This is a genomic window from Mesorhizobium calcicola (assembly GCF_042682105.1).
In the GTDB taxonomy this organism is placed as follows: domain Bacteria; phylum Pseudomonadota; class Alphaproteobacteria; order Rhizobiales; family Rhizobiaceae; genus Mesorhizobium; species Mesorhizobium calcicola.
On the sequence record NZ_JBHUGY010000008.1, the window covers coordinates 57672 to 173014 of the forward strand.

General features: G+C 60.1%; 82 protein-coding genes and 18 pseudogenes (2 of these 100 cut by a window edge). 60 read left to right on the top strand and 40 right to left on the bottom strand.

Going from position 1 to position 115343, the window contains the following annotated elements; genetic code table 11:
* The 3 genes and pseudogenes from ACFSQT_RS03820 to ACFSQT_RS03830 all read left to right on the top strand — a co-directional run.
* Nucleotides 1-216, top strand: partial view of an EscU/YscU/HrcU family type III secretion system export apparatus switch protein gene (locus ACFSQT_RS03820; protein WP_378922815.1) — the end only. 822 nt of this gene lie to the left of the window's left edge; only the last 216 of its 1038 coding nucleotides appear in the window; its start codon lies beyond the left edge, outside the window; it ends in the stop codon at nt 214-216.
* Between the two features lie 182 nt (nt 217-398).
* Nucleotides 399-676 (top strand): annotated as a pseudogene (locus tag ACFSQT_RS03825) (IS3 family transposase); the annotation flags it as partial.
* A gap of 463 nt (nt 677-1139) precedes the next feature.
* Nucleotides 1140-1683 (top strand): annotated as a pseudogene (locus ACFSQT_RS03830) (IS66 family transposase); the annotation flags it as partial.
* A gap of 7 nt (nt 1684-1690) precedes the next feature.
* Here ACFSQT_RS03830 and ACFSQT_RS03835 read toward each other — a convergent pair.
* Nucleotides 1691-2247, bottom strand: a pseudogene (locus tag ACFSQT_RS03835) (Ti-type conjugative transfer relaxase TraA); the annotation flags it as partial.
* Between the two features lie 26 nt (nt 2248-2273).
* On the opposite strand from ACFSQT_RS03835, the gene ACFSQT_RS03840 reads away from it, so the two are divergent.
* On the top strand, nt 2274-3428 hold the full coding sequence (locus ACFSQT_RS03840; protein ID WP_379017080.1) for a hypothetical protein: 1155 nt from the start codon (nt 2274-2276) through the stop codon (nt 3426-3428).
* A 45-nt stretch (nt 3429-3473) separates the two neighbouring features.
* Entirely contained in the window at nt 3474-3719 is a 246-nt protein-coding gene (locus ACFSQT_RS03845; RefSeq protein ID WP_143748760.1) for a hypothetical protein, read from the top strand.
* A 6-nt stretch (nt 3720-3725) separates the two neighbouring features.
* Here ACFSQT_RS03845 and ACFSQT_RS03850 read toward each other — a convergent pair whose 3' ends face one another.
* Nucleotides 3726-5258 carry a Fic family protein gene (locus ACFSQT_RS03850; protein ID WP_379017081.1) on the bottom strand — a complete coding sequence of 511 codons (1533 nt, stop codon included), beginning with the start codon at nt 5256-5258 and terminating at the stop codon, nt 3726-3728.
* Between the two features lie 1189 nt (nt 5259-6447).
* On the opposite strand from ACFSQT_RS03850, the gene ACFSQT_RS03855 reads away from it, so the two are divergent.
* The 3 genes from ACFSQT_RS03855 to ACFSQT_RS03865 all read left to right on the top strand — a co-directional run bounded on the left by ACFSQT_RS03855 (nt 6448) and on the right by ACFSQT_RS03865 (nt 10310).
* Nucleotides 6448-7338, top strand: coding sequence for a SctD/MshK family protein (locus tag ACFSQT_RS03855; RefSeq protein ID WP_095085197.1), 891 nt, complete (start codon nt 6448-6450; stop codon nt 7336-7338).
* A gap of 291 nt (nt 7339-7629) precedes the next feature.
* The gene (sctV, locus tag ACFSQT_RS03860; protein ID WP_379017083.1) at nt 7630-9765 is read left to right on the top strand and encodes a type III secretion system export apparatus subunit SctV; all 2136 of its coding nucleotides are present in this window, start codon (nt 7630-7632) and stop codon (nt 9763-9765) included.
* A complete protein-coding gene (locus ACFSQT_RS03865; protein ID WP_095085194.1) occupies nt 9762-10310 on the top strand; it encodes a tetratricopeptide repeat protein in 549 nt (182 codons plus the stop codon). Before sctV ends, ACFSQT_RS03865 begins: the two co-directional genes overlap by 4 nt.
* 310 nt (nt 10311-10620) lie before the next feature.
* Here ACFSQT_RS03865 and ACFSQT_RS03870 read toward each other — a convergent pair whose 3' ends face one another.
* Both ACFSQT_RS03870 and ACFSQT_RS03875 read right to left on the bottom strand, forming a co-directional pair.
* Nucleotides 10621-10968 carry a DUF982 domain-containing protein gene (locus ACFSQT_RS03870; protein WP_379017084.1) on the bottom strand — a complete coding sequence of 116 codons (348 nt, stop codon included), beginning with the start codon at nt 10966-10968 and terminating at the stop codon, nt 10621-10623.
* Between the two features lie 60 nt (nt 10969-11028).
* Nucleotides 11029-11331, bottom strand: a complete 303-nt coding sequence (locus ACFSQT_RS03875) for a DUF982 domain-containing protein (RefSeq protein ID WP_379017085.1) — start codon at nt 11329-11331, stop codon at nt 11029-11031.
* Between the two features lie 343 nt (nt 11332-11674).
* Here ACFSQT_RS03875 and ACFSQT_RS03880 point away from each other — a divergent pair.
* Nucleotides 11675-12057: pseudogene (locus tag ACFSQT_RS03880) on the top strand (DDE-type integrase/transposase/recombinase); the annotation flags it as partial.
* A gap of 184 nt (nt 12058-12241) precedes the next feature.
* On the opposite strand, the gene ACFSQT_RS03885 reads toward ACFSQT_RS03880, so the two are convergent.
* Complete coding sequence (locus ACFSQT_RS03885) at nt 12242-15859, bottom strand: Ulp1 family isopeptidase (protein WP_379017087.1); 3618 nt, start codon at nt 15857-15859, stop codon at nt 12242-12244.
* A gap of 216 nt (nt 15860-16075) precedes the next feature.
* On the opposite strand from ACFSQT_RS03885, the pseudogene ACFSQT_RS03890 reads away from it, so the two are divergent.
* Nucleotides 16076-16424, top strand: a pseudogene (locus tag ACFSQT_RS03890) (DDE-type integrase/transposase/recombinase); the annotation flags it as partial.
* 111 nt (nt 16425-16535) lie between these two features.
* Here the strand turns inward: ACFSQT_RS03890 and ACFSQT_RS03895 are convergent.
* The 3 genes and pseudogenes from ACFSQT_RS03895 to ACFSQT_RS03905 form a co-directional block, all read right to left on the bottom strand.
* Nucleotides 16536-17402, bottom strand: coding sequence for a host specificity protein (locus ACFSQT_RS03895; RefSeq protein ID WP_378924336.1), 867 nt, complete (start codon nt 17400-17402; stop codon nt 16536-16538).
* Between the two features lie 268 nt (nt 17403-17670).
* Nucleotides 17671-18015, bottom strand: a pseudogene (locus ACFSQT_RS03900) (class I SAM-dependent methyltransferase); the annotation flags it as partial.
* Between the two features lie 21 nt (nt 18016-18036).
* Nucleotides 18037-20445: a hypothetical protein gene (locus tag ACFSQT_RS03905; protein WP_379017089.1), complete on the bottom strand. Its 2409-nt coding sequence runs from the start codon at nt 20443-20445 to the stop codon at nt 18037-18039.
* Between the two features lie 1476 nt (nt 20446-21921).
* On the opposite strand from ACFSQT_RS03905, the gene ACFSQT_RS03910 reads away from it, so the two are divergent.
* The 5 genes and pseudogenes from ACFSQT_RS03910 to ACFSQT_RS03930 all read left to right on the top strand — a co-directional run.
* Nucleotides 21922-22263, top strand: coding sequence for an ArsR family transcriptional regulator (locus tag ACFSQT_RS03910; RefSeq protein WP_378924345.1), 342 nt, complete (start codon nt 21922-21924; stop codon nt 22261-22263).
* A 39-nt stretch (nt 22264-22302) separates the two neighbouring features.
* Nucleotides 22303-23640, top strand: coding sequence for a serine hydroxymethyltransferase (locus ACFSQT_RS03915; RefSeq protein WP_378924340.1), 1338 nt, complete (start codon nt 22303-22305; stop codon nt 23638-23640).
* Between the two features lie 58 nt (nt 23641-23698).
* The gene (metK, locus tag ACFSQT_RS03920; RefSeq protein ID WP_095085167.1) at nt 23699-24874 is read left to right on the top strand and encodes a methionine adenosyltransferase; all 1176 of its coding nucleotides are present in this window, start codon (nt 23699-23701) and stop codon (nt 24872-24874) included.
* Between the two features lie 104 nt (nt 24875-24978).
* A complete protein-coding gene (locus ACFSQT_RS03925; RefSeq protein ID WP_379017091.1) occupies nt 24979-25971 on the top strand; it encodes an adenosine kinase in 993 nt (330 codons plus the stop codon).
* A gap of 240 nt (nt 25972-26211) precedes the next feature.
* A pseudogene (locus ACFSQT_RS03930) lies at nt 26212-26522 on the top strand (Ros/MucR family transcriptional regulator); the annotation flags it as partial.
* Nucleotides 26523-26588: 66 nt separating this feature from the next.
* Here ACFSQT_RS03930 and ACFSQT_RS03935 read toward each other — a convergent pair.
* Nucleotides 26589-27635 (bottom strand): YopT-type cysteine protease domain-containing protein, encoded by a 1047-nt coding sequence (locus tag ACFSQT_RS03935; protein WP_245331118.1) that lies wholly within the window; start codon nt 27633-27635, stop codon nt 26589-26591.
* A 486-nt stretch (nt 27636-28121) separates the two neighbouring features.
* Nucleotides 28122-28982 (bottom strand): MurR/RpiR family transcriptional regulator, encoded by an 861-nt coding sequence (locus ACFSQT_RS03940; protein ID WP_379017093.1) that lies wholly within the window; start codon nt 28980-28982, stop codon nt 28122-28124.
* Between the two features lie 689 nt (nt 28983-29671).
* On the opposite strand from ACFSQT_RS03940, the gene ACFSQT_RS03945 reads away from it, so the two are divergent.
* The 4 genes from ACFSQT_RS03945 to ACFSQT_RS03960 all read left to right on the top strand — a co-directional run bounded on the left by ACFSQT_RS03945 (nt 29672) and on the right by ACFSQT_RS03960 (nt 34648).
* Nucleotides 29672-30172: a hypothetical protein gene (locus ACFSQT_RS03945; protein ID WP_379017094.1), complete on the top strand. Its 501-nt coding sequence runs from the start codon at nt 29672-29674 to the stop codon at nt 30170-30172.
* Between the two features lie 200 nt (nt 30173-30372).
* Entirely contained in the window at nt 30373-30696 is a 324-nt protein-coding gene (locus ACFSQT_RS03950) for a hypothetical protein (RefSeq protein WP_379017095.1), read from the top strand.
* A gap of 1266 nt (nt 30697-31962) precedes the next feature.
* A complete protein-coding gene (locus ACFSQT_RS03955; RefSeq protein ID WP_245331116.1) occupies nt 31963-33243 on the top strand; it encodes a M16 family metallopeptidase in 1281 nt (426 codons plus the stop codon).
* 4 nt (nt 33244-33247) lie between these two features.
* Complete coding sequence (locus ACFSQT_RS03960; RefSeq protein ID WP_379017196.1) at nt 33248-34648, top strand: M16 family metallopeptidase; 1401 nt, start codon at nt 33248-33250, stop codon at nt 34646-34648.
* 878 nt (nt 34649-35526) lie between these two features.
* Here ACFSQT_RS03960 and ACFSQT_RS03965 read toward each other — a convergent pair.
* On the bottom strand, nt 35527-36795 hold the full coding sequence (locus ACFSQT_RS03965; protein WP_095085164.1) for a CaiB/BaiF CoA transferase family protein: 1269 nt from the start codon (nt 36793-36795) through the stop codon (nt 35527-35529).
* Nucleotides 36796-37055: 260 nt separating this feature from the next.
* A complete protein-coding gene (locus ACFSQT_RS03970) occupies nt 37056-38186 on the bottom strand; it encodes a CaiB/BaiF CoA transferase family protein (RefSeq protein WP_167392130.1) in 1131 nt (376 codons plus the stop codon).
* Between the two features lie 393 nt (nt 38187-38579).
* On the opposite strand from ACFSQT_RS03970, the gene ACFSQT_RS03975 reads away from it, so the two are divergent.
* The 3 genes from ACFSQT_RS03975 (at nt 38580) to ACFSQT_RS03985 (ending at nt 41378) form a co-directional block, all read left to right on the top strand.
* On the top strand, nt 38580-39125 hold the full coding sequence (locus ACFSQT_RS03975) for a DUF4143 domain-containing protein (protein WP_245331115.1): 546 nt from the start codon (nt 38580-38582) through the stop codon (nt 39123-39125).
* A gap of 665 nt (nt 39126-39790) precedes the next feature.
* Nucleotides 39791-40105, top strand: coding sequence for a helix-turn-helix domain-containing protein (locus ACFSQT_RS03980; protein ID WP_095085309.1), 315 nt, complete (start codon nt 39791-39793; stop codon nt 40103-40105).
* Nucleotide 40106: 1 nt separating this feature from the next.
* Nucleotides 40107-41378, top strand: coding sequence for a type II toxin-antitoxin system HipA family toxin (locus ACFSQT_RS03985; protein WP_379017098.1), 1272 nt, complete (start codon nt 40107-40109; stop codon nt 41376-41378).
* Nucleotides 41379-42251: 873 nt separating this feature from the next.
* Here ACFSQT_RS03985 and ACFSQT_RS03990 read toward each other — a convergent pair.
* The 6 genes and pseudogenes from ACFSQT_RS03990 to ACFSQT_RS04015 form a co-directional block, all read right to left on the bottom strand.
* Nucleotides 42252-42651 (bottom strand): annotated as a pseudogene (locus ACFSQT_RS03990) (transposase); the annotation flags it as partial.
* A gap of 317 nt (nt 42652-42968) precedes the next feature.
* On the bottom strand, nt 42969-44198 hold the full coding sequence (locus ACFSQT_RS03995) for a lysine N(6)-hydroxylase/L-ornithine N(5)-oxygenase family protein (protein WP_379017197.1): 1230 nt from the start codon (nt 44196-44198) through the stop codon (nt 42969-42971).
* Between the two features lie 277 nt (nt 44199-44475).
* Nucleotides 44476-44700 (bottom strand): annotated as a pseudogene (locus ACFSQT_RS04000) (IS110 family transposase); the annotation flags it as partial.
* 270 nt (nt 44701-44970) lie between these two features.
* Complete coding sequence (locus ACFSQT_RS04005; protein ID WP_379017100.1) at nt 44971-46008, bottom strand: IS110 family RNA-guided transposase; 1038 nt, start codon at nt 46006-46008, stop codon at nt 44971-44973.
* A gap of 72 nt (nt 46009-46080) precedes the next feature.
* Nucleotides 46081-46452 carry a hypothetical protein gene (locus ACFSQT_RS04010; RefSeq protein WP_379017102.1) on the bottom strand — a complete coding sequence of 124 codons (372 nt, stop codon included), beginning with the start codon at nt 46450-46452 and terminating at the stop codon, nt 46081-46083.
* Nucleotides 46449-47540: an IS5 family transposase gene (locus ACFSQT_RS04015; RefSeq protein WP_379017104.1), complete on the bottom strand. Its 1092-nt coding sequence runs from the start codon at nt 47538-47540 to the stop codon at nt 46449-46451. The genes ACFSQT_RS04010 and ACFSQT_RS04015 overlap by 4 nt, the downstream gene beginning before the upstream one ends.
* 179 nt (nt 47541-47719) lie before the next feature.
* Here ACFSQT_RS04015 and ACFSQT_RS04020 point away from each other — a divergent pair, with 179 nt between their 5' ends.
* The 3 genes from ACFSQT_RS04020 (at nt 47720) to ACFSQT_RS04030 (ending at nt 53770) form a co-directional block, all read left to right on the top strand.
* Complete coding sequence (locus ACFSQT_RS04020; RefSeq protein ID WP_379017100.1) at nt 47720-48757, top strand: IS110 family RNA-guided transposase; 1038 nt, start codon at nt 47720-47722, stop codon at nt 48755-48757.
* Nucleotides 48758-50809: 2052 nt separating this feature from the next.
* Entirely contained in the window at nt 50810-52894 is a 2085-nt protein-coding gene (locus ACFSQT_RS04025) for a prolyl oligopeptidase family serine peptidase (protein WP_378976387.1), read from the top strand.
* 180 nt (nt 52895-53074) lie between these two features.
* Nucleotides 53075-53770 carry an OmpW/AlkL family protein gene (locus ACFSQT_RS04030; protein WP_095085157.1) on the top strand — a complete coding sequence of 232 codons (696 nt, stop codon included), beginning with the start codon at nt 53075-53077 and terminating at the stop codon, nt 53768-53770.
* 811 nt (nt 53771-54581) lie between these two features.
* On the opposite strand, the gene ACFSQT_RS04035 is transcribed toward ACFSQT_RS04030, so the two are convergent.
* Entirely contained in the window at nt 54582-54725 is a 144-nt protein-coding gene (locus ACFSQT_RS04035) for a hypothetical protein (RefSeq protein WP_167481036.1), read from the bottom strand.
* 951 nt (nt 54726-55676) lie between these two features.
* Between ACFSQT_RS04035 and ACFSQT_RS04040 the strand changes: the two genes are divergently transcribed.
* Complete coding sequence (locus tag ACFSQT_RS04040) at nt 55677-55895, top strand: hypothetical protein (RefSeq protein ID WP_378976383.1); 219 nt, start codon at nt 55677-55679, stop codon at nt 55893-55895.
* A 281-nt stretch (nt 55896-56176) separates the two neighbouring features.
* On the opposite strand, the gene ACFSQT_RS04045 is transcribed toward ACFSQT_RS04040, so the two are convergent.
* Nucleotides 56177-56347, bottom strand: coding sequence for a hypothetical protein (locus ACFSQT_RS04045; RefSeq protein ID WP_378976381.1), 171 nt, complete (start codon nt 56345-56347; stop codon nt 56177-56179).
* Between the two features lie 195 nt (nt 56348-56542).
* Between ACFSQT_RS04045 and ACFSQT_RS04050 the strand changes: the two are divergent.
* Together ACFSQT_RS04050 and ACFSQT_RS04055 are read left to right on the top strand one after the other, a co-directional pair.
* Nucleotides 56543-56680: pseudogene (locus tag ACFSQT_RS04050) on the top strand (IS21 family transposase); the annotation flags it as partial.
* A 204-nt stretch (nt 56681-56884) separates the two neighbouring features.
* Complete coding sequence (locus ACFSQT_RS04055) at nt 56885-57115, top strand: hypothetical protein (protein ID WP_378976379.1); 231 nt, start codon at nt 56885-56887, stop codon at nt 57113-57115.
* 360 nt (nt 57116-57475) lie between these two features.
* Here ACFSQT_RS04055 and ACFSQT_RS04060 read toward each other — a convergent pair.
* Nucleotides 57476-58488, bottom strand: a pseudogene (locus ACFSQT_RS04060) (IS110 family RNA-guided transposase).
* Between the two features lie 587 nt (nt 58489-59075).
* Nucleotides 59076-59906, bottom strand: coding sequence for an Effector protein NopP (locus tag ACFSQT_RS04065; RefSeq protein WP_095082018.1), 831 nt, complete (start codon nt 59904-59906; stop codon nt 59076-59078).
* A gap of 875 nt (nt 59907-60781) precedes the next feature.
* Between ACFSQT_RS04065 and ACFSQT_RS04070 the strand changes: the two genes are divergently transcribed.
* Nucleotides 60782-61120 carry a hypothetical protein gene (locus ACFSQT_RS04070; protein ID WP_378976377.1) on the top strand — a complete coding sequence of 113 codons (339 nt, stop codon included), beginning with the start codon at nt 60782-60784 and terminating at the stop codon, nt 61118-61120.
* 346 nt (nt 61121-61466) lie between these two features.
* Nucleotides 61467-61649, top strand: a pseudogene (locus tag ACFSQT_RS04075) (IS66 family transposase); the annotation flags it as partial.
* A 274-nt stretch (nt 61650-61923) separates the two neighbouring features.
* On the opposite strand, the pseudogene ACFSQT_RS04080 reads toward ACFSQT_RS04075, so the two are convergent.
* Nucleotides 61924-62947 (bottom strand): annotated as a pseudogene (locus tag ACFSQT_RS04080) (IS110 family RNA-guided transposase).
* Between the two features lie 74 nt (nt 62948-63021).
* Here ACFSQT_RS04080 and tnpC point away from each other — a divergent pair.
* From tnpC to ACFSQT_RS04100, 4 genes and pseudogenes are all read left to right on the top strand, one after another.
* Nucleotides 63022-63582: pseudogene (gene tnpC, locus ACFSQT_RS04085) on the top strand (IS66 family transposase); the annotation flags it as partial.
* A gap of 578 nt (nt 63583-64160) precedes the next feature.
* Nucleotides 64161-65213: an efflux RND transporter periplasmic adaptor subunit gene (locus tag ACFSQT_RS04090; RefSeq protein WP_379017106.1), complete on the top strand. Its 1053-nt coding sequence runs from the start codon at nt 64161-64163 to the stop codon at nt 65211-65213.
* A gap of 3 nt (nt 65214-65216) precedes the next feature.
* Nucleotides 65217-67145 carry an ATP-binding cassette domain-containing protein gene (locus tag ACFSQT_RS04095; RefSeq protein ID WP_379017108.1) on the top strand — a complete coding sequence of 643 codons (1929 nt, stop codon included), beginning with the start codon at nt 65217-65219 and terminating at the stop codon, nt 67143-67145.
* A 70-nt stretch (nt 67146-67215) separates the two neighbouring features.
* Nucleotides 67216-67364, top strand: a pseudogene (locus ACFSQT_RS04100) (IS3 family transposase); the annotation flags it as partial.
* Between the two features lie 109 nt (nt 67365-67473).
* Here the strand turns inward: ACFSQT_RS04100 and ACFSQT_RS04105 are convergent.
* Nucleotides 67474-67839, bottom strand: a complete 366-nt coding sequence (locus ACFSQT_RS04105; protein ID WP_379017109.1) for a Fic family protein — start codon at nt 67837-67839, stop codon at nt 67474-67476.
* A 179-nt stretch (nt 67840-68018) separates the two neighbouring features.
* Between ACFSQT_RS04105 and ACFSQT_RS04110 the strand changes: the two genes are divergently transcribed.
* The 5 genes and pseudogenes from ACFSQT_RS04110 to ACFSQT_RS04130 form a co-directional block, all read left to right on the top strand.
* Nucleotides 68019-69602 carry a TIGR02677 family protein gene (locus ACFSQT_RS04110; protein ID WP_378976367.1) on the top strand — a complete coding sequence of 528 codons (1584 nt, stop codon included), beginning with the start codon at nt 68019-68021 and terminating at the stop codon, nt 69600-69602.
* Nucleotides 69599-70882 carry a TIGR02678 family protein gene (locus ACFSQT_RS04115; RefSeq protein WP_378921955.1) on the top strand — a complete coding sequence of 428 codons (1284 nt, stop codon included), beginning with the start codon at nt 69599-69601 and terminating at the stop codon, nt 70880-70882. The genes ACFSQT_RS04110 and ACFSQT_RS04115 overlap by 4 nt, the downstream gene beginning before the upstream one ends.
* Nucleotides 70879-75045 carry a TIGR02680 family protein gene (locus tag ACFSQT_RS04120; RefSeq protein ID WP_379017111.1) on the top strand — a complete coding sequence of 1389 codons (4167 nt, stop codon included), beginning with the start codon at nt 70879-70881 and terminating at the stop codon, nt 75043-75045. Before ACFSQT_RS04115 ends, ACFSQT_RS04120 begins: the two co-directional genes overlap by 4 nt.
* Nucleotides 75042-76343: a TIGR02679 family protein gene (locus ACFSQT_RS04125; RefSeq protein WP_378921959.1), complete on the top strand. Its 1302-nt coding sequence runs from the start codon at nt 75042-75044 to the stop codon at nt 76341-76343. The genes ACFSQT_RS04120 and ACFSQT_RS04125 overlap by 4 nt, the downstream gene beginning before the upstream one ends.
* A gap of 151 nt (nt 76344-76494) precedes the next feature.
* Nucleotides 76495-76862 (top strand): annotated as a pseudogene (locus ACFSQT_RS04130) (IS481 family transposase); the annotation flags it as partial.
* A 52-nt stretch (nt 76863-76914) separates the two neighbouring features.
* Here ACFSQT_RS04130 and ACFSQT_RS04135 read toward each other — a convergent pair.
* The 7 genes from ACFSQT_RS04135 to ACFSQT_RS04165 all read right to left on the bottom strand — a co-directional run bounded on the left by ACFSQT_RS04135 (nt 76915) and on the right by ACFSQT_RS04165 (nt 85249).
* The gene (locus ACFSQT_RS04135; RefSeq protein WP_379017112.1) at nt 76915-79068 is read right to left on the bottom strand and encodes a xanthine dehydrogenase family protein molybdopterin-binding subunit; all 2154 of its coding nucleotides are present in this window, start codon (nt 79066-79068) and stop codon (nt 76915-76917) included.
* Between the two features lie 12 nt (nt 79069-79080).
* Complete coding sequence (locus ACFSQT_RS04140; protein ID WP_095082034.1) at nt 79081-79533, bottom strand: (2Fe-2S)-binding protein; 453 nt, start codon at nt 79531-79533, stop codon at nt 79081-79083.
* Between the two features lie 301 nt (nt 79534-79834).
* On the bottom strand, nt 79835-80917 hold the full coding sequence (locus ACFSQT_RS04145; RefSeq protein ID WP_095082036.1) for an LLM class flavin-dependent oxidoreductase: 1083 nt from the start codon (nt 80915-80917) through the stop codon (nt 79835-79837).
* A 300-nt stretch (nt 80918-81217) separates the two neighbouring features.
* Nucleotides 81218-82819 carry an SDR family oxidoreductase gene (locus ACFSQT_RS04150; RefSeq protein ID WP_095082040.1) on the bottom strand — a complete coding sequence of 534 codons (1602 nt, stop codon included), beginning with the start codon at nt 82817-82819 and terminating at the stop codon, nt 81218-81220.
* Between the two features lie 211 nt (nt 82820-83030).
* A complete protein-coding gene (locus ACFSQT_RS04155; RefSeq protein WP_095082042.1) occupies nt 83031-83570 on the bottom strand; it encodes a nuclear transport factor 2 family protein in 540 nt (179 codons plus the stop codon).
* A gap of 171 nt (nt 83571-83741) precedes the next feature.
* A complete protein-coding gene (locus ACFSQT_RS04160; protein WP_095082044.1) occupies nt 83742-83987 on the bottom strand; it encodes a ferredoxin in 246 nt (81 codons plus the stop codon).
* A gap of 44 nt (nt 83988-84031) precedes the next feature.
* Nucleotides 84032-85249, bottom strand: coding sequence for a cytochrome P450 (locus ACFSQT_RS04165; RefSeq protein ID WP_095082046.1), 1218 nt, complete (start codon nt 85247-85249; stop codon nt 84032-84034).
* A gap of 1239 nt (nt 85250-86488) precedes the next feature.
* Here ACFSQT_RS04165 and ACFSQT_RS04170 point away from each other — a divergent pair.
* Both ACFSQT_RS04170 and rpoN read left to right on the top strand, forming a co-directional pair.
* A complete protein-coding gene (locus ACFSQT_RS04170) occupies nt 86489-87022 on the top strand; it encodes a peroxiredoxin (RefSeq protein WP_095082048.1) in 534 nt (177 codons plus the stop codon).
* Nucleotides 87023-87173: 151 nt separating this feature from the next.
* A complete protein-coding gene (rpoN, locus tag ACFSQT_RS04175; protein WP_379017115.1) occupies nt 87174-88661 on the top strand; it encodes an RNA polymerase factor sigma-54 in 1488 nt (495 codons plus the stop codon).
* Nucleotides 88662-88681: 20 nt separating this feature from the next.
* On the opposite strand, the gene ACFSQT_RS04180 is transcribed toward rpoN, so the two are convergent.
* The 4 genes from ACFSQT_RS04180 to ACFSQT_RS04195 form a co-directional block, all read right to left on the bottom strand.
* On the bottom strand, nt 88682-89272 hold the full coding sequence (locus ACFSQT_RS04180; RefSeq protein ID WP_378921972.1) for a nitrogen fixation protein NifQ: 591 nt from the start codon (nt 89270-89272) through the stop codon (nt 88682-88684).
* A gap of 30 nt (nt 89273-89302) precedes the next feature.
* A complete protein-coding gene (gene fdxB, locus ACFSQT_RS04185; RefSeq protein WP_095082054.1) occupies nt 89303-89617 on the bottom strand; it encodes a ferredoxin III, nif-specific in 315 nt (104 codons plus the stop codon).
* A gap of 421 nt (nt 89618-90038) precedes the next feature.
* The gene (locus tag ACFSQT_RS04190; protein ID WP_379017116.1) at nt 90039-90494 is read right to left on the bottom strand and encodes a hypothetical protein; all 456 of its coding nucleotides are present in this window, start codon (nt 90492-90494) and stop codon (nt 90039-90041) included.
* Between the two features lie 5 nt (nt 90495-90499).
* Nucleotides 90500-91564, bottom strand: coding sequence for a hemin-degrading factor (locus tag ACFSQT_RS04195; RefSeq protein ID WP_095082058.1), 1065 nt, complete (start codon nt 91562-91564; stop codon nt 90500-90502).
* Nucleotides 91565-92274: 710 nt separating this feature from the next.
* On the opposite strand from ACFSQT_RS04195, the gene ACFSQT_RS04200 reads away from it, so the two are divergent.
* From ACFSQT_RS04200 to ACFSQT_RS04285, 18 genes and pseudogenes are all read left to right on the top strand, one after another.
* Nucleotides 92275-92595 carry an iron-sulfur cluster assembly accessory protein gene (locus tag ACFSQT_RS04200; RefSeq protein ID WP_095082060.1) on the top strand — a complete coding sequence of 107 codons (321 nt, stop codon included), beginning with the start codon at nt 92275-92277 and terminating at the stop codon, nt 92593-92595.
* 24 nt (nt 92596-92619) lie between these two features.
* Nucleotides 92620-92868 carry a hypothetical protein gene (locus ACFSQT_RS04205; RefSeq protein ID WP_378921977.1) on the top strand — a complete coding sequence of 83 codons (249 nt, stop codon included), beginning with the start codon at nt 92620-92622 and terminating at the stop codon, nt 92866-92868.
* On the top strand, nt 92865-94064 hold the full coding sequence (gene nifS / locus ACFSQT_RS04210) for a cysteine desulfurase NifS (protein ID WP_095082066.1): 1200 nt from the start codon (nt 92865-92867) through the stop codon (nt 94062-94064). Before ACFSQT_RS04205 ends, nifS begins: the two co-directional genes overlap by 4 nt.
* Nucleotides 94061-95212 (top strand): annotated as a pseudogene (locus ACFSQT_RS04215) (homocitrate synthase/isopropylmalate synthase family protein). Before nifS ends, ACFSQT_RS04215 begins: the two are co-directional and overlap by 4 nt.
* Nucleotides 95213-95324: 112 nt before the next feature.
* Nucleotides 95325-95705 (top strand): nitrogenase stabilizing/protective protein NifW, encoded by a 381-nt coding sequence (nifW, locus tag ACFSQT_RS04220; protein ID WP_095082068.1) that lies wholly within the window; start codon nt 95325-95327, stop codon nt 95703-95705.
* A gap of 183 nt (nt 95706-95888) precedes the next feature.
* Nucleotides 95889-96740, top strand: a complete 852-nt coding sequence (locus ACFSQT_RS04225) for an electron transfer flavoprotein subunit beta/FixA family protein (RefSeq protein WP_095082070.1) — start codon at nt 95889-95891, stop codon at nt 96738-96740.
* A 16-nt stretch (nt 96741-96756) separates the two neighbouring features.
* Nucleotides 96757-97866, top strand: coding sequence for an electron transfer flavoprotein subunit alpha/FixB family protein (locus ACFSQT_RS04230; RefSeq protein ID WP_095082072.1), 1110 nt, complete (start codon nt 96757-96759; stop codon nt 97864-97866).
* Nucleotides 97867-97877: 11 nt separating this feature from the next.
* Nucleotides 97878-99185, top strand: coding sequence for an FAD-binding protein (locus ACFSQT_RS04235; RefSeq protein WP_095084245.1), 1308 nt, complete (start codon nt 97878-97880; stop codon nt 99183-99185).
* 7 nt (nt 99186-99192) lie between these two features.
* Nucleotides 99193-99492, top strand: a complete 300-nt coding sequence (locus ACFSQT_RS04240) for a ferredoxin family protein (RefSeq protein ID WP_095082074.1) — start codon at nt 99193-99195, stop codon at nt 99490-99492.
* A 324-nt stretch (nt 99493-99816) separates the two neighbouring features.
* Nucleotides 99817-100217 (top strand): annotated as a pseudogene (locus ACFSQT_RS04245) (helix-turn-helix domain-containing protein); the annotation flags it as partial.
* A 238-nt stretch (nt 100218-100455) separates the two neighbouring features.
* Nucleotides 100456-101937, top strand: a complete 1482-nt coding sequence (gene nifB, locus ACFSQT_RS04250) for a nitrogenase cofactor biosynthesis protein NifB (RefSeq protein ID WP_095082076.1) — start codon at nt 100456-100458, stop codon at nt 101935-101937.
* A gap of 33 nt (nt 101938-101970) precedes the next feature.
* Nucleotides 101971-102165, top strand: coding sequence for a 4Fe-4S dicluster domain-containing protein (locus ACFSQT_RS04255; protein WP_095082078.1), 195 nt, complete (start codon nt 101971-101973; stop codon nt 102163-102165).
* 61 nt (nt 102166-102226) lie between these two features.
* Entirely contained in the window at nt 102227-102547 is a 321-nt protein-coding gene (locus ACFSQT_RS04260) for a nitrogen fixation protein NifZ (RefSeq protein ID WP_095082080.1), read from the top strand.
* Entirely contained in the window at nt 102544-102756 is a 213-nt protein-coding gene (gene nifT, locus ACFSQT_RS04265; protein ID WP_095082082.1) for a putative nitrogen fixation protein NifT, read from the top strand. Before ACFSQT_RS04260 ends, nifT begins: the two co-directional genes overlap by 4 nt.
* Nucleotides 102757-102796: 40 nt before the next feature.
* Entirely contained in the window at nt 102797-103717 is a 921-nt protein-coding gene (locus ACFSQT_RS04270; protein ID WP_095082084.1) for an SIR2 family NAD-dependent protein deacylase, read from the top strand.
* 69 nt (nt 103718-103786) lie between these two features.
* Entirely contained in the window at nt 103787-105640 is a 1854-nt protein-coding gene (locus ACFSQT_RS04275; RefSeq protein ID WP_245331070.1) for an ABC transporter ATP-binding protein, read from the top strand.
* Nucleotides 105640-107541, top strand: a complete 1902-nt coding sequence (locus ACFSQT_RS04280) for an ABC transporter ATP-binding protein (RefSeq protein WP_095082088.1) — start codon at nt 105640-105642, stop codon at nt 107539-107541. The genes ACFSQT_RS04275 and ACFSQT_RS04280 overlap by 1 nt, the downstream gene beginning before the upstream one ends.
* Nucleotides 107542-108039: 498 nt before the next feature.
* Nucleotides 108040-108216 carry a DUF2087 domain-containing protein gene (locus ACFSQT_RS04285; RefSeq protein WP_245331018.1) on the top strand — a complete coding sequence of 59 codons (177 nt, stop codon included), beginning with the start codon at nt 108040-108042 and terminating at the stop codon, nt 108214-108216.
* A gap of 450 nt (nt 108217-108666) precedes the next feature.
* Here the strand turns inward: ACFSQT_RS04285 and ACFSQT_RS04290 are convergent, their stop codons facing one another.
* The 5 genes from ACFSQT_RS04290 to ACFSQT_RS04310 form a co-directional block, all read right to left on the bottom strand.
* Nucleotides 108667-108876 carry a hypothetical protein gene (locus ACFSQT_RS04290; RefSeq protein ID WP_206073676.1) on the bottom strand — a complete coding sequence of 70 codons (210 nt, stop codon included), beginning with the start codon at nt 108874-108876 and terminating at the stop codon, nt 108667-108669.
* 18 nt (nt 108877-108894) lie between these two features.
* Complete coding sequence (locus tag ACFSQT_RS04295; protein WP_206073677.1) at nt 108895-109770, bottom strand: tyrosine-type recombinase/integrase; 876 nt, start codon at nt 109768-109770, stop codon at nt 108895-108897.
* Nucleotides 109760-110848, bottom strand: a complete 1089-nt coding sequence (locus tag ACFSQT_RS04300; protein WP_245331019.1) for a hypothetical protein — start codon at nt 110846-110848, stop codon at nt 109760-109762. The genes ACFSQT_RS04295 and ACFSQT_RS04300 overlap by 11 nt, the downstream gene beginning before the upstream one ends.
* Nucleotides 110849-111285: 437 nt before the next feature.
* Nucleotides 111286-113061 (bottom strand): nif-specific transcriptional activator NifA, encoded by a 1776-nt coding sequence (gene nifA, locus ACFSQT_RS04305; protein ID WP_095084246.1) that lies wholly within the window; start codon nt 113059-113061, stop codon nt 111286-111288.
* 716 nt (nt 113062-113777) lie between these two features.
* Nucleotides 113778-114695, bottom strand: coding sequence for a LysR family transcriptional regulator (locus tag ACFSQT_RS04310; RefSeq protein WP_095082092.1), 918 nt, complete (start codon nt 114693-114695; stop codon nt 113778-113780).
* Nucleotides 114696-114947: 252 nt separating this feature from the next.
* Between ACFSQT_RS04310 and ACFSQT_RS04315 the strand changes: the two genes are divergently transcribed.
* Nucleotides 114948-115343 carry the 5' portion of a NodA family N-acyltransferase gene (locus ACFSQT_RS04315; protein ID WP_095084247.1) on the top strand. 195 nt of this gene lie beyond the right edge of the window, so the window shows 396 of its 591 coding nt (coding positions 1-396); its start codon is at nt 114948-114950; its stop codon lies beyond the right edge, outside the window.

Sequence of the window (115343 nt, forward strand, 5' to 3'; positions counted from 1 at the left end):
GTACGAGGTGAGACCGGTGTGCCGGTCTTAGTTTGCCGCGCCGAGGGCGAGGCCGCCTCACGAATGTTTAGTGAGGCGCAGGCGCTACGTCTCGAAATTGTCAATGATCATGTCTTGGCGCATCAACTCATCAGCACAACGAAACTGGGCAACGCCGTTCCCATGCAATATTTTGAGCCCGTCGCGCGAGCACTCTTCGCCGCAGGCTTAACCTAGCCGTGGCCTCAACAGGTTGTCTCCGGTCAGGCAAAATCTGCCGATTGGCGTGTACGACTTTAGGTTCGCGCGGTCTGCGGCTTATAGCGACGAGGTCAGGCAGGCGGTTCAGCGGCATGACGTCGGGTATGCCGCGGCAAAGGCCAATTCGCTGAGGCCGGTCTGGATCTGGATGAAGTGTTGGGCCCAACCGCATCTATCGGCTCCATCGCGAGGAAGGGCTGGCGGTGCACAAGCGGCGCGCGACGGCGTGCGGTCGGCACCGGGACACCGATCCTGGTGGAGGCGCGGCCGAATGCGCGCTGGTCGCTGGACTTCGTCCACGACCAGTTTGCCTGCGGCCGTCGCTTCCGCATCCTCAACGTGGTCGACCTCGATCTCGGGCCGGCGTGTGGCGCGGGAACTGACGTACCTGATCGCCCGCCGTGGCAAGCCGGGCATGATCGTCTGCGACCTCGGTCACTCCGCCTTGTGGCGTTCCAGCTACCGATCGGCTCAGGGTGCCTTGCTCGTCCAAGGAAGCAATGCCGGAAACGGGGAGCCGGCTGACGTAAAAGACTCCAGGCCCTACGTGGGATCTCTCAGGTTCCCCGGCAATCCATCCCGTGACTTTGCGGCGGCCCAAGACCCCGGACGACCCCGATTGCCTCGCCAATATCGGCCGGTCGGGTGCTGCCCCCGGTCCCAACACTCCGAAGGCGTCATCAAGATCATGATATCGGGGCTTACCCCGCCGCTTTATCACCCGCTGTCTACGCTTCACGAATGACGTTGCCGCCACCCATGCAAGACTCGCTTCCGGCTGGCGGGCTGCGCCTTTGCCGGACGGGCGTTGAACCCGCTGGATCGCTGCGAACGGTTTCTACTCGATTCTCACCTCCTTTCTTGTTCATCCCCCGTTCCGGGGCTTGCCTGACGCAAGCTGGGCGCATCTGCGGCGCAAGTTTTACGATCTGCACATCAGCGGGATCTCACAGGCCGCGACGGCAACGATCACCGCCATGACCGAATTGTGGAAGGTCGAGGACGAGGTTCGCGGCAAGGATGCTGGAAGCCGCGCCGCGCTGCGTCAGGAAAAGTCCGCGGCCATTGTCGCGAGCCTGGGAAAAAGAACTGCACAAGGTCTCCGGAAAATCCAAGACTGCCGAGGCGATCCGCTACGCGCTCACCCGGCGGGAGGCGCTGGAACGCTTTCTGATGGACGGTCGTATCGAGATCGACTCCAATATCGTCGAGCGTGCAATCAGGCCCCAGACAATTACGAGAAAAAATAGTCTCTTCGCTGGAAGCGAGGGCGGTGGACGCACCTGGGCGACCGTCGCGACACTTCTGCAAACCTGTAAAATGAATGGCGTCGACCCACTCGCCTGGCTCTCCCAGACCTTGACCCGCATCGCTCAGCGCTGGCCCGCAGCCAAAATCGAAATGCTCATGCCCTGGAACTTCAAACCAGACGCCGTCAGCTAACCGCTTACCTCAATTCGCGCATCTGCTCGGGACTACCCTGCCCGTCGCATTTCCAGTGCTGAGGATCGCGTCGAGCGCGCGTGCGTGGCGCACAAGCGCGTTCGTGCGAGCGCGGCGCAACGCCGCTTCCGCGTCCATCGGCATATCCGTGTCGCGCGGCACTCCCTTGGCGGGAGTATTTCTTTCGGGCGTGGAGCCAGCGTCAGCGATTTGCGCTCCAACATTCTCCCTTCCCGGACTGCGTCCACGGTCCTGGCCGGGCTCGGCGTCTGCGGGCGAGCGCAACCCGTCCAGCAGCCCGCCGATCCGGTCGCGCAGCGTCTCCGGAACAATCCGGCGCACGATCTCGACCACACGCTGGCGGAAGGTGATACCGCGCCGCTCGGCATAGCTCTGTACCGGATCGACTAGCTCGTAATCGGAAGCCATGTCCTTGGCGCGGTCACGCGATAGCGTGCGGACAAGCCGTTCGCGGGTCGCGAAGTCGTCGCCGCCGTAATGCAGGTCCATCCCATCTCGATGCCGCGACAGCGCAACGTAGCTGCCATGTGCGTCCAACGTCGGCCACAGCCACCGACGTTTCGTGGGAGTTGATACTGGCCCACTGGGATGACCAAACGGAACTGCTTTACATTAGCAGCACTGGGCCGACTGCGTCTGATCAGCTTGCAAAAGCGCTCTGTGGCGATGACACGACACGCATCAGGGATCAGGCAGTGTTTCGTTGCTTCCACGATTTCAACCAGCTGGTCATCCGCAACTTGGGCATGACGCACCGCCAGGGCGGTGGAACGCGCTACTCCATGCTCATGGGGATCGACGTTAGCGACGGTATAGACAGTCTGATGAAGGCGGAGCGCATTCAGAACAACATCTTTGGTTGTGGCTATGAAGACGGCGAGCCGCGTACGTTTGGTTGTTCGATCAAAGGAAAGTTCTGGTCACAGTCCCGCATCCACGATCTCACCGACTGGACTGCGTGGTGTCATCGCCTGGGTGCGCTCCTTGACAACGACACCATCCCGGAGTCAGCGGCGTTCGCGTCTGCCATGCGACCCCGCCTCATTGCTGTACGCCCAGATGCTCACCCGCTGGTGATTCATTGGCCTATGAGCCTTCTGCTGTCCTTCGAGGAGCGAATTGAAATTTCATTCGGCGAGAGTTCTTATCCGTTTGCAGAGTGTGATCTCGCACTCTCGAACAACGCTCGTAGCGGTGCGCTCAAGTTTGACGTGCGCGCGCACGACAAGAAGGCGGAGTTTGAAATCGGCTTCACGGCGACCGACGCGACTTATAGGCAAACATCGGGTCCGCCTTGCCGGATAAAAACGCATCGGCATGACCGGACGATGGCGGAGTCTTTTGCGGACGATGCTCCGCAAATCGACTTTGGCGACGGATCGTTCCTGATCTACTCACATCTCTACGTTCCGCCGAAGGAACTGGACTTAACGCCCATAATGGATAGTGCCATTGTTCCTTGGGACTGGACTGGAACAAACCCGCGCATCGAATCGCAGGGTCCGGAGCGCCGTACGGACTCTGTACAGTACCGCGTCATTCAAGAACTGAAGAAAAGCGATTACGACATCATCTTCGATGACGACGGTACCGGCGAGTTTGCTGACGTTATAGCGATCAAAGTCCGGGAGACATCGGTCGATGTGCTGATGTGCCATTGTAAATATGCTGGTACCGATGCGGGCAAGGCGCGGCTGGATGAGGTTGCAGGGCAAGCGTTGTAGTCAGTGCAGTTTTGCCACAAGCCAAAACGCTTCCTTCGGAATATGATGAACCGCGAGAAGCGTCGGCTGGAGCGTGGGGAGTCGACACGCTTTGACCGTGGTACGCTGGGGGTCTTGAGAAGGCTGCATGCGAGCTGGAATCAGTATCGCTTCGAATACAAGGTTTGGATCGTGCAGCCAGCAATCTCAAAAGCTGCAGCGACGCAGCCTATTCTCCAGTTGCTTGGCTTCGTGGGAAAGGCGCTGATCGATCATCGCCGCATCCCTCTGACCGTCGTCACCAGAAGCTGACGCTTCTCAGGCGCTTCGATCGGCAGACCAAGTAACCCGCTCGGCCAGAAACGCCGCAAACGGCTTCACATTCATGTTGCCGCTCGCCTCTTCCAGGCCCGCCAGGTACGCCTTGCGGTCTTCCACCCTGACAACAGTCCACGGATAGCCACCGGACGCCAGCATGGCATTCATGAGGAACCGCGCCATACGGCCGTTGCCGTCCGGATAAGGGTGCACATAACCTACAAGCCAGTGCCCCAGCACGGCGCGCACGGAAGCGTCTTTCTCCGTTTCCAGCAAGTCAAACAACTCGTTCATGCCATCGGGAACAGCCTCTGTTCGCGGCGGTACATGCTGCGAACCGCGCAGGTACACCGGGTGGTTCCGATAACCGGCAAGTGCACTCGCCCTGAGTATGCCAGCCGTCACGGACGGCGCGAACAACTCCCGGTACCACTCCCTGTGTGTATCGCGCGTCAAGGCTCCTGCTGGCGCGCCATCAATGATGGCCGCCACGGACTCTTTGACTTTCTGAAACGCGAGATAGTAGCCGCGCGCGGCGAGCGCATCGCGGTTTTTCCGGTCCGCTTCATCGATCTCCGGATTCCAGCTTCCTTCGCGCACGCGGTCGATGAGCTCGGGCGTCACGCTGTAGCCTTCGATCGACAGCGAGTGATAAGCGTCGCTCTCGTAGACATCCTCCACGAACTTCATGTAAGCGTTCTTGTCGGACGGAAGGCCCGGCGCCTTTGGGAATATCTCTATGATCGCTTCGCGCTGGGATTCCCAGATTGCGCGCAGGCGCGCGACCAGCGGCGGCACACCCGCCGCTATGGTCGTAACCCCGGTCCGACCCGCGAACGGATCGGACTCGCGCACGTCGTACCCGGCCGCTTTGAAGGTTGCCACAATTTCATCAGCGAAGGCATCACGCCCTACGCGGCGGAATGCGCCCGCGAGTCGCCCCGCCACGGCGGAATGGCCGCCATCAAGAAGGAGGGCCAGTACCGTCGATACATCGCGCACGGACGCCATGGCGACCTGCATTTCGATAGGCGCGCGCTGGAAGAATCCTTCCGGTACACGGATAAGCGCGGCCTCAACGGTAAGCACCCGCTGACCGTTCTTCTCCGTCAGCTGTTCCGGCATTTCCTTGACCGCAAGGTCGTAGAGGGAGGTGCCGAACAGCAGGTCGATCCTGTTGTTCTTTCCTTTCGGGGTATTCACCACCACCTGTGGAGGGATGGTCGGCGCTTCCGCATGCAGCAGGAGGGACTGTTCGGGAGACAGGAACCAGTCTTTGCCGAACCGGTCATTGCAGTACAGCGAACAGAATTCCCAGAAGCTTGCGTACCAGGGGGTGGTGTCCTGTTGCTGGGCCTGAGGGCCGGTGGACATGACCCAGCCTTTGATCACATCGCGCAGAAATCCGTTCGCCACCAGCCGCTCCCGGTGGACGCGCGTCAGCTCGTCTGACTTGAATATGCGCCGCCCTTGCTCCTGCAGCTCTTTGAGGATGGCTAGGGGCTCTGCGAGTTTTTCATGGGGCTTGGCCACGGACGTGCCTTTGCAAGTTTTTTGTGTTGTGCGAATACAAGTATATAATGCTGCACCAGCACAAGTCAATGATGCCGTGTAACCGCAAGTTTATTAAGTTGTGTAATCGCAAGTTTATTATGCGAAAAATATTGAAAATATAATTTCTTCAATGCGTTAGCCTCGCAGGACGCACCCGGCCGACCGCCGAGTCCCTAGAGGCTTTTAAGAGGCCAGCAGATAGCTAAGGCTCCCGAAGCTAAACCTCTACGCCCAATAGGGCTGCCGCCTTGGGATCGTACCGGTAGCCGGTGATGGTCCTGTTCCTGATGCGGTCAACGGCCTCGTCCACACACAAGATCGTGCGCGACCATTCATTTTGCAACAGCGCCGCAGCCGCTTTTTGTTGAGACTGGTCAGCTTCTCGAAAGCTCGCCCTCCTAACGTTTGATGAAATTGATCTTCTACGCCTCGCCGTTAACGGAAACAGATGTGGGAATACCTGATGATAGCAGCAATTGGCGATAGACTTGGATCCTTGGCCCGCACCGGGCATGGACATTCGAATGGACAGTCGCGGCACGCATCCAGCGAGCCCTCTGGTCATAGCAGCGGGCCTTCTGGTCCTACCAGGCCGGGTGGCGAGATCGGTCGAGCGGACAGTCCGACCTTTTCTGGGGATGGCTCGCAAGCTGCATCTGAAAGCGATGCCTTCGAGACGGCTCTCCGTTCTGTTGCGCTAACTATTGTGAACGATGCCATGGCTGATGCCGACGACGCTCTGGCAGACACTGAAGAAGATGCCTGACGTTGGGTGGTCCGCGTCGGGAGGTGCGTGCCGTCGGTGACGGCACAGTTCGAACAGAAGGGAAACGATATGAGTAAAATAGGTACTCTTGGTAGTTTGGGTGGTGCTGGCGCTGCGGCTGGTGCGGACGTAGCTTCCAAAGCCGCTGGGGCTGCCGCATTCCAGCAGCAAATCCAGGAGCTAACGGCGGTTAGCTTGGAGGCTACGGCTAGGAGTATAGAGCTGCGCACTGTTACGACCAACTTGCAGACAATCAAGAAAGCGGCCGACGAACGCGTTCAGTAATCTCGGAAACGGGGTTCTGGAAACCCTCGATCGCTGCCCTGGGTGGCGCGATGTGTGACCGAAATGAGCCGCATGGTAATTGCCATGCGGCTTCTTTCCTGATTCGGGAGATCATCCTTGAATGACGCTGTTTCCCTTCATTTCGAAGTTCTGTCGGGGGTCTATTGCGGGCTGACCGGTAAGCCGACTCTTGAAACGAACTTAATCGGCAGTGGCCTCGACGCCGATATAATCTTCGTCGAGCAAGGACTGGCGCCACATCATTTTCGTATCACTCTTCTTGGGAATTCGATCGAGGTTGAGGCGCTTGCAGGCGGACTCAGCATCGAGGACAATCGGAATATTGCAGCAGGCGAGTGCGTTGTGCTGCCCCTTCCTGTCATCATTCACGCCGGCGCGATGTCCATTCTCTGGTCAGCGCAGGATGCAGCGCCGACTGGTTCGACCGCCAGACCACGCCTCTCGATCCTTATGCTCACCTTGGTGTTACTCGGCTCTCTCGGGATCGGCGCACTCTCGGCTATGTTCTCGTATTACGGCACTGCTGATGCATTGAACGCCAAGTCGCCAGGTGCCGAACTTGAATTCAAGCTAACCAATAACCGCGCTGATGATCAGGCTACCGTGGCTGTGGCCAAAGACCTGCAAGAGGAAGTCGATAAAGCGGGCCTTCACAATATTATGATCGGCTCCGCGAAGGGCGTCGTGACCGCTGAGGGCACCGTCACGTCAGCATCGATCAGCAGTTGGCAGAGGGTTCAGCAGTGGTTCGATCATCGCACGAACGGCGCTCTCACACTGGTGAATGGAGTGGTTATCAAGGAGGAGAAGGCGCCATCCGCCATCGCGGTTGAAGCAGTTTGGCGTGGGCCCCTTCCGTATCTGATAATCGCTGGCGAGAAGTATTTTGTCGGCGCGCTTTTGGATGATGGCTGGACGGTCGATCGGATCGAGGAGGGTCGTGTGCTGATGAGCCGAAATGGTCGCGTTGCTGCTCTGCCGTATTAAGGGCTTTCAGCTTCGCGGGCCGTATTCAGGAGAACTCCAATGCTCAGCTATCCCCCTGCTGCGGCTTCTCGCCTATCCGCTCATCCCGGAAGGTTTCGGCGATGAGGCACCGATGGTCCTGACCACACTGGATACGCCTAACCGGGGATCCTCGCGCTTTCCTCTGACTACCCTCGCGTGGCGATGCGCTGCGTGGGACCGGCCGCAGGGACGAGGCGCGCGCGGCCTTCGAAAGCTACGTTTCACTGCGTGGTAGCCCAGTAATTCTCAAACGACCACAAAGGGGCCCACATGCCCAACGTCCTGCGTAACTTCATCGACCGTGCGCCGGCCAACCCCGACTTAATGGTCGCGTTGATGCTGCTGCTGGCGATAGGTATGATGGTCATGCCAATCCCGCTCGTGGTTGTCGACACGCTTATCGGATTCAATTTGGGTTTGGCCATATTGCTGCTGATGGTTGCCCTGTATGTCAGCACGCCGCTTGATTTTTCGTCTTTGCCGGGCGTCATTTTGATTTCCACGGTGTTCCGTCTGGCGCTTACCATCGCAACGACACGACTGATCCTGGCCGAGGGAGAGGCAGGCAGCATCATCCACACGTTCGGCGACTTCGTAATCTCAGGCAATATCTTCGTCGGCTTTGTCATATTTCTGGTCGTGACCATGGTCCAGTTCATGGTCCTCGCGAAGGGTGCCGAACGCGTAGCGGAGGTGGCGGCCCGCTTCACGCTCGACGCTCTGCCGGGCAAGCAAATGGCGGTCGACGCAGAGCTTCGCAACGGCCACATCGATGCCAACGAATCTCGCAGGCGGCGTGCCGCATTGGAGAGGGAAAGCCAACTTTTTGGCGCGATGGATGGTGCGATGAAATTCGTAAAGGGCGACGCCATCGCCGGGCTCGTGGTGATCTGCATCAACATGCTGGGTGGAATTTCCATCGGCCTGCTTTCGAAAGGCATGTCCTTCGGCGAGGTTCTGCAACACTATACTCTACTGACCATAGGTGACGCGTTAATCTCGCAGATTCCGGCCCTGCTGCTTTCAATTACAGCGGCAACCATCGTCACGCGTGTAACGGGGGCCGCGAGGCTCAACCTTGGGACCGACATAGTCAATCAACTCACGGCCAGCAAGCGAGCATTGCGGCTGGCGGCCTGCGTCTTGGTTGCGATGGGGTTTGTTCCCGGTTTCCCTCTGCCCGTCTTTCTTACGTTGGCCGCAGTCCTCGCCGTCGCAAGCATTGCCAAGGGCGATGGGCAGGGCGCCGACAATACCAATGCTACAAGTGCAGATCAAGTAGAGCCTCAAAAACAAACCGTGCCTGCGCAGGCAAGCCCGCTCGCCTTCTTTCTTGCGCCGAGCCTTACGCATGAGATCGACCAAGCCGAATTGGAACAGCACATTGCACGCGTTTCGCAACTCGTCTCAGCTGATCTCGGCATTATCGTTCCGCGCATTCCAGTTGCGGTCGACGAGCAGCTGCCCGAGTCGCAATTTAGAATAGATGTCGAGGGCGTGCCAGTCGAACAGGATTTGATTGATCCGACACTGCTAGAACTCGCAGACGGTCTGGCGAACATTGAACTTAGCGGCATCCCCATTCGGCATGATCCAGAAGCGGACAGAATCTGGGTCGAACAAGGCCATGCACCGGCTCTCAACGCTGCCGGCATCCGCTATCACCGAGCGAGCGAACTCCTTGCCTCGCGTGTCCATGCGACGTTGACCCGCTATGCACCGCACTTGGTGGGTATCCAAGAGACCCGCGAATTGCTGGGCCGAATGGAGCACGATTATGCTGATCTGGTGAAGGAGGTGCTGCGCACGACGCCTGTTCCCCGGGTTGCCGATGTGCTGCGCCGCCTGCTGGATGAAGGTATCCCTATCCGCAGCACCCGCCTCGTCTTGGAGGCATTGGCCGAATGGAGCGAACGTGAGCAAAACGTCGCGCTGCTCACGGAATATGTTCGCTCCGGCATGAAGCGGCAGATCTGCCACCGCTATGCCAACACACAAGGTATCGTGCCCGCCTTTATTATCGAACGTGAGAGTGAGGATATGGTGCGGAGTGCGGCTCGAGATTCGGCTGCGGGCCCCTACCTCGTGTTAGAGGATCGGCAAAGCGAAGCGCTACTGTCACAGATGCGCAGCATCTTTTCCAGCACAGCACCGGATCAGACCCGCCCCGTCATATTAACTTCGATGGATGTTCGACGCTTCGTCCGCGGCTTTCTCACCCGAAACGGGATCGATCTGGCTGTGTTGTCTTATCAGGACCTTGCCTCCGACTTCACGATTCAACCCGCCGGATCCGTCAAGCTCCCCCCTGGAACAGAAGGGGAAATGTCGGGGGACTCTCGCAGTATCCGCGTTGCCGCCAACTCAAAGGCACAGCACTCTATGACAGCTGAGAACCAAACATGAATTCACATGAGAATATTGCCACTCCGCCGTTACTTTCATCTCGTCTGCGCTCAGTTCTCTTCTCAGTACTCGCCATTGTTCCGCTCGGAGGTTGCGCTAGCTGGAACAAGCCAGTTCTTTCCGTGAAGGAGACGTCGCCCCCAGAGTTGCTCGGCGCTGATCAGATCGATCCGGCCATACGCGAGCGCATTTTGCGCGCAGTCGGTCAGGATGCGCAAGAGCGGGCTTTGCGGGATGATCTGAAGCAGCATCCGGACAATGTCGATGCGGCAATCCGTCTTACAAAGGTCTTGCTGGCGCAGAAACGCCCGAATGAGGCGCTTCAGGTACTCGACAACCTCTTGGTAGCAGCTCCAAGTAATTTGCGGGCGTTGAACGCGAAGGGAGTTGTTCTGGATTTGGAGGGGCGACATGACGCGGCAAGAGCGTTATATCGGCAAGCTCTTGAAACAGAGCCAGGGAATCTGATGTTGCGCCACAATCTCAACTTGTCGCTTGGGGTAGACGGGAAGGCCGAAAGGAGTGCGTTGGCACGATCGCGATAGCCGTGCAAAAGGCCCCGGACTGGCACACCGGAAAACGGAATTCCAACCGGGACGTCGTCAGTTGGATGTTTGCCGTTGATGAACAGCACTGGGAACAGAATGTGCCCTTGAAAGGACGGCCGATCATGCTCTTACGCGCCATTCTAAAGACACAGCTGGGCGTTGGCGCGGGTTGTAGAGTATACCCGGCTGAGTGCTTCTTAGGAATGGCGTTCTTGTGCGTGGGTTGGATACCGCACTTCTGCGATCGTCTTTTTGTGCGAGAAACCAGCAGCGAAGCAACGAAGAAATTCCTGACCATCCTAGTTAATCAATCGCTGCGCAGAATCTTTGCTTCGAGTGCAGCAGCCACGAAAGCCCTTCGAGCAGCTGGCGGATGAATTTCACCACGCAATACCTGCAGACAGGCGTTCATCGCCACCTTCCGTTTCTCGGTCTGACGATGAAGATCACGCAGCAGGATAGCGGCCGCGTCGTTAACATCGAACACCATACGCTCTGGGCCGTGGCGGGTAACCTGGATAACGACCGGCCTCTCAAATCTGCTCGAGCGGGTCATGTCTGTACCCACATGCGGCAATAGCCTTGGTCGCACTTGCTTGCCCAGCCGAACAATTCTCGCCCATTTTCGAGCAGCGCTTCCGCTTTCGCCATGCATGAAATCTCGACACATTGCCCTCGCTCGGCGCGCCCAGCACCAGCCGCATGGCGCCGAAGCCTAAACTTGTGCTTTCCCGGTGCCCGACTTGCAAGCAGCGAGCCACTGCATTGCGGAGGTTGCATCCTCCAATATGTTGGCCCGTTTCGCAAAGCCGAAAAAGGCATTACGCGCGGCGCTCACAGGTTTTCGTCCATCGTATGCATCATAGCACGTTCTGAGGGCGGCTTCGTGGATTAGGTCCCTGCGATCTTCTGGCCATTCATTGAGGAAGTCGACAGCGTCGGCTAGACTGGCAATCTCTTGCACGATGTGAGTTGCGCGCTTCACGAAAAGTGGGCTGTTGAAAGCCTCCGCGTTCATCTGTGCCTCCCGACCTCGCGCCATTAGGCCAAAGACTGCACGTTGTCTCGCGCGTGGCTCGACAGTCCGACCCGAATTCCCGAATCCCGGCTGCCGCACGCTTTTGTGACGGACGCTGTTAACACATTTTCTGCAATCGCACTGAGAGCAGTCGCCTTTTTCATGCTGGTCGACATCGGCCGCTCTCTCTCCCGCTTATGCCAATGCCTCCGTAGACCGTATTTCATGCCAACCACGCCGATCTCCAGGCGCTCGATCCCGGTGGTGTTGTCGGAAGTCGGTACAAGATGATGCGTCGAGTTGGAATGATCTGGGATTAGCGGAGCGTGACCGCCAATGGCATGACAGCGTCGAATGCATTTCAGCGCAACAGCGCGACCTGCCGTCGGCCAAACGCTTCTTCAGAAAGGCGCTGGAGCCTCATGGCCAACCGGATTGCGTCGTCATCGACGGTAGCCAGAGCAATCGAGACGGGATCGTTTCCTGCAAGACCACAAATCGCTTGCAGGATCGCTCCTGGAGCCGATCTGGATCCGCCGGAGCCAGTATTTGAAGGATCGAGCAGGACATCGGCACTCCAAGCGCCGCGCCCGGCCGATGCTCGGCTTCAAATCGGCGGCCACCGCCACAACCATTTTATCCGGCATCGAGATGATCCACATGATGCGCAAACGACAGGCGAGGCACAGCTACAGTCCGAACGCTTCGATCGCCGAGCAGTTCGAATCCTGCCTACTGATAGACCTCGCATCAGTGCCTCTCTGCGCCCCTCTTCAGCCGTTGCAACAAGACCCTGCGAGGGCGCTGATTACGCTCCTCGTCGGCGAGAAGCGCTCTGCCAGGCTCTATGAGAGAAGGCCGAGAGGGGACCGCGCCGGGTTGTTGGCCGCGCCCCTCAGCCGTATCGCAATCAGCCCCTGAGACGGTTTTGCAGTGCCCGCCGATCTGCGACGAGGTTGTCGAGGTTCCGCAGGTCTGCTTGCCGTCTTCCCGCCAATCGCCTAACCAGCGCCCGTGTGCCATCCACTGCAAAGACGCCGCAATCATAACCGTTTTTCTGCTGAGCCATGCTGGCGTCTTGTAGGTCGGCGCCCAGCCGTGCTGCGAGCCGTGCTGCAGGTTCATCATTGTGTCCCCGGAGGGAGTCGTAGTGATAGGCGACCGGCCTTTCCTGATTGCGGCGATCAACCAGCAGCAGCGACCAATGGTCGCCTTCGCGAATAGCACTGGCATTGTTCACTGGCAGGAACAGGAAGTCGGCTGTATCGTTACCATTCCGATCATGGACAATGCGATGGAATGCGCGTAGCGCGTCGCTATCGGCGCCGTGGTTAAGCTGAAAGGCTATCAGAGGATCCACGAACCGCGTCCGGGCGGCGAGATCCGGATTAGTCCCACGCAACTCCTGCGCCACGAACTCGTAATCCCGCTGAATATGATCGTCGCCGAGCCATTCTCTGGCTCCGAGCACCCGTCCGCGGTCGTGGGAAGAGGCACTCGTAGCCGAAGCACCGATCTGAGCATCTGGAACCGAGGATGGGCGAGGATGATGGATAAATTGAGCATCGCGGCGCCCTCGCGGCCCCAACGTGATAGAGTAGGTCTCACCGTTGATAGAGACAGGCCGCGGAACCATGCGCGGACTCGGCAACAGCATCTTGTTGTCCAGTACATCGAGCAGGAAGTCCGGAACCGGCTGTGAGCCATGCTGCCAATCCTCGCCGACGAGATATCCGATATCCTCGAGCTCCAGAGGCTCGCCTGATGGCCCGATGGAAAACGGCGGACTGGCGGCCGGACCAGGCACCTGCGCTGACTGAGCGTCGTCACGCGTCTCCTGCGGTGTGGACGGCAGATCAACGAAAGAATGGAGGCCGCGGTAGATCTCTGACGACCGAGCTGGCGCGCCCTCCGGGGTTGGCCGCATACTCGCCTCAGAGTCGGGCGGCACTCGCGGCGACCGGGTCGAACTCGACACAGCCGTTTCGTGTCGTCCGGCCTGCGGGCCTTCCGGCGTCGGCCACTCATTTAGGTCAAAGTCTGACGGCACCCGCGGTGACCAGGTCGAGCTCGACACAGCCGTTTCGTCTCGTCCGGCCTGCGGGCCTTCCGGCGTCGGCCACTCATTTAGGTCAAAGTCTGACGGCATCCGCGGCGACCAGGTCGAGCTCGACACAGCCGTTTCGTCTCGTCCGGCCTGCGGGCCTTCCGGCGTCGGCCACTCATTTAGGTCAAAGTCTGACGGCATCCGCGGCGACCAGGTCGAGCTCGACACAGCCGTTTTGTGCCGTCCGGCCTGCGGGCCTTCCGGCGTCGGCCACTCATTTAGGTCAAAGTCTGACGGCACTCGCGGCGACCAGGTCGAGCTCGACACAGCCGTTTCGTGCCGTCCGGCCTGCGGGCCTTCCGGCGTCGGCCACTCATTTAGATCAAAGTCTGACGGCACCCGCGGCGACCAGGTCGAGCTCGACACAGCCGTTTCGTGCCGTCCGGCCTGCGGGCCTCCCGGCGTTGGCCACTCACTTGGGTCAAAGCCGGACGGGACGTGCGGCGACCACGATGGGCTCGACCCTGCAAGCCGGGGTTCCCGACTCGGCTGCTCAGGGAAGGCCACACCCAGCGCTCTGTTTGCCTCGACGACTCGTAGGTACTGCCCAAGCTTCTTGAGGTTCAAGCCAGTTCTTCCTGTGGCTTTGGTGAAGTCCCGATAATCTGCGTTCAACGACCGTCGCTGCCGTTCAGTGCCGTTGATTCGGCTTACTATGCTCTCCCTACCCGTACTTTGGAGCCAATCACTAAAGCTACGTTGGTCCGAAGCAGTATTCTGGATAGTTTTTTTTCTATTTTGGGACGCCGGGTCGGATCCGAGCTTGCTCAGATCGTCGCTGACCAGGCCATCAATGATGCTGACGTCGTCAGTATAAGCATTTCCTAAGTATTTTCTAAGCTTATCGAACGATGCGGTCCGATTTGTTGTTTTAACGTAGTTCTTGTAATCCGCGTCCAGCGACGCTTTCTGCCGAGAATTGCCGCTGATTCGGCTCATTATACTACCCCTGCTCTCCCTTTGGAGCCAATCGCTAAACGAACGTAGCTTGGAAGCCATGGTTGAGGCGGGGGCCTTCTTTGCGCGAGTCGCGTCGGGTCCCAGATTGGCCCAGGCTTCGTCTTGTAGGCCATCGATGGTGGGGGCGTCCTCCGGATAAGGGTGCAATATTTCGCGCCCCATCAGGCGGGGTCCGGCACCGACTGCTTGGAGCCCCTCAGCTCCGAGCCTCCGGAGGTGAGACAGTGCCGCGTCGAGCCGGTCACGATGGTCCCCACCAGTTGCGGTGTACTCCTCGATGTCGAGGGCTAGTGACTTTGGCTCGTTAAAAGCCCGAGTAGTCAGTGGACCCTTGTTCTCTTTTAGGAGCCAACGAGCAAACGCCCTAAGAGCCTGCACATTGCTCTTGATGGTAGGCGCGGGAACCCTTCCGGCCCTTCGACCGCTGCCGCCATTGTAGGCTTTGACTGCTTCCTCGAACTGTCGGATCATCCGCTTGTCCTGGGGATGCATCGGTTGGTCTTGCGTGTCCACCCACGCGGGGGCGGATATGGGATTTCCGGCCCGGAAACGCTGGAGCACGTCCAATGCTCCACCCAAATGATTCCTGCTATTGGCGCTCGCCACTTTCGCAAAGTCATCCTTTTTGGCTTTCAGCAGATCAGCGGCGCCAAGTAGCTTTTCCAGTGTCACGCCTTCGGGTTGAAGGAATTCGCTAAACATTCTGAGAGCGGTCACGTAGTTATCAATGGTTTTAGGCTTGCGGTTCTCGCCGACCAACGCCACCTTGAATTCTTCAATGAGGCTCAGGTCCGCATCGGACTGGCGGCTCCGCTTGGCAAAATCCATGCGAGGCTCTGAATGGATCACGTACGAGAGTGAGCCGCCGGACGACTTTTCGTGACGACTGCCCCCAAAGGCTTTGCCGAGCCCTGATTTAATACGAGAAAACAGTCCACGGCTCTTGCTATCCTTCGTCCGCGCCGCAAGCCGCGCTTCCGATGGTGCTGTGTAGCGCGTGCTACTGAATGGCCTGTCACGCAAGTCAGACTGCGAGGCCTTCGCAGCCGAGCCAAGGTGAACGCGAGGAATATCGACGCTGTACCGTGTACTGCTGACCGAATTGTCCAGTAGGCTGGAATGCGGCGGCATCCGCATCGAACCGCCGACGTTAGTGCGCTGGATACTTCCATGCGCCACTGCGGATCGAGTGTCGGGCGAACCAGCATCCCCGGAGCTCTCGTCAGGGGAACTGAGCTGCAAGTCGCTCAATTGCCGCTCAAAGCTCGCTTGGCCAGCAGGCTTATTGTCCGACTTTTGCCTCGCCCGCTGCTGCTCTTGCAAGGCAGCGTACTGGTGCATCCAAGCGTTGGTATTGAATGGATCGTGATTGGATTCCATGCCACTCTCCTTGATGAGATAGAACTGCCGCGTCAGATGGGATAGAATTGCCGCTTCGAAGACCTTGCGATGGTCAAACATCCATGTCTTAGCAGCGCTAGCTTTCGACGAGCTGACCACCTCCTACGGGGGCCTGTCGCGACGATCCGGGTAGCCGACAATTCGCAGATCGCCATGCCGCCTTCAGACTTTGTAAGCCTTGTGAAGTCCGAAGAGACGCGCAAGCTGGTCGATTTGGTCGTCGACAGGGATACGTTGCAACGTTTTGTTACTCGTGAGCGGCAAGGCCGATCACATCACAAGACCATCCACCGCTTGACCGCTCGTTTCGCGCCGCTATTGCTGGAGCGCTTCCACCGCCGCAAGCGCAGCGTGACCGGCAAATGGCATGTCGACGAGATCTCCACCAAGGTCCGTGGCCAGCGGATGTATCTCTATCGCGCCATCGACAGTGTCGGCGATACCGGCGAATTCTATTTCGGCGAGCAGCGCTGGAGCGTCGTGGCCGACCGGACCGCATCGACATCGACGGTAGCCAGACCAATCGGGAGGCGATCGTTTCCTGCGACACCACAATCGCTTGCAGGATCGCTCCCGGCGCCGGCTGAAGCCGATCCGGATCGGCCGGAGCCAGTGTTTGACGGATGTATGGACAAGGGCCGTTCTGCTCCAATGTCCTGGGGGTGCTCTGTCCTGGGGGGGTGCTCTCGAGCGCACAAAAAGGACAAAGCAACCACCGGTGATTCGCTCTCTTTCATTACCGATCCTGGTTCAAATTGAGATTTTTGAAATACCAAGACGGGTCATCATCGGACGAGTTTGTCTCAAAACTTGCTTCGCTGGAATTGGCCCCAATGCTTACTTCGCTATCGGCATCATAGCCCTCGGCATTGGACAGATATAGAGGAGGTTTGTCAGCCCGCTGCCATTCACCGTCACTATTCTTCGCCCATTTTTCGGGATGCTGTGTAGGATCAAGTATCCATCGATTGTCACCCACGTGAACAAAGCCCATTTGGTCTAGGCGGGCTTCATTTTCCGTCGCGGCAGGTCGTGACATGACCAGCGCCTGATTGCCGTCGAGCCGAAGTTGATGTTCAAGCAAAATATCGCCTGCATTGTCGGCTAGAGGATGAGTAACCCGAAGGTCTACGACGGATGTGATCCGATCTTTCCCAGGAAACTGTTCCCGCCACGATTCTCCTTCGATGCTAAATCCGCCTTCTGTTCTTAAGATCCCAACGCTTTTTTTGCCTAGCTGATAACTAAAGTATCGCGCCTCTTCCGTATCATCGTGGGTACCACCGCAGAGCCTTGCAACCATTACCGTGCGCGCGGCTTTTGAGGACACGAAATCCGTGTACTCTTGCGGATTGTCCGCGATTTGTTTGATTTCATCGCCGTAAAATTCCCTCACTTTCCTACCGAATGAAGACCTGTCGATCTCGACGATAGGAGGCTGGGAAACGAGCGCGTATGGCCGTGCGGGCGCTGAAGACGAACTAGCATGGAGATCAGGCGCCATGCTTGCAATTGTTTCCCCAAAGCTATCACTGTCGTTAGACGGCGTTGTTTCGTTAGCTTCGCAGGCGCTTGTAGATGAGCCACTGATTCGACTGTACATGGCAATTCGTTTCCCTTTTTGGCATGAATCTTTGGAGGTGAGCTTGGGGCGTTGGGTTGCGCTCGAAAAGATACTCGAACGAGCTGACAGTGAGCTGATCCGCACGTAAGAGTCGTTGCCGCGCGGCGACGCGCTGTTTGATCTGCACGTTCTCATCCAATTCCTGGGCCTTCAGCATCTCGCGCAGCGCATCGCGGAGCGGAACAGCTTGCGGATTGATGCTGGCGCGCTTATCGGGAATGCTGCCGGCTCGATGCCGGCATCAGCCTCGGAAACTATCTTCGGGCAGTCGAACGGCAACGACGAGATTGGTCGACCTCGCAATACGCTCTCGCGCTCGGCTATCGATCTTGTCCATGATGTCGAATACGTCATGAACACTGCGAACCCGCCCGGCTTCAAGAGATCGATCGAGCGCGATGCAGTAGTCATGAAGACGCAAACCCATCGAGCGATAGGCGCGCTCGCATCGTACCGCGCGATCGTATAAGGGCGGACCAATGGGGATCGAAACTCGCCGGCAGCTTGGTGCGGGCGAAGTCGCCGGTGAGGATGCGCGCGGCTGCCGCAGCCGGACGACGCGTGCGATCACCGGATCGAGCTCGATCCCGGTGGCACCGCGAGAGGTCCCCACCTATATCCAGCGTCGAGCACCCCGCACCGACCGGTGCTCCGCCTCGGCAAGCGGGTGGCGTGGCTGGCCGCCAGGCACTGTGGTCAACAAGGACTTACAGAACGCAGGGGTGAGCTTGCCGCGGTGGATCACGACGTTCTCGTGACCGATCGCAGCCCGGGCGTCCTGCCACTGCCGATTGTGGCCGCGCTGTTCATTGGACTTGACGTGGCAAGCGGCGAAGTCGGCGTCATCCAGCATCGCCAACTGCCCTGCAAATACCGGTTGCTGTGTATGGATGTGCACCCACATCGGCCTCGGCATTGCACCATTGCGCAGCGCCTTGGGCTGCAGCCTGATCTCGAACAGTGTCCCTGGCTCGTCCCTCAACGCGCGTGGTCGATCGGCAGGCGTCAACTCGTTGGCCTCCCGCAAGTGTTCAAGGTACTTTTGTGACGGAAAGGCGTAGGTCTTCATGCATTCGATCGAAGTAGAGGCCTTTTCCTCGGTCAAAGCCTTGGCCAGTCCCCGCGCTTCGGACAACATCCCCTTGAGCTGGACTGTTTTGTCGTGCACTTCGACCACTTGCGCAGGCGTGAATAGGCCGCGTCGACGAGGTTCCTCCAACGCAGCCAGACAGGCCTGCATCTCGGTGGCCTGCGTCTGCAGGCGCTCGACCACGGTGTCCACGGCGTGGTCGGAGTCCTCGGGTTTCATCTGGCGCGCTCGCGAGACGGTCCGTTGCTGACTAGCCAGATCGAACTGCAAAAGTTCGTCCAACCGCGTGAGTCGTCCCGTCAGGGCCGCCCTCGACGCCGGGGTCTGCCAGATCGCCAAATGTGCAGCCGCCGACGACGCACTTGCATGCGCCTCCTTTGCGCTCACGAGCTTCTTCGTACCTAGATCCGAGCGCACGAGAACCTTGGTTGCTGGCGCCGTGACGCTGCCGCCGGCAGCGACTTGCGGCCGCCCGGTAGCCGAGCTGCCGGCGCCAGCGGCCTGCTTGCTCTTGCCTTTCCCCTTCCTGCGCGATGCAGAGCCTTCGGCCACTGCAGCCTTGCCGTCGGCCGGTATCGCAGCGCCGGCGTCAGCCCACGGTGTAGTGACGGCTGAGGTATTCGGCTGCAGTGCCAGCAAGTGCATAACCTCGTGCGCAGTGATCCAAGCGTCGTCCACGATCTGGCCCAACAGTTGCAATGGGAGGTCGGCACCTGTTCGGCCATCGCTTAGCTTGGCAACGATGTCGTCTTGCAACGCCAATGCAAATTCCGAAAGCCGCTCCATGACGCCTTCCAGAACGGCACAGTGCTCTGCGTCGAGTGGGCGCCCATTGCTCTTCAGAACAGCGTCGGACGTAGAGAGGAATGCCGGAAAAACGTCACCGACGAAGGTTCCCAGCAGACGCACCCGTCCCTTCTCATCCATGAGGATGTCCCTCACGGCTGGTTCGAACGTGCTCGCCAGCGGCTCAATCTTGACCTGCGCGAGAGAGATCCGCGATTGCACCAGCGTGACCTTGTTATTCACTAGCCAGCCGGTGTGCAGCCGCAGGGCGGCCTCTTCGACCTGTCGGATCTCGGTAGTTGCACTTGGTAAGTTGACAGTGGCCGCGCAGACGGACCGCATCCGTTCGCAGCGCCATGTCTTCTTTTCCCACCACTCCATGCTGAGCACATGGGGCTGCGCTAGACTGGAAACCGATCGGCTCAGCTGGTCGCCGGTAGCGCTGGCTTGGAGCCCCCTGAGCAGGGCGGTCGTACGCTCCTTGCTCTGTTCCAAGGCGTAGATAGTCGGTCTGCCCAGTTGGTCGCATTGGTCCGCCGCATCGAGCACAGTGGAGCGGACTTGACGCGCTTCATCGTCGGACAGAATGCTCCACGCCACAGCCTGTGGCAGGCTCGCGTAGTAGTCCAGAACTGCTGAGCCTGCATTGACCACCCGATCGATCAGCTCTTGCGCCTCCTCCAGGTTCCGGGCCTTCATGGCCGCATTGCGGCATGCCTCCAGTTCCTCCTGCAGGCCGTCCACTCGTTGCTTTGCCGCGTTGATTTCTTCGCCTCTCAAGGAAATGGGGACTGCCACATCCCAGGTTGGCGGCTGGCTGGCTCCAGCCTCGGACATTGAAGGATAACCGCGGCGGCGCGCAGTGACAGCCCGCCTCGTAGTGGCTGTACGTGGGCTTCGATGCGCGCCAACGGAGGGACCGGAAGGCCCATCGCCAAGGACATCATCGGCACCGGGCGGAACGCGAGCGAAGGATGTGCCGCTATCTTGAGGTCCAGAGCGCATTTGCTCTACGACGGAATCGAACGATTGGCTACCTTCCCCAGGGGCAAGATTTGATTGCGAGCGTGAACTGCTCGATGCCCATGTGCTGTCGGTTCCAGCATTGCCCATGCGCGATCTTCCGGGTCGGCCAATGCCCGTCATATTCCATCTCCGATGGTGTTGGGGCTGATCTCGGTCAGCCGTGGTGTTTCAGAACTTCGGCGTATAAGTGCGATCGCCCAGATGAAACGTGGCATGAGGTGTGAAGACCAGCAGCATGGCCGTCGACCGTCGCGGTCAGCCCGGGGCCGGACGGCGCGGCCTACATCCTGGCCAAGCTCACCTTAGCAGTAGCGGCCAGGACTCGCAGCGATCGCCTCATGCCGCACGTCGACGCGATCTGGCGTCGCAGATCTTCTGGAAACATGCCAGGATCGAGCCCGTCAGACCAAACCACGAAAGCCAAAATCTGACATGCTTTCCTTCCTCCAATTGTTGCCCAAGGCTCCTATTAGGAGGTCTAACTTTCGAGAAGCTGACGACTCCAAGAGCCAATGATGGCGACATTGATTGGCCCTATGGGCGGTGCATCCTGCGTCCGAGCATCCCTGCCCGGCAGGATCAGCAGAGCTTGCGAGTACTGCGCAGGATTCACAGGTCTGAACGCGAAAGGCGACAAGGGGAGCAGCTCTCGCTCGGTTGCGAGTTCGCCTTCTCTTGCTGGTACCTTTTCTTGCCCGGCACCGCCTAAAACGCCCCTGCGGTTCAGGCCCGCGCGACCCAAACTATTGCTTTATGGTCGTCGTCCCAAAACCACTGCGGTCTTTGGCGGATATGCATTAGCCAATAAAAAACCGGCCTCAGCGTGCTTCTGATGCCGGCCATTCAGGTCTTGGGATCGTCGCACCCGATTTCCAGGGAAACCGAGTTGGTTCGATCCGACGCTGACCCGTAGTTGGAGGGCTGGGGGTTTACAAGCCGGTGCCGGACCGAACCGTCTCAGGCAACGCCGACTGTCTCGTTGGAGATTGAGGCGGCGGCGCGGCTAAATTCCGGCGACAATGCGTCAAAGCATCACCAATTCCAACAGCCACTTCGCAAACGTGACTGGATGTTTCCGAAATAGCGGTGCCGGCTCTCGTAGCCGGCCTTGGTGCCGAGCGAAGGGTCGAGCATGCCGGATCACGGTGGCGGGACGCAGGACGCAAACCATCCGCAATATTGATCCGTCTGCATGAGCCGGCCACGCGCGCGCCGCGACTATAGCCGTGCGCTTCGGCCTGCGCGAACTCGACCAGATCCTCAGGCCTACGAACGTATGGCAGCAGTCGTTGCAACAAATCCTTCAAAGAAATTCGTAGAGTCTTTGCAACTCCACCCCCCCGCGAATGGTACGCATGTCGCATGATGGAAGTGGGGATCAAATCATGGTGCTGCATGCTCTCCGAGGGCCGAACAGCATGCATCTCGGTTTTGAAGGGCAGGTCAATAAAAGCCCCACCTTGGTTGCGGCCCAACGTGTACACCTTGGTCCAAGAAGCTATTGGTTCGGAAGCTGTAGCATCTTCGGAGACGCCAAATGACGAAGTCAGCAGGACCAGTGCCGCAATTTTTGATGTGGCTTGATGCTTACCAATGATGACACTAGTCAATCGCCTGAGGACGGCAGCGCATCTTGATCGACTTCGAATCCTTGGCCTTTGCGCACACGCGAGCCTAACGGTTTGCGAGCTAGCGAAAGTTCTGGGGTTGCGGCGCGAGCTTGTTGGACGACACGTCCGGCGGCTCGCCAAGGCTGACTTTCTTTGCTGCAACGAACAACGTCGGGGGTCTTCGTACCATCTCAAAGCGGGAGGCAGGGACGGCGGGCTGGTTCAATTGTTGATTGATCTCCTGCCCCACGACGATGGCTATCATAAACGAGACCTGCAACGCCTCGAAGAGATACGAGATGCGCGGTCCAAGGAGACCGCCTGCTAGCCGTGAGAAGGATCAATCCAATTGGAACGGGAAACTGCCATGGAAAATTCCGCCGCCAGTGCAAGCGCGCCGCTCGACACCTACGGACGGTCTCCCCTGGCCGCGGTTGATTCCCGCGTTCACGAACTGCTTCAAAAACAGGTGCGGCAGGAGCGTACGACGCTCAAACTCATCGCATCGGAGAACTTTGCCTCCTCGGCGGTGCTGGAAGCGACCGGCTCGATTTTCACCAACAAATACGCTGAAGGGTACCCTGGTGCGCGCTATTACACGGGAAACGAGATCGTCGATGAGCTGGAGAACCTCGCTATCGAGCGCCTGAAGGCGCTATTCGGCTGTGAGCACGCTAACGTCCAGCCTTATTCCGGCTCGCCGGCCAACCAGGCCATCTATCGAGCACTTTTGAGCCCCGGGGATAAGGTCATGGGCTTGCCCCTCCCCGAGGGAGGCCATCTCACGCATGGTTGGTCGGTCAACTTCTCCGGCAGTGATTATCAACGCGTCCCCTATGGCCTGCACGAAAACACGCAGCAAATTGATTATGACGGCTTGCGCGACACGGCCAAACGGGAACGGCCGAAACTCATTTGGGTCGGCGCAACTGCTTATCCGCGTGTCTTTGACTACGCGGCAATGGCCGAGATCGCTTTGGAGGTGAACTCCTATCTGGCGGCCGACATCGCACACATCAGTGGCCTGATTGTCGCCGGAGCCCACCCGAATCCTGTCGGCCATTGCGACGTCGTCGGCAGCACGTCCCACAAGTCGATACGCGGTCCACGCGGTGGGTTCATTTTGTCAAGGAATGAAGACCGCCATCAGGCGCTCCATCATCCGAAGAACAAACACAATCTCGCCAAACGCATAGATCGCGCGGTGTTCCCTCTCCTGCAAGGCGGGCCCCATATCAATATCATCGCCGGGCTAGCTGTCGCTTTGGAGGAAGCCTCTCACCCGGCTTTCCGTGTCTACGGTCAGCAGATCGTCAAGAATGCCAAGGCTCTGGCCGAGGCGCTTCTGGAGCGAGGTTATGAGCTGGTCACCGGCGGGACCGACAATCACATGCTGATCCTTGATCTTCGGGATCGACCATTGTCAGGCAAAGCCTATGCCGAGCGACTGGCAAAGGCGGGCATCATTACGAACTTCAATATGGTGCCGGGCGACCCGCGAGACCCGGCGGTCACAAGTGGTATCCGCTTAGGCACACCAGCAGTGACGTCCATGGGCATGCGCCAGGGAGAAATGGTGCAGATCGCCGCTTTCATCGACCTGATCTGCCGCGAGCCCGCCGACCCAGATGTTCATGCCTCGGTGCGAAAAGACGTTGCCGACTTCTGCGCTGCCTTCGATGTCCCTGGTATCACCGACCGATAAGACGGCCGAATCCAGCGCACTCCCATACAACTCCAGCACCCAGAAGCGAGGGCATTCCATGACCAGGCAATTCGTGTTCACTTCCGAATCCGTCGGCGCGGGACATCCAGATAAGATGGCCGACAACATCTCGGATTCCATCCTCGATGCAATCCTGCGTAACGACCCCAAGGCGCGCGTGGCCTGTGAAGCATTGGTCAAGACCGGAATGGTCGTTCTGGCTGGCGAGATCACCAGCAGTGCGCAGATCGATTACAGCCAAGTTGCCCGCGATACGATACTCGATATTGGATACGACGACGATGCCATCGGCTTTGATGGTCGGCGTTGCGCCGTCGTTCTGGCTCTCACCGAGCAGTCGCCCGACATTAGCCAGGGCGTTGACAAGGGTCGAGGACAGGATCTCGAGCAGGGGGCGGGGGATCAGGGCCTCATGTTCGGGTACGCATGCAACGAGACCGATACATTGATGCCTTTGCCGATCCAACTCGCTCACCATTTGACGAAAAGGCAGGCAGAGGTCCGGAAAACGGGACAGCTTAGCTGGTTGCGTCCGGACGTAAAATCTCAAGTGTCCGTGCGCTATGAAGGTTTGCGCCCGGTGGCGCTGGATACCATAGTCCTGTCGACGCAGCATGACGAGGTGGTCTCACAAGAAACAGTAAGAGAAGGCGTCATTGAGGAGATCATAAAGCCGGTTTTGCCGCCCCACCTGGATACGACGGGGCTCAGGTTCCTGGTCAATCCAACGGGCCGGTTCGTGATTGGTGGGCCGCGCGGCGACTGCGGGCTCACCGGACGCAAGATCATCGTCGATTCCTACGGCGGGATGGGGCGCCACGGCGGCGGCGCCTTTTCGGGCAAGGACCCATCCAAGGTTGACCGGTCAGCTGCCTATGCGGCGCGGTACGTTGCGAAGAATATCGTAGCTAGCGGACTTGCGCAGGTGTGTGAGGTGCAGCTTGCCTACGCCATCGGCGTGGCCGCGCCGGTGTCTATTCACGTCAACACCTTCGGGACCGCAAGGATCGATGAAAAGCGGATCGAGCGCCTTATTCCCGAGTTATTCGATCTGCAACCGAAAGGCATTATCAAGATGCTTGATCTCCTACGCCCGATATACCGCAAGACCGCGACGTACGGGCACTTCGGCCGTGAAGAGCCCGAGTTCACCTGGGAGAGGACGGACAGAGCCGACGACTTGCTGCGTGAGGCAGGACCTGCAGCAGCTTGAGGGCCGACGCTGGATCAAGCGCATGCGGCACCCATTCCAACTCGCTAGACCCGCGCCCGACCGGCATGGCAAGAAGCCGGCTGGGTTTTTTGGCGGAGACATTGATGCCGGATTATGACGTGCTTTGCATCGGCAATGCCATTGTCGACATCATCGCCCAGTGCGACGAGGAATTCCTCGAGACCAACGGCATCATCAAGGGCGCGATGAACCTCATCGACACCCAGCGCGCCGAACTGCTCTACAGCCGCATGGGCCCGGCGATCGAAGCGTCCGGCGGCAGCGCCGGCAACACGGCGGCCGGCGTCGCCAGCTTCGGTGGCCGCGTCGCCTTCTTCGGCAAGGTTTCGAACGATGCGCTGGGCCAAATCTACGCGCATGACATCCACGCGCAGGGCGTCGCCTTCGACACCAAGCCGCTCAAGGGCGAGCCGCCGACGGCGCGCTCGATGATCTTCGTCACTCCCGACGGCGAGCGCTCGATGAACACCTATCTCGGCGCCGCCATCGAACTCGGGCCGGAGGATGTCGAGGCGGACAAGGCTTCCGGCGCCAAGGTCACCTATTTCGAGGGTTATCTGTGGGACCCGCCGCGGGCCAAGGAAGCGATCCGGCAGACGGCGAAGCTGGCGCACGCGGCAGGCCGCGAAGTGTCCATGACACTCTCGGATTCGTTCTGCGTCGACCGCTACCGCGACGAGTTCCTCGAACTGATGCGCTCGGGCACCGTCGACATCGTCTTTGCCAACAGCCACGAGATCAAGTCGCTCTACCAGACATCGTCGTTCGACGAGGCGCTGGCGCAGATTCGCAAGGATTGCCGGATCGCCGCCGTGACCCGCTCGGAAAAAGGCTCGGTCATCGTGCGCGGCGACGAGACCGTGGTCATCCAGGCGACCGCGATCAAGGAACTGGTCGACACGACCGGCGCCGGCGATCTCTATGCCGCCGGTTTCCTGCACGGCTACACGCAAGGCCGCGACCTCAAGATCTGCGGTGACCTTGGCTCACTGGCGGCCGGATTGGTGATCCAGCAGATCGGCCCGCGCCCGCGCCAGAACCTGCGCCGCGAGGCGGAGCAGGTGGGATTGCTGTAGGTGGACATTTCAAGGAGGAGCTGCCTGCTTCGTCCTTGAGCAGGCTCGCCCGCCGTGAATGAAATGCCCAAACGCAAGTGACTACTCCTCAAGTGTTTAGCAGGCTAAAGCTTCTCTCCCAACGCGACTATCGATGCCATGACGACAGATAGCAGCTTCTTCAGTTCCACATCCCTCCGAGACGCACGATCCCCTGACACCATCTTCCGTCATAGCTCTTTAAGCCGCCCGGAGAGTTTCATGACAGAACAAGCCGACAAAAACATCGACAACCTCATCGAGCTCACCGCCGATGTCGTCTCAGCGTATGTCTCCAACCAATCCGGTCCCGGTGGGGGATCTCCCTGCCCTGATCGGCTAAGTGCACGCAGCCCTGAGGGGCACGGCCGCAAGCCTCTCGGCAGAAGAGCCGGTTACCCTCAAGCCTGCTGTGCCGATCAGGAAGTCGGTGACACCGGACTACATTTTCTCCCTTGAGGAACGGGAAGAAATTCAAATCGCTAAAGCGCCATCTGTCGACCCATTACAGGCTGACGCCGGATGAACATCGCGGCGATCGGGCCGTGTTCCGCACAGTGACGAAGGTGATATCCAGCCGTCGAAAAGTTCGGCCCGACTCAGTACATCCTTTGTGTGGTGACTGTCGACAAATGCTGCCCGTTTGGGTTCCTGTAACGATTGGTGAGGCTTTGAAACAATGAAGCCATCTCGCGTGATCCAACAGTAAATTCTCCATAATTAGGATCGAAGAGCGTGGTCATTCCATTCGACGCCGTGGTCGCAATTGTGTGTGCACCACCTTGGGCGAAATACAGGCTCAGCAAATGGGTCGATCCGTCTTCGGTGATTTTGTCAAGCATGCGCGAGAAGCTCGAAGGCTCGCCGAATTTGTGTTTCTTCTCTTTTCCGGATGGTGCCAATCCCGCCTCCTGCAACACGGTGTTTTGTGCCTGAAGGTCGGCCTGAGAAGATCCTGCACCCTCGCTTCGCAATACATCCTTGAGGTCCTGATACTGCTGCTGCCGCACAGCCGCTGAGGCATGCCTTTCCGATCCAGGTATTAGCGCATTCATTCGGGCTGACGCGCTGTTGTTGCGATTGAGTAGCCACTCCGCAGTCAGCCCAACGCAGATGCCGTTTTCATTCGCCTGGCTCAATTCGGCCGTCCTGTATTCGAACACGGAGGTGCTCGGCCTCGCCGGAGAAGATGTACTGGCGCTCGTGGTGGAGGAGTTTGAACTGTGAAAAGTTGCATCCGATGTGTGTGGCTTGCTGGCGCAGAGCCCCATTTTGTTGGGCAACGCCTCAGGTGGCAGCGTCCTCCACGGCGCGAGATTTTGCTTGGTATCCGTTGCTGGCGATGTGGGATTCACCAAAGACGGTGGGACTTTGGGATAGCCGTCACGGTCACGTAGCTCCTTAGCATATTTGACCCGCTGATCGCTATCGAGCATAGAAATCGTTTGACCAAAGGGCTTAAGCCCCCCAGAGGGATTATGGCGCTCCATAGTGAGGGGATTTACGGCACCGGCTTGCGGAGCCTTGTTTAGGTGCAGTTCAAAGTCCCCTTGCCCAGCTTGGAACGCTTGCTCCTGGTGCGTCATGGCGTAGGACGCTGCGAAATTTGGATCCAAGGGAAGATCGAGATTGCGAAATGGGTCCATGTTGCCCTCCGAACGGGGTTGGGTTGACTAGCCTTGGCGCTCTGATGTTATCCGGCTTAGCTTTCGAGAAGCTGACGAGCACTCTTAAGGTTTCACATGAGCATTGCCAGGCGCAGTGTTCTTCCGAGGAGACTGCCGTGCGCCAAATTACGCCGCGGTATGCTCGGCATTGGCCAAGACGGTGGGGGTCGGCCGCAAGCCGAAACAGCCGGAAATGCCTGAGCCGGCGCCGGCGAAGCGGACCCTCGCGGCTTAATTTCATTGTCTGGACTTTTTTCGAAGCGCGCAGCTGCCACCGGCATGATCTGCGCAGAATATGAAAGGCGGGATTAGCCGCGCTATTTGCGCGGCGTTTGCCGAGGCGTCTACCCTTTTGCGGCTGGATTAGGAGCTTGGAAGGCGTTGTCGGACGAACCATCTGGACGACCTCCGGAAAATCACTGTTGCCGGCAGCCTGGCTGGCGCCATGCCCGTTCGATCCAGATGCTATCGGCGAGGCTTCCAATAAATGCCGAAAGCGGCAAGCCGCTCTTCCGATTGTTTTACCCGCTCTGCGGCATCCGTTTCGGACCGCCCGGCCGTCAGTGCCGCCAGAAGCTCGACGGCGGCGAACGCCGGCGCCATGCTTCGGAAAAACGACTGCGAATTCGACGTGACGATGATTGTCTCCCGCGCGATTCGCGTCAGCGGAGACACGCTGCTGTCGGTGATTGCCACCACGCCGACGCCCTGCCGGGCCGCCTGGCGCGCCACGTCGATGGTCGTGCGCTCATAAGGCGACATGCCCACAGCCAGAAGCACGTCGCCACGTCCCGCGTGCTGGAGGGCATCCAGGCCCTGTCCAGCCATCTCGCCGACAAGCGTCACCTTGCGGTCACCGCCAGCCAGAAACGACATGACGTGAACGAAGTGGCTCGCGACCGGATAGGCCGAGCGTGAACCGAGACCGAAAAGATCGCGTGATCTTGCAAGCAGGTCGGCGGCGGCGATGAACTGCGTGGCATTGCCGTATTCACCGAGGCTTGAAATCTGGGCCGCAAGCGTGTCGGCAACGACGCCGGCAGTCGAATATCCCGGATCGCCACGCTGTTCGATACCCTGTCGCGCCGGCTCCCCCGCGATCGTCTCACGCAGCGCGCGCGCATAAAGGCTGCGCATATCCTCGTAGCCTTCAAGGCCAAGCCATCGCGCCAGCCGCATCATCGTGCTGTGCGAAACACCGGCCTGGTGCGCCTGCTCGCGCATCGACATCAGCGCGACATCCTTGGGATGATCCAGCACGAAACGCGCAGCGACCCGCAGCTGCGGCGGCATATTCTCGAACTGTTCGACCAACAGCTCGGCCAAAGGACCCTTTTCCAATCTGAAATACCTCATTCGCCCAATTGCATATCTCTAGAAACAATTGGAACTTGTAGTGCCCTTAAGTATCGCAGCGTTCCGGCACTTTGCCGACGCAGGGGTCGATTCCGCTAATGCGCACGGTAATACCTTGCTGACAGCCGCGCACCGAACTCGAGAGCACGATCCCGGCTGCGAACGCAATCTGCGGCGTTGCCGCTACGCCGGCCTCGCCATGACCGGAATGTCGCCCGTCCACATATCGCCCTAGCACGGCTTGCGCGAGATTTGGATCGAATGGATCGAGCTTGCGAACTCGTGATTACCCCTTCAAATAGCGGTAGGTTGGTTAGCTAGCGGTAGGTTGGTTAGCTAGCGGTAGGTTGGCTAGCCTTTCGCGTTCGCATGCTATTCGGCTCAGCTTTCGAGAAGCTGACGAGTCCTCTTGAGGAATTCCAAAAGCAAATTGCCTCGCCATATGTCTTCAACAGCGCGTTGCGGCACGTTTTGGCGCTCTATAACCGGACCATTCCAATGCAGCTGGTCGACATGCGCAACTCCTGGAGTCCAATCCGCGCGCGGAAGATGGGTGCGCCGCCGCCGGGATTACTCCACGGAGCAGATCCGGCAAATTGCGGCCCACATCTTCTATCCCGTGTTTGAGGCGCCGCCTGAAATAGATCACCTAGAGGCGCTTGCAAGCCGAACATGGCTCCAGTCAAGAGGCAGGTGTTAACCGCCAACGACCAGATGCAGGAGCTCTGCAATTTCATGGGCATCCGGTTTCTGACCATGCCCGCCCCAGCGACCTGGCCAAGGCGGAATTCGGCCATTTCGATCTGGAGAAGCTTGTCTGGCCCAAGCACAACGCCAAAGGCATCAAGCTGCCCGTTCGCTCTACGAGTACACCTACCGTGCGGTGCCGATCCATCTCAGGGTTGCTGGGGTGGTGCAGGCCCAACGTCTGCGCTGGCCTAAAATCAAAATCCTGTTCCCGCGTCCCCGACCACCAGCTCTACGACCTCAAGCGGATCGCGATCTCTCTGATGTTGACGGGCCAGGGAGTATCGCATGAGGCCATATCGCACTACGTCGACCACAAGGGGGATCTCGAAACGACGATGATCTACGATCTTGGCTTGATCGACCCCTTGCTTCCGGCCACCGAAAGGCTCGGCGCCCTTTTCGGCATTTAGGCTCTGATCACAGTAGGAAGCTCGAACAGCATTCTTACCTCGGGCCGCCGTCTCCTGATCGGAGAGGCAGCACGAGAGCGCTGAGGGCTTGGATTGCGACCAAATCAACTTTGATCTGGATCACAATCGAACGATCCGTCAGATTCGGGTCAGGCTCGTACACTACGAGTGCGATGATTGCACACTAGGAGTACGTTGATATGGGCTACCAGAAGAAATCAGAAAAGCGAGTTGGCCGCTCACATTTGCAGTTGGCCACCATCGACGGCGCATTCCTGCCTACTCTACAATTGTCCCTCTACCAGCGGGAGGGTCCTACGCCGACGAAGAAGTCCTTTTTCCAACAATTGCTCCTGGATTTTGCTTTCGCTTGCGAACTATATTATCCGGTTCAGCAATATGAACGTTTCGCAATGGAGGAGGAAGATAGCCGCGATGCACAGCCTCAATTCGAATCAATCCACGCAGCCAATTCCCGCACGTCCCGCCTCACCCCGAAGATTCAGGAACCTCGGAATCCGTGAGCTATGATGATGCCTTCCACAATGCCAATGCTCGCCAGTCCCGCAGCCAGTACCTTTGCACAGAGGATTTGACGGTTTCGGCGGGTTGTAACCTGGGTAGGCTGTCGGGTTCGACGAGAGGTTTGACCTGCTGCCAGTTCAATACCGCGCGAGGCCAGGGTGGATCAATCGAGCGCGCTCGAGGGTGAGCCACCATCTGATGGACAGAGAGCGCGGTGACGCGGCAGAAGAGCTGCGTGTCGCGTTCGGCCGGCGAGCGACCGTTGAGCGCTGTAGGTCCAGATGAACGCGAGATACTGGCCTTGCTTTCGGTTAAGCAGGGTAGCGGCTGTCTGCCAAGGAATTGATTCATTTTCTGATTCTTCCAGAACCTCCGCAATTGAGAAGGAGGCCATTCCGATGAATGCACTCTATCGCGTCGATCTCGACCAACCCGGACCTGTCGACCCACACGCCCGCGCCTTATCAGGCTCTGCCGCCATTGGAGGCGGGAAGCATCCTGCGACGGCTGGAATACAATTACACGCCCACGCATGCCAGCAGGCTTAACAGGTCGAGATCGAGATCGGCGTCCTGCGCAGTCAATGCCCCGACCGCCGTATCGAAAGTTGCGACAGCCCATTGCCAATCGTCGCCGCTAGGGAAAACCAGCGAAATAACAGCGGCGCCGGCGTCAATTGGATATTCTAAAGCGAACAGGCCCGCCTCAAAATGGCCAAAGCCTATCCAATGCCCACCGGCAAAGTGTCATAATCCCTGTGCAGAGCCACGAGTGGCCGCACGCTCAATGCCCTTCCGCGCCAGCAAAGTATCGTCCCAAACCGCAAGCGCTCGCATCCAGCGCCGTCCGATATCCGACAATGTGGGATACGCGACATTCGCGTATCCATTGCTCAGAAACGGTTCTCATTTGGCACGGGACGTGCGTGCAACCAAACCGCGTGCCCGCCAAGGAGAAGCTGTCGCATGGTCACATCACCGAAAAAATCCGCCGCCGGTCTCCCGGCTCGGGAGAAGGACGCACGAGTAAGCCCTTGCAACATGGATCCGATTGCTCACCCGAGTGGGCGCTGCCCGCTGCTCCACCTTCTCCCACAAGGAAAGACGGACACCGAGCACCTTCAACATGAGGAACAAATCACCTTGCCTGGAACCTTGCCGATCATCTCACCGCCACAATCGGAGCCGTGGACCAAAGTTCCGTTTCACCGGCTGCGCAGGGCATTTATTGCGACCGCGTTGATTCTCGCGACGACCGCTCCGGTTTTGGCTGCCAACGACGACGGCAGGGTGACGTTCCTGCTCTACAACGGAATGGAGGTGGTCGTCATCCCCGATCATCATGCGCCGATCGTCACTCATATGGTGTGGTACAAGATCGGCAGCGCCGACGAGTCGCCCGGCAAGTCCGGCATCGCGCATTTCTTCGAGCATCTGATGTTCAAGGCTACGGCCAATCACGCCGCTGGCGAGTTGACCCGCGCCGTAGCCGAGATCGGCGGATCAATTAACGCCTTCACCAATCGCGATTTTACCGCCTTCTTCGAGACAGTAACACCGTCGGCATTGGAGCAGATGATGGGCTTCGAGGCCGACCGTATGCGCAACCTCATCCTCACCGACGACGTCGTCAAGATCGAGCGCGACGTGGTCCTGGAGGAACGCCGTTGGCGCATCGAGACCAATCCGGGGGCTATACTTGACGAGGCGGTCGATGCCACACTTTGGCAGAACCAGCCCTACCGCATCCCGGTCATCGGCTGGATGCATGAGATTGCGCAGCTTAACCGAACCGACGCCGTCGCCTTCTACAACAAATATTATAGCCCCAACAACGCCGTGCTGGTGGTAGCCGGCGACGTCGAGCCGGAAACGGTGAAGGTGCTGGCCGAGAAGACCTATGGCAAGGTCCCGCGTGGACCGGAGCTGCTGCCGCGAGTCCGGCCGGTCGAGCCTCAGCAGAACACGAAGCGCACAGTGACGCTGACCGACGCGCGCGTTTCGGTGCCTCGCTTCTCAACACATTGGGTGGTTCCGTCCTATCGCACGGCCGAGCCCGGCGAGGCTGAGGCGCTCGATCTGCTGGCCGAGATCCTCGGCGGCGGCAGCCGCAGCCGGCTCTATCAAGCGCTTGTGGTGAAAGAGGGCGTCGCCACCGGGGCCAGCGCCCGATTCCAGGGGGCCTCGCTTGATGCCACGAAGTTCGCGATCTCCGTCTCGCCGCGCGGCGATGCAAAGCTCGCCGATCTGGAAGCCGCGGCGGGTGCCGAAGTCGCCCGGATCGCCAAGGATGGCGTTGGCAATGACGAGTTGGACATGGCTAAAGACCGCTTAAACCGCTCGGAGATCTTCGCCCAGGATCAGCAGTCCTACATCGCCAACATATATGGATCCACGCTTGCCACTGGCGGCACTCTGAAAGATGTCGAGGAATGGCCGGACCGCATCCGCAAGGTCACCGCCGATCAGGTCAAAGCCGTTGCAGCCCGCTATCTCGTGCCTGGCCATTCGACCACCGGCTATCTCGTTCCCAAGACGGAGAATTGATGTGATGACGAACCACCAACACCGCGGCACCTTTGCATCTGCCTCCCCTGCTCTCCTTGTGGGAGATGGGAGGACCGCACGCCACGCCACCCTGCTGGCCATCCTGCTCCTCGCCGTCGTCTTCCTCATCCTGCCAGGGCTCACCGCCCAAGCGGCTGCGATGAACCTCCAGGTGGTGAAATCTCAAAAAGGCATCAACGCCTGGCTGGTAGAGGACCATACGGCACCCATCATCACCATCGGCTTTGTCTTCGATGGCGGCACCGCGCAGGACCCGGTGGGCAAGCTAGGGCTTGCCAATCTAATGGCCGGCCTCTTCGACGAAGGCTCGGGCGAACTCGACAGCAATGCCTTCCAACTGAAGCTCGATGGCGCCGGCGCCGAGATGGGCTTCAACGCATGGCGCGACGGCATCTATGGCTCGATGCGCATGCTTTCCGAACGGAAGGATGCGGCCTTCGACCTGCTCAGGATCGCGATCAACAGGCCCCGCTTCGATCAGGAGCCGGTCGACCGCGTCCGCGCCCAGATTCTTTCCAGCATCATCGCCAAGGAGCGCGAACCTCATGCGATCGCTGAGCTTGTATGGCGCCGCAGAATCTACGGCACGCATCCTTATTCGAGGCCGAGTAAGGGCACCAAGGAAAGCCTCGCCGGTATAACGCCGGCGGATCTAAGCGCCTTCCACACGGCCATGTTCGCCCGTGATGGGCTACACGTTGCGGTCGTCGGCGACATTGATGCCAAGGCCCTGAGTGAAAAGCTCGACCAATTGTTCGCCAATTTGCCTCAGAAGCAGGCGCTCGCCCCGGTCCCCGACATCGCCCCGAAGCTCGGCCAGTGGACGTTGGTCGCATACGACCTGCCGCAGACTTCGCTTCAGCTGGCTTTTCCCGGCATCGGACCCAACGACCCGGAATTCTATGCTGCGCAGCTGATAAACGATATACTCGGAGGCTTGCCATTTACCTCACGTCTGTTCCAGGAGGTGCGCGAAAAGCGCGGCCTTGCCTACGATATCGGGGCCAACCTGGAAGGCTACCAGCATTCCGACGCGCTTGTCGTGACCACGTCGACGCGCGCCGACAGGGCCGCCGAGACGCTAGGCGCAATACGTCAAGTTATCAAGGAGTTGGCGGAAACAGGGCCGACAGAGACCGAGCTCGAGGCGAGCAAGAAATATTCCATCGGCGCCTATGCTATCAATAATCTGGATTCCTCCAGCTCGATTGCAGCCACGCTCATCGGTTTGCAGCTCGACAAGCACGGCATCGACTACATCCAGCGCCGTCCCGCGCTCATCGAGCAAGTGAATCTCGACCAGGTCAAGGCGACGGCGAAGAAGCTGCTTTCGGCCGAGCCCGCCATCATGGGCGTTGGCCCGCGGCTGGACATCAAAGGATAAAGCCTGGATTCCAATTTCGCCGTCCTTCTCCCGCTGAGAGGCTTTCGGCAGAAGCGCAGTCCGGCCCCGTGGCTAATGGGATCTCATAAGATCGGCGAAAGGCAATTTCGCGGACCAAATGAGCCCTTACCAGCCAAGTCGCCAGATTGCGGCAAGCTCCTGCCCATACGAGCCTCTCTTCGCGCGGACTGGCCAATGAAAGTCGGCGCGGGGTCGCCAGCATCCACCGTCTGCCGCTGGCGAAAACATGTCGCATTGCTCAATTTTTTCAGCGACGAAACCCGAGCCGTCGACTAGCGACTTCAAACGTACTTCCTTCCCACTCGGGGACGGTAGTCTACCCGCTGTTTCGTCAAGGCCCTATTCGGACCTGGAAGTCGCGGAATACACACTGCCCATAATCGCTGCGTTAGGAAGGTGACCGGTATTGCCCCTGTGCCTGCCATGATCCGCCACCTGAAATCGCCCGACCTGTTTGGCGCGATCGACCGTGTGCCTGCGCTTGGTATCCTCTTCCGACCAACGCTCATGTCGTCTGAGCAGAGCGCTGGGGTGCCCCCTGCGACCCGCCCTTTGGACGAGCAAAGGGACGCAAGATCGCACCCGAGCACGCGAGTAAAAGAAGCGCCCAAGGACCTCTTGGCCGCGGATCTTAATAATGTCGTGGTTCGTGTCTTAGCGGAAACGGCGGATCGCGATCGCAGGAATTGGAGCATGATGCCGCGACGTTCGACAGCGCGAACACATTTGTATCGGCGTAGCAGGCTTCGGCAGTGGTATGCCGACGGGCAATCCTGTGGCTTTCGTGATGGCGTCTTCGCTGGCATTCAAGATCAGCAGCGACGCAAATGTCCTATATTGCGTCTCGGTTCGAATCGCTATGTCCGATTCTCCGGGCTGCCGGGCACACGAACTGCGCCGCTAGCAATCATCGCATCGATGCGGTCTTGATTGATCCCCGTCTCGCGCAGAACCTCCACTGAATGCTCGCCGAGATCGGGGGCAGGACGATTGAAAACGAGTGCAGAGCCTGAAAGCTTCAGCGGCTCCAGCGCGACGCGATAGCGGCCGCCGTAGCTGTGTTCGACGTCGCGGACCAGTTCGCTGGCCACATCAGGATCGGCCAGCGCCTGATCGATACTGCGTACAGGGGCCAGCAGGATACCCGTGGGTGCAAGGCGCGTAAGCGCATCATCGCTGGTCAGCTGACGCAGACGACCTGACAGGATACCGGCGATCTGGTCCCGGTTTGTCCAAGGGCCCTTCCCCGCCAGCAGCGGTATGATCTGCTTGCTGAGGCCCAACGCGGCGGCAAGATCGGGGAGGGATGCGGAGTAAGCCACCAGAGCAATCGCCCCGTCCAAGGTGGAATAGATGCCGTAAGGCGCTGGCTGGTGACTGTGGCTAATGCCATTTCGCCCTCGACTTGCCGGCTCCTGTGCGTTCAGCGCATAGCAAGACTCCGACGCCAGCAAGTGAAGCGCGCACGACATCATATCCACACGCACCCACTGACCAAGCCCTGTCTGATCGCGCTGGCGCAATGCCGCCTGAACGCCGATGACTGCTTGTGATGCTGTGTAGGTATCAACAACGTAGGCACCGGCAGGAACGGGCGGACCATCGGCTGCCCCACCCAGGCTAGCGATGCCCGACAGGGCTTGGATAATCAGATCCAGCGCCGGCTTGTTTCGGCTTGGGCCTGCAGGACCATAAGCAGCTATCGAGCAATAGATTATTCCAGGGTGCTCCGCGAGAACGGCGGAACTGCCTATACCCATCCGCTCCAAGACTCCGGGTCGGAAATTTTCCAGAATGACATCCGCCTGGGAGATCATCTCGCGAATGACCGCTTGTGCCTCAGGCGTTTTCAGATCAATGGACAGTGAACGCTGGTTGCGATTCATGCCCAAGAAATAGGGGCTGGGTGCGTCTGGGTCCGCCGTCGGCTCCTTGATCCATTTACGCTGATAATCGCCGGCCGGCGCCTCGATCTTGACGACTTCCGCCCCAAGCGAACCAAGATACTGCGCTGCGATTGGTCCTGCCGCGTAGTGCGTGAATGCCAAGACGCGAATACCCTTCAGTGGGGGCACGTGATCCTCCTCCTGCGGGCGGGCTTTCGTTCCTATAGAAGTATTTTGCATTTGAGTGCCTCCATTGGTCCCGGTTTCTTTGCCGATTCATAGCTGCGGTTGTTCGTCGAGATGTGCTCCCAGAACCCACCCACTCGCGCTCGTCCCCTGCTCACACGGCAAACGCGGCGCACGCGTCAAGCGCCGGCGCGGCGCCCCCATGATCGCCGCGATATGGACGACCGTGAATCAAATGCCTGTGGCCGAACTATCAGGAATTGCTCAAGTTGCGGGCACTCCCAGGGATAGTGAGAGAAGTGTCCCGCGACTGATCAATTCGGGTGGTCGCGTCCGGTCCTGCTGGATTCGCAGCGGGACAAAATTTCCTGAGTGTGCTCGCCGAGCTTTGGCGCGGGAAGCCGAATTCCGGTTTTGTAGCAGTCGAATTGTAGCGGTTGGTTCAGGTGCCATTCGTCGCCGTCCTCCGAGCTAAGCCGGACAAATAGGTCTCGTGTGCACAATTGCGGATCTCTCGCGACTTCATTCAGGTGAAGCACATCCCCCCAAGGAATCTCGATCGTATTAAAAATATCTGCCCACGCCTTTCGCGTTTCCTTGGCGATCGCGGTAGCAAGTTGAGCGCGATAGTCAGAAGCGTATTGTAGGCGGTCCTGACGGCTTGCCGAGGCCAGTTGCGCCAGACCAGTCGCCCGGCACAAAGCCTGCCAGTAGTGATCTTCATGCACGATGCTGAGCGTAATGAGCTTGTTATCTGCGCAAGCGAACGTCCCATTGGCGGGTTCGTCCGTGTACACCTCTGCCATTGGTCTTCCGTTTAGGCTCGCGTAGAGATACGGCGTCATCCATGACACCAGACTATCGGTCATAGCCAGATCGATGTAGCAGCCGAGTCCGGTTCGCTCCCGCGCCAGTAGAGCCGAAACCACACCCAGTGCTGCCAGGGTGCCCGAGGCGAGATCGGCAAGGGGCAATTGAAACTGTGCTTGCGGGTGACCGGTTCGACCCTGCTGAATTAGAACCCCGGCCAACCCTTGGCAGGTGAGGTCGTGGGCTGGGCGCCTGCGGTAAGGGCCATTCTGACCGAAGCCAGTCAATGAGAGATATATCAAACGGCGATTTACAGAACTGAGTTCCTCGTAACTCAATCCGAGTTTTTTCATTACGTCCGGCCTATAGCCTTCGATAATAACGTCTGCAGTTTTACTCAACTCGAGTAAGGATTCCTGACCGGCTGCTGACTTAAGATCAAGGACGACACTTCGCTTGTTGCGGCTCAACGAGGAAAAAAGGCTTTTGTGCTTTCGGGCCGGATCACCTCCGTCGGGCCTTTCGATCAGAATGACATCTGCGCCTAGATCTGCAAGCAGCAAGGTAGCATACGGACCAGGATACTGTTCCGCCAGGCTGAGTATTTTCACTCCTTCGAGTGGTGATTCGGTCACGAGAACCTCCACACAATCTTTTCCAAGTGTTGAGCGCGGCGCTTGTGGCGCCCCGTAAATTATGATGAGGGGAGCTTACCCAATTCAATGTTGCAACAGTGATAAGAGTTCGCGAAACATCGTAACTCACGGCCATTCCCGTATCGACGGTTGATGGGGCTTAATCGACCGCGGCCGCCGCGTTGGACGAAAAGCCGGCCGCTTCTTGCTCTTGGGATCGGCATGGATCGATCTCCTGAAGCAGTCGGGCGAAAGCCTCGCCGGCCGCATCGCCTATCTCGAGATGCGCCCGATCGACGGTCTGGAAGTCGGCGCCGCCGCTCTTGGGCCGCTATGGGTGCGCGGCGGCTTTCCAGACAGCTTTCTGGCCACTAACGACCGCACCAGTCAACGATGGCGGCAGGATTTCCTCCGCACCTATCTGGAGCGCGACATCCCCCTCCTCGGTCCGCGCATTCCGGCCGAGACGCTGCGCGGCTTCTGGACAATGCTGGCCACCACCAGGCCGGCCTACTCTACGCAGCCGAGTTCGCCCGCGCGCTCGGCGTCGACGGTAAGACCGTCGCGTCCTATCTTGATCTGCTCGTCGATCTCCTGCTGGTGCGCCGGTTGGAGCCGTGGCACGCCAATGTCGGCAAGCGTCTGGTCAAATCCCCCCGCGTTTATGTCCGCGACAGCGGCATCACCCATACGCTGCTCGGTCTCGCAACTCAGGAAGACGTGCGCGGACATCCAGTGGCCGGCGCCTCCTGGGAAGAGTTTGTAATCGAAGGCCTCACTGCCGCCGGCACCCTAAGCAACTTCTACCGAACAGTTGCGGGTGCGGAGATTGACTTGCTACTAACGCCGCCGGGCCAGCGCCTCTGGGGCATCGAAATCAAGGCGCAGCCTGACGCCAAGGGTGGAAAAAGGGCCTGCGAGGACCTTATTCCGGAGTAGCGCTTCGTTGTCTTTCCGGGATCGGAGCATTTTCCGCTCCAGCATGGCGTCGAAGCAGTGCCCTTGCAGGATCTGGGCCGGGCCGTACTTGACTTAGCATGATGCAGAAAAGTTCTGGCATTTCGGTCAGGGCGAAGCTCAAGCTCCCTCCACCCCACGATTGCGGCGGCTAGCCTTATTTGTGATCGGCCTCATCGGCCTTACGTTCGGCTTCACCAGCCTAATGGGGGATCCTCGCCTCAAGGCGGTCCATCGATGACACGAAAGAGAGGTGGATCGCACTTAATAACGTTTGAGGAGAGTGATTTCCAAAGCACGGTCCCAGGCCTTCGGGAATAATCAAACTTTTTTGTGGGGACGGGCGTATGCTTTCGATCGGTATAATATTTCTTTGGGCAGTTTTGAGTGTCTGTCACTTAGTGATTTACATTATTTCGGAATTAGGTAGCAAGTGCCACCAACCATCACCTCAACATTACTGGGTTCGTCTTCCAATCCGTGATGCTCAGGACGGGATCAACATGGCTTACAAGCCGCGTTGATGAATGCATGAGGCTGCGTCAGAATCTTTTCACATTCGTGGAGGTAGGTAGCCAACCCTTGAATTCGGCTTTGAAAAGAACATATATGTTCTTATACGACGGAGTATGAGGAACCTTACGTTTATGTCAAAGAGCTCCACATCGCTTGAAATCCTCACCGATGCAACGGTGGTTGCGCTGGAAACACTTGGCTCTCATCTGCGCATCGCCCGCGAGCGTAGAGGAGACAGCCTGAAGACCATGGCCGCGAGGATGGGGACTTCGATCCCTACGCTGCGCAGGATGGAGGCGGGCGATGCAAAGGTGTCGATAGGTGTTTATGCCGCGGCGCTTTGGATTTTTGGGAAGTCCGAAAAGCTTGCTGAGGTTCTCAAGCCCAGCGAGGACGAGTACGCCACGATGCTCGATGTGAACCGGGCGAGCCGAAAGAGAGTATAGTATGAACGACTTCCGGGAAAACTTTCTTGCGGTCTGGTATCTCGAAAATCCGATCGGGCCGCGCCTCGTCGGCCGGGTGAAGCTCGAGGCGGGCAATCGGAGATGCCTTCTTGAACTGGATGAGGAGTGGAGGCGTTCGGGATTCCCTCTCTCTCCGGATCTCACCCATGACAAGAAGGTGCATGCTCCCTTGAGGGACATGGTGACTCCTGGCGCAATCGAAGACGCTATGCCGGATCGCTGGGGGGAGCGTATGATCAGGGTCGTCTCTCGCCCCTCGCGCATGAGCCCACTCGACAAGCTCTGGTATGCGGGCGACCGCCGTTTCGGTGCGCTTGGGATGTCTTCCAGCTTCGATGAATATCGTCCCGTCGACGAACAGCCGCTCATGAGTGTGGATTCCCTTCAGGAAGCGGAGGCGCTGATTGCACGCGTCCTCGAGCGTGAACCTCTCAGCGAGCGAGAAAGACAGCTCATCGCCAGCGCCGGCAGCATGGGCGGCGCCCACCCCAAGATGCTGATCGAAGCTGATGGAGAAGAGTGGATCGCCAAGTTTCCTCGCGGCAGCAACGTGGATCAACTCCTTGTCGAGCATGCCTGCATGGAACTGGCGCGCAGAGCCGGATTACACGTCGCATCGTCACAGGTCATCCCCGGCGGTATCGATCATATTCTGACGGTCCGTCGTTTTGACCGTGTTGGAGGTCTGCGCGTCCACGCTGTTTCAGCACGCACGATGCTGGCCTCGGAGGCCGACGACAGCTATGCCACCATCGCGGCGATCATCCGGCGCCATGGAGTCGCCGACTGCATCCAATCGATGCAACGAGAACTATTCCGCAGAATGGCGTTCAACATCATGATAGACAACACTGACGATCACACGAAGAACCACGCCTTTCTCCATACCGAGGACGGATGGCTGCTGTCGCCGGCTTTCGACATTCCGACGCAAATGAACGGTCTCGGACAACAGGCGATCCAGATCTCTCCGAACCCCAGGTTTCTGAACGACTTCAGTATCACACACGCCATGGCGGCGGCGCCTCACTTCGGCATGTCAAAAGAGGATGCTCAGCACGAATGGAACCAAGTGGCCGGATGGATCGGAAGATGGCAGGACATTTTTTCAGAATTCGGCGTCGCCGGGGTCGACATCGACTACCTTGGAGACATCTTGGATTCGCCAGCGATGCTCGAGCATCGTCGAGAGGCCATAGAACCGTCTAATATCGGTTCACCTGATACGCCGAACGACAGATGTCGCCCCTAGACTGGCACGTTTCGCGGGGGCTGAACTTGGTGGCAGTTGCTACCTAATTCTGCATTATTTCGTAATAATTTCTGGTATTATCCAGATTGTGTTTCTGACCAGATCACGTTTTTCATCAAAACCAGAAGAGTAGGCGCTCCCAAAATGGCGGCGTGACCCTCGCCTGGGTCTCTTCTTGATAAGGAATGAGCCGCTGATAGGCGCGCAAGGCCTTGCTCTTCCACTCCGCCGTCTTGTCCTCGCCGGCATCGAGGTCACCCGCGGGACGTGATCTCGGTGGTGCGTGGTCTCCTTTCCGGCGCTCTAACGCCGGATGATCCAGGTTTGACATCCCCGGAGACTACGCCGACTCCCAATTCCAACCACTTCCCAGACAGCACCATCGGATGCCCGGCAGGAGACTGAGCTCACTGCCGGGCCGGGTACGCCTTGGGAGGTGGCGTAAGTCAGCGGTTTTCGTGGCCGTGGGACGACTTCCTCAGCCCGAACGCGGTTTGCCTGTAGCCTTGCATGTACTGTGCCAAAGCAAAAAGGCGTTCAAATACATCCGATAGATCAGAGTCTGCTGCGTTGCGTATCCGACATTGTCAGGTATCGGACGACACTGAACGGGTCTGAACGTTTGAATGGCGGATGAACCAGCTTCTCCGGGGAAATCTGTGTCCATAATTCCGGAGACGGCGCTGAGCAAGCGGTACCTGCTGCAGGCCCGGCACGCCATTATCGATCGATTGCGACGGCTCTCTCCTGCCCATTGACCCACAGGAAGGCGGCCATCCGCCGCGATCGCGGCCACGACCACCGATGGCTTCCTGCCTGCCGGCGGTGTTGAGGCGATGATTGCGACCGCAGAGCTCCTAGAGCACGTCCTGTTTAATCTTGGTCATATCCGGCGGCCTGGAAGTAGTTGGCGTGAACTGATCAAGGAGCGAGCCGACCGCGTCCCACAGAGCCGTGATGGTTCTCTCGGCCTTGGCGCGCAGGAGTGCCTTGAGTTTTGAGAAGGCGTCCTCGACGGGATTGAAGTCGGGGCTGTAGGGCGGCAGGAACATGAGCCTTGCGCCGGCGGTCTCGATCACGTCCCGACCGCCGGCCGCCTTGAGGGCCGGCAGGTTGTCCATCACGACGATGTCGCCCTCCGACAGGTCGGGACCAGCACCTGCTCGATATAGGCCAGGAATACGTTGCCGTTCATGGCGACGTCATAGACGAACGGGGCAGTCATGCCCGTCAGCCGCAGCGCTCCGGTGAAGGTCGTGGTCTTCCAGTGGCCAGCCCCAGCCGCGTCCAAGGGTTCTGTAAACAGGGCCGGATCAATCGCCTTATCTGGTCCGGAAGCGACACTCATCGCCAAAGGGCGGTACCATCCTTTGATGTCCGACCCAGCTTGGCCGCCAACGCCACTGTGATCTTTCGAGTGAGCGACCGAGTCCGGTCTTGACAACCGTAGGAAAATGCACGCCCCCAGAATATGCGATGCGCCGATGGATCCGAAGGCTTGTTCGGTCACGATGACAAGGCTCCGGCTTTGGCCGCAGGGGAGGCGGACACCATCCTTGTATTCCACCGCCGATGATCAAAGGCGAAGCTTCATATTTTTTGGCCCCGCTCTGGAGCCAGGGGACCAGGCCACCGCTCGATCGAGGTGCAACTGATAAAGTCAGGGGGCTCGGGTTTCGCACATGGCGCGCGCCCCAGAAGGCTGTCGAGGATGCGACGCGCACGCCAAGCAAGCAGGCTTAGGCTCGGATCGACCAGCCCGCGCTGCCCGAGGCTCGCGTTCTGGACGAAGATGCGTCTGTCGCGCGGTCCGTCCCAGCGCACCGAAAAATCCTCGCAAATAGCCAACTCATTGTCGATCTGCTCCAACCGGTCCGCGATCGGTTCCAAGAAGTCTGGCAACGCGTTCTGGTAACCAGTAGCCAGGATAACGATGTCGGCCGTAACCTCTCCGACATCTTCCATGCCGCGCTGCAGGATCAGCCTGTGGCCCGCACCGACGTTGACGCAGCGTGAAACTTTGTAACCCGGCTGCAGTGTGATCTCACATTCGTTTGGCTCGAGAAATGTGTGGCGGTACAGCGCCTGATAGGTCGCGCGTAGCGTGCTTTCTGAAATGCCGTCCGAGGCAAGCACGAAACGACGCAGGAACAGCTTGCGCTGCGACTCGCTCATCCCCGCCAAACGATCCGAAAAGCAGGACATGAACAGCTCATTTGTGAATGGGCTGTTGTCGAGAGGCACGTAGATTTGGCACTGCGAGACCCAAGTGATCAATCGAGGCCGTAGTTCTTTCGGCAGGCCGACGAGGTGCAACAGCACCTCGGCCCCCGACTGGCCTCCGCCAACGACGCAGACATGCTTTTTCCCCACCTCAGGATGGATGTCTAGCAAAGCGGATGAGTGGAACAGGTTGCGTCCAGTCCAACCCTGAAACTGAGGCGGAATCTGCGCCTGCTTGCCAATGCCAACCACGACGTCTCTAGCGCCGCGAACCGCGTTATCCGTCCGCACCCGAAATTCGCCTTCAAAGCAGATTTCGCGTGCCGTCTCGCCGCCGTGGACAAGCGGGTTCCGGTGGAAGGCCCAGTTGAGATATTGCTCGAACTCAGATCTGAGCACGGCCTCGAACTGTGCGTTCAGAAAATGGTACAGACGGCCGTGCTCGTGCAAGTAGTTTACGAAAGTGTAGGCTGATCGCGGATTCACCAGCGTAACCAGATCCTCGAAGTGGCTGACTTGGAGTTGCGAGGACTCGAATGTGATGGCTGGATGCCAGCGCAAGTCGACCTGCCGATCCAAGAACAGCGCCTCTAGCAGGCTTCTCTGATTGGGGTCGTTGAGGTCAAGTTACTCCTGCGTCTTTTTTTGATCGTGTCGCCCCGCGGGTCACTCGCTTCTCTTCGCGGTCGACGTAAGGCCGCCGCATGATGGGGTCAGTAGAGCGAGGCGTCTCAATCTGTTGAACGACCTTGGGAGAGTTCGCCCAGGATCGTGCCTGCTAACGAGATCGCCTTGCCCGTCGTCCCCACGGGAACGATCCGGATCACGCCCTTTCGGACGAAAGCTTGGTTTCTTCTTCGTTATTCGTCGCGATTTACGCCGCCAATGCGGTAGGCTCCTTGCCGAAGCGGAATTCTGTCGCATCGCTCCACATGCGATGCAGGATGACGGCGAGCTTGCGGGCCACCGCCACCCGCGCCCTGGCCATACCGCGCCGCTTGGCGACGTTCATGCCCCACGCGCGCAGGCTCGACCACTTTTTACTGCGCACAAGCAGTGTGTGGGCCGCTTCGTAGAGGGCAGTACGGGCAAGCTTCTCTGATTGGGGTCGTTGAGGTCAAGTTACTCCTGCGTCTTTTTTTGATCGTGTCGCCCCGCGGGTCACTCGCTTCTCTTCGCGGTCGACGTAAGGCCGCCGCATGATGGGGTCAGTAGAGCGAGGCGTCTCAATCTGTTGAACGACCTTGGGAGAGTTCGCCCAGGATCGTGCCTGCTAACGAGATCGCCTTGCCCGTCGTCCCCACGGGAACGATCCGGATCACGCCCTTTCGGACGAAAGCTTGGTTTCTTCTTCGTTATTCGTCGCGATTTACGCCGCCAATGCGGTAGGCTCCTTGCCGAAGCGGAATTCTGTCGCATCGCTCCACATGCGATGCAGGATGACGGCGAGCTTGCGGGCCACCGCCACCCGCGCCCTGGCCATACCGCGCCGCTTGGCGACGTTCATGCCCCACGCGCGCAGGCTCGACCACTTTTTACTGCGCACAAGCAGTGTGTGGGCCGCTTCGTAGAGGGCAGTACGGGCAAGCTCGTCGCCGCAGCGGCTGACTTTGCCCGGGATATCGGTCTCACCGGACTGGTAGCGCGCCGGGGTCAGGCCCAGATGCGCGCCGACATTCCTCGAACGGCTGAACCGCTCCGGCCGGTCGATCGTGGCCCGGAAGGCGAGCGCGGTGATGGGTCCGACGCCGGGAACGCTCATCAGCCGCCGACAGACCTCTTCCTGGCGAACGAGACCGAGAACCTGCTTCGTCAGGCGGGCGAACGCTCCTAGCATTGTGGCGAGGATCGTCAGCAGTGGCTCGACCAGCGGCATGACAACCGGATCTGTACCGGCCAACTCGCGCACACGACCGGCGAAGGCGGTTCGCGACGGCGTGCCCAGCTTGATGCCTGCCTCCCGCAGGATCGCCCGGACCACGTTCTCGATGGCGCGCATTTCGTTCAGCACCGTGCGGCGGGCGACGAGGAGGGAACGCCAGAGACGGCACTGCCTGCTCTTCACATGCACCTGTCGATACCAGCCGGTGCGCATGATCTGCGCCAGCGCGCGGGCGTCATTCCGATCCGTCTTGTTCGGCATCGTCTTCATCGCGGCATTGGCCTGCCGGGTCTCGATGCAGATGGCCGGCAGGCCATCGGCGCATATCCCGTCGTGAAGCCAGGCCGTCAGCGAACACGCTTCCAACCCGATCCGCTCCAGCGGCAGATCGACTTTCCGCAGCGCTTCGCTCAACGCCTGCGGCTCGCTCGCCGCACGCGCCTCCTTCACGATCCGCCCGGCCTCGTCGACCACGCAAATCGCGGTCTCTTCCAAAGACACGTCAAGTCCGGCAAAATACTTCATGGCTGCTCCCTCCTGATGTTTGTGGCGATCTACATCGACCACGTTCTCACATCCCGACAGGAGCAGCCGCCCTCAATCTGGCTCGGGCGAGACCCCAATGACCCCATCTGTTGAAGAAGTGTCGCGCTTGGCTTTGAGGATGGCCTCATCGCCATTGTGATAGGCGAATGCGATCTCGATGGAGCCGTCGTCGAGCAGTTCGGCGGAGCCATCACCTGTGGCTTCGTCCATTTCGTCGAAGCCGGCCCACGTGAAGCAGACCGTCGAGGGGCTGTAGCTCAGATCGAGGCCGGCTTGCAGAGCGCCAAAGGCGATCTCACCACTATTGTCGGCCCTGATGGTGATCGTGGCGGGTCCGCCGAGGTTGAGATAGCCGCGATCCCACAGATCGGCCTCGACGATGCGCCAGCGGCCGATCAATTGGCAGCCAGCAGGCGCGGTCATGTCGGCGCCGCCAGCAGCTTTGGCAAACGCACCAGATTGTAGGCGGCTGCAGCGAAGATGAAGGCCCATCCGACGCGATCTCGGCCACGGTACTTCGTCTTCTGCTGACCTGCGACGACCTTTATCCAGCCGAACGCCTCTTCGATCCGTTTGCGGATGCGCTGGCTGACGGCGTAGCCGCCGTGCCGGGTCGTGCGGCGATCGATAGAGGAACGGCGCCCGTTCGTGTTTTGCGCCACGTGCGGGGTCACCTTCATCGAGCGCAGTTCGTTGATGAAGTCCTGCGCATCATAGCCCTTGTCGCCACCGAGCGTGATTGCTCGCGGCCGGTCGGCATGCGGCTCGATCATGTGCAATGCCGCTACCCGCTCGGCATGTCCGTCGGCCTGGGTCAGGCAAGCATCGACCAGCAAGCCATGGCGGTTCTCCATCAGCCCGTGCCCCATGAAGCTGAGCTTGGCCTCCTTGCCTTTCCCCTTGCGGAACAGCCTGGCATCCGGATCAGTGGTAGAGGCATGCGTCTCGTTCGAGCGCTTCTGGCCATGAAAGTCCGCCTCCTCATTGCGTCCGCCACCACCCGATGGCGGCTCATCCGAGCCGTCTTTCGGCTTGAAGCTCTTCATCGATGCCCACGCTGCGATCAGCGTGCCGTCGACCGAGAAGTGGTCCGTGGACAAAAGTTTCTTCACCTTGGGCTGCGCCAGCACCGCGCCCAGGAACTTCGCGGCGATGTCGCCCTCCAGCAGCCGGTCGCGATTCTTCGAGAACACCGAATGATCCCAGGCCGCATCGTCGACGCCGATGCCGACGAACCAGCGGAACAAGAGATCGTATTCCAGCCGCTCCATCAGGAGCCGTTCCGAACGGATCGAATAGAACGCTTGCAACAACATTGCCCGCAGAAGCTTCTCCGGCGGGATCGATGGTCGCCCGATCGGCGAATACAACGCCGCGAAGTCCCGCTCCAGCGCCGCCAGCGCCTCGTTCACAATCCGCCTGATCGTGCGCAGCGGATGATCACGCCGCACCCGCGCCTCGAGATCGACATAGCTGAATAACTCGCCAGTTCGATTGTCGCCACCGCGCACGATTCATCCTCCGCATCCTCGCGAAATGAGTGAATCACGGACCTAGCCCAACCGCGAGCCCCTTTTTCAACAGATGGGGTGATTGGGGTCTCGCCCGAGCCAGATTGAGGGCGGCTGCTCCTGTCGGGATGTGAGAACGTGGTCGATGTAGATCGCCACAAACATCAGGAGGAGCAGCCATGAAGTATTTTGCCGGACTTGACGTGTCTTTGGAAGAGACCGCGATTTGCGTGGTCGACGAGGCCGGGCGGATCGTGAAGGAGGCGCGTGCGGCGAGCGAGCCGCAGGCGTTGAGCGAAGCGCTGCGGAAAGTCGATCTGCCGCTGGAGCGGATCGGGTTGGAAGCGTGTTCGCTGACGGCCTGGCTTCACGACGGGATATGCGCCGATGGCCTGCCGGCCATCTGCATCGAGACCCGGCAGGCCAATGCCGCGATGAAGACGATGCCGAACAAGACGGATCGGAATGACGCCCGCGCGCTGGCGCAGATCATGCGCACCGGCTGGTATCGACAGGTGCATGTGAAGAGCAGGCAGTGCCGTCTCTGGCGTTCCCTCCTCGTCGCCCGCCGCACGGTGCTGAACGAAATGCGCGCCATCGAGAACGTGGTCCGGGCGATCCTGCGGGAGGCAGGCATCAAGCTGGGCACGCCGTCGCGAACCGCCTTCGCCGGTCGTGTGCGCGAGTTGGCCGGTACAGATCCGGTTGTCATGCCGCTGGTCGAGCCACTGCTGACGATCCTCGCCACAATGCTAGGAGCGTTCGCCCGCCTGACGAAGCAGGTTCTCGGTCTCGTTCGCCAGGAAGAGGTCTGTCGGCGGCTGATGAGCGTTCCCGGCGTCGGACCCATCACCGCGCTCGCCTTCCGGGCCACGATCGACCGGCCGGAGCGGTTCAGCCGTTCGAGGAATGTCGGCGCGCATCTGGGCCTGACCCCGGCGCGCTACCAGTCCGGTGAGACCGATATCCCGGGCAAAGTCAGCCGCTGCGGCGACGAGCTTGCCCGTACTGCCCTCTACGAAGCGGCCCACACACTGCTTGTGCGCAGTAAAAAGTGGTCGAGCCTGCGCGCGTGGGGCATGAACGTCGCCAAGCGGCGCGGTATGGCCAGGGCGCGGGTGGCGGTGGCCCGCAAGCTCGCCGTCATCCTGCATCGCATGTGGAGCGATGCGACAGAATTCCGCTTCGGCAAGGAGCCTACCGCATTGGCGGCGTAAATCGCGACGAATAACGAAGAAGAAACCAAGCTTTCGTCCGAAAGGGCGTGATCCGGATCGTTCCCGTGGGGACGACGGGCAAGGCGATCTCGTTAGCAGGCACGATCCTGGGCGAACTCTCCCAAGGTCGTTCAACAGATTGAGACGCCTCGCTCTACTGACCCCATCATGCGGCGGCCTTACGTCGACCGCGAAGAGAAGCGAGTGACCCGCGGGGCGACACGATCAAAAAAAGACGCAGGAGTAACTTGACCTCAACGACCCCAATCAGAGAAGCCTGCTAGTCCTGTTTGCTCGTCGTGTATCTGACACGAAAGACTCAAATTCAACGGCCCAGCTCCGACCCCAATGCAAGAGAGCTCCACTTGCCTTGCTCCTACAGGTGTTTCCCGGCCAGGCGGCATGTTCGCGGCAAATATCGGCTTGCGCCCCTCGCGGGCGTTATCGAGCTCCGGTCCTGACCGGATTTGCGACAATTGTCCTGCGCGTTCGGGCTATCGAACATAGACGCCGAGCATTCCAACCGGTGGCAATCGACGGGTCATGGTGGCGACATGGGTTGGGGGGCTCAACGCATGTCCTTTCCGCCGGCCTCCACGACCACGTCGCCATCACTCGACACGGTTGCCAGGCCCATCACGTATTTGAAGCCGGCGCATGATGCGCCGGCCTTTCGGCGGCTTGGTGGCAGGCAAGGGCGCGGTTTTCACCGCGGCGTCGGGCATTTTCGGTGCGCATGAAATCATGGACGACGTTTCTCGCTGATACGTTCGCAGAATCCCGTGCATAGGCCGTGCCAAAGAAGGAAATCAGATCAAAGCAATTGGTTGGCGGATTTTCAAACCTGTCGGAAATCCGACATTGAGGGGTGCGCCTCACGGCGGCGCCCGATTCGCACGTCGATGTCGCCCTTTTTCGAAGAGCCAATCCGTCACCTTTTGAACCAGAAGATTCGGAACAAGGACGGTGTCTTTATCATCGGACGGTGCAGGCCCTTGTATCTCCAGCTGGACAGACCGCGACATGCCTTGTCATCAAAGTCGGCAGTCGCAAGAGCAGCCAGATTCTTCACCAATCATGCCGTTGCACTGGGTCGATCACGACATCCTCGAAGGCAGCGATGATGGCGGGTGACGCCATCTCATTCCCGCCGCGAGGCCTCTCTCATGGGAAAGCAATTCGCTCGGACGATGCTCTTGATCAGATGGTTGCGGATGGGCGCATGCCCAGACCTAAGCGCATCAACTATCGCACTAGCTGGGAACCTCACCAACTGCATTGTCGACCGTATAGAGATAGCCGGAAGAGCTTTGCGCTATAATCACATTGCCAACCACGCATCCAAGAGAACAAGCGCCATTTGGTCCCTGCGACCCAATCTAGGCGCGGAGGGATGAGGCCGCCAAGCAACCTTTTGCGCGCCCACAGGTAGGCCAGGATCACGGGCGCCGCGATGCGCTCGGCATTATCGAAGTGAATTGCGTTCTCCGTCGCCGCGAAATGAGAAAATTGCAGCAATGCCCTTGATGTCGCCGCGAACGATCCGGTGCCCTCAAATCCGACAACGCTGCTCGCCAAGAGCTCCATGTTGCCACGGTCGGCGCCATCAATGCGAAAACACCCCTGAAAAAGCTCGACCTACGGTTTGGCGATCTGCCTCAGAAGCAACCGATTGCCCCGTGGCCGAAGTCGATCCGAAGCTCGGTCAGTTCGCGTAGAGCTTCACTGCTCGAGTTTTCCGCGGTGCCCACGGAACCCGCACAGGAGACCGATCATGCGTCTACGGCTGCACGCGTTGTCGGGTCTTCGACAAAGTCGGACATGAGACACAGCGCCATCAGAGCCATCTCATTGTTGTGAAACGATTTTCTCATTTGGCACGACACGTGCTGCACTATCCACATACGCACTTCGGCGCGGATAGAGGAGAAATCATTCCATGATCACGCTGGCCGAACATGTGGTCGCCCCCGCGAAAGCCGAGCTTTCCCGAGCCGACGGAGAATCTTGCGCTTGTTTTCCAGTCCACATCATTCTTCAGGTTATCCGGACATGACGGCATTCGATTTGCGCCCAACGCTGAATGCTCCCGACGATGATCCCTATCTTTGGCTTGAAGATGTAGAAGGCGAACGGGCACTTGACTGGGCGGCCAGCCAGTCGGCCAGGACCTTGGAGCACTTCGATGGAACACAGTTCGAGCGCGATCACGATGCCCTGACAGCGATTTTCGACCGTCTCGACAACATTCCCCTTATCACTCGCCGCGGACAGCACCTCTACAATCTCTGGCGAGATGCCCGAAACCCGCGCGGACTGTGGCGGCGAACCACCCTTGCCGCCTATATGACGGCCGATCCCCAGTGGGAGCCCCTGCTCGATCTCGACGCGCTCGCCGCCCGCGACAGCGAGGACTGGATCTGGGGCGGCGCGTCGGTCGAGCCTGACAAACGGGAACGAGCCGTTCTGCGCCTGTCGCGTGGCGGCAGCGCCGCGGTCGCGCATCGCGAATTCGATCTGGGCACTCTGAGCTTAGTCGCCGACGGTTTCAATCTCCCGGAGGCGAAGGGCGGCATCAATTGGCTCGACCCCGACACGCTTCTGCTGTCCAGTGCCTTTGGTGATGGCATGGCCACCCGCTGCGGCTACGCGCGCACCGTGCGGCTGTGGAAGCGTGGCGCGGATCCGCTCACCGCGCCGGTAATCTTCGAAACCGGTTCCGAATCCCTCGGCGTGTCTGGCCATCTGGATCGCACCGCCGAGAGCGAGCGCCTTTGGTTCATCGAGAGGCCGGCCTTCTTCGAGAAGATAATCCGAATCGGCGACAGAAGCGGGCCGAAGATGCAGATCGACCTTCCTCGGGACGCCTGGTGGAATGGCTTCGGCGACTGGCTGGCGGTAAAGCCGCGCAAGCCCTGGACCGTGGGAGGGACGACCCATGCCGCCGACACGCTGATAGGCATCTCGCTCTCTTCCTTCATCGCCGGAAAGCGTGATTTTAGCACCCTCTTTGAACCAGGCGACAGGCGCTCCCTGCAGTCCTTCTTCTGGAATGACTGCAAGCTCATCATCTCCTATCTCGTCAATCTCGTTCCGCGTTTCGAGATGTTCACCCCCGGCCGTCAGGAATGGACACGCCTAGCGCTGGAGACAGTGCCTACCGAAGGAACTGTTTCTCTCTGGCCGCTCGATGCGGAACGGCACGTTTCCAATGGAGAGGTCCTCGTTTCGGCTCAGGACCCGATCACGCCGCCGCAGCTTTTCCTCTTCGACCTCAATGCCACGCCTCTCGGCGCTCCAGTGATCCTGAAGCGCCACCCGGAGAATTTCGACGCATCCGGTCTAGTGGTCACGCGACACGAGGCAGTCGCGACCGATGGTGAAATGATCCCCTATACGCAGGTCGGCCCGGCGAACAGCGACGGGGATGCTCCGCTTCACCTCACCGCCTATGGCGGGTTCGGCATATCGTGCCTACCCTCCTACAACTCCCCGCTCGGCAAGCTATGGCTCGAACGCGGCGGCACTTGTGTGGTGGCGAATATCCGAGGGGGCGGCGAGTTCGGCACCCGTTGGCACGAGGCGGGTCGTAGGGAGGGCAAGCGTCTTGCGCATGACGATTTCGCCGCCGTTGCCACCGATCTCGTGCGAAGGGGCATCACGCGGTCGAGGCGGATTGCCGCCGAGGGCTGCTCAAATGGCGGTCTGCTGATTGCCAATATGCTGACCCGCTATCCCGAGCTTTTCGGTGCGCTGTTCTGCGCAGTTCCGCTTATCGACATGCGCCGCTACACCAAGCTTTTTGGCGCAGGCGGGATTGGCGAATATGGCGATCCCGACAAGCCGGAGGATTGGACTTTCCTCCGGGAAATCTCCGCCTATCACGCCGCAACGCCGGGACAGCCCTATCCGCCGATCCTGCTTGCCACCACGAAGCGGGACGACCGCGTCCACCCGGGCCACGCGCGCAAGACGGCCGCAAAGTTGCAGGCTCTTGGCTATCCGGCTTACTTCTACGAGGCCAGCGCGGGCGGGCACGGCTACGGCAAGAACAATCGGGAGCGGGCCGCATTCGTCGCCCTGGGCCACAATTTCCTTCGCAGTGCGATCGGCTGGCGCGCCGATAGCGGTCGATAGGTGGCCGGGATCAACAAGAGCAACATTTCAACAAGTAGCACAGGTCGATTTTTGTGAGCACACGCAGAACGGGTGCTCGGTCTCACCAACATGAGCAGGAGGCTCATCCGGTCTCAGCAAGTTCGAGCAGGATCTTTCATAGTGCAGTGCGTCATCTCTGAAGAGCAAGGAAAGAACATCATGGCGAAAAAGCGAATGGGCGTGGCGCGGGAGGTAGCAGCGGCCCTCGTCCTCATTGTGGTGGGACAGCAGGCCGTCGCGGCGGACCTGGTGCAAGCCGCGAGCGTCCCGCAGGCAGGAGCCTCGGTCACGGAATGGCCAAGCCCTTGGCAGGTCCGCCTGCGCGCGTTGGGGGTCATCACTGAGGATTCAGGCCACGTCAACGCGGTGCCCGGCTCCGGTCTTTCCTATTCGGACTCCCTGACACCGGAACTCGATATCTCCTATTTCTTCACCGACAACATCGCCGCCGAACTCATACTCGGCACGACCTACGCCAACATCGACGGCCAAGGAACGATCGGTGGGCTGGGCAAGGTCGGCAAGGTTTGGCTGCTGCCGCCAACGCTCACACTGCAGTACCATTTTACCGATTTCGGCGCCTTCAAGCCCTATGTCGGTGCCGGCGTGAACTACACGATCTTCTATAACCAGGATGCCGGCAGCGCCGATGCTCTCAAGGTTAAGAACACGTTCGGCACCGCGCTACAGGTCGGATTCGACTACATGGTGGATCAGCACTGGGGTGTCAACTTCGACGTGAAGAAGCTTTTCCTGAAGCCAGACTTCGACGTCACGGTAGGCGGCGCGAAGCTGACAGGCAAGGCCGCGCTCGATCCCTGGTTGATAGGCGCAGGTGTCACCTACCGTTTCTGATACCCGCAGCGAAGGTCGGTTGCGACAGCCGATCTGAAAGGAGGGGCGCCTCGTGCGCCCTTTTGCCGTCCGCCCTGCATCTCGACGGGCAGCAGCCAATTGCGAGACTACACTTGAAGAAGCCGTTGTCGAAAGGGGGCCTCCCCGCTCCCACAGAACAAAGAAGGGTACGCTTGGTCAACGCGACCTGGACTAACGCCTGAAATGGAAGTGTTTAGACGCACCAGGGAGCAGGATGGCTTTGCCGTGTTGATGCGATGCTGCGGCCACACTCCTCGCCGACATAGTCTCCCGGAAGCATGTCTGAGCTCTATGCAGCACGATCGGCTATCCGAAGATCATCCGGTTGGATCAGGGAGCGAGTTCGCCTTTCACGACTTCGACTATGCCTGCACCAAGGCGTCATCCTATGCCCGCCGGATCATCGGCTGGCGGGTGAAAAGAGCCCCCGGCTTGTGGTGGTGAAGGGCGTGCCCCTGAGCGCCCGTTCAGGCGGAGCCTGGTCGGGATTGCACAGCCGGAACGGGCGCGGCAGGTTGGCTTTTCGGCTTTAGTCTAGCTTTGAAAGCGGCTCTGAAGCACCAGGATTCGTTTCCACTTTCGACGATCTCGCAACGATGCGTAAGGCGTTCGAGCTGCGCGGTCATTTTTGGAAATTTGTCCCCGCCCGAGACGCGCTTGGTAGGCAAAACGCGGGTTTTGCAGCCTTTCGCTCTACAACTTGTGATTGCGAATAGGCGACGCGTCGGCCCCCAATCGAGGCCGACGCAGCTTTTACTTTCATCCTGTTTGTCGTGCGGCTATCGCTTGTTCAGTTTCGGCGGTAGAACACAATGATGTCGTTTTGCCTGCCTGATGGCCCCAACGCCGCTGTGTAGGGCACGCCACCGATGGTGAAATTTGTCTGCGGCTGCGACGGGCTCGGCAGCACGCCCATGTAGTGCATTCCGCGCATGAGGTCCTCAGGCGCGCGCTGATCGCCGTGTTGCCAGCCGGGGACGTAGATTGCTAGATCCGGCGCCGGAAGCGCGTTGGGCACGTGTGCTGCCCCAAAAATCCATGCCCCGGCGCCTTGATCCGATGGGCCTGGCTGGTTAACGGTGGGCGCTGGCGAAGGCGCATTCATTCCCTGCCAAATGGGCGGCGGAGAAGCGCCGCCCGGCGCCGCCTGGGCCGCATCATAATCGCCCCAAAGCTGGTCTTGATTGTAACTTGACACTCGCGACGGGGATGACTGCGGAGAAGCGCCACCCGGCGCCGCCTGGACCGCATCATAATCGCCCCAAAGCTGGTCTTGATTGTAACTTGACACTCGCGACGGGGATGACTCATGCTCTGGTGATGGCTGTTGCACTGGCTGGCGAGAGCTGCCCTCCGCAGCATGCGAGGTACCCTCTCCAAGGGTTTCCCGATACTTCCTCAGCATGGCCACCCCACTCTGGACCCTGGGGTCGTCCGCACACAGCTCCCTAGCATAAGCCTTCAGCGATTCGTCACTAAGTCCATTAAGAGACAAATTGTAATGCTGCTGGAGCCTTCCAGACAATCTGCGGAGACTCGTGCTACTGTTAGTTATAGACCGCGCCTCAAGCCTCCCGCGAGCCGCACTACCCGCATTATGGATTAACGCCGCATCTTCAGGAACGACAGTATACCGCCTTCCCTGTCCCTGACGCGAGGTACCCGCTCCAGAGGTACCCGCCCCAGAGGTACCCTCTCCATAGGTACCCTCGCGGTACGCCCTAAGCATGCCCAACCCCGTAATGACCCGGGCTTCACCCGGAAACAGTTGCTTAGCATAATCCTTCAGCGACTCGTCACTAAGTCCATTGAGAGACAAATTGTAACGCTGCTGTAGTGCTTCAGATAACTTGCGGAGACCCGAACTGTTCACGACTGCGGAGCGATGCGCAATCTTCTGGCAAGCCGCATTACTCGCATTCCGGATGAGGGCCGCGTCATCAGGGGCGATGCCGTACCGCCTCCCATGATCGGGAGCGTCCTGCTGGCCCGCCTCTTCCAGGTGCTCCTCAAAGTCGCGCTGCGCGGCCTCCTCCGGCTGACCCCCCTGTCCTGCCTGCTGCTGGGCCAGCATCGCGTAGTACGAGTTTTGCCAATCTGGTGAGAAGGGATTGAAGTTCTTCGGATCCATAATTCACCTCCGTGGTTTGAGAGATCCATCTAGCGAGGAACGATCCTACCCGCATCCGCTGACGAGAAGCTGACGAGGCCCGCAGTTCAAAGACTGACAGCGCAGGCCTGCCGTTAGAAGCAGCGCTGAAAGGAAAAAGGGTCAGGCGGTTTCAGGTGCATGGGAAGGATTATTCACAAGATGTGCGAACGGCCATTGCGTCCGCACTCGAAGGCGTCAGCGGAGCGTCAGCTAACGTGACATCCTCTCGGCTCTTACCGGTGCAAGAACAATGCAGGATCGATTTTTTTGTATTTACTGACGCTGGCGCCGAACAGCTCAATGCACGAGTATGTGATGGCGTGCAAAATTTTGCTCCGATTTTTATCTGTTGCCACCGTCGGCACTGCTGCTTGCGCATTGGCTCGGCCTTCCAGCTCCCACATCAGCCATCAATTCGAATTGAACGGTCGTCAGGTCTTCTGCTGCGCCACAATCGCACGCGTTCGAATGTCGGACCGACGACCAAGTTTCCGATCTTGATCGGCTCTGGGCCTCCTTCACGCTATGTGTCGTGCAGGTCTACAATACTGTTCAAAAGCTGGCGGCAGGGCACATAACCGCGCGGGACACAAAAGTTCGACAACCCGAAGGCGCTGGTCGAACATCACGGTGCGGCGACACGGGAGGTGCGGTTCAACGTGTGGCTGCCCGCCGCTGCCCGCTACTGGGGATTTACGCCACGGGCTTCGGCTACGTCAAGCGCTGCTATTGCCGGCGGCGGCTCGTGACCGGGGCGGCGGATTCTCTTCGAGGGCGTGGATGTAAGTCAGAACTTGCGGACTGTGGCACTTGTGCTTGCCCCCCGGCGCCAAGGTATTGATGGCGGCGAACTTCACTTGCAGCCAGGTCGTCTCGTCGTGATCGACCGTAATGCGATGACGTCCCGACCAAGGCGCCGCCGCAAGTTGGGCAGAGACGCGATGAGCTGGATCGTGTGGGGCAGAACCGGCAGGCCGCTCGGCCAGCCTGTTCGTCCGCACCCGCACGAGGAAGCTGGTATCAAGGGCCTGCGCGGTGCAATAGAGCTCGTAGAGGTCGCTCTCCTGGTCAGCCACATGCACGCAGCGCTCGGGCGTGCCAACGAGCGCGATGGACTGGCGCAGGTTCTCCAGCCATACGGGGCAATCGGCCCGCCGATGTGGGTCGTTTAAATCGCAGCTCCGTCAAGGCTAAATTCGATCTTTCTCCGACCTACGGTTGTTTGGTTGTTCCGTCGTAAGCTTGGCTGGTTTTAAAGCGCCTTCAACTTCTGCGGTGCGGGTGATGCCGTTTGCCGGGTACAGGGTCGTTTACGCGGTCGAGACAGCCCGCCGCAGGATAGGTCTTCGTGGGACGGATCTTCCAATGTAATTGACGCACTTTGCTACCAGAATAGTGGCAAGTGCAGCCCACATCGCGGAATGATCCTGTCCGCGTCCCGACAGGGACGGATCGGCGCGTCCACAGCGTAGGCGCAAACGATAGAAAAGTCAGTTCAGAAGAGCGCTGCCTCTGGCGTCTTGTTGCGCATGTCAGGCTTCAGCAGCGATGCAGCGCTCGAAGAGTTCGCCCGTTCGGAGCATGGCATGCATGATCACGGCAAGCTTGCGCGCGACCGCGACGGCGGCTCGCTTGAACCCGATTTTCTCCTTGAAGCCCATATACGCAGCGCGCTATCGGCCTTGGTGCGCGTGAGGATCACGGTCGCCGCTTCATACAACAGTCCGCGTAGATGGTTGTCGCCCCGCCGGGATATATGACCGTCGTAATCGACTTCGCCCGATTGGTAACGTCTGGTGGTTAGGCCGATCCAGGCGCCGACCGAGCGCGACTTTCTGAAGTTTTCCGGATCCTCGATGGCCGCAACGAAGGAGGAAGCCGTCACCGCGCCGACGCCCGGGATCGACGCAAGCAGCTGGCATTGCTCACTCGAGCGGGCCGAAGCGACAAGCTGCTTGCTCAATTCGGCAGCGCGGGCGCGCACTCCAGGCATCGAGCAACGGCATGATAATCTGCTTGTAGCCCAGCATTGTTCGCTAGCAGGCTGCGCACATGGTCCTCGAACACGCGTCCCGCACCCTTGGGACGACCAGGCCGAACGTCTTCATCAGACCGCGGATCTGGTTGGACAGCTGGGTTGTCATCTTGAGCAGCTGATTGCGCGCTGCGACGAGCGTGCGAACCAGCATGCTGTCAAAGCTCTTCACTCGCACCTCGCGGTAAAAGCCGACCTCGGCAAGATGCGCGAGCCCGTCCGCGTCATTTGCATCGGTCTTGTTCGGCGCCATATCCAGCGCCGCCTTGGCATGGCGGGCATCAATGCAGATCGCCGGCAAGCCTTCCAGCGTCAGCGCATGATAGAACCAAACCGCCAGGGGTCCCGATTCGAACACGACACGTTCGGCGTTCGGAGCACGCTTGCGGATGACCTGTGCTATCAGTTTCGGATCGGACGGGCATTTTCCGCGCCAGATCCGCTTGCCTCCTTCGCGCACGAGACGAATGTATCTTTCAATGACACGTCGAGGCCGATAAACTGCTTCATGGTTGTCTCCCGTTTGATGCTGGGCTCGGCTATGTGGTCGTGAGCCCGTATTTCATCCTATAGGGGGCAACCATCCTTCCAACGCATCGCAACCGCGCCAGTGTTCCCAACCCCGCGATTACCCTATGTAATCGGAAGCCGGCGTGGGCCGCGGCAGACGTCGTTTTCAGCTGCTGGACTGCTTGCATGGCGATATATGCGCCTAGACAGAGGGTCGCCGATCGGGCTGTTGGGGTAGCCGGTGATGATCCTGGCGAACACGTCGGCCAGGTAGCCGAGCGGCTCGACGTCGTTTCAGCTTGGCGCGTTTCGATTGACTCGATCTGGGACTATGGCGTCGGAGAAGACGGCGCCAAGTCGTTCGCTGATGCCGTCATCACAAACCGTTCGGATCTACGAAGTTCATAAAGAAAACCTGTGGTGCGCAGGCGGTAATGGCTCCGCTAGCGAACCCACGCCAAATGGATACCGCTCGCTGCGCGCACTGCCATTGCCGACGAGCGGCTTCGCTTATGCGCATGACATGGGACAGCATATATAGTCAGATGCGGCGCCCGCCATCGCGACTAAATCCAACAAGAGTCCGGTCACATAAAGTCATCCTCGTACGAGCATCTGGGTGAACCTGATGCGCTCTCGGTATCACTGCTTTCGCTGTCCTCAGTTTTGCAGAGATAGAGCGGCGGTTTGTCTGCACGCTGCCATTCACCGGCACTGTTCATCGTCCACTTTTCGGGATGCTGGGTAGGGTCAAGGACCATGTCGCAATCATCTACTTCAACAAACCCCATCGTCGCTGCGCGGGCTTGTGCTTCTGGATTAGCCGCACGCCAATTCAGCAACGGTCGTTCGCCGTCCATCCGAAGTTGATGCTCCAGCAGAATATCGCCTGCATTCTCGGCCAGCGGATGAGCGACCTGTAGATCCACTATGGAGGTGACCTCGGTTCGGCCAGGAAATTGTTGCCGCCAACTGTCGGATTCGAAATCAGTCATTCTGAATCCGCCTTCCGTTCTCAGCAGTCCGGCACTCTGGTTTCCCAATTGGTAGCTGAAATATCGCGCGTGCTCCGTGTCTCGGCGAATGCCGTATTGCCTAGCAACGTCCGCAGCGCGTCTGGCTCGGGAGGATACGAATTCCGAATACTCTTGTGGATTGTCGGCGATGTGCATGATCTCATCGCCATGAAATTGCCTCACCTCCCTCGTGAAAGAAGACCTGTCGATCTCCACCACCGGAGGTCTGGGATGGAGGGAGTACGGTTGCGTAGCCGCCGACGATGAGTCGCCGCTGGAATCGGATCCGGCTAAGTGCATCCGGGCAAACATGTCCCCGAGCTCTTGATTTTCTGCATCTGCTTGCCCGCTGGCATTACGCGTGTAGCGGACGTCGGACGAGCCACCAATTCGACCATACATGACGATTCGCACTCCTATCCTTCGAAATTGAGTTCAGGCCGGTTAACCGCGCAGGTCTAGATAGACCGTTTAGTTGACGACTAGCTGACGAATGAGTTCTCCCGGATGCAGAAACGAAACTCCGAACTGTTTTAATTGTTAGCGATACTGAAAAGGCTGCGGCCTACCGCAGGTCAGGCCATCCGCACTTTCGGATCTTGCTTGCTGTTAATCCAAAGGGGAGCAGTCCAGCCTCGTCGTCGGCATGAGAGAGAGAGCGAGAACGTGGGCAAACCACGTTGCGGTCGAGCCGTTGAAGCTGGGAGTTCGTCCTTGCCTGCTCGATGACGCCCCGCGCAACACCTTCTGGCAGGTGTTGCCGGCGAAAAGAAACAGAGCGCCGTCGCCTTGCTCTTGCTTGAGGCGGCTATCGCCTGCTCGGCAGCTTAGGTTACAAGTCGAAAGACCCAGCAAGGTAGGCCGCAACCTTGGTTAAAGCCATCCGCGCCAAACCGCCAAGACCAACGTAAGTGGGCAGCTGAGGCCGTTCAGCGCTGGGTATGCGGGGGGCAGGATCGAAAGGCTTGGAGCTCAGGCAGGATTCCTTGGTGAGGAATAGACTTCCATCTCGTTTGTAACCGGTATGAGATTCTTGGTGCCGATGTCCGGCTACGCTTTTCTGATGCGCGGCGTATGGTGCGACCATCCGGGACGGAGGCACCGGGAGCACGAAGGTGGGGGCAGGCCGATGCACACGATGAGCTGCGAGCTCGTGTTAGTAGCTGGCCGCCTCCGCGACTCGCCCGGTTGAGCCGTGAGCGCGAATCCGGGCCAAGCGTGGCCCTCAGATTGCTGCCGTCGACGTGGCACGAAAATTGGCGGTTCTTTGCCGGCATATGCTGACGCAGCAAGAGGACTACCTCTGGGCGCGATCCAGTCTGGTCGCCCACAAGATGCGCAACATGGAGCTGCAGGCCGTCAAGCCGCATAAGAAAGGCAACCGCCGCGGTCCGACCTATGCTTACAATGTCAAGGAACTTTGGAATCAAGAGATGCGTGTCGCCGAGCGGGCCCAGGAGGGTTACGAACACTTCGTCGAGGCTTGGCGCCCGCGCCCGCCAAAGGAAAGGGCGCGGGCGCCTCAGTCCGGCAAGGCTCGAATAAGGCGGCCCGGCGGCGCTTTCAGCCGGTGCACCACGCTTCGCCACGAGGTCGCCCGCGCTGGACGACAATAGCTGACTGCGGCGGGTATTTCCAGTTGCGCCAGCCCTCGGGGCTTTGCACCCCCGATCCGATCGAGCATGCCGCCGTGCTCGGGCCGATCAAGGCCAAGCCTTGCGGTGGCCGCGTAAAACGCGGCCACCCTCGACTGCTCCTGCGCCCGGCGGCTGTGAAATGGGGCGATCGGGACGGAAGAACACCAGCGACGCGGTCGAACCAAAGAACATACTCGGGGAGGTTCCAGGGCTCGTCACAAAATAACGCTTGTCGATCTCATCCGTCGTGGGCAATCACTTGTTCAGTTTCGGTAGACCAGAATGATGTCGTTTTGCCTGCCTGATGGCCCCAACGCCGCTGTGTAGGGCATGGGACGGAGCCGATCCGCCCGGCGTCGCCTATGTCTACGCGCCCGACCGCAAGGCGGAGCGGCCGATCGCCCATCTCGCAGGCTTCACCGGCATCCTGCAGGTTGATGGCTATGGCGGCTATCGCGTGCTCGCCGACAAGAGCGGGGTAACGCTCGCATTCTGCTGGGCACATCTATGGACGCCCCCGACTTTGCAAGGACTTTATGCGCGGCTTCGGCAATGCCTGCGGCTGCAGTCATCTATTCGGCCTCTACGATGTGGAGCACCCTGCGCCACGGGCCTTGATGGAATATCCGCGAACCGGCCCCCAATCACGTTGCGCGAGCTCGAGGCTCGATGCGCCCAACGGGTTCACCCGGTCCCGGTACGCCCGGTCTTGCCATCACCTGCTTACTTACCCTCGCAACCGCATCAGCCCGAAGCCGGGCCGATTAGAATGGCGGCGAAGATCATGCCGCTTCACGCGCCAGTGCGCCGTAGGTTCCACCGTATCGCAGCAATGCCCACACAACTCGTGCCGTCTTGTTTGCGATCGCCACGACCGCAACATTGGCAGGCCGCCGGTCCCTCAATTTAGCGAGCCAAATCCAGGTGCGTCCTCGCCAGCGCATGATCGAACGGCTACCGTGAATCAGCAGCTTGCGCAGATAGCCGTTCCCTCGTTTGCTGATCGAGCCGAGATGCTCCTTGCCGCCCGTGGAATGGCTGCTTGGGCACCAGCCCGAGCCACGCGGAAAAATGACGGCCGGATTTGAAGTCGGCCGGATCCCGCATCGACGAGACCAGGGCACTCGCGGTGACAACGCCGACCCCGGGTATCGTCATCAATCGTCGGCAGGCGCTGGAACCTCTCGCGACGGCAACCAGGTCGCTGTCGATCCGGGCGAGTTTGGTCTTCACCTCTCTTAGCTGTTCGACGAGATAACGTAGCGCATGCCGCGCCACAGGCGGAATACGCGCTTCCGATTCATCTTCGATCAGAACGGTCAGAAGGCCGATGTTGTGTGCCCGGTTCGGACCGATCACGCCGAATTCCGCCAGGTGACCGCGGATCGCGTTGATCAACTGGGTCCGCTGACGAACCAACATCTCTCGAACTCGGTGGATGACCAGGATCTCCTGCTGCATCTCTTCCTTGATGGGAACGAAACGCATCGTCGGTCGCGTGACTGCTTCGCAGATCGCCTCCGCATCGGCGGCATCATTCTTATTGGTCTTTACGTAGGGCCGAACGTATTGCGCCGGGATCAAGCGGACCTCGTGCCCCATACTGCGCAGCAGCCGACCCCAGAAATGTGCACCCGGGCAAGCTTCCAGCCCAACCAAGCAGCTCGGAAGGACGCGAAAGAACTGCTCCACGTCATCGCGCCTGAGCTTCCGTCGGACAATTGCTCTCCCATGCTCGTCAGCCCCGTGAACCTGAAAGACTGATTTGGCTATGTCGAGACCGACCACGTGAACTTCATCTGGCATGGCAATATCCTTTGTTTGACCACGCCCTATACTCCTCGCCACAGGGCGGAAGCGGAAGGGGGCGTCCATGCCATCACGTGCGCCGCCGCTTCTATGAACTGGCCGCTGCCGGCCCCGCGCCGATCGCCAGCGAGGCGCTCAAACGGATCGCCGAACTCTACAAGATCGAGGACGGCATCCGCGGCCGACCAGCCGATGAACGTCGTGTCGTGCGCCAGGAAAAGACCGTTGCGATCATCGCCGATCTTGAACCTTGGCTGCGCGAGAAGCTCGGCCTGATCAGCCAGAAGACCAAGCTCGCCGAGGCAATCCGCTACGCGCTCTCACGCTGGGAAGGCCTCGCGCGCTTCCTGAATGACGGCCGCATCGAGATAGACAGCAACACGGTCGAGCGTTCCATCCGTCCGATCGCGCTCAATCGCAAGAATGCCCTCTTCGCCGGCTCCGATGGCGGCGCCGAGCACTGGGCTGTCGTCGCCTCACTGATCGAAACCTGCAAGCTCAACGGCGTCGAGCCGCTCGTCTATCTCGCCGACGTCCTCACCAGGATCGTCAACGGACACCCCAACGGCCAAATCGACGAGTTGCTGCCCTGGGCCTACATCACCGCGCACGAACTCAAGGCCGTGGCCTGAGAACACCGCTTACCGAAGATCCCAGATTGTGGCGTTGCAGACATAGAAGGTTGGCACGCGCATTGCAGGACAGTCATGAAGGGCTAGTGATGGTGACAAGCATTGAAACCTTTGAGGTGCTTCGAAGAGATCCGTTTTCGAAAGGTGCCGGCCGATGCGTCCTTTTGAGCAGCGCAAGCTATCGGCGGAGCACTCCATAAGCGCATCACCGTTCCGCAATGTCCTAACTAGATCTTCTGCTAACTTGTTTGATTTTGACCAATTAATAATCTTCCTGGATTCTCATCACACGGCCATACATGCCATCTACATCAGCTACAATTCATGTTTATAGTTATGTATATCGGCTATAGTTTTGTTCATATTAATATCTGAACAAACTTTCCGATAAACCAGTCGCTTAATAGAAACCTCTAGGAATTTATCTGCTCTGTACGCATGTAAATAGCGAGTGTCATGGATCTCATATGGGAAAAAAATCGATATATGTCCTAGTGGCGGTCGCGGCTATAATTTTATGTGCAGCGTATCTGTCTTTTTTTTCGATGAACTCCGCGGAAAGCTCGCGAGGCGACGAAATGACGGGGATTGTTACGCGAGGTTCAGTTGAAGAAGTCGTATTAGCCCTGGGCACTCTCGAGCCGACTTCGATGGTCCGGGTTGGCACCCAGGTAACGGGCCAGATTAAGGCAATCCATGTTCGCGTCGGCCAGACCGTCATGCCTGGAGACCTTCTGGCGGAGATCGACGCCGTGACAGAGCAAAACACCCTTAGAACTGCGAGGGCCAAGGTAGAGGACATGAAGGCCCAGAGGGACTTGAAGCAAATAGAAATACGGTTCGCGGAATTCGACTACCGCAGACAGCGTAGCCTCAGCAAGCATAATGCAGTCACTACCAAGGAGTTGGAAGAGGCTGAAAAAACATACCAGACGCTATTGGCCGATCTGGTCTCGCAGGAAGCCAAGATTCGGCAAAGCGAGGTCGAGGTTGAGTCCGCGCAAGCCGCTCTTGCACATACGCGGATCACAGCGCCCATGAACGGCAAGATCTTGGCGATCCCGATCGAGCCGGGACAGACGCTCAATTCTGCGCAGACTTCGCCAACGGTCGCCGTGCTCGCGAACCTTGACGAGATGACGGTAAAGATCCGGATTTCCGAGGTCGACGTCTGGCGTACAAGGCCTGGTCAAAACGCGTGGTTCACGATCATCGGAGATCCACAGACTCGCTACCAGACCACGCTTGAGGCGGTTGAATATGCACCGCCGTCCATCGCCGACGAGCCGGCGAACTATCGCTCCGCGGAGAAAGCGGAAGACAGCGCAATCTATTACCACGGCGTGCTTAGGGTGAAGAATCCTGAAGAAAAGCTGCGACCCAAGATGACCGCTCAAGTGCACATTTCTATGGGACGTGCGGATGATGTCTTACTTGTGCCGTGGGCCGCTCTTTCGCTGCGACAGGCGGACGGATCATACCTAGTCAACGTGAAGGACACAGGCGGCAAGGTAGCAGAGCGACCTGTTCGGATTGGCTATACGGACAGGATCCACGCTCAGGTGCTTGAAGGCCTTCGTCAAGGAGAGACCGTATTGCTCGGCGTATCCGAGCCAAACACAACGAGCTGAATGATGAACCATCTGATAGAGCTCCGCGATCTTGGCCGGTCGTTCAGCCTGGGCAGAGAAACCGTCGAGGCACTCGAAAGAATCAATCTCAATGTACAGCGCGGCGAATTCGTGGCGCTTGTGGGCGCGAGCGGGTCCGGCAAATCGACGCTCATGAATATCCTGGGGTGCTTGGATGCCCCGACAGCCGGCACTTACCGTTTGGCCGGGCAGGATGTCTCGGCCCTTGGTCAGGACGGGCTCGCAGAACTCAGGCGCAGGCATTTCGGCTTTGTGTTTCAGCGGTATCACCTCCTGAACTCGCTGAGCGCAATATCGAACGTCGAGGTGCCGGCTATCTATAGCGGCGTGTCGAAGTCGACGCGCCAAGCCCGAGCCAGGCGATTGCTGACCCAACTCGGTCTGGGAGATCGGCTCCATCATCGCCCAATGGAAATGTCGGGGGGGCAGCAGCAGCGCGTATCGATCGCCCGAGCATTGATGAACGGTGGAGAAATCATTCTTGCAGATGAGCCGACAGGGGCGCTCGATTCAAAGAACGGGGAGCTTGTTCTGGACCTCCTGAAGACCCTTCATGCGGAGGGACACACCATCATCATAGTTACACACGACATGTGCGTCGCTCGACACGCCGATCGGATCGTCGAGATCAATGACGGACAGATCGTCTCTGATCGACGCAGCGCGGCGAGTGGAGCGCCTCCCTTGCGCGACCTGGTTGATGTTGCGGAAAATGTCGGTTTCCTGACGAGCTTCCTCAGAAGAACGTCCGAGGCTGCCAGTATCGCATTGCGATCAGTTGCCGCACATCGGCTGCGTAGCGCTCTTACACTGCTCGGAATCGTCGCCGGCATCATGTCGGTGATTGCCGTCGTTGGTCTCGGTGAGGGTGGCCAGACGATCGTTCTCGACCAGATCAACAGCCTTGGCGCAAACTCGATCCGCATCTTCCCTGGCACCGGCTGGGATGACCGAAACCGCCGACATGCCGACAGCCTCACTCGCGACGACGCGGCCGCCCTGACAGAGCAATCCTACGTAAATAGTGTCAGTCCGGTGACCATGGATTCAGGGCAGCTCATGTTCGAGAGCAGGACCGCTGACGGAGAAATCATGGGCGTGAGCAACGCCTATTTCGACGTCGCGCACCGTCCCATAACGCAAGGCAACCGATTCACCTACGGTGGGAATGCCACTCTGCCGGAGGCGATCATCGATAGCAACACCCGACGAACGTTCTTCGGCAATTCAAGGACCCCGATTGGTGAGATCCTGGTCATCAAGGGTGTGCCCTTCGTGATTGTCGGTGCCGTTGGAGAGCAGGATGGGCAGCCGCAAGTGTTCATTCCACACCTCAGCGTGTTTTCCCGCATTTCGGGCTCGCAACGGCTGCGCGAGATAGACGTCCGAATCAATGGGAGCGTTGATACAAACGTTGCCGAGAAAGCCATGATAGCGTTCTTGGAGAAGCGTCACGGAACGCGGGATTTCTTCACATACAATAGCGATCAGCTACGGCGGTTGCTCCAGAAGACGACGCGAACTTTCTCGATGCTCTTGGTTTCCATCGGAGCTGTCGCTCTGTTGGTCGGAGGTATCGGCGTGATGAATATTATGCTGGTTTCGATCACCGAACGCACCAACGAAATCGGCTTGCGGATGGCTGTAGGAGCCCGGGCGAGCGATATTATGTTGCAGTTTCTGATCGAGTCCCTTGCCATCACTATCATGGGGAGTTGCGCGGGCGTCGCCCTCGCCTTCGGCCTTGGCGCGCTCGCCGGCTCCATCGAAACAACCATTCCGATGGTGATCTCATTGCACGCAGTCAGCGTCGCTTGCGTCATGGCTGTTATGATCGGTGCGATCTTTGGCTTTTTCCCTGCGAAAAAGGCGGCGCATTTGAAGCCCGTCGAGGCGTTATCTCGCGATTGATTGATGCTGACCACACAGGGACGTTGCGAACAGAGCAACGGTGCTAACATTTATCGTCATGGGCTGATAGCGCTCATCCGAGGCCGTCGAGTTCGCGGCGTTGGAATGGTGGACTGGTTCAACAATCGCCAGTTGCTGGAGCCCATCGGCAACATCCCGCCGGCCGAAGCCGAGGAGCGCTACCATGCCATGCTGGAAGAACCAGCCATGGCCGCGTGACTCAAACGAAACGGCCTCCGGCAAACCCGGGGCGGCTCATAGGGTCTAGTCAGTTCGGCATCGGTGAACCGATTCGGGAAGAGCCTCTCGCGATAGTCCAGTGGTAAGGCTATACGGACAGTGGCTTTTTGGGCGTTTGGGACTTTAGGAGCCCTTGTCTAACCAGGGCGGACATCGTGTTCCGTGCCGTTCTTTCCGATGTCTTGAGCACAAGGTGAACATCACCGCGCTCGAGTGATTCGTGCTTGAGGACCGCCGCTAAGAGAGCGGGCGCGCGTTTGTCGTCGCTGATGTCCTTGACCAGGAAGCGGTACCGATCCTCCAAGCGATCAAGGTCGAAAATCGCTGTGGAGAAGCGTATTTGATCGAGTGCCCCGGTAAGGAACCACTCGCAGAACTCCTTGAGGGCTGCTTCCGAGAGATCGCCTCGGCCATTGAGGTCCCCGCGACGAGGGCTGTCTGCATGGTCCATCATCCGTTTGTATTCGCCTCGATCCTCAAGGCTGCGGGCAAGGCCTCTGGAGATCGACCATAAGCCAAGTCCCCGATGCCTGCTTTCAGCGCCATCGCATGCGACAGTGGTGACACACGGCCATTGCCGTCCGGGAATGGGTGGATGTGTGGGCGGAAGCGATGGCAATGATACGAGTGGTCTTGACTGAACGTGAGAACAAAGCAAAAACATTCAAAGTGGATTTGGGGAGGCAGCGATTGCCTGTGCACATTGCAAATGACCCGGCGGACCTATTTCGTCACGTTAGCGCCGAGAAGGCCGCATTCTACCGCTGCATCATGGACGTCTTCGCAGCGGCGAAGCGGCAATATCGTTTGCAGTTGCGGCCCGACGAAGTGCTTGCCGAAGCCCGATGGCCGGACGGGCCGCCGCGCATTGAGGACGTGAATACGGCGCTCACTCAGCTTACGGAATGGGGCAATCTTGAATCGCATCCCGACACCGCGCGGGTTGCCAGCCTTAGCGACTTCTACCGTGCACGCTTTCTCTATCGCCTTTCGCAGGGCGGCGAGGCCGTGGAATCCGCCTTGGCAGTGTTCGTACAGACCTTGCAGCGCCGCGCTGAGCTGCAAACGGTGGCGCTCGAGGACATAGCGAGCCGACTGCAGGCACTTCAGGCGCTGGCCGAAGCAACCGAACCTGACGCGGCCAAGATCCACGAAACGCTACGGGATCTCGTGCGTGTCTTCGAAAGTCTGGCCGAGAACGCCCAGGCGTTCATGGCCGGCGTCGCGCGCAGCATCGAGCTGCAGCAAGCCGAAGCAGGGGTGGTCGCAAACTACAAGAAGCGGCTGATCGACTATCTGGAGCGCTTCATGGGTGATCTGGTGCGCCGTTCCGACACCATCGCACGCCTCATCCTGGCTTTGGAGCCGGGCATCGATGCCCTGCTTGGACAGGTGGCCGAGCGCGAATCGCGTGACGCGGCTCCCGGCGGCGCACGGGATCAGGTCGAGGCGCGGAAAGATTACCTGCAAGCCTGGCGAGAACGCTGGAAGGGTCTGCGCGGTTGGTTTCTCAGCACCGGCCACGAGCCCCCGCAAGCCGAGCTGTTGCGGGCGCGGGCACGATCGGCCATCCCCCAGCTTCTGGCTGCTATCGCCGCGCTGAATGAGCGGCGCAGCGGCCGCAGCGATCGCTCTGCCGACTTCCGCATGCTCGCCGGCTGGTTTGCCGCCTGCGCAGACAACGGCGAGGCGCACCGCCTTGCGCGGGCGGCCTTCGCCCTCAATCCGGCGCGGCATTTCTCGCTCAACGCCAACGCGGACGCCGAGCTGCCGGCCAGCACCTCCTGGGCCGACGCCGCGCCGCTCAAGATTCACCCGCGTTTGCGCGAATACGGCGAAGCGGCCCCGCGCGGACCGCTGCCGCGCGTGCGAGACCGCGCCGAAGAGCGAGCGTTCCTGGCACTTCAGCTCGCGGAGGAATCGCTGCAGGTCGAAGCGGCGCGCAAGCGCCTCGCCACCAGCCGCCCGGCGCGGCTTTCGGATCTGGGGGAACTCGACATACATGCCTTTGGTCTGTTTCTGGGCCTGCTCGGGGAGGCGCTAAGCGAACAAGCCGGACCGGACACGCCGGTGGAACGCCAGACGGGCGATGGCTTACTGCACATCCACTTGAAGCCGCTTGCCCCCGACAGCCGCGCCACGATAAACACGCCGCATGGCGTCTTTGCAGGGCGCGACCATCTGATCACCATCACGCCCTTGCAGGACAGTCGATGACAGCGACGAACGGCTCCAACGACAGTCGCGGAATTGGCCTGCTGCAGCAGCGCTTCCGGCGCGAGGAGTTCCGCGCCTGCGTGCGCGCCCTGCTGATGACGCCGTTGATAGGCCCGGCACATGAGGATTTCGCCGTCATACGCCGCCAGGCCGAATCATTGCGCGAATGGTTTTCTCGCGAGACGGGCTGGATATTACAAGTCGAGCGCGAGGGCGCGCGCCTCTACAAGCGGCCAGGAGACGTGACCGACGCCATGCGCGGCCTCCCCGGCTACGATCGCCGGCGCTACGTGCTGCTTAGCCTCGCCTGCGCGGTGCTCGAACGTGCCGACCCGCAGATCACTTTGCGCCTGCTAGGAGAGAGGCTGCTGGAGCTCGCCGCCGAGCCGATGCTCGACTTCACCTTCGTTCTCGAGGCGCAACACGAGCGGCGCGAACTGGTTTCGGTGTGCCGCACCTTGCTGAGCCTCGGGGTGTTGCACCGCGTGGCCGGCGACGAAGAAACGTTCGTGCAGGCCGGAGGCGATCAGGCGGATGCGCTCTACGACGTGCAACGCCGCATGCTCGCCGGCATGCTGGCGGCTGTGCGTGGCCCGTCCACTTGGTCACCGGAAGAAGCGCCCAAAACGCTCGAAGAGCGGCTACGCGCCCTTGTCGGCGAACATGTAGCGGACAGCGAGGAAGGTCGGCGCACGGCGCTGCGCCACCAACTCGCGCGCCGGCTTCTCGATGATCCGGTGGTCTATGTCGAGACGCTGGACACGGAAGCCCGAGCCTACTTCTTCAATCAGCGCGGCGCAATGGCGGCTCGCCTGTGCGAGGCCGCCGGCCTGGTGGCCGAGCAGCGCGCCGAAGGGCTGGCGCTGGTCGATGAAGCCGGTGTGCTGACCGACGTCGCCATGCCGGCCGAGGGCACCGACGCCCACGTAACGCTGCTGGTTGCCGAACACCTAGCCACCGGCCAAAGGCAGCGCCGGACGGATGGGGCCGGCACGGCACCGGCCACCGGCATGCGGGAGCACGACATTGCCGACTTCCTGCATGAGGCCAAGGGCCGGTATGGCCGCTACTGGCGCAAATCGGCGCGCGAGCCCGGCGCCGAGCGCGAGCTCGCCACCATTGCGATCGATCGATTGGAAAAGCTGCGACTTGCCGTGCGGATGGCGGGCTTCATACAGCCCCTGCCGGCGCTCGCGCGCTTCGCGCTGGGCGAGGCTGAGATTCGCGAAAGCCGCGGCGCCTCGACCAGGGCAGCCGGCCTTCGATTGGAATCGACATGAACCTGTTCGCCTTGCCTCCGGAAAAACCCGCCTTGCCGATGCCGACGCGGCAGCGCTGGCAGCCTCTGCGCCTGGGTCTGGTGGAGCTCTTCCACTACGACAGCGAGGAATTCTGGTTCCGCGACGGCCACCTGCTGCTGCGGGGCAACAACGGCACCGGCAAGTCCAAGGTGCTGTCGCTGACGCTGCCACTGCTGCTCGACGCGCAGCTCAAGTCTTCGCGCATCGAGCCCGACGGGGACGGCAGCAAGAAGATGGCCTGGAACCTGCTGATGAACAGCTATGACCGGCGCATCGGCTATACGTGGATCGAGTTTGGCCGCGTCGCGGAAGACGGCACGCCACGTTTTCTCTCGCTCGGCGCCGGCCTTTCGGCAACGGCGGCCCGTCCGCAGGTCGATAGCTGGTTCTTCCTGTTGGAAGACACCGACGGCGCGCCGCGCATCAACCAGGATCTGTGGTTGACGAGCGCGCAGCGTGTCGTACTGACCAAGGAGCGCCTGCGCGACGCGCTCGATGGTCGTGGCCAGGTGTTCGACACTGCAGCCGGCTACCGCCGCGCCGTCGACGAGCGCCTGTTCCATTTGGGCGCCAAGCGCTACGACGCGTTGATGGACACGCTGATCCAGCTTCGCCAGCCGCAGCTTTCCAGAAAGCCGGACGAGACCGCGCTTTCGAATGCCCTGACCGAGGCCCTGCCGCCGCTGGCGCCCGAATTACTCGGCGACGTTGCCGAAGCGTTTGGACAGTTGGAGGAAGACCGTCGTCAGCTCGACGAGTATCAGGCCCTGGTCAAGGCCGTCGGCCGTTTCGAAGAGCGTTATCGCATCTACGCCGGCACACAGACCCGCCGGCAGGCACGCTTGTTGCGCCAGGCCCAGACCGAGTTTGACAACGCCAGCCGGACACGAGGCGAAGCCCAGGTCCGGTTTGACGAAGCCCAAGCGCAAGAAACGCTGGCACGAACGACCCACGATGATGCGGAGATCGTGCTGACGCGAGGGCGCGCGCGTCTCGACACTTTGCGTTCCGACCCGACGATGCAGGACGCCAACCGCCTCGAAACCGCCGAAAGAGACAGGGCTGCACGACTGCAGGCGATGCAGAAGGCCACGGCGGCCGTCGAAGAGGCGGGCCGACGGCTGGGACTCAGCACGCAAGAAGCCGGACGCGCAATCCAGCGCGCGGACCAGGCCGAACGCGCATTGGCCCATCTGCGCCTGGAAAGTGCGACGCACGCCGATGCGGCGGGCATCGCTGGCCAGCATGCTGGAAATCCCCTCGCCACATCGCAAGCTTCCGCGCTGATCGAGCTGACGCAGCATGCTTTCGACGGGGCCTGCGGCGAGCTCCGCAACCTCGTTGTCGGCCGGCGTGAGCAGATTGCCCAGTTGCGTCGCCGCCACGACGAAGTCGCGCGGGCTGAGGCCGCCTATGCGCGGCGCTGCGAAGTCCAAGATGAAAGGCGCATCGCAGCTGAAGAGGCTGCCGAAAGTCGGACCCAAGCCGACACTAAGTTCGAACAGCAAGGCCGTGCTCTGGTGGAGAGCTGGGACCGCTATTTTATCGGCCTAAAACAATTGCTGGTCGATCCCGACGGCAGATCCGCGGCATTGACGGCCCTGGCGGAATGGACAATAACGCTCCAAGGTGACAACCCCACCCTCCGGCTTCTGCAAGCGGCATATCAAGGGGCCAGCCTTTCGCTGACTCAGCGTCGCGTAGCGCTCGACGGCCAAAGGCAGGCGCTGGAGATGGAATACGACACCCTGAAAGACGAACGCGGACGCCTGGAAGCCGGCGACGAAATGGCGCCGCCCCTGCCCTATACGCGCGATGCCTCTGTCCGCGATGCACGTCAGGGCGCGCCGCTCTGGCAAGTGGTCGATTTTCGCGGCACGGTGGCTGCCCCGCAACGCGGCGGCCTTGAAGCCGCGCTCGAAGCCGCCGGGTTGCTGGACGCCTGGATAGCGCCTGACGGACGCCTCCAAGCCGGCGATGGCGGCACCCTACCTTACGATACGCAGGCTGTGGAACGACAAAAGCACTCTCCATCGCTCGTTGACTGGCTGGAAGCCACCGTCTCGGCCGGCTGCGTCGTGCCAGCCAACATCATCGAGCGCGTGCTGTCGGGCATCGCCTGCGCGGACGACGATCCGATCGACAGCGAGGCCTGGATCGCCCCCGACGGCCGCTTCCGCCTCGGCGCATTGTCCGGTGCGTGGGGCAAGCCAGAGGCAGTCTACATCGGCCACGCGGCCCGCGCCGCAGCCCGCGGGCGGCGGTTGGCCGAGATTGCTGGCCGCCTCGCCCAACTCTCCGTTGAGTTGACGGATGTGCGAGCCAAGGTGGAGCAGCTCGCGCTGTATCGGGAACAGGCCGACGAAGAGTGGCGGCTTGCGCCCGCCGACGAGGCGTTGCGGGTCGCTCATTTGACCGCCACCGCTAGCGCCCAAGCCGCGCGTCTCGCCAGCGAAAAGCTGGCCGAAGCAGACACACGGTGTCGCGAGGCCGAACAGGCGCTCACGGCAGTGCGCGAGCAGCTTGCCGCGGATGCCGTTGACCAGCGCCTGCCCGAAATACCCGAAGCGCTGCCTGCCATCCAAGCAGCGCTCGATCATTATCGCGATGCGCACGTCCGGCTCGAACAAGTGGCCCATGAGGTCCGTCTGGCACTGCCGGAGCGGCAACGTCAGCGTGCCCGCGAGAGTGAGGCACGCCACGATGTGCGGCAGCGCGAAGAGGAACTCGCGACAGCCCGTGTTGAAGCGGAAGACGCCTCTGCTCGGCTCGACGTGCTGCGCGAAACGGTCGGCGCCAAGGTCGAGGAATTGCAGCGGCAACTGACCGATGCGCGCCGTGTGGTCGAAGCCGGTGAAGCCGCCCTGAAGCTCGCCGGCGAAGCCTGGCGCAAGGCAAGTGAGGCGCGTGCGGTTGCCGGCCAGCAGGCTGAGACGGCGAACCTCGTTCTTCAGCAGCGCGGCGAGGCCCGCGCCAAGGCGATCTCCACATTGCAGCAATTCTCGGGCACGGGCCTGCTGTCGGCCGCCCTGCCGCATGTTGAAATGCCCGACATGAGCGTTCAGTGGACGATCGACCCGGCGTTGACGCTGGCCCGCCGCGCCGAACAGGATCTGTCGAACCTCAAGGACGACGACGAGGCGTGGGCGCGCGTCCAGCGGCAGACAGCTGAAGAACTGACCGAGCTGCAGCGCGCGCTTGGCGCGCTCGGCCACCAGGCCCAGGCCGACCCCAGCGATTGGGGTTTCAGGGTGGATATCGTCTATCAGAACCGGCGCGAACGGCCCGACCGCCTTGCCACGCGCCTCGCCGAAGAGATCGCCCAGCGCAGCGAACTGCTCACCGCCAACGAACGGGCTGTTCTGGAGAACCATCTGCAGGCTGAAATCGCCGCGGAAATCCAGCGCCTGTTGCAGGGCGCCGAACGTCAAGTCGACGCCATCAACGGCGAGTTGCACAAACGCCCTACCTCCACCGGCGTACGCTATCGCCTGTTGTGGCAGCCACTGCTAGAAGAGGAAGGAGCGCCGGTGGGCCTCGACGTGGCGCGCAAGCGCCTGCTCAACACCAGCGCGGACCTTTGGTCGTCAGGCGACCGGAGCGTCGTCGGTGCGATGCTGCAACAGCGCATCTCCGCCGAGCGGGAGCGCGCTGATTCCAGCGGTGGAAAAGACAGCGGCGGGACCTTGCTCGACCAGCTGGCCCGCGCCCTGGATTATCGCCACTGGCACCGCTTCCGCGTCGAACGCTGGCAGGAGGGACATTGGCGCAAGCTTTCCGGACCCGCCTCGAGCGGCGAGCGGGCGCTCGGTCTGACGGTGCCGCTGTTTGCTGCGGTCGCCAGCTTCTACAGCCAGGGCAGCCACGTCCTAGCCCCGCGGTTGATGCTGCTCGACGAAGCCTTCGCCGGCATCGATGACACAGCACGCGCGCATTGCATGGGTCTGATCCGCGAGTTCGATCTGGACTTCGTCATCACCAGCGAGCGCGAGTGGGCGTGTTATGCTGAACTGCCGGGCGTCGCCATCTGCCAGTTGCAGCGGCGCGAAGGTATCGACGCCGTGTTCGTGTCGCGATGGAGCTGGGACGGCCGGGAAAAGACGTCCGAGGCCGATCCCGATCGCCGCTTTGCGCCAGCATGAACGACCAGGCCGACCCGCGACTTCAACGCCTGCTCGGCGGTGAGCACCTCGCCTTGCTGCGCAAGCGGCTGCGCCAACGCTTCGAGCGCGCTCCGCTCGGCGGCACTGTCGATCCTATTCGCGTCGCCGGGCTTAGCGCGGAAGAACACGCAACACTGGCCTCGCTGCTCGGTCGCCCGCAGCGCCGCTCCAAGTCCCTACAAATCAACGTCCGCCAGGTCGATGCCGACCTGCTGCACTCCGGCATCGCCACGTCCCTGCGCGATGCGTTGGAAAAGCTCGACGGCCCCATCGTTCATCTCGCCGGGATGCGCCTCCATCTGCAAACAGTGTGGTCCGGTGTAATCGAGGGTTGCAGGCATTCCGGCTTGGCCAGCTTGCTGCTGACACCGGAGGGCATCGGCCTGCTCAAGCGGATCGCTCGGCGGGATGCGATCGCTGCATCGGAGCTTTGCCGACGCGCCGAAGAGGTGCTGCGGTATCTGCCGGCGAAAGGCATCACGCGTTCGCAATTGGCTGCGGACGTTCTGGGCGATGCCCATGCGCTTGACAACGGCCGCGGGGTCGCGACACTCGTGTTGGCAGTCTGGCGCCAGACCGCCACGCCCGCTGATGACCCGGCCGCACCCGTTGCCAACGAAGATGGCAAGACGATACGGAAATCGAGCGAGGACATCGATCTGATCCCGGCCGGCGGTGCGGAGCGAGCCCGCGAGACGTGGGCCAGAGCAGGGGTTCTGGTCAATGAGCTGGCACGCCCTGCCCTGTCCCTGAACCTGCCGACAAGCGGGACAGAAAGCGATCGTTGGCGCTTGGGAGAGCCAGCCTATGCATCGCTGCGATCGCTGCTGCGCTCGCCGCCCCGATGGGATGCAACGGGCCGTAACGTCTACGTGTGCGAAAATCCCAACCTGCTCGCCATCGCCGCTGACCGATGGGGAGCTGGCTGCGCCCCGCTGGTCTGCACCGATGGTATGCCAGCGGCTGCCCAACGATGCCTTCTGGCCCAACTCGCGCAGGCGGGCGCGCGCCTCTACTATCACGGCGATTTTGACTGGCCCGGATTGCGCATCGGCAACCACATCATGCGCGAACATGGTGCCGAGCCATGGCGCTTTGGCGCCGTCGACTATATAGCCGCCGTGCGAACAGCTCCGAGCCTGGCCCACCCGCTTGGAGGAAAGGCGGTCGAAGCAGCATGGGACGGAGCGCTGACGCTGGCCATGCTTCAGCATCGCGTGGCCATCGCCGAGGAGGCCCTGGCTGCCTCGTTATTGCAGGATCTTGATGATCGATAAACCTGATTTCTATATCCTCATAGCCCATCGCAAAGGGCAAAAGTTTAGACTTAATCTGACAGACGGTGTCATAAAGCTGAACCGAGAGCCGAGGCCGGGCGCGGAGTGGTCAGGGTTCGCAGCGCCCGGCCTCGGCGTGAAAGATTCCGAAATGACCAAGGACCAAAAGATCATCCGCGCCAAGGTGGGGCTGTTGTAGCTCGCCAAACAGCCCGGCAATGTCAGCCAAACCTGCAAGATGATGGGTTATTCGTACGACAGCGTAGGAGACGGGCGGGAGCTGACTCTGCAGGAGATGACGCGCAAGAAAGCCGCTGCTGCCCACCGACGCTCCGGAGGTGGAGACGATCATTCTCGAATTGTCGCTGGAGCTGCTGGCCTTAGGTCAGATCCGCATGCCATAAGGCTGGCGAGGAAACGCGGCCACTCGGTCTCGCCTCCGGGGTGCGCGGGGTGTGGCAGCGGCACAATCTCGAGACGATGAAGAAGCGGCAGAAGGCGCTGGAGGCCAAGGTTGCCTGGGATCTCGACCCGCAGAGCTTCTCCAATTAACCCTATACCCTGAAAGCGGTCAGATAGATTTGAGGAGTTTGGTGTCTACGGGCAGCGTGCGGATGCGCTTGCCCGTCGCCGCGAAGATCGCATTCGTTAGGGCTGGAAATACCGCCGCGGTTCCAGCCTCGCCCATCCCCCCAGGCGCTTCGGCACTGTTGACGAAGTGTGTCTCCACTACGGGCACTTCATCCATTCGCATCGGAAGATAAGTGTCGAAATTGCCCTGCTCCACCCGCCCGTCCTTCAGCGTGATGGCGCCGTGCGAGGCAGCCGTCAGGCCGAAGATGCAACCGCCTTCCATTTGAGCCGCAATCGTGTCGGGATTGACCTGCAGCCCGCAATCGACCGCACAGACGAGCCGATGAACCTTGACCATGCCGTCGGTGCCCACCTCGACCTCCGCCACGGTCGCCATGTATGTGCCGAAGGCGAATTGCACCGAAACGCCCCGACCCTGCCTCTGGGGCATCGGTGCTCCCCAACCCGCCTTCTGCGTGGCCAGCGTCAGCACGCCAAGCGCACGCGGATTGTGGCTGAGCAAGGCCTTGCGAAACTCGACAGGATCAGCCTTCGCCGCCGCTGCCAGCTCATCGATGAAGCTTTCGACCACGAAGATATTATGGGTCGCACCAACGCCACGCCACCAGGCGGTGGGAACGGCCGGCGGCTCGACCCTCTTGAATTCAACATGAATGGCAGGAAATGCATAAGGCGGTTGATCCGCTCCCTCGACGCCGTCCGGATCGACACCATTCTGCATGCCAGCAGGAAAATAACGCGCCGTCACCGACGATCCGGAAACGCGGTGAGTCCAGGCAACCAGCTTGCCAGATGCGTCAAGCCCGGCCGACAGCCGGTCATAATAGTAAGGCCGATACATGTCGTGCTGGATGTCTTCCTCGCGGCTCCAGATAACTTTGACTGGCCCGTCCACCTGCTGCGCCACCTTAACGGCATGCTCAATGCCGTCCACCTCCAACCGACGGCCGAAGCCGCCGCCGATCAGATGATTGTGGATGGTGACGGCTTCGACAGGCAAGCCGGTGAGCTGCGCTGCGGTCGTCTGCGCCATGGTGGGCACTTGCGTACCGACCCAGACGTCGCAAGCATCCTTCTTCACATGCACGGTGCAATTCATCGGCTCCATGGTCGCGTGCGCGAGGAACGGCAACTGATAGACAGCTTCCAAGCGCCGGGTCGCACCAGCCAGCGCTTTCTCGACGTCACCTTCACTGCGCGCTACAGCTCCGGGTGTCTTCGAAGCCTCCTTGAGCTGGCGGATGATGTCGGCACTGTTGACAGTGGCGTTCGGCCCCTCGTCCCACTGGATCGCAGCCGCATCGAGGCCTTTCTTGGCAGCGCCCATATGGTCGGCGACAACCGCCACAGCCTGATCGGTCAGGACGACCTGATGGACACCTCTGACAGCCAGAGCCGCTTTTTCGTCGACCGATTTCGGTTTGCCGCCAAATACCGGCGAGATGGCGATTGCGGCGATCTTCATCCCGGGAATTTTAGTGTCGATCCCGAAGACAGTTGTTCCATTGACCTTCCCGGGTGTGTCGAGCCGCCTGTGAGGCTTGCCGATGATTTTGAAGTCCTTCCGATCCTTGAGGGCTACGCTTTCGGGTGCGGGTGCCGGCAGGGTGCCTGCGGCATCGACAAGCTGGCCATAGGCGAGATGGCGGGATCCAGATGTTTCGAAAACCGAGCCGCTCTCGGCGCGACAGGTCTTGGGATCGACGCCCCATTTTTGGGCCGCGGCTTCTAGCAAGAGAGTGCGGGCAACCGCGCCTGCCTGGCGCAGCGGCATCCAGAAAGCGCGGATCGAAGTCGACCCGCCGGTGCTCTGAGGCCCAAACAGAGGATTGCCGTATAGCGCGTCGCTCGCGGGCGACAGTTCGAGGCGAACCTGATCAAGGCCGACGTCAAGCTCCTCTGCGAGCAGCATGGCGTGCGCGGTGTGGATCCCCTGCCCCATCTCGGCCATGGGCATCACCATCGTGGCGATGCCCTGGCGATCGATACGAATGAAGGCATTCGGCGCGAAGCCTGGTGATGCTTGAGCCGCAGCCCTTCGAGGCGACGACGGCAGAGAAAGCGCGACTACGAGACCTCCCCCGGCAGCGAGAAAGTTGCGGCGGTTTAGACGGAGCGACCTGTCGAACATTAGCCTCTATCCTCAAGCGGTCGCACGATGGATGGCAGCACGAATGCGCTGATAGGTGCCGCAGCGGCAGACATTGCCGGACATCGCAGCGTCGATATCAGCGTCGGTGGGCTTCGGTGTGGCTGCAAGGAGAGCGGCAGCCGACATGATCTGGCCGGACTGGCAATAGCCGCATTGCGGCACGTCGAGATCGATCCAGGACTGCTGGAGCGCTTTACCCTGCGGCGTCTCGCCTATGGCCTCGATTGTTGTGATGGAACTCTCCCCGACGCTGTCGATCGGGGTCTGACAGGCGCGCACAGCCTGTCCGTCGAGATGCACCGTGCAAGCACCGCATAAACCGGCACCGCATCCGAACTTGGTACCGGTCATGCCGAGGACATCGCGCAAGACCCACAGCAATGGGGTATCACCATCGGCATCGACCGTGTGAACAGTACCGTTGATCTTGATGTTGGTCGTCATACGGGCCTCGTGTGGAGAGTAGGGTTTGAATTTTCAGTAAGCTGACGGGACAGCGGTGACCGCTCGATCGTGGTTGTCTTCTAATTGGTTTTGGAGCCTTGCAGCACGCTCTCGCTGCTGAATCGCACATGCGGATGGGTGTCCGCCAATTTGGGTTGTGGTGCATGATGGCTGTGAGGCGTTCCGATGGACCTTCGACGGTGCTGAAGATGCTCGTAATGTGCAAATGCATGGCGGCCAGCGGTGTCCGCCGTTGGGCAGTGCTGCCCGATGCCGGCCAGGGCAAGCCAATGGCAGCAATTCAATTCAAGTCGTTGCGAACTTGCAAGCTGCCAGCCTCCGAGGGGCCGAGCGACTTGTTGACCGCCGGGATGATCTTGTCTCCCCAGAGCTCGATCTGGCGTAGCATCGTCTTTTGATCGAAATCCCCCAACTGAGTCTGAATTGCGATCTGGTCCGGTTTCAAGACCTCCATCTCCTCCAACAGCCGATCAATCACGCGATTGACGCTGCCGATCGGCAGGTTCTCGCGCATGGTCTTGAACGACAGATCCTGCTGCGTCGGCGTTTCCTCCAGCAGATAGCCGTCCTGGCTCTGCTGGCGGCGCTGATGCAGTGCTTCAGACAACCGGCGCTGGAAGCGGGCATTGTCGAGGTAACAGTCGATCTCCGCTTCGTCGTCGCTGGCGTAGCAGCAGCGCAGCAACGATATCTTGGCGTCCGTGACATTCTTGCCCTCGGAAGCCGCCGCCTTCTCGATCGAATCGCGCAGAGTGCTCAAAGTCTCCAAGCCGTTGTGGAATGCTGTGACAAAAAAATTATGTCCCTCACGATAGGCCCGGGCCATCCTCTCGGACCCGCCAGCGATCCAGATCGGCGGAGTCGGCTTCTGGACGGTGCGCACCGAAATCGCCGTCGGCGGTATCTTCTCATACCGGCCGTCGTGCTCGAAGATTTTTTGGTTGAGGCCCTTCAGAAGGATGTCCAGATATTCCGAAAAGACCGCCGGCGCCTCATCGATATTCACGCCGAAACGCTCGAACTCGAACTGCTGGTATCCCAGGCCGACGCCGAGTTCGAGACGACCGCTCGCAACGATATCGGCGAAGCCGATCTCGGAAAGCAGGCGCTGGGGTTGATAGAGGGGGAGCACGCAGACGGCGGTGCCGAGGCGAATGGTGTCCGTCAAGCCGGCGCAGTGCGCCACCATCATCAAGGGCGAGGGGATCAGGCTGTAATTGTTGAAGTGGTGTTCGGCGAACCAGGTGGTGTCGAAGCCAGCCTGTTCCGAAAGGACGACCTGTTCGATTGAGTTGCGGATGACGCTGTCGGATGATTGATGATAGCCGCGCTGGGCGGCCAGGATGAAGGTCGCGAATTCCATGGTGTTTCCTTTGTCTGCAGAGGGGGGTTTGGCCGATAACGGTCGCTCGAAATGTGCAAACAAGGCGTTGGCCGCGGTTGATCCAAGCCCTTGTCGGCGGCGTAGTCTTGCGCCAACCCGCTTGCCAGTGGGCGGCGGCAGGCGCGCCTGGAGCGGTTGGGACTGCATCGACCGGTTCGGCGGCGATGACATCTTCGATCGCAGACAGCGTCGCGGGCGCGACGCGCTGAATGGGCGTGAAGGCTTGGACGCCCTCGGCTTCGATGAGCCGCAGCGCGTTGCCTGGCGAATGATCGACAATCAATGCCCGACCTCCGCAAAACATTCGTCATAGAGTTCGCTGGCGTTTCCCGCATCACCGAACGAGGTCCAGCCGCCGTCCACATAGAGGACCGAGCCGTTGATGTATGAGGCGTCGGACGAAGCAAGGAAAAACGCCGCGTGTGCGATGTCTTCCGGCCGCCCCATCCTGCCCATCGGTATGCGTCGTCCGATCGCTTTGGAGTCGATGCGGCCAGCCTTGGCCAACTGGGCAACGCCAGGCGTGCGGATGTAGCCAGGAGCGACGGTTACTGTCCGAATGCCGACCGGCCCGAGTTCGGCCGCCATGCATCGGGTCAGCATGTCCATCCCGGCCTTCGAGGCGCCGTAAGCATGGCGCGGCGCGACAGGGAGAAAGCTGTTGATCGATCCGAGGTTGAGGATCACGCCGCCAGCGCCCATCGCCTTGATCGCCTCGCGCGCGCAGGTGAAGGCGCCGGTAAGGTTTACACCAAGGACGTGTTCAATATCTGCCGGGATTTGTTCGATACCCGCCGCAAAAGTGTCGGCGACGGCAGCACCGTTTACAAGGACATCGACGCGCCCGAAGCGTGCCCGCAGCTCCTCGAACAGCGCCACCACTTCGCTTTCGACGGCCACATCCACGGATTTCGCCAGGTTCTTGCTGTCGAGCGATGCAGCGAGCACCGTCGCCGCATCGCGATCTCTATCGGCAATCACGACGGTGTCACCGTTCGAGGCAAAGCGGCGAACGACGGCCGCGCCTATGCCATTGGCGCCCCCGGTGACGAGCACGATTCGCGCGTCGGTGCGTTCGGCCGGACAGGAGAGTTCGGCTGGAGGCGTCCCATCCACCGGTGCATGCGCATCCCCTGGCTGGTTGAATGACATCCAACCGCCGTCGACCGCCAGCACCGATCCCGTGATGTAGCGCGCCTCCCTGCTGATCAGAAAACGCACGGCGAGGGCGATCTCGACCGGGCGCGCCAAGCGTCCCATAGGCACGCGGCGACGCACCGCCGCAAGGTCGATCTTGCCTGCGCGTTCCAGTTCCGCGACCATCGGCGTGCGCACGTAGCCCGGCGCGACAGCCGTCACGCGGATGCCGCGAGGAGCCCATTCGCATGCAAGCGACTTCGTCAACGAGATCAAGCCCGCTTTCGAGGCTGCGTAGGCGTTGCGCTTGGGGTTGCCGACCACGCCCGCCATGGAAGCTAAGTTGACGATGACACCGCCCGGCCTCATGCGCCTTGCCGCTTCGCGAGCCATGACGAACGGCCCTATCAAGTTTACTGCCAGGTCGCGCCGGAAGGCATCGACACCGGTGTCGACAGTCGCAGCCATGGCGGGTCCAACCGCGGCGTTATTGATGAGAACGCCGATCTGCCCGAACTGTGCTTCGATCCGGCCATAAAGGGCGAGGACATCCCCCTCTCGCGAGACATCGCATTCGAGGCCGAGATGCGGGCAGCCGAGGCTACGGGCAAGTTCAACCACGCCGCTGCCCGGAAGGTCCACCGCAACAACAGTCTCTCCCTCGCGCGCAAGAAGATCGACCAAGGCACGACCGATGCCGCCGGCGGCGCCTGTAATGATGACGATGCGTCCTGCCTGCTTCATGCGCACTTCTCCGCGACAGCCCTCAGTGATCTCAGCCCATCAACGTTGGGTGGTACAACCGGCCGGGTCACGTCCCGATGACGGCCAGTTGCGGCCCAGATAGACGTCGTGCTTTCCGGCAGCGGTATTTTCACGGGGCGGGCTTTCGCCGGGATGGCTATGGCATTGCAAGGTTGTCCCCACTGCTGATGCGGATCTCCGGTTCGAAATCTCAGACGGCAACATGGACGCCACGCTTTCCGAGCGCATAGACCGGATCGTGCGGATACGGTGCTCCAATCGGCCGCCGCGGGCCGAACCGTTCTGCCTCGGCAACCGCTGGTGGGGTCTGCTCCTCGCACCAATCGTAGACGACCGTCCGTTCCGCAATCCGCCACTGACCTTCCCTCTTCTGAAACAGATCGCAGTAACGGCCGCACAGCAGCGTCTGGCGTATTTCTCCGTCGTTGTCCGGTCCCCGTTGCAGGGCAGTAAAATAGCTCTCGACCGTGGCCTCTGCCCGACTAGTGAATTCGATCAGGATGTTCGCGATCTGATGGATGTTGCGCGGTCCGGTCTCGAACACCGCGAGCGCAAACCGAATGAAGCCGTCGGCCGAGCCGCAATAGGCCCCGTGATTGTCTTGCGCATCGGGCCAGTACGAACTGCGCAGCGCCGCCTCATCGGCGCGGTCTATCCCGCGGCAGTACCGGTAGAGGCAGTCGCGGATTGCCTCACGGTCGGTGAGTTCGATTATTTTTTCCTGGTCCATCGGCTCTGTTGCGAATCCTGAGATTGGAAGAGGCGTTTCGCCACCCTGCTGGCGTTTGGGCAGTGGAGCACCTCGATGTCGCAGATATGCCCCTTGCGCGGTTGCACGCGGACAGCGGTGGGACAGGCCGCGCCAGCCTTTTCCGTTGTGCGGTCCCATCGCTCCGCGCATCTAAACTTGCCGGGCTGTCGGTTGGACGGCGTCCAGTTCGACCTGCGCAGCCGGAGCGTGGTCGACTTCCAGCGCACGTTCTGGGCAGGACCTCGCGGCTCGGAACGCAAGCAGTTGCTCCGCCTCCGCAACCTCGATGTCACCGGGCAGGATGGAGCCTTCATCGTCAAGCTTAAAGATGCCGGGCGCTTGCGCCCAGCAGCGCGCGTGACCCTGGCATTTGGCAGTATGGACGATGATGCGCATGGTGCTGTCTCCATTGTCTGCGCCGCGTCTCGGGGCGGCTTTGCTCAGGACCAGTCCAGGATCAGATTTTCGATTCCGAACAAATGGCCGCCATGGGCGATGGGCGCCGTACTTTCCTTGATCCGAAAGGCCGGGATGCGCGACAGCCACTCCTCCAGACCAATGACAATCTCCCGCCGGGCAAGGTGTGAGCCGAGGCAGCGGTGGGGACCGTAGCCGAACGCGGCGTGACGATTTTCCTGTCTCGCCAGATCGATCGTGTTGGGGCGTTCGAATTCCGTCGGGTCACGATTGGCGATCATCGTGGCACAGGAAACATAATCCCCCTTGCGGATGGGCGCGCCCTCGAAGTCAATATCTTTCTTCGCCACGCGGATGATCTGCACCGTTGGATAGGCGCGCAGCAATTCTTCGGCCGCGGGCGCGATCCGGTCCGGTTCGGTGCGCAGCCATTCCTGCTCTTTGAGGTTGCGCGCCAGATAGGCGAGGTCAAAGCCTAAGGCTGCTGCAACTGTGTCAGCCCCCGCGACGAACAGAAGCACGCCCACGCCACGGACTTGCTCATGGGTCAGCGGTCGGCCCTCGACCTTGGCCTGAACGACAAAGGTCATGAAATCGTCGGCCGGTTCCTTACGGCGAACGGCTGCAAGTTCGTCGATGAACGCCACAATTGTGCGGGCTGCCACCTGTCTTTTCTCATCGTCGCCGTGCAGCAGATCTTTGCCCCAGGCCACGAATGTATCGAGTCGGTGATCGGGTAGCCCAAGAAAGCTAAGAAAGATGCTGACCGTGAAAGGAACGGCAAAATCCTTCATGACGTCGCAGCTTGTGCCGGATGCGACGATCCTCTGGATCAGCGCGATCGCTCGTTCGCGAACAGCCGGTTCCAGCACCAGCACCCGCTTGGGCGAAAGCAGCGGACTAAGTAGTGAGCGGAACACGCCATGGGCCGGCGGATCGAGTTCAAGTGGGATCATCGGCCAGTTTTCGCCCAGCGCGGAGGCGAAGATGCTGCGATGGCTGGAAAAGGTTTCGGCATCCTGCAGCACCCGGCGCTGATCTTTGGCGCGAGTGATGACCCAGGTGCCCTGGCCATCGCGCGTATTATAGGGAGAATAAAAGATCGGCGGTCCTTCGTGAACGCAAGCGACCGCTGCGTGCGGATCCCCATTGGGCGTCGGCAGCATGCCAGGCGACGTGAACAGACTGAAGTCCCTCACCATTTCGGGCGGGACATGATCTGGAACTGGGTTGGGGGCCATTTTGACTTCTCCTGAAACGTCAGGCGTTCTTCCGCTCGGTCGAGATCGCACGGCTGGTCATAAGGTCGATCAGCAGCATGTTGCACGTCCCGGCTCAGTGCCTCGAGATTTCCGTTTCGCGATGCAGCGCCTGCGCGCAAGCGCGGATGAGATTGGTTGCGAACTCATGCAGGCAGGGTGTCCACGTCGTCCTTGGTCCATAAAGCACCTCAGCCGCCTACTCGCGTTTAGCTGACAGACTGGTCAAACCCCGCTGAGCTGCGAAGCCCTGCTGATGACCACTCTGACAAGATCATCGGAGCAAGTTGCGTGCCGATTAGCGTACCGTTTGCGTTGCACCGCTTGCACCGCGTTGCGGGCTTGGCGACCCTTGGTCGCCTTGCTACATTCTTGTCCGACTTCGGACACAAGAACATGTGCGGTCAGACACGCACGGCAGCGCAAATGAAGATATCTCGATCACCGCGACGCGAGCCCGCGCGTCCCGGCCCTTGGGCACTAGCTAGAGCTGGAGGGCGGCAAAGACCTCTTCGATGCGGGTAGGGAATAGCAACAGCGCGCGATCTTAGATGCTGACAGGTGTCTTCGCAGAACGCCGCGCATGCAGGAACACAATAGAGAAATAGACTCGCGCGGTCGCTGCAGTCCCCGCCGGTGTACGGTAAGGCATCGGTCCGGCTGTCCGGAAACGGTTGGTCTTTCCCGAACCGGCGCAGAACTGCCGATTATCCAACCATACTGCAGTCTTGCCCGATCCGGGTGACCAGTCGATTATTCCGCGCCTGTCGGCTACGCACGGCGCTCCCGCACAAGCCCAAAAAGGTCTTCGCAAAACTCGTCAGATTCACTGCCTTCGAGGGGTTGGCATGGCGCTTGCTCTTCGTCGTTAGAGCCCATCAAGGCACCAAGAAGGCAACAACGAACCATGGCTGAGACGCGAAGCTCCATACAAGCGCCCCAGGAGATCGTACCGATTCCGGGCCCACATCGGGACGCCGTCCCCTCCAGACATCGATGGTCGGTGGCTACTTTGCACATGAGTGCTTCGAGGCCGACAGGCCAAGGCATGGCGCTCGCCCAATCGCGGTTTGCCAGCCCTGCTCGGCGTGTGAGCGCCGGCGAGACGAATAGCCAACACGCAACCGATAGACCGAATGATCGGCGAGCCAGCCCCAGCCCGGTGTCGCGTCAGCCAACCGAGAAACAATGCGCCACCCTTCAATTAGAGGAGAAACATAGATGACCGTTAAAAAGAAGGTTCCCTTCGTCACCTTTCGCACGCGTGTTCGCGACAAGTCGATCGAGGGGCCAAATCCATACCGCTGGGAAGACAAGACATCCGACGACTATTTCAGCGGTAAGCGCGTCATCCTGTTCTCGCTTCCTGGTGCCTTCACCCCGACCTGCTCGACCTACCAACTGCCCAATTTCGAAGAGCTCTATGACGAGTTTCAGAAGGAGGGGATTAACGCCGTCTACTGCGTCTCCGTCAACGACGCCTTCGTCATGAATGCGTGGGCGAAGTCCTTGGGACTGGAGAAGGTCGAGCTTATCCCGGACGGCAAAGGCGAGTTCACGCGCAAGATGGGTATGCTGGTCGCCAAGGACAATCTGGGCTTCGGCATGCGCTCCTGGCGCTACGCGGCCCTGATCGAGAATGGCGTGGTGGAGAAGTGGTTCGAGGAGGAAGGCTTCTCGGACAACTGCGAGACCGACCCCTATGGCGTCTCGTCCCCGCAGAACGTTCTTGAAACGCTGAAGGCCGCCGCATGAACCTTGTGCATGTCGCCCAAAGTGCGCAGCGGGGACATGCAAAGACACAAGACTCTAAAGCGCCTCGCCTGAGGCCCTCCAGCCGCGATGCGCTTTAGAGGGGTCGACGTTTCAATGCCCAAGGGTTCCCTCGAGAGGATTGGCGCTAACCATGCAACCCACAGCAAGCCTGCTTCAGCGCCAGCAGCAATCCATGGTGGCATCGCCTCAACTCATTGAGTCGATACGCTTGCTGCAACTGGCGCATGCCGAACTGCATCAGTACGTGGAGCGGGAACTCGAGAAGAACCCGCTGTTGGAAACAGCGTCGGACGACGAGGGGCCTGTCGGCGACGCTTCCTCGAATTCGGAGAGGGATCCGCAGGTCGGCGCAGGCGGCAACAACGTCGACGGTCCGATCAGGGCCGGTTCCCCGGATCGGGTCGGGCAACGGAAATCACAGCGCAACACGACGAACGATGCGACGGGAAGTCGCCCTGCCCCCGAGGAATTTGTCGCCCTCACCGAAACCTTGCATGACCATGTCGCTCGTCAGATCGCCCTCACCGCATTTACACCGCAGGAGCGGCTGATTGCTGGCCTGCTTGCAGCTGATCTGGAAGACACTGGCTACCTCCGGGTAGACCTCTCGGATCTGGCCGGCAGCCTAAACATCCGGGAGGCTGATGTGGAACGGGTTCTCGGAACCTTGCAACAGTTTGATCCACCCGGGATTTTTGCGAGAACTCTCAGCGAATGCCTGGAAATACAGTTGCGCCAGCGAGACCGGTTCGACCCCGCGATGGCAGCTTTGGTTGCCAATCTTGACAAGCTTGCGCGACGTGATTTTCAGACCTTGAAGCAGCGTTGCGGCGTTGATGAGGACGACCTGCTCGAGATGTTGCATGAAATCCGTGCGCTCGACCCCAAGCCTGGAAACCGATTCCAATCCGGAGAGCCCCAATCCATCATACCCGACGTCTGGGTCATGCCCTCGCCCGGAGGTGGATGGCATATAGAACTTGATCCAGAGACGCTGCCCAAAGTGTTGATTAATCAGACCTATTTCGCCGAAGTCTCACGCCTGACCGCCAAAGGTTCGAAAGATCAAGCATTTCTCAACGATTGCCTCGAAAGCGCGAACTGGCTAATCAGAAGCCTCGATCAGCGCGCCAAGACGATCCTGAAGGTTGCGGCTGAAATCGTCCGCCAGCAGGATGGCTTCTTGGAACATGGCGTCGATCACCTGCGGCCTCTCACTCTGAAGACTGTCGCTGACGCGATCAAACTGCATGAGTCGACGGTAAGTCGAGTGACGTCGAACAAATACATGCTTACGCCGCGCGGCGTGTTCGAACTGAAGTATTTTTTTACTGTCCCGATCGCCTCCTCGCAAGGCGGCGACGCGCACTCCGCCGAGGCGGTTCGTCACCGGATCAAGGCGATCATCGCGCTGGAATCGCCCAAAGACGTACTTTCTGACGAGGACATCGTTCTCCGGCTCAAGGAAACCGGTGTCGACGTCGCGCGACGCACAGTCACAAAATATCGCGAAGCGATGAACATCCCCTCCTCCGTGCAGCGGCGGCGGGAAAAGCGCTTATCGCTTAATGGCGATAAACCCTTGCCGCCTCGTACCCATGACGGTAGCGCTCCCTAAACGGAAATCGATCCCGGGCCTTATCCGCGGCTTTCGCCTTCCTCAGCGCCGAAACAATTTTCGAAATCATTGCATTGTCCGCAACTGGGCGCGGTGCACAGCGAAAAGCCTTCGGCCTCGCAGAGCTTGCGGTAAAAGTACTTTTTCCATTTCATGTTTTGGGTGTTTCCGGCCGCCAGCCGCGGAAAATGCGTGGCAAGCAAGCGGCTGAGCTCGGCACGATTGAAAAGGCCAAGGTCTTGCCAGAGATGGTCGTTGCGCATGGCACGCCGTGCGATGATCTTGGCGAAACGGGCGCCCGACGGGTCTCCTGGCCGGGCATGCGCGAGCAAGAGATCGCGCAGAAGTTCTTCCTCCAGGCTCGGCTCGGGGTCGCTCGCCTCTTCCAAGGCGAAAGTGTTGATAGCAGTTGCGGGGAAATCGCGGGCCAGGACATCCTGCAACTCGGCGCGCGAAAGGCCGGTTGCCTCGGTGGCCGTCGTGCCGCCGGCCTCAACCTCCTTGAGCGCCCGCGCGAAGATGCAGGCAAGCACATGCTGGTCGAACCCCGTGCCTATCTCAGCCCACGGCCATTGGCCAGTGCCGCGGCAACCGTGGTGATGGGCAAACATGGTGCCGTTCTCCCAGTCTGTTGCGTCAGATTATGGGGCGACCTGGTCGGCCGCGACATGCGTCTGACAGTTCTTCGGGCAGACGCGAGCGCAGGCGCCGCATCCGATACAGCGGCCGGCATGGTCGACCACCATGATCATGCGATTGAGCTCGCCGTCGAAGTCATCGTCCTCGCCGTCACAGATGCCAAGGATCTCACCCTCGTCATCGACGCCGTAAAGGTGCATGACCTCGCGCGAGCAGACTTTGAAACAGCGGCCGCACCCGATGCAGGTCGTGCCGTCGATAGCGGTCAGATATTGCGGCATCCATCCGGAACCGTCGCGGGTGACGAAAGCGTTCATGGTGAATTCTCCGGCCCAGCGAGTTCTCTTGCAGCTACCGAGCACCCTTCGTGCCAGCGCGGCCGAGTAGTAAGATTAGCGCTGCGTTCCCGCCATATCAACAGCGATGAAGGCCAGGGACGTTTTATGTCGGAATCCCGAACTGGTCTCAATCGGGCTCTGACCCGGTTCAGATATTGCATCGTCTGCAGGCCATCAATCACGCGATCCAGCCGGCCGATGCGCAGGTTGTCATGCACAGACTGGACGATAGGTCCTGCTGCTTCGGGGTTTTGCGCAGCAGATTGCCGTGCTGGCTCTGTCGCGGCGCTGATGCAGCGCTTCAGGCTGCTAGCGCTGGACGCAGGCATCGTCGAGATAGCTGCTGATTTCCGCCTCGTCGTCGCCGGACGACAGCTGCATGATGCCGCCGCAGGCTGTGTCATGCAGCTGCCGGAGGCGGGCAGTTTCCCGGCCTTTCCTTGCCGACGACGTATATCATTCGAGGATACCTTTGTTGCGACCGTCCTCTGGCAGCTTGATCAAAGTATGTACGCCACTTTGCATCGATCGCGTCCTCTCGGCGGCTGCCGTGGACGGCCAGAACGCCGGACCGACCGACGGACGGAGCACCCTCCGCCAACAGCCGTTGCACGTTGCCGACAATGTGCCGCTTCAGTGCAGCGTTCGGGTCGTAGCTGGTCGAATCGCGAGCCACGAGGGGGCGCTCCTCGCCAAGCGCATAGATGATCTCGGTGACAGAGCCGCCGATCGAGGTGATCCGCAGCGGATCGGAAAAGACAGCTGCGCCCTGACTGCGCTCAGCAGGCAACGCGGCGGCCAGCAGGAGGCCGAGCATCAGCGCGAGCAGGGAGCGTAAAGGGAAGGCAACACACATGGTCGTTATCTCACGCTGCTGACGGGGGTTGGGATACGTGGCAGGTTCTCGGCCAGAAACCGCCAGTCACCGCGTTCGCGGTCGCCTTCATAGCGCTGCCCGAAGAACTGGATGATCATTCTGCCGTCGGCGCCATAGGCTTCGAGCGACGTGATATGACCGTCCCTGGTCGGCTTGCGCACGGCCCAGACTTCGCGGATGTGATGGGTTCTCAGATGCAGGTGGAAGGTCGCGTCGAGCACATTGATCCACGGGCCGATCGGCTTGACCGACTTGACCGGACCGGAATGAATCTGAATGCAACCACGATTTCCGACGAAGCACATGATCGGCATCTCGTCTTCGGCCGCGCACTGGAACATGGCGCCAATGGCAGCATTGTCGAGCAGCCAGGCGTATTCCTGGCCGACCATCCGCATCGCCTCGCAGCGGCTGAGCTTCAGCGTCTTCAGCATATCGAAGAACTGATGCACGTCGGTCAGCCGACTCCAGTGGTCGCGTAGATCCTCGACCGTGGCGGCTTGGTCCGGAATCTCAGCATCGTCAGCTTCGCTCGCCTTAGCCGACACGATCGGCTCCTGGTTTGAGGATTCGAGCTGCGCCACCAGCTTCTGATAGGCATAGAGGTTGGAGGCCGGCCTGACGTGCACCTTGTGCACCGCCTTGCCGTCGGCATCGAAGAATTGCAGGCTGCGGTGGATGTCGCCGCCATCGCGCTTTTCGACGGCAAAACCGTGCTCCCACACCTTCGGGAAGATGCGCAGGTTGATCTCATCGCCAAGCACCATGGCATGGTGGTTGCCGGTTACCACCTTGTCGTAGATGCCGATCTTCTCGTGCACGGCGCTTTCATTGCGGGTCTGCGCCATCACCTCGCCAACCGCTTCGAGGCCGGTCAACAGGTCGTTGACGCGCGGCTCGATGCGAACCGCGTCGAAACCACAATCGGCTGCAACCAGTTCGGCTTCCGAAATCCCCAATTGGGCGGCGAGATCGGGCTCGCGGATTTTCGGACTGTCTTTGCGTGCACGCCGGATTTGCTCGGGCGAGGGCTTCTCGCGCTGCTCCATGTCCTATCCCCTGCTTCCATAGACGTTTTGATCATCGATGCCCTGCCGGCTGATCTGCAGCCGACGGGGCGCGCCTTGATGCTCGACCCGGTCTCGTGCTCGCCGAGAACAGAGTGTTGCTGGAGAGCCGTCCGGCACCCCTCGAAACGCGCGCGCGTACCAACTGAACTGCGGACGATGGCCGACAGGCACATGCCGGTCCCATCTCACTTCAGTCGACGGCCACTAGCCGGTGGTGAGCGATTGTGGATGCCGACGCCAATTGGCCGATCAGGGGTTCGGATTCTACGGACGGTGCTGCATTCCCATTGAAGGCGGAGCTGGTTCGGACCTGACATGTTGCTTTCCTTCCTGGCATCGATCACGAGGCTACCCAAGAGATGAATATCCGTCGACCAGTCTTGGGCCTCGCCGAAAGGGCAGATTCAAAAGTCGTGCCAATTGCGCGGAAGCAGGCGCAGGACGGATCTTCGGCATGCTCGTCAATGGCTTACGTGCAAGCGCAGCCGGATCTGAAGCCGAACATCGCTGTGTGCCTTACTCGACACACCTGACGGGGACCTGTCGGTTACCCGACGTCGTCCCAACGATGGCGCGCGAGATTCACGGCAGAGTCAGGGATATCGCACTGTTTGAAGCGGTTTTTTTCCTTTGGCACGGTCCATGCATGATGATCCGCAGTACGTCACGGACTGAGGAGAGATCGAACCATGATTACGCTCACCGACAACGCCGTTGCCGCCGTCAAGGCCGCACTTTCCCGCGCCAGCGAGCCGGTTGAAGGCTTTCGCATCATGGTCCAGGCCGGCGGTTGCGCCGGCTTCCAATACCTGATGGGCCTGGAGAGCGTCGAGCGCGAAGGCGATGCCATTATAACGGCGGATGGGGTCAAGGTGTTCGTGGACGTAGGCTCCCAACCCCACGTCGCCGGTATGACCGTCGACTTCGTTACGGAGATCGAATCCTCCGGTTTTGTCTTCGATAATCCCAACGCGCGGGACAAGTGTGGCTGCGGCAAGTCCTTCGGCTGATCGCCCCAGAGAAGGAAAAGAGGCATGTTGGACTATAGCGACAAGGTCAAGGGATGCTTTAGCGACAAGGTCAAGGGATGCTTTTTCGTCCCGAAGAATGCCGGCATTCTGGAAACAGCCACTGCACTGTGTAAGGTCAAAGCCATTTACAAACTGACGGGCACCGGCAGCGGCGGCCGGTTCGCCGTCAGCATCAACCACGTGTGCCAGAAGCTCAATGCGACGTGGCTCGCGCTTCGCATCATTCCGATCGACTGTGGATCGTGCGCATGAGGACTGTCTATCTCGACAACAACGCAACGACGCGGGTCGACCCTGATGTCGTTCGAACGATGCTGCCGTTCTTTTCGGAGCAATTTGGCAACCCTTCGTCGATGCACAGTCTTGGCGCCTCGGTCGGTGCAGCGGTTGGAAAGGCGCGTCGGCAGGTACAAGCGCTGATCGGCGCGGAGTTCGACGATGAGGTCATCTTCACCTCTGGCGGGACGGAAAGCGACAATGCCGCGATTCTTTCGGCGCTCGAAGTGATGCCCAATCGAGCAGAGATCGTGACTTCTGCCGTCGAGCATCCGGCCGTGCTGACGCTGTGTGCACACCTTGAGAGGACGCGCGGCGTCAAGGTGCACACAATCCCCGTGGATCGCCGTGGCCGGCTCGACCTGGACGCCTACAGGGTCGCCCTCACGCCAAAAGTCGCAATCGTCTCGATCATGTGGGCGAACAATGAGACTGGTACGATCTTTCCAGTGGCCGAGCTTGCCGACTTGGCCAAGGAAGTCGGCGCCCTTTTCCATACCGATGCCGTGCAGACGGTGGGCAGACTCCCGATAGAGCTGAAATCGACGGCAGTCGACATGCTGTCGCTCTCCGGCCACAAGCTGTATGGGCCGAAAGGGATCGGCGCGCTTTATGTAAGGCGCGGCGTGGCCTTCTGCTCATTGATCAAGGGGGGGCACCAAGAGCGCGACCGGCGCGCGGGCACCGAGAACACGCCGGGCATCGTCGGGCTGGGGATGGCGGCCGAACTTGCCTTGAAATTCATGGAGGACGAGGCTACGCGGGTAAAGTCGCTCCGCGACCGCCTCGAGGACGGGATCCTCCAGCATATCCCAAACAGCTTCGTCGCTGGCGATTCGCTTGAACGGTTGCCGAACACCGCTAACATTGCCTTCCAAGATATCGAAGGCGATGCAATCCCACTTCTTCTCGGCCGCCTCGGCATCGCCTGTTCCTCCGGCTCTGCCTGCACCTCTGGATCGCTGGAGCCGAGCCATGTCTTGCGGGCGATGAAAATGCCATACGCAACAGTCCGCTTCTCCTTCGGGCGCCAGAATGGCGAAGCGGACGTCGATCGGGTGCTCGAGGTCGTGCCCGCAATCGTGGAAAGGCTGCGTGGGCCCGGCAGGCGAAGCGCTGAAGACCGTCAATCCGGTCTATGCCTGGGCAGCACGAGAACCGGCAGCTCATGAACCGTCGGATCTTTCTCAGCGATACGACATTGCGCGATGGTGAGCAGGCACCCGGCGTCGCCTTCACGACAGGCGGAAAAGCTGGAGCTTGCCGATTCTCTCGCCGCAGCCGGCGTCCCAGAAATCGAGATCGGCACGCCCGTCATGGGCGCCGACGAGATCGAAGCAATTCGCGCCGCGGTTGCGCGGAGTCTCCCGGTTCGGCTAACGGCATGGTGCCGGATAACGTCGCAGGATCTCGATGCAGCGATCGAGAGCGGCGTCTCCGCCATCGATCTGTCGCTGCCTGCATCGGACATCCAACTCGCCACAAAGCTAGGTCTCGATCATGCAGGAGCGCTTCAGGTCATCGAGTATATGGTCGGACGCGCAGCCGCCGGCGGTTTCTTCGTCGCCGTGGGCTGCGAGGATGCCTCGCGGGCCGATCGGGATCATCTCGCTCGCGTTGTCGAAACAGCCGCGCGCGCCGGCGCCAGCCGTGTCAGGCTGGCCGACACAGTCGGCGTTCTCGATCCGTTTTCGATTTTCGAACTGTCGCCCAGGTCGCGGCGCAGTCTCCTATCGATATAGAATTTCATGGGCACAACGATCTCGGCCTCGCTGCCGCCAACACGCTGGCCGCGATACGCGCCGGCGCGCGCCATGCCTCCGTCACCGTTCTCGGGCTCGGCGAGCGCGTCGGCAATGCCGCGCTGGAAGAGGTGGCTACCGCGATGGCGGTCCTCGGCGGCCCAGACACGGGCCTAGAGCTGGCCGCATTGCCCGCCTTGGCGGCCCAGGTGACGCAGGTCGCCCGGCGGACGACAGCAGCCATCAAGCCGGTTGTCGGCGCCGATGTTTTCACTCACGAATCCGGCATTCACGTCGCCGGGATGCTGAAGGACCCGCGTACCTATCAGGGACTGGATCCGGCTCTCGTGGGCCGCTGCCGGCGTATCGTCATCGGTAAGCATTCCGGCGCCACCGCGATTGCTCATGTGCTGGGCGAAAGCGGCCGCGATCTCGACCCGGATCTGGCAGCCGCGATGGTTGCCCGTGTCCGCCGCATGGCAGCCGAGATCAAATCGACCGTCACCGCAGCTCAACTGGTCGAGCCCTACGATAGACTGCGCAGCGAGACGGCTGGCCGAAGCCTTGCATTCCACTGAGGCGGACGATGTCGTTTTTCCTCGCCATCCGTTCCGCCAGGATAGCAGCCGCGGCTTGTGGCGCAAAAAGCCGCTCCGCCATCGCACACAATTTCCGACCTTGGAGAATGCAATGAGTTGTTCCGCTGACGGCCGTCCCTTCGATCTCACGGATATCCTCGCGCGGCTGAAAGGCCTGTCGGCTGCGGAGGAGTTCTTCGCCATCCTTGGCGTTTCCTATGACCCCAAGGTGCTCAATGTCTCGCGGCTCCATATCATGAGGCGGATGGGCCAATACCTTGCGAGCGAAGATCTCTCCGAACTGCCCGACTCGGTGATCGCTGCGCGGGTCCGCGGCACGCTGGAGCGCGCCTACCAGGACTTCGCGATTTCCTCGCCGCTCACGCACAGGGTGTTCAAGGTGCTCAAAGACCACGATCCGGACAAACCTGCTACGCCGGGCCGCACCTTCGTCCCGTTCGAGTCCATGCTGAAACGGTTCGGGAAGGAATGAGCGCGACACGGATGCGACGCAACAATGTCGCCAAGTCGACAAATGGGGGTCATCACGACGAAGCCTTCAGAAGCAACCAACCGAATTTCCGGCAAGAGCGGCGCGCAAATGATTGGCATGAATGATGCGCGAAGGAGACGACCGCAAAGCCCGCATCCGGACAGGAGCCTAGAGAAACCGCCAATGCACATCGTAATCTGCATCAAGCAGGTGCCGGACTCGGCACAGATACGCGTCCATCCGGTGACGAATACGATCATGCGTCAGGGTGTGCCGACCATCATCAACCCATACGACCTGTTCGCCCTCGAAGAAGCGCTCAGGCTACGCGACGCTTATGGCGGCGAGGTCACAGTGCTCAGTATGGGTCCGCCAATGGCAGAGAACGCGCTGCGCAAGGCGCTCAGTTATGGGGCCGACCGCGCGGTGCTCTTGACCGACCGCTATTTTGCCGGCTCCGACACGTTGGCGACCTCCTTCGCTCTTTCCCAAGCAATCGCCAAGGTTGGCGAGACGTTCGGCACGCCAGACATCGTCTTCACCGGCAAGCAGACGATCGATGGTGACACCGCCCAGGTCGGACCCGGCATCGCCAAGCGCCTCGGTCTCTTGCAACTCACCTATGTCGCGAAGATCGCCTCCATTGATCTCGCTGCGCGCGAGATCAATGTCGAGCGCCGCTGCGAAGGCGGCATGCAGTTGCTTAAGAGCAGACTTCCTTGCCTTGTCGCCATGCTGGAAGGCACCAACGAGATCCGCCGGGGTTCGCTTCAGGACGCCCTGTGCGCAGCGCGCAGCCAAGTCGTGAAGTGGAGTGCGGCCGAGGCCGGCATTGAGGACCTCACCAGATGCGGCCTGCGCGGCTCGCCGACGGTCGTCAAGCGTGTTTTCGCCCCGACCCCACGGGCGGAAAAGGCGGAGCGTATCGAAACCGCGGAGAAGACGCCGCGCGATCTCGCTGACGAACTCGTCGCCGCACTCTTCACCCGGCAGCCGGAATTGGCACACGAACTCGCCTTCAACAACGACGCGTGAGGGCAAGGAGCAGACGATGTCGACCCCGAACCGAGAAACCCCTCGCCCTGCCGCCGGCCGTGCCGGCATAAAGAAGGAACTGCCTGACCGTTTCAAGGACCATCGGCATGTCTGGGTTTTCATTGAGCTCGAACGCGGCCAGGTTCATCCCGTATCCGTGGAACTGCTCGGCGAAGGCCGCAAGCTGGCAGACAAGCTTGGCGTCCAGCTTGCGGGCGTCGTGCTCGGACCGCCTGAAGAAGCCACCCGCAACGCCGTTGCCGAGGCCTTCGCTTATGGAGCCGACATGGTCTACCTCGTCGAGGCACCGTTGCTGGCCGACTATCGGAACGAGCCTTTCGCCAAGGCGATGACGGATCTGGTCGATACCCACAAACCGGAGATCCTTCTGCTGGGCGCGACCACGCTCGGCAGGGATCTTGCCGGCTCCGTGGCGACGACTTTACATACGGGGCTCACGGCCGACTGCACCGAACTGGACGTGGATACAGACGGATCGCTCGCCGCGACCCGTCCGACTTTCGGCGGTTCCTTGCTATGCACGATCTATACGCTCAATTGCCGGCCGCAGATGGCGACAGTGCGTCCCAGGGTCATGCCCATGCCGCAGCGCGCCGACAGGCCGGTAGGTCGTGTCATCGAGCACAAGCTGTGGTTAGCCGAGGATGAGATCGTCACCAAGGTCCTCGGGTTCCTGCCGGATAGCCAGTCGGCAAAGGCAAATCTCGCCTATGCCGATGTCGTGGTTGCGGGAGGCCTTGGTCTCGGCGGCGCGGAGAATCTGCAGCTTGTGAAGAATCTCGCGCGCGCGATCGGCGCCGAACATGGCTGTTCGCGCCCGCTGGTCCAGAAGGGCTGGATGCCGGCTGATCGGCAGATCGGCCAAACCGGCAAGACCATCCGGCCGAAGCTTTACATCGCGGCCGGGATTTCCGGCGCCATCCAGCATCGCGTTGGCGTCGAGGGCGCCGATCTCATTGTCGCCATCAACACCGATCCGAACGCGCCGATTTTCGATTTTGCCCACCTTGGAATCGTCACTGATGCGATCCGCTTCCTGCCCGCACTGACGGAAGCCTTCACCCGGCGGCTGTCGCCGCATAGTCGCGACAAGCTAGCGAGTTAAGGAAGATGGACATGATCGAGGAAGAATTCGACGCCATTGTCATCGGGGCCGGCATGTCCGGTAACGCGGCTGCTTACACCATGGCAAGCCACGGCCTGAAGGTGCTGCAGTTGGAGCGCGGCGAATATCCGGGTTCCAAGAATGTCCAGGGTGCCATCATGTACGCGAACATGCTGGAGAAGATCATCCCGGACTTCCGGGACGATGCGCCTCTCGAGCGGCATCTGGTCGAACAGCGGCTTTGGGTGATGGACGACACCTCCCACACCGGGATTCACCACCGGTCGGACCACTTCAATGAGGCGAAGCCGAACCGCTATACGATCATCCGCGCACAGTTCGATAAATGGTTTTCGCGCAAGGTGCGCGAGGCTGGCGCGACGGTTCTTTGTGAGACGACCGTGACGGAGCTCGTCCGAGATGGCAGGGATAGGGTGATCGGCGTCCGCACAGATCGGAGCGGCGGAATAATAGGCGCGGACGTGGTCGTTCTCGCAGAAGGTGTGTGCGGGCTGCTTGGCACCCGGGCCGGCCTGCGATCGATGCCCAAACCAGAAACCGTGGCGCTCGCCGTCAAGGAGATGCATTTCCTGCCCGAAGAGGTCATCGAGCAGCGGTTCGGCCTCAACGGCGATGAAGGCTGTGTGATCGAGGCGGTGGGCACGATCTCCCACGGCATGGCCGGGCTCGGCTTCCTCTATACCAACAAGGAGTCAATCTCATTGGGCGTCGGCTGCCTCGTTTCCGATTTCGCCGCAGCGATGGAGAGCCCTTACGCTCTCCTTGACGCCTTCAAAAACCATCCTTCGATCCGGCCGCTGATCGCCGGCTCCGAGGTCAAAGAATATGCCGCGCATCTCATTCCCGAAGGTGGCTACAAGGCGATTCCGCAGCTCTTTGGCGACGGCTGGGTGGTGGTCGGCGATGCCGCGCAGTTGAACAACGCCATCCATCGCGAGGGTTCGAACCTCGCCATGACCTCCGGCCGTATCGCGGCTGAGGCAATCGTTCAGCTCAAGAGGCGCAGTCATCCAATGACTAAACGGAACCTATCTCTTTACAAGATCATGCTTGACAATTCATTCGTGGTCAAAGATCTGCGCAAATACAAGGACATGCCAGCCTTGCTTCATACCAATTCGTGCAATTTCTTCACCACATATCCGCAATTGCTGTCCAAGGCCGCGCAGAACTTCCTGCGCGTCGACGGCACCCCTAAGATCGACAAGGAAAAAGCGACCACGGCCGCCTTCGTCAAGGCTCGTTCGCGCTGGGGGCTGGTCAGCGACGCGGTCCGCCTAGCATGCGCGTGGCGCTGAGGGAGAGATGACGATGGCAGTGACCAAGTTACGCGTCGAGGACAAGCTTTACCACAACCGCTACTTGGTCGATCCTGGCCGCCCGCATATCAAAGTGCGACCGCACGAGAAGCCGAGCCCGAACCTTCTCGCCCTGACCCGCGTGTGCCCGGCCAAATGCTATGAGTTGAACGACGCAGGCCAAGTGGAGATCACCCCCGATGGCTGCATGGAGTGCGGCACCTGCCGGATTTTGTGCGAGGCCAGCGGTGAGATCGAGTGGAACTATCCGCGCGGCGGCTTCGGTGTCCTCTTCAAGTTCGGATGATCGGCGGCGCCCGCACTGTTCAAATGAATACTGGAGTTCAAACGACCAAGGCGCGCTTGGGAGGAGTATCCTGGATAACCGCTGAGGTGTTTCGATGGCCCATATGCTGCGGGATCGGTTCGATGAAGGAGGTCCTCCGGACATCGGGCCGGAACCGGCCCTCAAAACCATGCACAAAGCCGATCTCTCACTCAGGGAATTTATGAGATATCGAAGGTTCTGACTGCGCCAGCTCCGCTGGAGATTACGCTCGCCAACGTTGTGAAGGTCCTCCCGTCCTTTCTGCAAATGCGCCACGCAGCAGTGGTTGTCCTGGACACTGCTGTGCGCGAGCTGGAAAACTGCGTGCAATGGACGGCTACACTTGCTCGGTCATGGACAATCACTTCGTCGGACTTCGCCTGCACGAATAGTCAATGCCTTTCTTCGCTCCTGTGGAAAGCAGCCGAGAGTTCGCATGGCGCCAATGCAATCGACGGGCTGTCACGCAGCAACATTTTGCCGGCTGGATCAGGGCTGCTGGCCAGCCGCATCGGCACTCCACACGACAAGGTATCGTCCCTGCTTGCCCAGCGACAGCCCTGCGTCTGACAGAGCGCGACCGGCTGATCGACACTATGGAGAAGGTGGGCTGGGTTCAGGCAAAGGCCGCCCGTATCCTCGACCTCACGCCGCGGCAAATCGGCTACGCTCTGCGCCGGTATGGCATCAAGGTGAAGAAATTCCAGAGATCAGATAACCTGCAATGGCGGGCTGCATCAGCGCTGCTGAACTGTGGCTCAGACACGCTTGCCTTCGCGGCCCCGATCCGCTTGTCCGCCTGTCGGAATGCCGACAAAACGCTGTCCGAACAAAACGACAGAATTCGACACGGAAAGCCAATTCGTGAATTAAAACCGCTCTTTGAGCTGGCATGGCTCTTGCGCTTCCAGCTGCGACGTCCACCAGCAACGGAGCCGTTCGATGCCCGCACCGATCGTTTCGCTTGAGGCCCTGACCAGCACGACGACTTTCGACCAATTGCTGGCGACGGCGAAATCGGCTGGCTGCACATCGCCATCCTGCGGCTCGTCGGAGAAGCCAGACGACTTGGATCCGGTTGTCTGGGAGAGAATCAAGGATCATCCCTGCTTTTCAGAAGAAGCCCACCATTATTTTGCGCGCATGCACGTTGCGGTCGCGCCGGCTTGCAATGTCCAGTGCAACTATTGCAATCGCAAATATGACTGCGCCAACGAAAGCCGGCCCGGAGTCGTCTCGGAAAAGCTCACTCCCGACCAGGCGCTACGCAAGGTGATCGCGGTTGCCAACGAAGTGCCGCAGCTTTCGGTACTCGGCATCGCCGGACCGGGCGACGCCTGTTACGACTGGAAGAAGACAAAGGCAACGTTCGAGCGAGTCGCCAGAGAGATCCCCGACGTCAAGCTGTGCATATCGACCAATGGACTCGCGCTACCGGATCGCGTCGCCGAGCTTGCCGACATGAATGTCGATCACGTGACGATCACCATCAACATGGTCGATCCGGAAGTCGGTGCAAAGATCTATCCTTGGATCTTTCACGGCCACCGCCGATACACCGGCATCGAAGCCGCCCGGATCCTGCACGAGCGGCAGATGCTGGGTCTGGAAATGCTGAGCGCGCGCGGCATCCTGACCAAGATCAACTCGGTGGTGATCCCCGCCGTCAACGACGAGCATCTGATCGAGGTAAATAAATGGGTCAAGGAGCGCGGGGCGTTCCTGCACAATGTCATGCCCCTGATTTCCGACCCCGCGCACGGTACGCATTACGGCCTGACCGGGCAACGCGGCCCCAATGCAACGGAACTCAAGGCCCTCCAGGATCGTCTCGAAGGCGGCGCCAAGTTGATGCGCCATTGCCGGCAATGCCGGGCCGATGCCGTCGGCCTGATCGGCGAGGATGATGGCCAGGAATTCACACTCGACCGAATTCCCACCGAGGTCACCTACGACGCCAGCAAGCGCGAGGCCTATCGCGAGGTGGTCGCGCACGAGCGCCGCGATCACATGGCGGCCAGAAGCAAGGCGATCGGAATGCTCAAGGCAGCAGGTTCCGGCAAGTCCCTTCTTGTGGCAGTTGCGACCAAGGGCGGCGGCCGTGTCAACGATCATTTCGGCCATGCGAAGGAATTCCAGATTTATGAAGCCTCGCCGCGCGGGATCACCTTCGTCGGGCATCGCAAGGTCGAGCAGTATTGCCTCGGCGGCTGGGGCGAAAAAGGCACCCTCGCAGCAATCATCGCTGCTCTGGGGGGCATAGACATCGTGCTGTGCGCCAAGATCGGAGATTGTCCAAAGGATCAACTCGCGGAAGCTGGAATCCGAGCGAGCGACGCTTACGGGCATGACTACATCGAGACGGCAATCAGCGCGCTTTACGCCGCCGAGCTTAGCGTCCAACCGCTGGCGGCGACGGCCTGAGCCGTCTCATTCCCAACCGAACCAGGAGTTACAATGAGTTTTAAGATCATCGCATCCCAATGCACTCAATGCGGCGCTTGCGAGTTCGAATGTCCCTCAGGCGCGATCGAATTCAAGGGCGAGAGCTACGTGATCGAGCGGGACAAGTGCACCGAATGCGAGGGGGCCTTCGATACGCAGCAATGCGCCTCGGTGTGCCCTATGCCGAAGACCTGCGTTCCTGCTTGATATCCGGTGGCCTGAAACGCCTTTATCAACAAACTGACACCTCAAGAAGGAAGGAACGGCCATGGGGCTCGGACGCGAACAGGAGGTCGAAATCCACCAACCTCCACGATTTGAGCCGGGTGAGCGGGTCCGTGCCACGCGCCACATAAAGAATGACGGCACCTTTCCTGGCAGGCAGATCGGCGAAAACCTCGTGCGGAAGGGCGACGAGGGCTATGTGCGCGATGTTGGCACCTTTCTCCAGCAGTTCTTCATCTACGCGGTCGAGTGGATCGATCGTGGCACGGTGGTCGGCATGCGAGCGCGTGAACTGATGAGCCTCGACAAGGTCGAGGCTCCGAGCAGGACCGACAGCACTGTGAATGAAGGAACGGCCAGATGAAAGTAATGATCCGCAGGACCGGCGCTGGCTTGTCGGCGTATATCCCCAAGAAGGATCTCGAAGAGCCGATCGTCAAACTCGAGAAGGAAGCGTTGTGGGGCGGGGCCGTGACGCTCAAAAACGGCTGGCGATTCGTTTTACCCGACCTTCCACGCGATACGCCTTTGCCGATCACCGTCGAGGCAAGGAAGATCTCCGACGAGGACTAATGCCGCGGATTGATAGAGAGCGCGACCAGAGGAAGCGAGCATGAACACGATCCCACCCTCGAGGCACCTCGTCATTGTCCGGGACAGCTTTGCCGAAAAGCTGCTTGAGCTTGCGAAGCAAGCGCTAGCCGCCGATCAGGTGATCCCGTATCTCGGTCCGGGCCTTCTCCGGCTGAGCTCCGCGGAGCCGACTGTACCGTTTACCTCGGAAGCCGTCGCCGCGGCGCTCAACACGAGGATGCCAGCACCTTCCAAGATCCGCACCAATATGTGGTCGGTCGCGCAGTTTATTGAACAGCGCCGGCACCGCCGCACACTTCAAACATGGATGGCCGAGATCTTCGCAGCGCCGGCGGCGCCGACTGTCCTCCACGCCTGGCTCGCAACGCTGCCGCTCTCCCTCATCATCGACAGCTGGTACGACGGCGCCATGCGGGCGGCCCTCGCAGATGCCGGCCGAACGGACGTCGTCGAGATACAAGGCGTAACTCGGGCGAACGAATTCGGTGACATTTGGACGAAAACGTATGATTTGTCCGGCAACGAACTCGAATCCGGATCGGTGGCAAAGACGGTCCTCTATACACCTCACGGCAGCATTAGGCCGGCGGCAAATTTCCTAGTGGCGGATTCCGACTATGTCGAAGTCCTTACCGAAATCGATATTCAGACCCCGATCCCAGACGCGGTGAAGGAACGGCGCAACGATCGGGGTCTTTTCTTTTTCGGCTGCCGCTTCAATGATCAGATGCTGCGCACCTATGCCAGGCAGATCTTGAAGCGCTCCATAGGCCCACATTGCACGGTAATGGATGCGCAAACGCTGACCAGAAACGAAGCCCGTTTTCTGGCGGCAAGCGGAATCACGGTGATCGATATGTCAGCAAGCGAAGCGGTGGCTCGGCTTGTCGGAGCGCGCACTGCAGCAGATGGCCAGGATCAACTTCGCGGACGCCTTTGATATGGAAAGCCGTCCGGCTTGCCGTCAAGGGGGCAAAATTCAGTCGGGAACACACCCGTGAGCAATGCCATTGGCACAGCAACGAACGCTCTGAATTCGGCCACCCATGCGGAGGCGACCCGCCGGGGGCGAGGCTTGAATACGCTGCTGCGCATTACGCGTATGAACTTGCGGCACCCTCGGCAGGTCACCTTCGCTTTCGGTTCCACGATCGGAGCAGTAATCCTCCAGTTGCTCATTCCCCAGCTTCTCGGGCGGGCTGTCGACCAGACCCAGATAGCGATCGGGGACGGTGTCACGGGGACCACGGCAGAACAAGCGCTCTGGACCCCGGCTCTGCTGCTGCTCGGTGTCAGCGCGCTACGCGGCCTCTTCACGATGGCGCAGAACTATTTTGCCGAAGCCGTCGGGCATCAAGTCGCGTACGAACTGCGGCTCGCTTGTTACGACAAGATCCAGCGTCTCAGCTTTTCCTATCACGATCGCGTGCATTCAGGTGATCTGATCATGCTCGGCATTCTCGATCTTGACGGCGTGCGGACGTATTTTTCCAACGCACTGGTTCGCGTGCTCTTGCTCAGCATGCTGATCGGGATCGGCGCCTACACTATGATCTCAACCGACCCGGTGCTCGGCCTGGTCGCGCTGAGCTTCGTACCTTTCGTCGCCTGGCGCTCGTCGGTCACACACCTTAGGCTGCGCGCCACCTGGCTAGACCTGCAGGAGCGGCTTTCGGTCCTGAGCCGCGTGATGGAGGAAAATCTCGCAGGCATCCGGGTCGTCCGCGCCTTTTCGGCACAGGCTTATGAGATGCTGAAGTTCGACCGCGCCTCGAAGAACGCGCTCGACCGCGCACACCACCAGGTTGACGTCTCCGTGCCCAACACATCGGCAATGACCCTCTCCTTTTTTTTCGCCATGGGGTTGGTGCTCTGGATCGGTTGCAACAAGCTCATCGCCGGCGATATCACGGTCGGGACGCTGGCGACGTTCCTGACCTTCATGACGATCCTGCAAATGCCCGTCCGCCAGATCGGTCTGATGGTCAATGCCTTCGCCCGCGCTTCGACTTGCGGTTCGCGTCTCTTCGCTCTCCTCGACCAGGATATCACGATCAGGGATGCTCCCGGCGCCAGACCGCTCGAGATCAGTGAAGGCATTCTGCGGTTCGACAATGTCTCGTTTGCATATCCCGGTACCGAAAACCGCGCCATTTTGAAGAATATCAGCTTTGAAGCCCGCAGGGGCGAGACGATCGCGATCGTCGGTCCGCCGGGTTCCGGCAAATCGACAATGGCTCATCTGATTGCCCGCTTTTACGACGTGAGCGGGGGCGCCATCACGCTTGACGGGCATGACATCCGCGGGGTCACCCTCGCGACGCTTCGCAAGATGGTCGCCGTCGCACAGCAGGATGCATTCCTTTTCACCACGACGATCGAGAACAACATCGCTTACGGCGATCCCTGGGCGAGGGAACAGCGGATCGAGCGCGCCAGCGAATCCGCCCAGCTGCACAGCTACATCCTTAGCCTGCCATCAGGCTACGAGACGGTCGTCGGCGAACGCGGCGCCTCTCTCTCGGGCGGCCAGCGCCAGCGTCTCACGATAGCTCGCACGATGATGCTGCGCCCATCAATCGTCGTTTTCGACGACTCAACGGCCGCGATCGATGGGGCCACCGAGCAGCGCATCCGCGCGGCGATACGACGTTTCGCCAAGGATAGGGTTACGATCATCATCGCCCACCGGCTGAGTTTGCTCACGCACGCCGACCAGATCCTTTTTGTCGACAACGGCGAGATCGTCGAGCGCGGTACCCATCAAGAGCTCTTGGTCAAGCGAGGACGCTATAGCGCCTTGCACGATTTCCAGTTGCGCGCCAGTGATGACATCGCGATCGCGAATGGAGGCGTGACCTGATGGCCAAGGGGCATGTCAGCGAACCCGAAACCGAAACCAATGACGGCAGGCGCCCCCCGCGCGCGGTCGTCGGCTCCCATCGCATCGAGGAGGAGATGTTCGGCCGGGCTTTCGACAACAACATCGTTCGGCGCATCTGGGCCTTCGTCCGCCCCTACCGCGCTATGGTAATCATCTCCGTCGCCGCATTGATGATCTTCACCGGTACGCAGCTTCTCATGCCGCTTATCATCCGTTACGCGATCGACCACGCCATGACTTCGGCTGGCGCTGATCGCTCCGCCCTGCTTGCGGCCGCCGAGGCGTTCGGCCTCACCATTGTGGTTAATTTCGGCGCCGCCTACACACAGGAAACCGCGGTGGGGAAAATGACCGAGAACGTCCTCTTCGATATCCGCCGCGCCATGTTTGGTCATCTGCAGAAGGTTTCGCTCTCCTTCATGGACAAGACCGAGGTCGGACGCCTGATGTCCCGCCTTCAAGGCGACGTCTACGCCATCCACGAATTCCTCGAAACCTCAATCTATTCCGTAGCCGATTTTGCGCTTCTCTTCGGCATTGTTTTCGTGATGTTGTACCTCGACTTCCGCCTCGGCCTCCTGACGCTCTCTGTCCTGCCGGCCTTGTTGATCATCCGGATCGTCTGGTTGCCGCGTGCCCGCCATGCCTTCATGGCCGCACATGAGACCAATTCGGTCGTCAATGGCGCGCTAGCCGAAGCCATTCACGGCGTGCGTACCATACAGTCCATGCACCGTCAGCAGGTAAATTTCATGCTCTATGACGATAAGGCACATGCCAACCTCAGGGCTCACCTGATCGCTGCCAGGTGTGCACAGGTCATGGTCCCGATCGTCGATGGCCTCACCGGCCTGGCCATGGCCGTCATGATCGCGGTCGGCGGCTCCATGGTCATGAATGGTAGAATCGATGTGGGCGTATTGGTCGCCTACCTGTTCTACATCCAGCGCTTTTTTGACCCAATTCGCTCACTTACCCTGCAATATTCGGTCATGCAGCGTGCCATGGCCTCCGGCAAGCGCCTGACCGATGTGCTCGACGTCAAGATCGAGGTACAGGACAAACCGGGTGCCAGGGTGCTTTCGCCGGAAATGGGCGGCTCGGTCGAATTCAGGAACGTCACCTTCGGCTACGAACCCAACCATCCGGTGCTGAAAAATGTCTCCTTCCGGGTCGATCCCGGCGAGACGGTCGCCTTGGTCGGGCCAACCGGTTCTGGCAAATCGAGTGCGATGGCCCTCGTCCGCCGCCTCTATGATGTTCAGCAGGGCCAGGTGCTGGTCGGCGGACATGATGTGCGCGATCTCACCCAAGAATCGCTCGGCGGCCAAATCGCCATGGTGCTGCAGGAGCCGTTCTTATTCACGGGGACGGTCTTCGATAACATTCGTTACCATAAGACCGACGCCACGCGCGACAAGGTCATCGAGGCCGCCAAGGCGGTCTGCGCCCACGACTTCATCATGAGCCTTGCCAACGGCTATGAAGCCGAAATCGGAGAACGCGGTGGCAACCTTTCTCTCGGCCAGCGCCAGCTCATCAGTTTCGCCCGCGCTCTCGTTGCCGACGCCAAGATCCTGGTTCTTGATGAGGCCACCGCCAACATCGACAGCTACACGGAAATCCTGATCCAGAAGGCTCTGAGAAAACTTCTTGAAGACCGCACTGGCCTCGTCATCGCCCACCGCCTTGCAACAATCCGTGGTGCCGACCGCATCATTGTACTTCAGAATGGCCAGGTCATTGAGACCGGCAACCACGACCAACTGATGGCCATGGGTGGGTTCTATTCCAAACTCTACAATCTTAACTACGCATCCTTCGACGACATTCCCGAAGAAAAACTCGATACCACCGCACTAGGGGGGTCCCGGACCTGATGTAAAGTCGGCCGCTGTCGGCCTCAACCGTTCCATCTGGTTGAGGCCGACGAGATCGTTGGACCTGGCGTGCTCGTCGGCGATAGTGTCGGCGGCCGCGCTACATGATCGGGCTCGGCGGCCAGGCTGCGTCGCATCTATCTCGCAGATTCGCGATGGCGTCTCCGGGCTGATCAGTCTCGACAGCAGTCCATCCCGAAGCTGGACCATGCGCGATGTGTCCCCGCGGGTCACTTCAATATTCCCCCGGTTAAGCTCAGTCAAACTCCTCCACCCGCAAGGCAGGACAGATGTGGATTTGTTAGTTTGACTTTGTTTCCCGGGCAAAGGCTTCAGCGGCTTCTTTGAGGCGATAGCAGTCATGAAAACAGCGCGTATCCAGGTCCGCAGCGATGCCGATGCCGTTCTGGTAGAGTCCATCGAGCGCGCAAAGAAGGCCATGCGAACGGGTATCCCTTCGGAACCTTCACATTCAGTTCGCCCTCGCAGCTGTTCACGGTGATCAGCCCCAAGCGGTGGGAGCTGATCGAGCACCTGAAGCGCGTGCATGACGATCTGTCCGGGCTGATCGATTGGGGCATCATCGAGCGCACCGACGACGGAAAGGTTTACGTGCAGATTCCGACATATCCGGCCGGGCATTCTAGCTTGAAGCCGGCCGCCGTTCCGACGTGAAGCTGGCCACCATTCCGATTAATATCCGGCCACTTTGAAGCCTGAGAAGGAGCACCTGGGTCAGCAACTTTGGCATGACGGTCCTTTGGAACAAGAGACGCGTAATGCCGGCAAAGAGAAGGCTGACCATGAGACATTTACGACAGATGCTGCGGCTTGCGGGTGACGGAACGAGCGCCCGAGAGATCGCCCAGAGGCTGGGCACAGCGCGCAGCACCGTGCAGGATAATAATCTGAAGCGTGCAGCTCCGGCGGGGTTGAACTGGCCGCTGCCGGGCGAGCTGACCGACGACGCGCTTGAGCGCCGGCTGTTCGCCAGGGCGGGCTCAAGCAGGGCCTGCGGCGGCTTCCGGAGCCGAATGGGCGGGGCTGGCGCTGGAACTGAAGAGCCGGGGCACGCTAATGCTCGCCGTATCGCGCCGTCCATCCCGGCGGCTATGGCTGCAGTCGTTATGTTGCGGCCAGATTTATGTTGCGGCTGCAGGGGTGAGCCAAGGCTCTCGGTGATTTCCTCGGCCCAAGCCGCCACATAAAGAAGAACGGCGATGGCAATTGCACTACAATGCTTTCAGGAATGCCATCAATGACGGCAGGGAATCGTTGACGTGGGGGCTTTTTCAGGCTGCTGATATCAACCTTGGCCAACGCCTTGGCCTTCATTTGCAGATCCACCTCGGCTTAGATGTGCGTGGTGTCCAACGACACATGGCCCAGCCAAACGCGGATCGTGTTGATATCGACACCTACACGCAGGAGGTGGACGGCTGTCGTGTGCCGAATCGTATGGGGGCTGACGCGCTTCTTGGTCAGGGTCGGAACGGCTTTGCTTGCCATGGCAGCATATTGCGTCACGACGCGGTGTATTCCGAACCGCGTCAGAGGCTCCTTCATCCGCCCAAGAAAGACTGCATCGCTTTTATCCCGATCGATCACCAGGCGGGCCAGCGATGTTGCCGTCGCTGGCCACAATGGGCAGATCCGGATCTTGTTCCCCTTGCCATGAAGACGCACTGAAGGAAACGCGCCCAGTTGAAGATTGCCGACCGTCAATTTTGCTACCTCATCCGCGCGAGCACCGCTGTTGTACAGGAATAGCAGCAGAGCATGGTCGCGCGCCCCCAGAGTCGTACGCCTGTCGGGTTGACCGAGAAGCGCATCCATCTCGGCCTCTTCGAGATATCCGATCGCGGCCTTTGCGGTCTTCTTGAATGGGATTGCCCTTATCTCGGAACACCAGGCCAGGTGGACCGGCGACCGCGTGCCGATGAAGCGAGCCAGTGAATGAATGGTCACAAGCCGTTGGTTGCGGGTTGCATCGCTGCATCGGCGATCACGTTCCAGATGGTCCAGGAACTTACGGGCGACTTCCGGCGTCAGCTCTTCGACGGTCATGCAATCGATGGCACAGCCTTCCTGTTTGCTAGCGAACGGCAGCAACAGAGCCAGCGTGTCGCGGTAGCTCGCTTGGGTGTTGCGGGAAAGATTGCGCTCGGCGACAAGATGTTCCAGTAGAAACCGACGAATCCACGGACCAAGGAGGTTTTTATCCGTCATGGTTGGCCTCCATCGCGTACGGTGCAAAGCGCTCGCTGGCCGCCTCGAGGAGATCCGGCGTCATCTGCAAATAGCGCTGGGTTGAATGTTTCATAATGAGTCCTGTCCGGTTGATGGAGCGGTAATTAAGGCACGGCGGGCGGGAACGGCGTTCGGACCCGGGCGGCCTTTGATAATCGTGAGGCCGGAAGGAGTATCCCGCAGACCACGGTTGAGATTGTCGCTGCAGACTTTGGTGATGAGCCCTGGCGCCCCCATTGATGCACCGTGGTCTCGGCGATCGCGAAGTGTTCGGCCACTTCCTGGGTGATGAGCAGACCACAATCCCGCAGGCGCTGGCGACGGCCGGGCAGGTTGTAGGCCCCACGGATGAAGGCGATCTTCTTGAGTTGAACGGCTTGCCTTCCCAGCTTCGCAGACCGCGTTCATTGAAGATATCGGCGATCTCGCGATCGCAATGACGGTCGAGCAAGCGGTCTACATCGGCGACGAGCTCAGGCTTGAACTTGCGGATCTGGGCGATCGGCAAGGGCCGGTCCAGCGTCAAGGTGCGGGTCGCCCCGCCGGATAGTCGCACGTTTGCGATAATCCTCTCGGCCTTGACCAGGGTGACGTCGGCCACCAGCAGACGCGGGATGCGCTTGCGCTCACTCATGTCGATGCGGGGATCGCTCCAGATCCGCGGGAGTTGCTCGGCAAGATCGCGGACGCGTTGCTGCGTCTCGGCATCGAGGGCAGCGGCTTGCTCGGGCGCGCGTTGTTCATAGTCTTCGACGACGTCGGTGTGGGGCCGCAGCTTCTCGTTCCACTCGGCCTCGATAGTGTCGGCAACGAGGCGATTGGCGGGATCGACCTTCATGTAGCGGCGCCGGGCGAGCTCGGCGTCATGACGCGTCCGCTCCAGGGTGACGTCAAGGGTCATCGGCGTCATCAGCTCGACAAGCAATGCACCCACCGCGGGGTCGACGACTTTGCCGGGCACGGACTGGCATACCTTGCCGCCACGACGGGTGGCGGTCTCCTGGCAGATATAGGTCGGGACGGGTTTGCCGTGCTCTTGGCTATAATGAACTCCCATGCGCTCGCCGCACAGGGCCGCAGAGAACGCGGCCCTGGAGCAAGGCGCTGCCTTCGCGCACCGGTCCGGCGCGGCGCTGCATTCCATAGGCTTGTGCATTGGTGGTGAGACGCTCCTAGTTGGCCCTAAAGCACTCCCAGGCGATATAACCTGGATGCATGTCGGGGATGACGAACCGAGCCATATCCACCTTGATCTGCGAAACGCCACCGCCCGGCCCGGGGCCGTCCACGCGTTCGACCGTAGACGAAGGCGCCGGCATATCTCGGATTATGCAGGACCTGAAGGATGCGGGTGTGCCGTGGCGGCGCCCTCGATCATGACGCGCACCCCTCAATTGGTTCAGCATGCAGACCTTTTCAAATGCACGCGATGGAGCGGCTCGGGCTTCCCCAAACCACCAACGCTTGATTTGTCGATTTCGCTTAAAAGTCCTTTCACAGACGCTTGATCTCGATGCCATATTTCCTCAGCACGTACCCAATCTGGCGCGGCGTCAGCCCGAGCAGGCGCGCCGCCTTTGCCTGGACCCAGCCACATTTTTCCATAGCCGCAATGACACGATCGGCATCAGTCACCCTCGCGCCATTTAAGTAGGCTGGGCCGGCAGGCGCTAACGGCGCAAGCTCGCCTATGGGAGGCGGGACCCCAAGGGCGGCCGAACCGGTGGCGTCGGCCGGCGGCGTGCTCGACTTCACTGGCACCGGGACGATCGGCCCAGCTTGCAGCGAGGCCTTCCACAGCGCCGCGGCAAAGCACTGACCGTCGCAGCAGGCAAGGTCCTTTCTGAAGATAGATGGGCCCGCCGCCAAGACCGCTGCCCGGTGCACGCAATTTTGGAGCTCACGGATGTTGCCGGGAAATTCACAGTTCTTCAGTACCTCAATCGCACTCGGATCGAAGGTCAGCGTACGGCCGTTCTCATCACTAAAATTCTTGAGAAACTCAGCCGCGAGGAGCGGAATATCACTGCGCCTTTCCCGTAACGCCGGCACCTGCAGGTGAACCACGTTGATGCGATAGTAGAGGTCGCGGCGGAACTCGTTCCTTGCAACCGCCTCTTCCAGGTTCTTGTTCGTGGCGGCAATCACGCGAACATCGACCTTAACGGTCTGGTTGCTGCCGACGCGCTCAAACTCCTCCTCCTGGAGAACGCGCAGGAGCTTTGCCTGAAACGACCCCGAGATCTCGCCGATTTCGTCGAGGAACAACGTTCCCTTGTCAGCGAGCTCAAACCGTCCCTTGCGCGAATTGAACGCGCTGGTGAAGGCACCCTTTTCATGGCCGAACAATTCGGATTCCAGGACTGTTTCAGGCAATGCCGCGCAATTAAGTTTGACGAAGGGTCGCTTGGCGCGCGGCGACAACTCGTGAAGGGCCCTGGCAACCAATTCCTTCCCGGTACCGGATTCGCCTCGTATCAGAACCGTGCTCTTTGCCTTGGCAACCACCGCTATCTTCTCAAGCAGCGCGTTTAGCGCTGGACTGTCGCCAATCATCCCCTTGACGTAAACCTTCTTACGCTCCCGCGCAGGCTGCTTTTGCAACCGTTCCCCCTCCGCCATCGGTCGCGCGCGGTCGCCGGGGGACAAACGATGCAACTTAATGGTCTGTCCCACCAGGGTGGCGACAACGGTGAGCAGCTGGACATCACAATCGGGCGGATACCTTGGCCCATTGTCCAGGGCGCGGTCGATGGTCAGGGTGCCCACGACGTTCGCATCCACGCGAATGGGAACGCCGATGAACGACACTGCTACGGTGTCTGAGGCCCCGAGCATTTCAATATCGGCGGCACTGAAGGCCAAATGCAGCGCTATGTTCTCGGCGACGAGCGGCGTATCGGTCGTCATAATCTGATCGATTGCCTTGCGCGGCAGGCGCCTGCGGTAGCGCTCATCGCTGCTCTCGTCCCACTCGGTGCTTACGGCAATGTCCAGTACGCCGTCACCGTTGAACGAAGAGATGATGCCGTGTTGCATCCGCACAAACGAGCGCAGCAGCTTGAGAGTTTTGGCCAAAGCCACTTCGAGTCGGGAGGGAGCGGCGAGTACTTTCGATATTTCGGAGATCCCGGTAAACGCGCTTTCGTACGGCTGCACACCAGGGATCACGTCGTTCTTCTCGGGCTTTGCGTTAGCCCCTTGCGCGTCCTTGTCGCACGACGGCGTCTTCCTGGCCCTTTGTTCGGGTTTGCCGATGTTGTGATGCATGTCGTCCTCGATCTCGCGCTTTGAAAACAATGCCCGTTGCAGGGTGCAGCTGCGACGTTTCGGACAAGCGCGAAAATGGCCCTGACATGAAGTTGGGGCGCCACCATCCGATTGCCCGCCAAGCGGGGCATTGCCTGACGCATGTCTTGGTTTTCCTCTTAAGGCGGGGCCGCCATCTCGGCTTCTGTCAGGCGCAACCGCACGTTGACGAAGTGACCGGATCGAGGGAGGATAGTCAATCGAGCTATCCTTTCATTTGTGAAAGGATACTCGGCGCTCTGATAGAATTCTATCAGGTCAATACATTTCTCTTGTCGGTCTCAAAATCTTGCTGCTTATGCAGTTCCGGCACGTCAAGCCGCCGGCGCAACGCTGAGGAGTCTCTCCCCAGATAAAATACGATATTCTTGGCAGTTGCCCATTTTGCGCCATAACGGCATCCGCTCCAGGACTCGAAAAAGGGGCGTACGCACTCGGAACGAAGGCCCGGGTCTCGCTGGAGTGGCTCTGGTTAAAGGAAGGCCTTGGCCTGGCGCCTGACAGGCCACGGCAGAGACGACCGTGGTGGAGATGATTGGCTTCCTGAGGAAACTCGGCGCTAGACGACCTCGCGGGCGCACTTGCCGCTAGCATCGGTTTCATCCGACATGGGCTATGACCCGGGAGTCGGTGGGAGACGCTCAGTAGACCCAGGAACTCTGCGACCTCCCGTGATCTCACGTTGGAGTAGCCATCCGGGACGCCTGCTGCACCATCATCTCCCGCATCCAGATGCTTGCCGGATCACTGTTGTGAAAGGCGGGCCATTGGACGGTCTCGGTGAATGTGGGAAGCGGCAGCGGGAGTTCAATGATCTTCAGGGGGAACGTTTTTTCGAAATGCTTAACCAGCCGTAACGGCATGGTCGCTACACGATCTGTGCCTGACACCATGGGCGGAATCATGCTGAAGCCCTGCACGGCGACCTCGACACGTCTCTTAAGACCATGCTCAAGGAAAAACCATTCGTCGATAGAGGGCCTCAGCGCGCGCCCGAACCTGACCGCAACGTGCCTCATCGACAAATATCTCTCGAGTGTAACCTGCCGTGGTAGCTGTTTGTTCGTAGGGCAGCCCACGCACACGAGCCTCTCGTCGAACAACGCCACTCTTGAATGCGCGCTCGACGTGTACAAATCCGGAAGAATTACAAAATCGATGTCACTGCGCCGGAGAAGCTCATCCGGCTCGTCGTCGACATGCAGCAATTCGAAGCTGACGGAGGGTGCTTCCCGGGCAACACGCTCCACGACCTTCCCAAAAAATACTAGTGTGATGAAATCGGAAAGAATGATCCTGAAGCGCCGATCGGATTGAGCTGGGATAAACGGGTCCTGGGAAATAATCGAGCGCTGGATTTGCAGGAGTGCGTCACGGACTGCGGGGGCGAGCGCTTGCGCACGCGGTGTCAAAATACGTACGCGGCCGCTCAGGATAAATAGGTCATCATGGAAATAATCGCGCAGCCGGGCGACGGCCGCACTCATCGCCGGCTGACTTAGGTTGATGCGGCGTGCCGCCTCCGTGAGCTTGCGTTCGGTCAGCAGCGCGTCAAGCACCACGAGCAGATTCAGATCAAGACCCTTGAAACGCATGTCTTAAGCCATCCAAAGCGTGTATGCGCTTCATCTAAACAAACGATTGTACCGATTTTGCAGAACCTTGCATAGGGTATCCAAGGATGGAAGCCCTAAACCTTCTGATGTGGGCGGAACATCAAGCGCGTCGCATGTCCATTGCGACCAGATTTGTCGGTGATCTGCGCAAGCTACGTCGCGGCGGCTCGGCGCGACAAGCTAATTGCGTGGGCGCTTAGCTCGAGAAACCGTAACCAAGATGAGGCTTCCATGCGCTCACAGCTACGATGGAGGTTGTGCTGGGAAAATGAGTTGCAACTGGCCGACCACATCGAACTCGCCGACTTCTTCCGAAAGACTTATGGACCGACTGGGGCCTTCAATGCGAAGCCATTTGCAGGCAATCGGAGTTGGGCCGGAGCAAGACCCGAGTTGCGTGCAATCGGCTATGACTCGGGCGGTGTAGCGGCTCATATGGGCTTACTACGCCGCTTCATTAAGGTTGGCGAAGTCGATCAACTGGTGGGCGAACTCGGATTGTACGGGGTGCGTCCGGATCTTGAAGGACTCGGAATCAGCCTTTCGTTCCGAGTCGTCTATCCAGTGCTGCAGGAGCTTGGCGTTCCATTCGCTTTCGGCACGGTTCGGCACGCGCTGCGAAACCAT

What these genes read in the sequence shown, in the direction of transcription:
- ACFSQT_RS03845 (WP_143748760.1), top strand. Translation starts at nt 3,474, where the DNA reads ATGAACCGCGAGAAGCGTCGGCTGGAGCGTGGGGAGTCGACACGCTTT.
- sctV (WP_379017083.1), top strand. Translation starts at nt 7,630, where the DNA reads ATGCCCAACGTCCTGCGTAACTTCATCGACCGTGCGCCGGCCAACCCC.
- ACFSQT_RS03865 (WP_095085194.1), top strand. Translation starts at nt 9,762, where the DNA reads ATGAATTCACATGAGAATATTGCCACTCCGCCGTTACTTTCATCTCGT.
- ACFSQT_RS03870 (WP_379017084.1), bottom strand. Translation starts at nt 10,968, where the DNA reads ATGCATGGCGAAAGCGGAAGCGCTGCTCGAAAATGGGCGAGAATTGTT.
- ACFSQT_RS03875 (WP_379017085.1), bottom strand. Translation starts at nt 11,331, where the DNA reads ATGAACGCGGAGGCTTTCAACAGCCCACTTTTCGTGAAGCGCGCAACT.
- ACFSQT_RS03885 (WP_379017087.1), bottom strand. Translation starts at nt 15,859, where the DNA reads ATGTTTGACCATCGCAAGGTCTTCGAAGCGGCAATTCTATCCCATCTG.
- ACFSQT_RS03895 (WP_378924336.1), bottom strand. Translation starts at nt 17,402, where the DNA reads ATGTACAGTCGAATCAGTGGCTCATCTACAAGCGCCTGCGAAGCTAAC.
- ACFSQT_RS03905 (WP_379017089.1), bottom strand. Translation starts at nt 20,445, where the DNA reads ATGACGGGCATTGGCCGACCCGGAAGATCGCGCATGGGCAATGCTGGA.
- ACFSQT_RS03910 (WP_378924345.1), top strand. Translation starts at nt 21,922, where the DNA reads ATGACACTAGTCAATCGCCTGAGGACGGCAGCGCATCTTGATCGACTT.
- ACFSQT_RS03915 (WP_378924340.1), top strand. Translation starts at nt 22,303, where the DNA reads ATGGAAAATTCCGCCGCCAGTGCAAGCGCGCCGCTCGACACCTACGGA.
- metK (WP_095085167.1), top strand. Translation starts at nt 23,699, where the DNA reads ATGACCAGGCAATTCGTGTTCACTTCCGAATCCGTCGGCGCGGGACAT.
- ACFSQT_RS03925 (WP_379017091.1), top strand. Translation starts at nt 24,979, where the DNA reads ATGCCGGATTATGACGTGCTTTGCATCGGCAATGCCATTGTCGACATC.
- ACFSQT_RS03935 (WP_245331118.1), bottom strand. Translation starts at nt 27,635, where the DNA reads ATGGACCCATTTCGCAATCTCGATCTTCCCTTGGATCCAAATTTCGCA.
- ACFSQT_RS03950 (WP_379017095.1), top strand. Translation starts at nt 30,373, where the DNA reads ATGGGCTACCAGAAGAAATCAGAAAAGCGAGTTGGCCGCTCACATTTG.
- ACFSQT_RS03960 (WP_379017196.1), top strand. Translation starts at nt 33,248, where the DNA reads ATGACGAACCACCAACACCGCGGCACCTTTGCATCTGCCTCCCCTGCT.
- ACFSQT_RS03965 (WP_095085164.1), bottom strand. Translation starts at nt 36,795, where the DNA reads ATGCAAAATACTTCTATAGGAACGAAAGCCCGCCCGCAGGAGGAGGAT.
- ACFSQT_RS03975 (WP_245331115.1), top strand. Translation starts at nt 38,580, where the DNA reads ATGGCGGCAGGATTTCCTCCGCACCTATCTGGAGCGCGACATCCCCCT.
- ACFSQT_RS03980 (WP_095085309.1), top strand. Translation starts at nt 39,791, where the DNA reads ATGTCAAAGAGCTCCACATCGCTTGAAATCCTCACCGATGCAACGGTG.
- ACFSQT_RS03985 (WP_379017098.1), top strand. Translation starts at nt 40,107, where the DNA reads ATGAACGACTTCCGGGAAAACTTTCTTGCGGTCTGGTATCTCGAAAAT.
- ACFSQT_RS04005 (WP_379017100.1), bottom strand. Translation starts at nt 46,008, where the DNA reads ATGAAGTATTTTGCCGGACTTGACGTGTCTTTGGAAGAGACCGCGATT.
- ACFSQT_RS04010 (WP_379017102.1), bottom strand. Translation starts at nt 46,452, where the DNA reads ATGACCGCGCCTGCTGGCTGCCAATTGATCGGCCGCTGGCGCATCGTC.
- ACFSQT_RS04020 (WP_379017100.1), top strand. Translation starts at nt 47,720, where the DNA reads ATGAAGTATTTTGCCGGACTTGACGTGTCTTTGGAAGAGACCGCGATT.
- ACFSQT_RS04025 (WP_378976387.1), top strand. Translation starts at nt 50,810, where the DNA reads ATGACGGCATTCGATTTGCGCCCAACGCTGAATGCTCCCGACGATGAT.
- ACFSQT_RS04030 (WP_095085157.1), top strand. Translation starts at nt 53,075, where the DNA reads ATGGCGAAAAAGCGAATGGGCGTGGCGCGGGAGGTAGCAGCGGCCCTC.
- ACFSQT_RS04035 (WP_167481036.1), bottom strand. Translation starts at nt 54,725, where the DNA reads ATGCGCGGAATGCACTACATGGGCGTGCTGCCGAGCCCGTCGCAGCCG.
- ACFSQT_RS04040 (WP_378976383.1), top strand. Translation starts at nt 55,677, where the DNA reads ATGCGCAATCTTCTGGCAAGCCGCATTACTCGCATTCCGGATGAGGGC.
- ACFSQT_RS04045 (WP_378976381.1), bottom strand. Translation starts at nt 56,347, where the DNA reads ATGTGGGAGCTGGAAGGCCGAGCCAATGCGCAAGCAGCAGTGCCGACG.
- ACFSQT_RS04055 (WP_378976379.1), top strand. Translation starts at nt 56,885, where the DNA reads ATGAGCTGGATCGTGTGGGGCAGAACCGGCAGGCCGCTCGGCCAGCCT.
- ACFSQT_RS04065 (WP_095082018.1), bottom strand. Translation starts at nt 59,906, where the DNA reads ATGTATGGTCGAATTGGTGGCTCGTCCGACGTCCGCTACACGCGTAAT.
- ACFSQT_RS04070 (WP_378976377.1), top strand. Translation starts at nt 60,782, where the DNA reads ATGCTGACGCAGCAAGAGGACTACCTCTGGGCGCGATCCAGTCTGGTC.
- ACFSQT_RS04090 (WP_379017106.1), top strand. Translation starts at nt 64,161, where the DNA reads ATGACGGGGATTGTTACGCGAGGTTCAGTTGAAGAAGTCGTATTAGCC.
- ACFSQT_RS04095 (WP_379017108.1), top strand. Translation starts at nt 65,217, where the DNA reads ATGAACCATCTGATAGAGCTCCGCGATCTTGGCCGGTCGTTCAGCCTG.
- ACFSQT_RS04105 (WP_379017109.1), bottom strand. Translation starts at nt 67,839, where the DNA reads ATGATGGACCATGCAGACAGCCCTCGTCGCGGGGACCTCAATGGCCGA.
- ACFSQT_RS04115 (WP_378921955.1), top strand. Translation starts at nt 69,599, where the DNA reads ATGACAGCGACGAACGGCTCCAACGACAGTCGCGGAATTGGCCTGCTG.
- ACFSQT_RS04120 (WP_379017111.1), top strand. Translation starts at nt 70,879, where the DNA reads ATGAACCTGTTCGCCTTGCCTCCGGAAAAACCCGCCTTGCCGATGCCG.
- ACFSQT_RS04125 (WP_378921959.1), top strand. Translation starts at nt 75,042, where the DNA reads ATGAACGACCAGGCCGACCCGCGACTTCAACGCCTGCTCGGCGGTGAG.
- ACFSQT_RS04135 (WP_379017112.1), bottom strand. Translation starts at nt 79,068, where the DNA reads ATGTTCGACAGGTCGCTCCGTCTAAACCGCCGCAACTTTCTCGCTGCC.
- ACFSQT_RS04140 (WP_095082034.1), bottom strand. Translation starts at nt 79,533, where the DNA reads ATGACGACCAACATCAAGATCAACGGTACTGTTCACACGGTCGATGCC.
- ACFSQT_RS04145 (WP_095082036.1), bottom strand. Translation starts at nt 80,917, where the DNA reads ATGGAATTCGCGACCTTCATCCTGGCCGCCCAGCGCGGCTATCATCAA.
- ACFSQT_RS04150 (WP_095082040.1), bottom strand. Translation starts at nt 82,819, where the DNA reads ATGAAGCAGGCAGGACGCATCGTCATCATTACAGGCGCCGCCGGCGGC.
- ACFSQT_RS04155 (WP_095082042.1), bottom strand. Translation starts at nt 83,570, where the DNA reads ATGGACCAGGAAAAAATAATCGAACTCACCGACCGTGAGGCAATCCGC.
- ACFSQT_RS04160 (WP_095082044.1), bottom strand. Translation starts at nt 83,987, where the DNA reads ATGCGCATCATCGTCCATACTGCCAAATGCCAGGGTCACGCGCGCTGC.
- ACFSQT_RS04165 (WP_095082046.1), bottom strand. Translation starts at nt 85,249, where the DNA reads ATGGCCCCCAACCCAGTTCCAGATCATGTCCCGCCCGAAATGGTGAGG.
- ACFSQT_RS04170 (WP_095082048.1), top strand. Translation starts at nt 86,489, where the DNA reads ATGACCGTTAAAAAGAAGGTTCCCTTCGTCACCTTTCGCACGCGTGTT.
- rpoN (WP_379017115.1), top strand. Translation starts at nt 87,174, where the DNA reads ATGCAACCCACAGCAAGCCTGCTTCAGCGCCAGCAGCAATCCATGGTG.
- ACFSQT_RS04180 (WP_378921972.1), bottom strand. Translation starts at nt 89,272, where the DNA reads ATGTTTGCCCATCACCACGGTTGCCGCGGCACTGGCCAATGGCCGTGG.
- fdxB (WP_095082054.1), bottom strand. Translation starts at nt 89,617, where the DNA reads ATGAACGCTTTCGTCACCCGCGACGGTTCCGGATGGATGCCGCAATAT.
- ACFSQT_RS04190 (WP_379017116.1), bottom strand. Translation starts at nt 90,494, where the DNA reads ATGTGTGTTGCCTTCCCTTTACGCTCCCTGCTCGCGCTGATGCTCGGC.
- ACFSQT_RS04195 (WP_095082058.1), bottom strand. Translation starts at nt 91,564, where the DNA reads ATGGAGCAGCGCGAGAAGCCCTCGCCCGAGCAAATCCGGCGTGCACGC.
- ACFSQT_RS04200 (WP_095082060.1), top strand. Translation starts at nt 92,275, where the DNA reads ATGATTACGCTCACCGACAACGCCGTTGCCGCCGTCAAGGCCGCACTT.
- ACFSQT_RS04205 (WP_378921977.1), top strand. Translation starts at nt 92,620, where the DNA reads ATGTTGGACTATAGCGACAAGGTCAAGGGATGCTTTAGCGACAAGGTC.
- nifS (WP_095082066.1), top strand. Translation starts at nt 92,865, where the DNA reads ATGAGGACTGTCTATCTCGACAACAACGCAACGACGCGGGTCGACCCT.
- nifW (WP_095082068.1), top strand. Translation starts at nt 95,325, where the DNA reads ATGAGTTGTTCCGCTGACGGCCGTCCCTTCGATCTCACGGATATCCTC.
- ACFSQT_RS04225 (WP_095082070.1), top strand. Translation starts at nt 95,889, where the DNA reads ATGCACATCGTAATCTGCATCAAGCAGGTGCCGGACTCGGCACAGATA.
- ACFSQT_RS04230 (WP_095082072.1), top strand. Translation starts at nt 96,757, where the DNA reads ATGTCGACCCCGAACCGAGAAACCCCTCGCCCTGCCGCCGGCCGTGCC.
- ACFSQT_RS04235 (WP_095084245.1), top strand. Translation starts at nt 97,878, where the DNA reads ATGATCGAGGAAGAATTCGACGCCATTGTCATCGGGGCCGGCATGTCC.
- ACFSQT_RS04240 (WP_095082074.1), top strand. Translation starts at nt 99,193, where the DNA reads ATGACGATGGCAGTGACCAAGTTACGCGTCGAGGACAAGCTTTACCAC.
- nifB (WP_095082076.1), top strand. Translation starts at nt 100,456, where the DNA reads ATGCCCGCACCGATCGTTTCGCTTGAGGCCCTGACCAGCACGACGACT.
- ACFSQT_RS04255 (WP_095082078.1), top strand. Translation starts at nt 101,971, where the DNA reads ATGAGTTTTAAGATCATCGCATCCCAATGCACTCAATGCGGCGCTTGC.
- ACFSQT_RS04260 (WP_095082080.1), top strand. Translation starts at nt 102,227, where the DNA reads ATGGGGCTCGGACGCGAACAGGAGGTCGAAATCCACCAACCTCCACGA.
- nifT (WP_095082082.1), top strand. Translation starts at nt 102,544, where the DNA reads ATGAAAGTAATGATCCGCAGGACCGGCGCTGGCTTGTCGGCGTATATC.
- ACFSQT_RS04270 (WP_095082084.1), top strand. Translation starts at nt 102,797, where the DNA reads ATGAACACGATCCCACCCTCGAGGCACCTCGTCATTGTCCGGGACAGC.
- ACFSQT_RS04280 (WP_095082088.1), top strand. Translation starts at nt 105,640, where the DNA reads ATGGCCAAGGGGCATGTCAGCGAACCCGAAACCGAAACCAATGACGGC.
- ACFSQT_RS04290 (WP_206073676.1), bottom strand. Translation starts at nt 108,876, where the DNA reads ATGAAGGCCAAGGCGTTGGCCAAGGTTGATATCAGCAGCCTGAAAAAG.
- ACFSQT_RS04295 (WP_206073677.1), bottom strand. Translation starts at nt 109,770, where the DNA reads ATGACGGATAAAAACCTCCTTGGTCCGTGGATTCGTCGGTTTCTACTG.
- ACFSQT_RS04300 (WP_245331019.1), bottom strand. Translation starts at nt 110,848, where the DNA reads ATGGGAGTTCATTATAGCCAAGAGCACGGCAAACCCGTCCCGACCTAT.
- nifA (WP_095084246.1), bottom strand. Translation starts at nt 113,061, where the DNA reads ATGCATCACAACATCGGCAAACCCGAACAAAGGGCCAGGAAGACGCCG.
- ACFSQT_RS04310 (WP_095082092.1), bottom strand. Translation starts at nt 114,695, where the DNA reads ATGCGTTTCAAGGGTCTTGATCTGAATCTGCTCGTGGTGCTTGACGCG.